Annotated in this window: 111 protein-coding genes, 2 tRNA genes and 4 pseudogenes (2 of these 117 running past the window's edge); 67 read left to right on the forward strand and 50 right to left on the reverse strand. The window is 33.0% G+C overall.

Annotation, left to right across the window (positions count from 1 at the left end; all coding sequences use genetic code 11):
- On the forward strand, positions 1-1,255 hold the 3' portion of the coding sequence (locus AAGD53_RS02830) for a porin (RefSeq protein ID WP_341763199.1). The gene continues 62 nt to the left of window position 1, outside the view; 1,255 of the gene's 1,317 nt are visible here — the last part of the coding sequence; its start codon lies beyond the left edge, outside the window; its stop codon occupies positions 1,253-1,255.
- 129 nt (positions 1,256-1,384) lie between these two features.
- On the opposite strand, the gene AAGD53_RS02835 is transcribed toward AAGD53_RS02830, so the two are convergent.
- From AAGD53_RS02835 to AAGD53_RS02870, 8 genes are all read right to left on the reverse strand, one after another.
- Positions 1,385-2,116 carry an N-acetylmuramoyl-L-alanine amidase gene (locus tag AAGD53_RS02835; RefSeq protein WP_341763200.1) on the reverse strand — a complete coding sequence of 244 codons (732 nt, stop codon included), beginning with the start codon at positions 2,114-2,116 and terminating at the stop codon, positions 1,385-1,387.
- Between the two features lie 11 nt (positions 2,117-2,127).
- Positions 2,128-3,021, reverse strand: coding sequence for an FAD-dependent thymidylate synthase (gene thyX, locus AAGD53_RS02840; protein ID WP_341763201.1), 894 nt, complete (start codon positions 3,019-3,021; stop codon positions 2,128-2,130).
- Positions 3,022-3,032: 11 nt separating this feature from the next.
- Positions 3,033-4,031 (reverse strand): FKBP-type peptidyl-prolyl cis-trans isomerase, encoded by a 999-nt coding sequence (locus AAGD53_RS02845; RefSeq protein WP_341762159.1) that lies wholly within the window; start codon positions 4,029-4,031, stop codon positions 3,033-3,035.
- 237 nt (positions 4,032-4,268) lie between these two features.
- A complete protein-coding gene (locus tag AAGD53_RS02850) occupies positions 4,269-4,469 on the reverse strand; it encodes a tetratricopeptide repeat protein (protein ID WP_341763202.1) in 201 nt (66 codons plus the stop codon).
- Positions 4,470-4,496: 27 nt separating this feature from the next.
- Entirely contained in the window at positions 4,497-5,477 is a 981-nt protein-coding gene (gene ruvB, locus AAGD53_RS02855) for a Holliday junction branch migration DNA helicase RuvB (protein ID WP_341763203.1), read from the reverse strand.
- Positions 5,470-6,072 carry a Holliday junction branch migration protein RuvA gene (ruvA, locus tag AAGD53_RS02860; protein ID WP_341751956.1) on the reverse strand — a complete coding sequence of 201 codons (603 nt, stop codon included), beginning with the start codon at positions 6,070-6,072 and terminating at the stop codon, positions 5,470-5,472. The genes ruvB and ruvA overlap by 8 nt, the downstream gene beginning before the upstream one ends.
- 3 nt (positions 6,073-6,075) lie before the next feature.
- A complete protein-coding gene (locus AAGD53_RS02865; protein WP_341747723.1) occupies positions 6,076-6,318 on the reverse strand; it encodes a Holliday junction ATP-dependent DNA helicase RuvA in 243 nt (80 codons plus the stop codon).
- 90 nt (positions 6,319-6,408) lie between these two features.
- Positions 6,409-7,260: an Rpn family recombination-promoting nuclease/putative transposase gene (locus AAGD53_RS02870; protein ID WP_341763204.1), complete on the reverse strand. Its 852-nt coding sequence runs from the start codon at positions 7,258-7,260 to the stop codon at positions 6,409-6,411.
- Positions 7,261-8,034: 774 nt separating this feature from the next.
- Between AAGD53_RS02870 and AAGD53_RS02875 the strand changes: the two genes are divergently transcribed.
- The 4 genes from AAGD53_RS02875 to AAGD53_RS02890 all read left to right on the forward strand — a co-directional run bounded on the left by AAGD53_RS02875 (position 8,035) and on the right by AAGD53_RS02890 (position 13,096).
- The gene (locus AAGD53_RS02875; protein WP_341760801.1) at positions 8,035-8,259 is read left to right on the forward strand and encodes a DUF2674 domain-containing protein; all 225 of its coding nucleotides are present in this window, start codon (positions 8,035-8,037) and stop codon (positions 8,257-8,259) included.
- 79 nt (positions 8,260-8,338) lie between these two features.
- A complete protein-coding gene (locus AAGD53_RS02880) occupies positions 8,339-10,222 on the forward strand; it encodes a DUF3857 domain-containing protein (protein ID WP_341763205.1) in 1,884 nt (627 codons plus the stop codon).
- Between the two features lie 319 nt (positions 10,223-10,541).
- Positions 10,542-12,179, forward strand: coding sequence for an IS1634 family transposase (locus tag AAGD53_RS02885; RefSeq protein ID WP_341763206.1), 1,638 nt, complete (start codon positions 10,542-10,544; stop codon positions 12,177-12,179).
- Between the two features lie 155 nt (positions 12,180-12,334).
- Positions 12,335-13,096, forward strand: coding sequence for a phage major capsid protein (locus tag AAGD53_RS02890; protein ID WP_341763207.1), 762 nt, complete (start codon positions 12,335-12,337; stop codon positions 13,094-13,096).
- On the opposite strand, the gene AAGD53_RS02895 is transcribed toward AAGD53_RS02890, so the two are convergent.
- Entirely contained in the window at positions 13,097-13,396 is a 300-nt protein-coding gene (locus AAGD53_RS02895; RefSeq protein ID WP_341763208.1) for a type II toxin-antitoxin system RelE/ParE family toxin, read from the reverse strand.
- On the reverse strand, positions 13,389-13,664 hold the full coding sequence (locus tag AAGD53_RS02900; protein WP_341760865.1) for a type II toxin-antitoxin system ParD family antitoxin: 276 nt from the start codon (positions 13,662-13,664) through the stop codon (positions 13,389-13,391). Before AAGD53_RS02900 ends, AAGD53_RS02895 begins: the two co-directional genes overlap by 8 nt.
- A gap of 50 nt (positions 13,665-13,714) precedes the next feature.
- Here AAGD53_RS02900 and AAGD53_RS02905 point away from each other — a divergent pair, with 50 nt between their 5' ends.
- Positions 13,715-14,023: a hypothetical protein gene (locus AAGD53_RS02905; protein WP_341763209.1), complete on the forward strand. Its 309-nt coding sequence runs from the start codon at positions 13,715-13,717 to the stop codon at positions 14,021-14,023.
- A gap of 1 nt (position 14,024) precedes the next feature.
- Entirely contained in the window at positions 14,025-14,228 is a 204-nt protein-coding gene (locus AAGD53_RS02910) for a hypothetical protein (RefSeq protein WP_341763211.1), read from the forward strand.
- On the opposite strand, the gene AAGD53_RS02915 is transcribed toward AAGD53_RS02910, so the two are convergent.
- Positions 14,225-15,066 (reverse strand): IS5 family transposase gene (locus AAGD53_RS02915; protein WP_341762384.1). Its coding sequence is split into 2 segments (ribosomal slippage): positions 14,225-14,694 and positions 14,694-15,066, totalling 843 coding nucleotides; the frame shifts between segments, so codons are not numbered across the junction. The two genes, AAGD53_RS02910 and AAGD53_RS02915, sit on opposite strands and share 4 nt — an antisense overlap.
- 175 nt (positions 15,067-15,241) lie before the next feature.
- Here AAGD53_RS02915 and AAGD53_RS02920 point away from each other — a divergent pair.
- The 4 genes from AAGD53_RS02920 (at position 15,242) to AAGD53_RS02935 (ending at position 17,761) form a co-directional block, all read left to right on the forward strand.
- Complete coding sequence (locus AAGD53_RS02920) at positions 15,242-15,613, forward strand: IS630 transposase-related protein (RefSeq protein ID WP_341763212.1); 372 nt, start codon at positions 15,242-15,244, stop codon at positions 15,611-15,613.
- Positions 15,577-15,720: a hypothetical protein gene (locus AAGD53_RS02925; RefSeq protein ID WP_341762928.1), complete on the forward strand. Its 144-nt coding sequence runs from the start codon at positions 15,577-15,579 to the stop codon at positions 15,718-15,720. The genes AAGD53_RS02920 and AAGD53_RS02925 overlap by 37 nt, the downstream gene beginning before the upstream one ends.
- A 289-nt stretch (positions 15,721-16,009) precedes the next feature.
- Entirely contained in the window at positions 16,010-17,356 is a 1,347-nt protein-coding gene (locus tag AAGD53_RS02930; RefSeq protein WP_341762534.1) for an IS110 family transposase, read from the forward strand.
- Positions 17,357-17,416: 60 nt separating this feature from the next.
- Entirely contained in the window at positions 17,417-17,761 is a 345-nt protein-coding gene (locus tag AAGD53_RS02935) for a transposase (RefSeq protein WP_341763399.1), read from the forward strand.
- Here AAGD53_RS02935 and AAGD53_RS02940 read toward each other — a convergent pair.
- From AAGD53_RS02940 to AAGD53_RS02955, 4 genes are all read right to left on the reverse strand, one after another.
- Entirely contained in the window at positions 17,698-18,708 is a 1,011-nt protein-coding gene (locus AAGD53_RS02940) for an IS4 family transposase (protein WP_341763213.1), read from the reverse strand. The genes AAGD53_RS02935 and AAGD53_RS02940 overlap by 64 nt on opposite strands.
- 309 nt (positions 18,709-19,017) lie before the next feature.
- Positions 19,018-19,476 carry a transposase DNA-binding-containing protein gene (locus AAGD53_RS02945; RefSeq protein WP_341763214.1) on the reverse strand — a complete coding sequence of 153 codons (459 nt, stop codon included), beginning with the start codon at positions 19,474-19,476 and terminating at the stop codon, positions 19,018-19,020.
- 64 nt (positions 19,477-19,540) lie between these two features.
- The gene (locus AAGD53_RS02950; protein ID WP_341763215.1) at positions 19,541-19,903 is read right to left on the reverse strand and encodes an IS630 family transposase; all 363 of its coding nucleotides are present in this window, start codon (positions 19,901-19,903) and stop codon (positions 19,541-19,543) included.
- A 20-nt stretch (positions 19,904-19,923) separates the two neighbouring features.
- Entirely contained in the window at positions 19,924-20,409 is a 486-nt protein-coding gene (locus AAGD53_RS02955) for a helix-turn-helix domain-containing protein (protein WP_341762723.1), read from the reverse strand.
- A 512-nt stretch (positions 20,410-20,921) separates the two neighbouring features.
- On the opposite strand from AAGD53_RS02955, the gene AAGD53_RS02960 reads away from it, so the two are divergent.
- From AAGD53_RS02960 to AAGD53_RS02980, 5 genes are all read left to right on the forward strand, one after another.
- Positions 20,922-21,410: a hypothetical protein gene (locus tag AAGD53_RS02960; protein WP_341763216.1), complete on the forward strand. Its 489-nt coding sequence runs from the start codon at positions 20,922-20,924 to the stop codon at positions 21,408-21,410.
- Positions 21,411-21,802: 392 nt separating this feature from the next.
- Positions 21,803-22,246 (forward strand): hypothetical protein, encoded by a 444-nt coding sequence (locus AAGD53_RS02965; protein ID WP_341763217.1) that lies wholly within the window; start codon positions 21,803-21,805, stop codon positions 22,244-22,246.
- Positions 22,247-22,266: 20 nt separating this feature from the next.
- The gene (locus AAGD53_RS02970) at positions 22,267-22,851 is read left to right on the forward strand and encodes a hypothetical protein (RefSeq protein WP_341763218.1); all 585 of its coding nucleotides are present in this window, start codon (positions 22,267-22,269) and stop codon (positions 22,849-22,851) included.
- Positions 22,852-23,104: 253 nt separating this feature from the next.
- On the forward strand, positions 23,105-23,569 hold the full coding sequence (locus AAGD53_RS02975) for a hypothetical protein (RefSeq protein ID WP_341763219.1): 465 nt from the start codon (positions 23,105-23,107) through the stop codon (positions 23,567-23,569).
- Between the two features lie 33 nt (positions 23,570-23,602).
- A complete protein-coding gene (locus AAGD53_RS02980; RefSeq protein WP_341763220.1) occupies positions 23,603-25,450 on the forward strand; it encodes a phage terminase large subunit family protein in 1,848 nt (615 codons plus the stop codon).
- Positions 25,451-25,467: 17 nt separating this feature from the next.
- Here AAGD53_RS02980 and AAGD53_RS02985 read toward each other — a convergent pair whose 3' ends face one another.
- The gene (locus AAGD53_RS02985; protein ID WP_341763221.1) at positions 25,468-25,959 is read right to left on the reverse strand and encodes a hypothetical protein; all 492 of its coding nucleotides are present in this window, start codon (positions 25,957-25,959) and stop codon (positions 25,468-25,470) included.
- 351 nt (positions 25,960-26,310) lie between these two features.
- Here AAGD53_RS02985 and AAGD53_RS02990 point away from each other — a divergent pair, with 351 nt between their 5' ends.
- Positions 26,311-26,499: a hypothetical protein gene (locus tag AAGD53_RS02990; RefSeq protein WP_341763222.1), complete on the forward strand. Its 189-nt coding sequence runs from the start codon at positions 26,311-26,313 to the stop codon at positions 26,497-26,499.
- A 168-nt stretch (positions 26,500-26,667) separates the two neighbouring features.
- Here the strand turns inward: AAGD53_RS02990 and AAGD53_RS02995 are convergent, their stop codons facing one another.
- Positions 26,668-26,757 carry an ATP-binding protein gene (locus AAGD53_RS02995; protein WP_375331066.1) on the reverse strand — a complete coding sequence of 30 codons (90 nt, stop codon included), beginning with the start codon at positions 26,755-26,757 and terminating at the stop codon, positions 26,668-26,670.
- A gap of 148 nt (positions 26,758-26,905) precedes the next feature.
- Between AAGD53_RS02995 and AAGD53_RS03000 the strand changes: the two genes are divergently transcribed.
- Positions 26,906-27,391 carry a helix-turn-helix domain-containing protein gene (locus AAGD53_RS03000; RefSeq protein WP_341762723.1) on the forward strand — a complete coding sequence of 162 codons (486 nt, stop codon included), beginning with the start codon at positions 26,906-26,908 and terminating at the stop codon, positions 27,389-27,391.
- Between the two features lie 20 nt (positions 27,392-27,411).
- Positions 27,412-27,909, forward strand: coding sequence for an IS630 family transposase (locus AAGD53_RS03005; RefSeq protein WP_341762877.1), 498 nt, complete (start codon positions 27,412-27,414; stop codon positions 27,907-27,909).
- A gap of 144 nt (positions 27,910-28,053) precedes the next feature.
- Here AAGD53_RS03005 and AAGD53_RS03010 read toward each other — a convergent pair whose 3' ends face one another.
- Positions 28,054-28,239 carry a hypothetical protein gene (locus tag AAGD53_RS03010; RefSeq protein WP_341763223.1) on the reverse strand — a complete coding sequence of 62 codons (186 nt, stop codon included), beginning with the start codon at positions 28,237-28,239 and terminating at the stop codon, positions 28,054-28,056.
- On the opposite strand from AAGD53_RS03010, the gene AAGD53_RS03015 reads away from it, so the two are divergent.
- From AAGD53_RS03015 to AAGD53_RS03025, 3 genes are read left to right on the forward strand one after another with little or no spacing between them, the layout of a single operon-like run.
- Entirely contained in the window at positions 28,232-29,398 is a 1,167-nt protein-coding gene (locus AAGD53_RS03015) for a tetratricopeptide repeat protein (protein ID WP_341763224.1), read from the forward strand. The genes AAGD53_RS03010 and AAGD53_RS03015 overlap by 8 nt on opposite strands.
- Complete coding sequence (locus AAGD53_RS03020) at positions 29,398-29,631, forward strand: hypothetical protein (protein ID WP_341763225.1); 234 nt, start codon at positions 29,398-29,400, stop codon at positions 29,629-29,631. Before AAGD53_RS03015 ends, AAGD53_RS03020 begins: the two co-directional genes overlap by 1 nt.
- 33 nt (positions 29,632-29,664) lie before the next feature.
- Positions 29,665-31,476, forward strand: a complete 1,812-nt coding sequence (locus AAGD53_RS03025) for an AAA family ATPase (protein WP_341763226.1) — start codon at positions 29,665-29,667, stop codon at positions 31,474-31,476.
- Positions 31,477-31,716: 240 nt separating this feature from the next.
- On the opposite strand, the gene AAGD53_RS03030 is transcribed toward AAGD53_RS03025, so the two are convergent.
- Positions 31,717-33,159 (reverse strand): recombinase family protein, encoded by a 1,443-nt coding sequence (locus AAGD53_RS03030; protein WP_341763227.1) that lies wholly within the window; start codon positions 33,157-33,159, stop codon positions 31,717-31,719.
- 358 nt (positions 33,160-33,517) lie between these two features.
- On the opposite strand from AAGD53_RS03030, the gene AAGD53_RS03035 reads away from it, so the two are divergent.
- Entirely contained in the window at positions 33,518-33,727 is a 210-nt protein-coding gene (locus tag AAGD53_RS03035) for a hypothetical protein (RefSeq protein ID WP_341763228.1), read from the forward strand.
- Positions 33,728-33,890: 163 nt separating this feature from the next.
- On the opposite strand, the gene AAGD53_RS03040 is transcribed toward AAGD53_RS03035, so the two are convergent.
- Positions 33,891-36,125 (reverse strand): tetratricopeptide repeat protein, encoded by a 2,235-nt coding sequence (locus AAGD53_RS03040; protein WP_341763229.1) that lies wholly within the window; start codon positions 36,123-36,125, stop codon positions 33,891-33,893.
- Between the two features lie 518 nt (positions 36,126-36,643).
- Between AAGD53_RS03040 and AAGD53_RS07735 the strand changes: the two genes are divergently transcribed.
- Positions 36,644-36,736 carry a type II toxin-antitoxin system RelE family toxin gene (locus AAGD53_RS07735; RefSeq protein ID WP_375331554.1) on the forward strand — a complete coding sequence of 31 codons (93 nt, stop codon included), beginning with the start codon at positions 36,644-36,646 and terminating at the stop codon, positions 36,734-36,736.
- An 80-nt stretch (positions 36,737-36,816) separates the two neighbouring features.
- On the opposite strand, the gene AAGD53_RS03045 is transcribed toward AAGD53_RS07735, so the two are convergent.
- The 3 genes from AAGD53_RS03045 to AAGD53_RS03055 all read right to left on the reverse strand — a co-directional run bounded on the left by AAGD53_RS03045 (position 36,817) and on the right by AAGD53_RS03055 (position 39,915).
- On the reverse strand, positions 36,817-37,704 hold the full coding sequence (locus AAGD53_RS03045; RefSeq protein WP_341763230.1) for a HEPN domain-containing protein: 888 nt from the start codon (positions 37,702-37,704) through the stop codon (positions 36,817-36,819).
- Between the two features lie 270 nt (positions 37,705-37,974).
- The gene (locus tag AAGD53_RS03050; protein WP_341763231.1) at positions 37,975-39,036 is read right to left on the reverse strand and encodes a zinc-dependent alcohol dehydrogenase family protein; all 1,062 of its coding nucleotides are present in this window, start codon (positions 39,034-39,036) and stop codon (positions 37,975-37,977) included.
- A 63-nt stretch (positions 39,037-39,099) separates the two neighbouring features.
- The gene (locus AAGD53_RS03055; protein WP_341763232.1) at positions 39,100-39,915 is read right to left on the reverse strand and encodes a hypothetical protein; all 816 of its coding nucleotides are present in this window, start codon (positions 39,913-39,915) and stop codon (positions 39,100-39,102) included.
- Between the two features lie 245 nt (positions 39,916-40,160).
- Here AAGD53_RS03055 and AAGD53_RS03060 point away from each other — a divergent pair, with 245 nt between their 5' ends.
- Positions 40,161-40,325 carry a hypothetical protein gene (locus AAGD53_RS03060; RefSeq protein WP_341763233.1) on the forward strand — a complete coding sequence of 55 codons (165 nt, stop codon included), beginning with the start codon at positions 40,161-40,163 and terminating at the stop codon, positions 40,323-40,325.
- Positions 40,326-40,490: 165 nt separating this feature from the next.
- Positions 40,491-41,597: an IS1634 family transposase gene (locus tag AAGD53_RS03065; RefSeq protein WP_341763234.1), complete on the forward strand. Its 1,107-nt coding sequence runs from the start codon at positions 40,491-40,493 to the stop codon at positions 41,595-41,597.
- A gap of 25 nt (positions 41,598-41,622) precedes the next feature.
- Here the strand turns inward: AAGD53_RS03065 and AAGD53_RS03070 are convergent.
- A protein-coding gene (locus AAGD53_RS03070) for an IS5 family transposase (RefSeq protein WP_341762384.1) occupies positions 41,623-42,464 on the reverse strand; the annotation gives its coding sequence in 2 pieces (ribosomal slippage) (positions 41,623-42,092 and positions 42,092-42,464; 843 coding nt in all).
- A gap of 811 nt (positions 42,465-43,275) precedes the next feature.
- Here AAGD53_RS03070 and AAGD53_RS03075 point away from each other — a divergent pair.
- The 25 genes and pseudogenes from AAGD53_RS03075 to AAGD53_RS03195 all read left to right on the forward strand — a co-directional run bounded on the left by AAGD53_RS03075 (position 43,276) and on the right by AAGD53_RS03195 (position 71,805).
- Entirely contained in the window at positions 43,276-44,130 is an 855-nt protein-coding gene (locus AAGD53_RS03075) for an SDR family oxidoreductase (RefSeq protein ID WP_341763235.1), read from the forward strand.
- Between the two features lie 9 nt (positions 44,131-44,139).
- The gene (locus tag AAGD53_RS03080) at positions 44,140-45,150 is read left to right on the forward strand and encodes a polysaccharide biosynthesis protein (protein WP_341761268.1); all 1,011 of its coding nucleotides are present in this window, start codon (positions 44,140-44,142) and stop codon (positions 45,148-45,150) included.
- Positions 45,143-46,270 (forward strand): non-hydrolyzing UDP-N-acetylglucosamine 2-epimerase, encoded by a 1,128-nt coding sequence (gene wecB / locus AAGD53_RS03085; RefSeq protein ID WP_341761267.1) that lies wholly within the window; start codon positions 45,143-45,145, stop codon positions 46,268-46,270. The genes AAGD53_RS03080 and wecB overlap by 8 nt, the downstream gene beginning before the upstream one ends.
- Positions 46,271-46,303: 33 nt before the next feature.
- On the forward strand, positions 46,304-47,116 hold the full coding sequence (locus AAGD53_RS03090; protein WP_341763236.1) for a 2OG-Fe(II) oxygenase: 813 nt from the start codon (positions 46,304-46,306) through the stop codon (positions 47,114-47,116).
- Between the two features lie 6 nt (positions 47,117-47,122).
- Entirely contained in the window at positions 47,123-48,355 is a 1,233-nt protein-coding gene (locus tag AAGD53_RS03095) for a glycosyltransferase family 4 protein (protein ID WP_341763237.1), read from the forward strand.
- The gene (locus tag AAGD53_RS03100; protein WP_341763238.1) at positions 48,352-50,196 is read left to right on the forward strand and encodes a hypothetical protein; all 1,845 of its coding nucleotides are present in this window, start codon (positions 48,352-48,354) and stop codon (positions 50,194-50,196) included. The genes AAGD53_RS03095 and AAGD53_RS03100 overlap by 4 nt, the downstream gene beginning before the upstream one ends.
- Before the next feature lie 9 nt (positions 50,197-50,205).
- Positions 50,206-51,975, forward strand: a complete 1,770-nt coding sequence (locus tag AAGD53_RS03105) for a glycosyltransferase family 2 protein (RefSeq protein ID WP_341763239.1) — start codon at positions 50,206-50,208, stop codon at positions 51,973-51,975.
- A gap of 321 nt (positions 51,976-52,296) precedes the next feature.
- The gene (locus AAGD53_RS03110; RefSeq protein WP_341763240.1) at positions 52,297-53,202 is read left to right on the forward strand and encodes an Rpn family recombination-promoting nuclease/putative transposase; all 906 of its coding nucleotides are present in this window, start codon (positions 52,297-52,299) and stop codon (positions 53,200-53,202) included.
- A 158-nt stretch (positions 53,203-53,360) separates the two neighbouring features.
- The gene (locus AAGD53_RS03115; RefSeq protein WP_341763241.1) at positions 53,361-53,966 is read left to right on the forward strand and encodes an OmpH family outer membrane protein; all 606 of its coding nucleotides are present in this window, start codon (positions 53,361-53,363) and stop codon (positions 53,964-53,966) included.
- 20 nt (positions 53,967-53,986) lie between these two features.
- A complete protein-coding gene (locus AAGD53_RS03120) occupies positions 53,987-55,441 on the forward strand; it encodes an NADP-dependent isocitrate dehydrogenase (protein ID WP_341763242.1) in 1,455 nt (484 codons plus the stop codon).
- 7 nt (positions 55,442-55,448) lie between these two features.
- On the forward strand, positions 55,449-55,751 hold the full coding sequence (locus tag AAGD53_RS03125) for a Na+/H+ antiporter subunit G (RefSeq protein ID WP_341763243.1): 303 nt from the start codon (positions 55,449-55,451) through the stop codon (positions 55,749-55,751).
- Between the two features lie 264 nt (positions 55,752-56,015).
- Positions 56,016-56,982 (forward strand): annotated as a pseudogene (locus AAGD53_RS03130) (DUF4040 domain-containing protein).
- Positions 56,983-57,200: 218 nt separating this feature from the next.
- The gene (atpH, locus tag AAGD53_RS03135; protein ID WP_341763244.1) at positions 57,201-57,764 is read left to right on the forward strand and encodes an ATP synthase F1 subunit delta; all 564 of its coding nucleotides are present in this window, start codon (positions 57,201-57,203) and stop codon (positions 57,762-57,764) included.
- A 117-nt stretch (positions 57,765-57,881) separates the two neighbouring features.
- A complete protein-coding gene (atpA, locus tag AAGD53_RS03140; protein WP_341763245.1) occupies positions 57,882-59,453 on the forward strand; it encodes a F0F1 ATP synthase subunit alpha in 1,572 nt (523 codons plus the stop codon).
- A gap of 212 nt (positions 59,454-59,665) precedes the next feature.
- Positions 59,666-60,556: an ATP synthase F1 subunit gamma gene (gene atpG / locus AAGD53_RS03145; protein ID WP_341763246.1), complete on the forward strand. Its 891-nt coding sequence runs from the start codon at positions 59,666-59,668 to the stop codon at positions 60,554-60,556.
- Between the two features lie 20 nt (positions 60,557-60,576).
- Positions 60,577-62,010 (forward strand): F0F1 ATP synthase subunit beta, encoded by a 1,434-nt coding sequence (gene atpD, locus AAGD53_RS03150; protein WP_341763247.1) that lies wholly within the window; start codon positions 60,577-60,579, stop codon positions 62,008-62,010.
- Entirely contained in the window at positions 62,010-62,405 is a 396-nt protein-coding gene (atpC, locus tag AAGD53_RS03155) for an ATP synthase F1 subunit epsilon (RefSeq protein ID WP_341763248.1), read from the forward strand. The genes atpD and atpC overlap by 1 nt, the downstream gene beginning before the upstream one ends.
- A gap of 366 nt (positions 62,406-62,771) precedes the next feature.
- Positions 62,772-63,188: a 6-pyruvoyl trahydropterin synthase family protein gene (locus AAGD53_RS03160; protein WP_341763249.1), complete on the forward strand. Its 417-nt coding sequence runs from the start codon at positions 62,772-62,774 to the stop codon at positions 63,186-63,188.
- Between the two features lie 18 nt (positions 63,189-63,206).
- Positions 63,207-63,503, forward strand: coding sequence for a divalent-cation tolerance protein CutA (gene cutA, locus AAGD53_RS03165; RefSeq protein WP_341755864.1), 297 nt, complete (start codon positions 63,207-63,209; stop codon positions 63,501-63,503).
- A gap of 315 nt (positions 63,504-63,818) precedes the next feature.
- The gene (locus AAGD53_RS03170) at positions 63,819-65,024 is read left to right on the forward strand and encodes a dicarboxylate/amino acid:cation symporter (RefSeq protein WP_341763250.1); all 1,206 of its coding nucleotides are present in this window, start codon (positions 63,819-63,821) and stop codon (positions 65,022-65,024) included.
- Positions 65,025-65,250: 226 nt separating this feature from the next.
- Positions 65,251-66,555: a citrate synthase gene (locus AAGD53_RS03175; RefSeq protein WP_341763251.1), complete on the forward strand. Its 1,305-nt coding sequence runs from the start codon at positions 65,251-65,253 to the stop codon at positions 66,553-66,555.
- Positions 66,556-67,203: 648 nt separating this feature from the next.
- A complete protein-coding gene (petA, locus tag AAGD53_RS03180; RefSeq protein WP_341763252.1) occupies positions 67,204-67,731 on the forward strand; it encodes a ubiquinol-cytochrome c reductase iron-sulfur subunit in 528 nt (175 codons plus the stop codon).
- 6 nt (positions 67,732-67,737) lie between these two features.
- The gene (locus AAGD53_RS03185; protein WP_341763253.1) at positions 67,738-68,934 is read left to right on the forward strand and encodes a cytochrome b; all 1,197 of its coding nucleotides are present in this window, start codon (positions 67,738-67,740) and stop codon (positions 68,932-68,934) included.
- Between the two features lie 107 nt (positions 68,935-69,041).
- Positions 69,042-69,824: a cytochrome c1 gene (locus tag AAGD53_RS03190; protein WP_341763400.1), complete on the forward strand. Its 783-nt coding sequence runs from the start codon at positions 69,042-69,044 to the stop codon at positions 69,822-69,824.
- Positions 69,825-71,163: 1,339 nt separating this feature from the next.
- On the forward strand, positions 71,164-71,805 hold the full coding sequence (locus tag AAGD53_RS03195) for an HD domain-containing protein (RefSeq protein ID WP_341761214.1): 642 nt from the start codon (positions 71,164-71,166) through the stop codon (positions 71,803-71,805).
- Positions 71,806-71,965: 160 nt separating this feature from the next.
- On the opposite strand, the gene AAGD53_RS03200 is transcribed toward AAGD53_RS03195, so the two are convergent.
- The 8 genes from AAGD53_RS03200 to AAGD53_RS03235 all read right to left on the reverse strand — a co-directional run bounded on the left by AAGD53_RS03200 (position 71,966) and on the right by AAGD53_RS03235 (position 82,004).
- Positions 71,966-73,126 carry an MFS transporter gene (locus AAGD53_RS03200; RefSeq protein ID WP_341763254.1) on the reverse strand — a complete coding sequence of 387 codons (1,161 nt, stop codon included), beginning with the start codon at positions 73,124-73,126 and terminating at the stop codon, positions 71,966-71,968.
- Positions 73,127-73,977: 851 nt separating this feature from the next.
- Positions 73,978-76,224 carry a tetratricopeptide repeat protein gene (locus AAGD53_RS03205; protein WP_341763255.1) on the reverse strand — a complete coding sequence of 749 codons (2,247 nt, stop codon included), beginning with the start codon at positions 76,222-76,224 and terminating at the stop codon, positions 73,978-73,980.
- Between the two features lie 608 nt (positions 76,225-76,832).
- Positions 76,833-77,744, reverse strand: coding sequence for a tRNA (adenosine(37)-N6)-dimethylallyltransferase MiaA (miaA, locus tag AAGD53_RS03210; protein WP_341761218.1), 912 nt, complete (start codon positions 77,742-77,744; stop codon positions 76,833-76,835).
- Between the two features lie 461 nt (positions 77,745-78,205).
- Positions 78,206-78,281: transfer RNA gene (locus AAGD53_RS03215), tRNA-Ala, on the reverse strand.
- A gap of 40 nt (positions 78,282-78,321) precedes the next feature.
- The gene (idi, locus tag AAGD53_RS03220; RefSeq protein WP_341763256.1) at positions 78,322-78,873 is read right to left on the reverse strand and encodes an isopentenyl-diphosphate Delta-isomerase; all 552 of its coding nucleotides are present in this window, start codon (positions 78,871-78,873) and stop codon (positions 78,322-78,324) included.
- A gap of 4 nt (positions 78,874-78,877) precedes the next feature.
- A complete protein-coding gene (gene waaA / locus AAGD53_RS03225) occupies positions 78,878-80,164 on the reverse strand; it encodes a lipid IV(A) 3-deoxy-D-manno-octulosonic acid transferase (RefSeq protein WP_341763257.1) in 1,287 nt (428 codons plus the stop codon).
- An 8-nt stretch (positions 80,165-80,172) separates the two neighbouring features.
- Entirely contained in the window at positions 80,173-80,751 is a 579-nt protein-coding gene (locus tag AAGD53_RS03230; RefSeq protein ID WP_341763401.1) for a lysophospholipid acyltransferase family protein, read from the reverse strand.
- 50 nt (positions 80,752-80,801) lie between these two features.
- Entirely contained in the window at positions 80,802-82,004 is a 1,203-nt protein-coding gene (locus tag AAGD53_RS03235; RefSeq protein ID WP_341763258.1) for a pyridoxal phosphate-dependent aminotransferase, read from the reverse strand.
- 395 nt (positions 82,005-82,399) lie between these two features.
- Between AAGD53_RS03235 and AAGD53_RS03240 the strand changes: the two genes are divergently transcribed.
- The 7 genes from AAGD53_RS03240 to AAGD53_RS03270 all read left to right on the forward strand — a co-directional run bounded on the left by AAGD53_RS03240 (position 82,400) and on the right by AAGD53_RS03270 (position 88,879).
- Positions 82,400-83,422, forward strand: a complete 1,023-nt coding sequence (locus AAGD53_RS03240) for an SAM-dependent methyltransferase (RefSeq protein WP_341763259.1) — start codon at positions 82,400-82,402, stop codon at positions 83,420-83,422.
- A gap of 7 nt (positions 83,423-83,429) precedes the next feature.
- The gene (locus AAGD53_RS03245) at positions 83,430-84,185 is read left to right on the forward strand and encodes a VacJ family lipoprotein (protein WP_341763260.1); all 756 of its coding nucleotides are present in this window, start codon (positions 83,430-83,432) and stop codon (positions 84,183-84,185) included.
- A 12-nt stretch (positions 84,186-84,197) separates the two neighbouring features.
- Complete coding sequence (locus tag AAGD53_RS03250; protein WP_341763261.1) at positions 84,198-84,779, forward strand: phospholipid-binding protein MlaC; 582 nt, start codon at positions 84,198-84,200, stop codon at positions 84,777-84,779.
- Between the two features lie 433 nt (positions 84,780-85,212).
- On the forward strand, positions 85,213-86,208 hold the full coding sequence (locus tag AAGD53_RS03255; protein ID WP_341763262.1) for a ribose-phosphate diphosphokinase: 996 nt from the start codon (positions 85,213-85,215) through the stop codon (positions 86,206-86,208).
- A gap of 14 nt (positions 86,209-86,222) precedes the next feature.
- Entirely contained in the window at positions 86,223-87,335 is a 1,113-nt protein-coding gene (locus AAGD53_RS03260; protein WP_341763263.1) for an alanine racemase, read from the forward strand.
- Positions 87,325-88,104: an ABC transporter permease gene (locus AAGD53_RS03265; RefSeq protein WP_341763264.1), complete on the forward strand. Its 780-nt coding sequence runs from the start codon at positions 87,325-87,327 to the stop codon at positions 88,102-88,104. Before AAGD53_RS03260 ends, AAGD53_RS03265 begins: the two co-directional genes overlap by 11 nt.
- 16 nt (positions 88,105-88,120) lie before the next feature.
- Positions 88,121-88,879 carry an ABC transporter ATP-binding protein gene (locus AAGD53_RS03270; protein WP_341763265.1) on the forward strand — a complete coding sequence of 253 codons (759 nt, stop codon included), beginning with the start codon at positions 88,121-88,123 and terminating at the stop codon, positions 88,877-88,879.
- A gap of 87 nt (positions 88,880-88,966) precedes the next feature.
- Here the strand turns inward: AAGD53_RS03270 and AAGD53_RS03275 are convergent.
- Together AAGD53_RS03275 and AAGD53_RS03280 are read right to left on the reverse strand one after the other, a co-directional pair.
- Positions 88,967-89,353, reverse strand: a pseudogene (locus tag AAGD53_RS03275) (integrase core domain-containing protein); the annotation flags it as partial.
- Between the two features lie 133 nt (positions 89,354-89,486).
- Positions 89,487-90,038 (reverse strand): winged helix-turn-helix domain-containing protein, encoded by a 552-nt coding sequence (locus tag AAGD53_RS03280; protein ID WP_341763266.1) that lies wholly within the window; start codon positions 90,036-90,038, stop codon positions 89,487-89,489.
- A 137-nt stretch (positions 90,039-90,175) separates the two neighbouring features.
- Between AAGD53_RS03280 and AAGD53_RS03285 the strand changes: the two are divergent.
- From AAGD53_RS03285 to AAGD53_RS03295, 3 genes and pseudogenes are all read left to right on the forward strand, one after another.
- Positions 90,176-90,945, forward strand: a pseudogene (locus AAGD53_RS03285) (IS5 family transposase); the annotation flags it as partial.
- A gap of 112 nt (positions 90,946-91,057) precedes the next feature.
- Positions 91,058-91,768 (forward strand): annotated as a pseudogene (locus AAGD53_RS03290) (helix-turn-helix domain-containing protein); the annotation flags it as partial.
- Positions 91,769-91,859: 91 nt separating this feature from the next.
- Positions 91,860-93,497 (forward strand): IS1634 family transposase, encoded by a 1,638-nt coding sequence (locus tag AAGD53_RS03295; protein ID WP_341763267.1) that lies wholly within the window; start codon positions 91,860-91,862, stop codon positions 93,495-93,497.
- Positions 93,498-93,716: 219 nt separating this feature from the next.
- Here the strand turns inward: AAGD53_RS03295 and AAGD53_RS03300 are convergent, their stop codons facing one another.
- The 3 genes from AAGD53_RS03300 to AAGD53_RS03310 all read right to left on the reverse strand — a co-directional run bounded on the left by AAGD53_RS03300 (position 93,717) and on the right by AAGD53_RS03310 (position 94,323).
- Positions 93,717-93,863 (reverse strand): hypothetical protein, encoded by a 147-nt coding sequence (locus AAGD53_RS03300; protein WP_341763268.1) that lies wholly within the window; start codon positions 93,861-93,863, stop codon positions 93,717-93,719.
- 144 nt (positions 93,864-94,007) lie between these two features.
- Entirely contained in the window at positions 94,008-94,175 is a 168-nt protein-coding gene (locus tag AAGD53_RS03305; protein WP_341763269.1) for a palindromic element RPE1 domain-containing protein, read from the reverse strand.
- Entirely contained in the window at positions 94,168-94,323 is a 156-nt protein-coding gene (locus AAGD53_RS03310; protein ID WP_341747719.1) for a Sec-independent protein translocase subunit TatA, read from the reverse strand. The genes AAGD53_RS03305 and AAGD53_RS03310 overlap by 8 nt, the downstream gene beginning before the upstream one ends.
- A 352-nt stretch (positions 94,324-94,675) precedes the next feature.
- Between AAGD53_RS03310 and AAGD53_RS03315 the strand changes: the two genes are divergently transcribed.
- A complete protein-coding gene (locus AAGD53_RS03315) occupies positions 94,676-95,476 on the forward strand; it encodes an aminoglycoside phosphotransferase family protein (RefSeq protein WP_341763270.1) in 801 nt (266 codons plus the stop codon).
- A gap of 127 nt (positions 95,477-95,603) precedes the next feature.
- Here the strand turns inward: AAGD53_RS03315 and AAGD53_RS03320 are convergent, their stop codons facing one another.
- Positions 95,604-97,352 carry a hypothetical protein gene (locus AAGD53_RS03320; protein WP_341763271.1) on the reverse strand — a complete coding sequence of 583 codons (1,749 nt, stop codon included), beginning with the start codon at positions 97,350-97,352 and terminating at the stop codon, positions 95,604-95,606.
- 432 nt (positions 97,353-97,784) lie between these two features.
- Here AAGD53_RS03320 and AAGD53_RS03325 point away from each other — a divergent pair, with 432 nt between their 5' ends.
- Complete coding sequence (locus tag AAGD53_RS03325) at positions 97,785-98,621, forward strand: DsbA family protein (RefSeq protein ID WP_341763272.1); 837 nt, start codon at positions 97,785-97,787, stop codon at positions 98,619-98,621.
- A gap of 642 nt (positions 98,622-99,263) precedes the next feature.
- Here AAGD53_RS03325 and AAGD53_RS03330 read toward each other — a convergent pair.
- The 5 genes from AAGD53_RS03330 to AAGD53_RS03350 all read right to left on the reverse strand — a co-directional run bounded on the left by AAGD53_RS03330 (position 99,264) and on the right by AAGD53_RS03350 (position 104,623).
- Positions 99,264-100,793 carry an HlyD family type I secretion periplasmic adaptor subunit gene (locus AAGD53_RS03330; protein ID WP_341763273.1) on the reverse strand — a complete coding sequence of 510 codons (1,530 nt, stop codon included), beginning with the start codon at positions 100,791-100,793 and terminating at the stop codon, positions 99,264-99,266.
- Positions 100,794-100,802: 9 nt separating this feature from the next.
- Positions 100,803-102,563, reverse strand: coding sequence for a type I secretion system permease/ATPase (locus AAGD53_RS03335; RefSeq protein WP_341763274.1), 1,761 nt, complete (start codon positions 102,561-102,563; stop codon positions 100,803-100,805).
- Between the two features lie 241 nt (positions 102,564-102,804).
- A complete protein-coding gene (asd, locus tag AAGD53_RS03340; protein WP_341763275.1) occupies positions 102,805-103,830 on the reverse strand; it encodes an aspartate-semialdehyde dehydrogenase in 1,026 nt (341 codons plus the stop codon).
- Between the two features lie 25 nt (positions 103,831-103,855).
- A complete protein-coding gene (locus AAGD53_RS03345; protein ID WP_341763276.1) occupies positions 103,856-104,206 on the reverse strand; it encodes an HIT domain-containing protein in 351 nt (116 codons plus the stop codon).
- A 51-nt stretch (positions 104,207-104,257) separates the two neighbouring features.
- A complete protein-coding gene (locus AAGD53_RS03350; RefSeq protein WP_341763277.1) occupies positions 104,258-104,623 on the reverse strand; it encodes a DUF2628 domain-containing protein in 366 nt (121 codons plus the stop codon).
- A 90-nt stretch (positions 104,624-104,713) separates the two neighbouring features.
- Here AAGD53_RS03350 and hslV point away from each other — a divergent pair, with 90 nt between their 5' ends.
- Genes hslV through AAGD53_RS03365 form a run of 3 tightly spaced genes read left to right on the forward strand, consistent with a single transcriptional unit; the run spans position 104,714 to position 108,140 of the window.
- Entirely contained in the window at positions 104,714-105,280 is a 567-nt protein-coding gene (gene hslV / locus AAGD53_RS03355) for an ATP-dependent protease subunit HslV (protein WP_341763278.1), read from the forward strand.
- Positions 105,277-106,617, forward strand: a complete 1,341-nt coding sequence (gene hslU / locus AAGD53_RS03360) for an ATP-dependent protease ATPase subunit HslU (RefSeq protein WP_341763279.1) — start codon at positions 105,277-105,279, stop codon at positions 106,615-106,617. The genes hslV and hslU overlap by 4 nt, the downstream gene beginning before the upstream one ends.
- A 2-nt stretch (positions 106,618-106,619) precedes the next feature.
- Positions 106,620-108,140 (forward strand): YifB family Mg chelatase-like AAA ATPase, encoded by a 1,521-nt coding sequence (locus tag AAGD53_RS03365; RefSeq protein WP_341763280.1) that lies wholly within the window; start codon positions 106,620-106,622, stop codon positions 108,138-108,140.
- Between the two features lie 471 nt (positions 108,141-108,611).
- Here the strand turns inward: AAGD53_RS03365 and AAGD53_RS03370 are convergent, their stop codons facing one another.
- The 3 genes from AAGD53_RS03370 to AAGD53_RS03380 form a co-directional block, all read right to left on the reverse strand.
- Positions 108,612-109,055 carry a phasin family protein gene (locus AAGD53_RS03370; RefSeq protein ID WP_341763281.1) on the reverse strand — a complete coding sequence of 148 codons (444 nt, stop codon included), beginning with the start codon at positions 109,053-109,055 and terminating at the stop codon, positions 108,612-108,614.
- Positions 109,056-109,164: 109 nt separating this feature from the next.
- Entirely contained in the window at positions 109,165-111,219 is a 2,055-nt protein-coding gene (locus AAGD53_RS03375; protein ID WP_341763282.1) for a S9 family peptidase, read from the reverse strand.
- A 1-nt stretch (position 111,220) separates the two neighbouring features.
- The gene (locus tag AAGD53_RS03380; RefSeq protein ID WP_341763283.1) at positions 111,221-112,840 is read right to left on the reverse strand and encodes a proton-conducting transporter membrane subunit; all 1,620 of its coding nucleotides are present in this window, start codon (positions 112,838-112,840) and stop codon (positions 111,221-111,223) included.
- Positions 112,841-113,118: 278 nt separating this feature from the next.
- Between AAGD53_RS03380 and AAGD53_RS03385 the strand changes: the two genes are divergently transcribed.
- Positions 113,119-113,496, forward strand: coding sequence for a hypothetical protein (locus AAGD53_RS03385; protein WP_341763284.1), 378 nt, complete (start codon positions 113,119-113,121; stop codon positions 113,494-113,496).
- Here AAGD53_RS03385 and AAGD53_RS03390 read toward each other — a convergent pair.
- From AAGD53_RS03390 to AAGD53_RS03405, 4 genes are all read right to left on the reverse strand, one after another.
- Positions 113,497-113,573, reverse strand: a tRNA-Ile gene (locus tag AAGD53_RS03390).
- 114 nt (positions 113,574-113,687) lie between these two features.
- Complete coding sequence (locus AAGD53_RS03395) at positions 113,688-114,173, reverse strand: hypothetical protein (protein WP_341763285.1); 486 nt, start codon at positions 114,171-114,173, stop codon at positions 113,688-113,690.
- Between the two features lie 10 nt (positions 114,174-114,183).
- Entirely contained in the window at positions 114,184-115,251 is a 1,068-nt protein-coding gene (gene prfA / locus AAGD53_RS03400; RefSeq protein WP_341763286.1) for a peptide chain release factor 1, read from the reverse strand.
- A gap of 57 nt (positions 115,252-115,308) precedes the next feature.
- A protein-coding gene (locus AAGD53_RS03405) for a pyruvate dehydrogenase complex dihydrolipoamide acetyltransferase (RefSeq protein ID WP_341763287.1) crosses the window boundary here: on the reverse strand, positions 115,309-115,343 show its final stretch. The gene runs 1,213 nt beyond the window's last position; 35 of the gene's 1,248 nt are visible here — the last part of the coding sequence; its start codon lies beyond the right edge, outside the window — the gene reads right to left on this strand; it ends in the stop codon at positions 115,309-115,311.

The raw sequence follows: 115,343 nt of genomic DNA on the forward strand, positions 1-115,343 counted from the left end.
TACTCCTCCAGCTGATGCCGCTTCAGATACTGAAATAAAATTAGAAGGACTCTTTGGTTTCCAAGCTGGTTATGGTAACCAAAGTAAATTGTCGTCAGAACAAAGTAAATATATCACTGATAATAAGAAAAAGCTTGGATTTTATAGTGATGCGGCTTTTTCTGTTACTGGTAAGCAAGAATTTAATGATGTAATAGCTGGAGGCAAAATAGTTTTGCTAACAACAACTAAACCAAAAGGGACTCCAAGTGTCAATGGTTCTCACATTTTCTTAGAGACAGACTATGGTAAAGTAGAGCTAGGCTCTCCTTATGATGCTGCAAATAAGATGGGTATTAGTGGTGCTAAAGTTGCAGCAGCTAGTTGTGGTTTTGCTTGGAGTAAGTATGTCTCACTAGACGATAGCAGTATGCAATATAAAGGTATGAATCCAGAATTTGAGGTCACTCCACCCTCTGTCATAGACTCATTTACCAATGGCTTCGATGACATAAATAAAGGAACAGAGCCAGCTAGAAAAGTCTCTTATTATACGCCAGAGATACAAGGTTTTCAGTTTGGTATTTCTTATATTCCTGATTCAGCAAATACTGGTGGTCATCGTAATATAAAAAATTTAGATAGTAAAACGGGTCGTAGTAAATTAAAGACTGGTATAAATGAAGTAGAACTACCTGGTATAGATGGTGGTAAAGGTGATACAGTAATTTATAATTACAATGTCAAAGATGCGATTTCTGCAGGGATATCCTATAAGTATGAGATTTTAGATGATATGGCAGTAGAAGTTGGTGTTACAGGAGAACATGCCAAACCAGCTCGCAAACTTATAGTATTAGATCCTAATGGAAAGATGCTATCTAGCAACAAGCTATCAGATCTAAACGCTTACAATTTAGGTGCAGTCTTAACTTATGGTAATATTTCTTGTGCTGGTTCTTATGGTAGTTTAGGTAAAAGTTTGACTTCAAAAACTTACCATAAAGTTGGTCGTGATACGAAATATTATAATGGTACAATTGCTTATGGGCAAGGTCCTATTAAAGCAAGTCTTTCCTATTTTAAATCACTAAAGTATAAAAATACGGTGGATACAGTAAGCCTAGGTACTGAATATAAGATAACACCAGGCTTGTTGCCTTATGCTGAAATCTCTCATTTCCAAGCTAAGGGTAAGCCAGTTTACCTTATTGAAGCTCCTAAGAAAAAAACTAAAGGTACAGTTGCTCTTATTGGTGCAAAGCTTAAATTTTAACCTTTAATAAGCCTTTGTTGTCATTCCAGCTTTTAGCTGAATGACAACGTTTTTGGTTATGTAAGTACCATTGCTTATGTTGTTTTTTTGATCCACGTGGGCAAAGGTTTCGCGGGAATGACAGCTTTTTTACATAAGATATTTTTGTAATAATGCTTCTAAAATTGCCACGGTCTCGACATCTAATATTCCAGAAAAATTCTTTGGGCGGAAATGCATTTGGAACGATACTACAACATCCGTTGTCTGTTGATCAATTATTCCTGTCGGCTGCAACACATAACCATATTTGCTAAATTGTTCTTGGATTAACTTTACATTAGACAGATCTACCTTGGGCATTAGAGCATTAACAGTATCTTGATCATACCAAGCTCCGATATTATTATCATATAATTGTTTCCATGGGAATAGAGGCCCTGGGTCTTGTTTCCTTCCCGGAGCGGCATCAGAATGGCCGATCACACAAGTGGGGTCAATATCATAACGAGCTATAATATTCTGACAAAGCTCCATTACCGCTGTAATTTGGTCTTCGGGATAAGGATACCAATGAATATTTCCTTGAGAATCTTTAGTATCGCCAAGATTTACTATTTCAATACCTATAGAAGTATCATTGAGATTCTGACGCCCCTGCCAACCACTAACACCAACATCCCAAGCTCGTCTAGACTCTTCCACTAATTGGAATATATGATTCGGATTAGAGTCAGAAACTAGATAGTGTACACTAACTTTAGGACCTAGCAGGTCTCTTAGGGATTCTTCTAAGTTTTCGTTAGTGTAATGCAGCACCAAAAATCTAACTCTCTCATTAAAAGATGGGGCTCGGTAGGTTGTTCTATCAATTGTAATCATTTTTATAATACCTATTTTATAAGTTGCATTAATTCATCCCATTCTCTTTTGTTTATGCCACTAGATTCTTGAGTAATTTCTTCATTATTGAGTAGTTTTTTTATAACAGCAAGTCCTTTTTTAGAAATATTATTTCCTCCTAGCCTATATTCCTCGAAAGCATCATAAGTGAAAGGTACCCAAGCTTTTACTATTTCTAGCATTTTCTCTGCATATACTCTGATTTCATATTGAGCATGAGAATCCCCACGTAATAGTAGAAAATGTAATAGATTATGCAAATTAATTTTCCAATACCATTCTGTATAATAGTTTAAGGTTAAATTCATTCTCGCAAGTTCCCTAGTAATACCTATAGTATTTTCATCGATAATATTGCCATGTTCATCCTGGTTCATCATTTCAGTATAATGCTGATAGCATAGTTTAGCATCTTTTTCTAGTAGCACTAAGACTTTATCTGCAATTTCTTTTGGAATTTCTTCATCACTTCTTCCTTGTTTATTTATTGTGGATTGAGCAGCAAGATTCTGTTTTTCTGGTAAATAAAATTCATTTCCTAATATAGAATATCTAGCTGAATATTCATTAACACTAGCAGTTCTGTGACGTATCCATTGTCTTGCAACGAAAATAGGCAGTTTAATATGAAATTTGATATCACACATTTCAAATGGTGTTGTATGGTGGTGACGCATTAGGTAATTGATTAAACCTTTATCTTGGCTTAGTTGTTTTGTACCTTTACCATATGATACTCGTGCTGCTTGGACGATGCTACTATCATCACCCATATAATCAATAATTCTGATAAAGCCATGATCTAGTATTTTTATGGGTTCAAATAATAATTCTTCTAGAGCTGGTACTGTGGCTCTTCTTGTCTTGTAATTATTGTCGTGCATTCTTTTCTCTATTATTCTGTTTGAAAATTTGTTAATTCCAGCATCAAATATTCATCCATAGGAATCTTATCTTGATTAAGCATTTTGTTGATATTAGAACCAAGTGCCTTAAATGACTTACCTTTGGCAATTACTGTTCTAGTGCCAACTGGCACTTTACCATGTAGAGCATATGAAACGATTAATGGATAATTAATATCACCAATTTTTATATCTAATTTCTTACCTTTCTGTACTGAATCATAAATTACCTGACCATTCGATAGTTTAGTAATCTTTACGTCAACCCCTACTTTATCTCCGCATAATAATGGCATTCTATAAGCTATTTCATCATCAAATATCTTTACTTCATTACTATCAACAAAATTATTAGGTAATATTGAATTTAAGACAATATTAACTCTATAAGGTGCATCATGATCTCTATCTTCTTCTTTATATTGCTGGTTATAATATGCATATTTTGCAGGAAGCACCGCTTGTCTTGTTTGTCCAACCATCATACCTACTACTACAGAATCAAGACCTAGCATGATCGCTCTAGAACCAAGTGTAAAGGTCTTGGTATTTTCGCTAAGTAAATTATTGTTAATATCCAATAATTGATAACGTAATGTGACTACGTGACCACAAGTAGCTGGTCCTTTAGTCCCATTACCAAAGCTATTAATCTTAAACATTGGTTGTATTAAGTCTCTATTAACCTCTATAGTATATTTACCATCAGTAATAGGTTTGTTCGTTGGTTGTAGTAAATGCTCAAAAAATAGTCGACCTTCTTCTGTCTTAAGAGCATTTATCAAAACCTTTGAAACAGTTTTTTCAAGAAAATTACCAGTTAATGGTATATTTGCTTGTTCAGGAGCAGCTTTAGTATTTTTATTATTTTCAGCATCATTAGTCGTCTGAACTTTAGGGTCTTTATCCTCAGGAGGAGAAAGCATCTTCATTTGGACAATAGAGTAAATAATTGCTGCAGCAATTATAAGACTTAAAGCTTTTTGCATATAATATTTCTTTCTTAAGTATTTCTTAGTTTGTTTTTAAAATATATAGCTAACTCCGATTAGCATTACTCCTGCTATTAGCGAAGAGTACATAAATCCTAGTGTCATTGCGAGGAGGCGTGAGCCGACGAAGCAATCCATTTCTAATAACTTTTTTGGATTGCTTCGTTGCCACTAAAGTAGCTCCTCGCAATGACGGAGTAATGTTAATCGGGTTAGCTATACATTCTATAATTTTTAATGTTTTGTTCTAAGTCGCTCTGCCTTGCTAAATGCTTCTTCTGATTGCGAGTATTTACCTAACTTGTTCAAGGCAACACCTTTGTTATTATAAGCTTTAGCAAGATCAGGTTTATATTTAATTGCTAAATCAAAGACTATAGGATACGACATTGAACTAAGCGGGTTTTTTTGTTGTTTTATGTTGATTATTTTCATAAACTACCTCTTTGTAACTGTAAATTACTATATTCCAAGATGGTCAAAGGCATTTTTAGTAATAACTCTACCTCTTGGGGTACGTTGTAATAACCCTATTTGTATTAAATATGGTTCTATAGTCTCTTCAACAGCATCACGTTGTTCTGATAGAGCTGCTGCAATTGTCTCTATACCAACCGGACCACCAGCATAATTATCAGCTATAAATTTTAAGTATCTATAATCATTACTATCTAAACCTATTTTGTCAACTTCTAATCGATTTAGGGAGATATTGGCAATATTTTTATCAATTTCTAGCTTATCATCGACAGAAGCAAAATCTCTCACTCGTCTAACTAGCCTAAGGGCAATTCTTGGAGTTCCTCTACTACGCCCCGCTATCTCTTCTAATGCCTCATCGGTTAAATTAATTGCTAGCAATTTACTAGCTCTACTCAAAACAAGTTTTAATTCAGCTACGTTATAAAAATGCAAACGCAATGGTATACCAAATCTATCTCTCAAAGGATTGCTGAGTAAACCGAGCCTAGTAGTTGCTCCAACTAAAGTGAAATAGGGTAGGTTGATTTTTACTGACCTTGCTGAAGGTCCTTCACCAATAACTATGTCTAAAGCAAAATCTTCCATTGCTTGGTACAATACTTCTTCAATATTTGTACTAAGACGGTGAATTTCATCGATAAATAACACATCATTATCTTGCAAATTAGTAAGTATAGCAGCTAGGTCAGCTGCTTTTGATATAGCAGGTCCTGAGGTGGATTTAAAATTTACTCCCATTTCCTTAGAAATAATTTGTGCAAGAGTGGTTTTACCAAGTCCAGGAGGACCGTAAAATAATGTATGATCCAAATGTTCAGACCTATTTTTAGCTGCTTGGATAAAAATGGATAAATTATCCTTAATTTGTTGTTGTCCGACAAATTCTCTTAAATAGCTAGGCCGTAGAGAAAATTCTTGATCACTCGGAAGTATATCAGCTGACAAAATATTTTTAGACATTGGATCCACGTGCTTTTAGTGCAAGTTTAATTAGTTCATTAATAGAGAGATTAGAATTTTCTGCAATAATTCCCTGTACTAAATTCTGTGCTTCAGTTTTACCAATACCAAGCGAGGTTAACACTAATGTGGCATCAGATGATATCTTAGCTAAGTCAGTATCATTGTTATCCATGGTAAGGTTGTTAGTAAAATTAGTTAAAGCTTTATCCTTTAACTCTATGATAATTCGTTCAGCTAGTTTTAGGCCAACACCAGAAATGGCTTTAAAAGCTTCTTTATCCCTTCTTGCTATTGCTGATTGGATTTGCTCGGGTGATAAATTTGATAAAATAGCTAAAGCCATTCTTGTACCAATACCGTTTACCGATTGTAATAAATTAAAAAAAGCCTTCTCTTCAAGAGATAAAAAGCCGTAAAGATTAATATGATCTTCTCTTACATGTGTTTCAATAAATAATTGACAAAACTCATTAACGACTAACTTATTTAAAGTTTTACTAGAACAATACACTAAATATCCAACACCACTAACATCAATAATGACATAATCATTAAAACATGCATCTATTTTACCTTTTAATTTACCAATCATAATTTATTTAGTATCAGACTTTACTTTTGGTTTACGATTTTTTGTACATATATGTGCTATTACTGGCAATATAGTTACTATCGAAGCTAAAATATAATGCAGTAACGTTGGAGTTTCAGTGCAATGGCATTGACCATCATCAGGAAATGTTGATATAAGTATAATTTTCGCAGTAACCCAAGTAATCACTATATATATAAGCAAATATACTACATATTTAACCTTTGCCCAAATACTCTTAATCATAATTTCCTCTTCTGCTATAGCTAACCATTACATAACAATAATAGAATATGTTAGTAAATGATAGTAAATGATAAATTTGAGGATCGTAAGTCATTTTAGATTTTCTATTTGAGATTTACTTAACTTAGTGTATTTAATAATTTTTTCCATCGGCTCATTGTTTAATAGCATTTCTTTTGCTATAGCTATTATACCTTCCACTCTACCTTTTTCCAGTTGTTTTTTTAGAGTGTTAGCTTCGATACGCAGCCATTTAAGATGGTCTTCATAGGCCTCTCTTTCTTCGTCAGTAAAGTTCATAACATCTAGCACTGTTAGAGCTTTTTTTAAGGCAACATTGTCTAATTCTTTAGGTAAATTATCTTTGTTAAGTAGGTCATGTCTTGTTAGAAAAGCTGTCCACATATCTAGAGAGTTTTTTACTTTTTTCAGTATATCAGGTAATTCCTCATAAGAATTATCAGTAAACTTATTAAGCTCAATAGTATGTAATTCGAGGTCCTTGAAATACAACAATCCACTATCTTTTTCTACTATATGGAAAACATTGTGATACTTAGTTACATTCGGAATAGAAGTAAAGTTTAGAATATGAATACCAATGGCTTTGCTTAGGGTAGAATAGTCCTGAGCTACCTTTAATTGCTCGGTATATAATTTAGCCCAATAATATAAAGCTCGCTTATCATAATCAGCTTCGTCGCTAATTTGAATTTCAATGTTGAACCTTTTGCCATCAACAGATTTGGCTTTAACATCTAATATTGAGAGTTTATCGTTTTTAAAGTTTTTAGGATTATATGGATTAAGCAACGTTAGTTCTGCCACTTGATCTTCCTTAGATACAATTGAATTAATCAAGGATATCAGCAAGTCCTTATTCTCTTCTACACCAAAGATTTTCTTAAATGCCAAATCAACTCGAGGAGTTATTTTATCCATATATGTTGCTATTAGTAGTTATCGCTTCTAGTATAGCACAGTAGTATAGCACAGAAATTATAAAGCACTAAGTAATATAATGTGGAAAATATAATAGATATCTTTGGCAAACTCTACTTCTGCTGGTAATTTATTCGTGCTACCGATACTCTGCTCCTCACGTACATCATTGTCCGCTGTGGGTCGAGGTTTCGTGGCTTCTTTAAATCCCTCAGCATTATGTATTTAAAATAAAAGAAAGTGTTGCAATAATTAGTTATCTAGGATAGATTGGTATTAAAAGATACTGACACCGTGAATTCTAGGAACAGATAAAAAAATGCAATATAGTCAAATACATTGAGTTAGGTGGAAAGATAATTGATAAAATCAGTTGATTGTAAAAACTACTTCTATGTTTTTACCACCTAATTCAATGTATTTGACTATATAATTTATCATTAGAGTATCTAATTTTATGTAAGAAAAAGAAAGGTCAATCAAATCAGTTAACTTTTGGGATAATGTTAGTGTATTTCAAAAAATACATATACTCTTCTGCTCCTACGAATTGTTTTTTGAAAATATCATGGATTCGCATGCGTAACTATACTAATATGTACGCCTAACATGCTCACCATTCATTTTCAAATCCAATGCTTCAAATCATTTGAGTATACACTTTCCCTCTAATAAAGCTAACACAGTTTCGATGCAATTATTGTTACAGCCGTACTAATCAAAAGATTTAGTAATAATAAATATAAGAAATTAAAATTAATAAAAAATAAGATTATGACAAGGGTAAAACCCCATAAAAAAATTATATCTTTCGCTGAAAACAAATCTGATTTAGATAAAATTACTCAATTTATTATGGACGGTTGGGCAATAGTAAAACTAATGCCACATGGTAATTATTTTATTGGTGTCATGGAAAAGATGCATCATGACGTTACTATAGATGATCAAGATAAAATTGTTTATATCCCTCCAAGAAAAAAGATCATTTTTACTTAGTGGTCTCTATTTTTTAGTTTACAATACCTTATAATGCTGGTAACTAAGGGGTATTTTTTTATTTTTAGGATTATTTATAATGACTTATTTAAAATTTTGTCTTCGTCTAATATTATTAGTATTTTTAATAAACTACTCCGCTCAAGGAAGATGGAGTAAGTACGAAGATGCTCCTGTTGAAATAAAATTTTGTAACAACGATATTACTATTAACCAAGATGGTACTTCTGAAGAAATAGCGGAAATGCACGCAAAAATACTAAAAGAATCAGGACGTAGTCAGTTCTCTCACTATAGATTGTCTTATAATAACTATAGTGCCCAAATCTCTATATTGGAAGCTAAGACTATTTATAATGGGCAAGAATATGTAGTTTCTAAAGATATGATTGAGGATAAACCGCTAGCTAGTTTTGGACAAGGTTTTGATCAATTAAATCAGATAACTATCTCATTCCCTAAAGTGGAACTTGGTGCAGAAATATACTTAAAATGTAAGTTTATTAAAACGAAAGTCCCTGTAGATAATTTTTATGGTACTACTTTATTTTATGGTACGGACGGATACTTGCAAGCAGATCACACTAAGATCAATTCTAAATTGCCCCTAAATATCAAAGTAAACGACCCAAAAGGCGTATTAAAAGTTATTACCGATGCTGAAAATGACTTTCATTCGGCAGAGATTATCCTAGAGAAACCTGTTTATAATCAATTGACCAATGAACCAGGTAAGGGTATATTAAATATTAAGCACAGAACTTGGGTATCTTTATCAAGCTTAACTCAATGGCAAGATTTGGCCAAACAACTAGCTCCTGGCTATTCTAAGGTAATCAATCAACCACTTCCTACAATTTTCATGAATATAGCGGAATCTGCTCTAGATAAAAATACCGATGAAGAAAAAATTAATTTTGTCACTTCTTCATTAGCTGAGAAAATCCAATATATGGGTGATTGGCGAACAGTATCAGGTCGGTATTTTCCTAGAGATTTAGAAAAGATTGCTACTTCTCAAATTGGTGATTGCAAAGATTTTTCTGCAAGTACTGCTGCTATCTTGCAAAAGCTTGGGTTTAAGGTTCAACCCATTTTAGTAATGCGAGGTATTACTAATTTTTCTAACCCAAATGCACTACCTAATATGGGAAATTTTAATCATGTGATGCTTAAAGTAGCTAATAAAAATGGAAAAATATATTGGATTGACCCAACAAACTTTGTCAGTATGGCACAAGGAATTTTTCCGGATGTTGCAGGTAAGTTAGCCTTGGTATTAGATCTTCAGCAAGCAGGTTATACCAAAATTCCTGAAATAGCCCATCAAAATTCACAAGCTATAATGCACAATGAGTTGGTAATAAGAAATAATATTGTAGATGTGCATGGTCAGCTTGATTTGAAAGGAGAAGAAGCAGTAAATATAACAGGTGCGGGGTTACATAAGTCAAATGAACAGCTAAGGGATTTTACTTTCCACATGTTGACAGGAGTATATCTTGATGAAAAAGAGAAGAAATTTTTAAAATTACCTGATCTTACTTCTCGTATTGTCAAGGATCTTACAATTAAATACGCATATCAGCAAAAAAATCGAATTTTTAAAACCAATAAGGGGTCTGGTTTAAGGTTAAGATTATATGGGACGGAGGATATTACAAATACAGCTTTTGACCAAGTATCAGACCTTTTTATAGGTATACCTAACACTAACACAAGACATATAATTATAAAAAATATTATAATTAAAGATTGTAAAAAATTAAACTTTGAGGTTGATACTCCGTGGCTATATGTCAATAGATCATGTAAATATCAAAATAAAGATACCGAATTTACAGATATAATCTCCATAAGAAAAAGTTTGATTACCAATGAAGAGTTAAAAACTCCTCAGTATAAAAACCTCAAAAGCAACTTAGAAAATAAATTTGAGCGAGCTGCGATAGTTATTGAATGAGTATAATTATCCCACAACTGTTGAAAGTTAAAAAACAGTCTATTAGCAAAGAGACCGTCGCACAACTGTTGAAAGTTTACAAACACCTATACCACAGTGTCATTGCGAGCGTAAGCGAAGCAATCTAGGAAGCAATCTATAGATAAATGATGTTACTGGATTGCTTAGTCGGTCTTACAGCCACAACTGTTGAAAGTTAAAAATCGTCATCGCGACTCATCTTCTAGACGAAAAAGTGCTTAAAACACCTAAAGAATGAGGTTTATAAGGATTATGCTATAAGATTTGTAGTCATGTAAATGATGTTTTTTATTTGACAATGCTGGAATTTAGAGATATAATCTCTTTCATGTATATTACAACTGTTCCAAATAGAAATTCTCGTCCTGCAATATTGCTTCGTACCTCTTATCGCGAAGACGGGAAAGTATTAAATAAAACCCTAGCTAACTTAACTAACTGGGATGATTTACGCATTGAGGCTTTTAAGAAGATGCTTAAAGGTGAATTTGATGGTTTAGATGGTGTTCCTGAGGTTGGTGAAAGTTTTGGGACTATTTTTCTACTAAAAAGAATTGCTGATGAAATTGGTATTACTAAGGCTCTTGGTACTAGAAGCAAAGAAGCTTTATTGAGTCTATTTTTGGTTTTAGCACGCTTTGCTCACCAAGGGTCTAGACTTTCCAGCGTGAAATGGGCGAAATCGCATGCGATATCTGATGTATTATCTGTCGATTCATTTGATGAAAACCATTTATATCAGGCTCTAGAATGGTTAGAAGAGAACCAAGAAAAGATCGAATTAAAATTATTTAAAACTTATCAAAAGAAAAATAACAAGCCGCCTGTTATGCTTTTATATGACGTCACTTCCAGCTATTTCGAAGGAACAGAGAATGAACTTGCGGAATATGGGTACAATCGGGATAAAAAGAAGGGTAAAAAGCAAATAGTGATTGGTCTATTAACTGATGATCATGGCGAACCTTTGGCTGTTAGAGTTTTTAAGGGTAATAGTGCTGATCCTTCTACCATTTATGAGCAGATTGAGCTAGTAAAATCTAATTTTGGTATTAAGAATATCGTCTTTGTTGGTGATAAAGGAATGATTAAGAGACTAGGCAAAGAAGGCCTGACCAAAGAAGGATGGGACTATATTACAACCTTAAGTAAAGTTGAGATTGAAAGCTTAAAGAAAAGCGGAGTTTTGCAATATAGTTTTTTTGCAGAACAGCTATGCGAAGTAACCAATAATGGCAAAAGATATATTTTAAGGAAGAATGGTTCTATAGCCCGAAAAGTTGAGTTTGATAGGAATACCCGAGTTGAAAAATTGGTTGCAAAGATTGAAGAGCGTAATATATATGTATCAACCCATAAGAAAGCAAAGCCAGAACTTGGTTTAAATAATATTCAAAAAATTACCAAAGAATGGCGGATAGATAAATTTATCAACCTAAAATTAGATGGCAACCAAATAGTGGTTGAAATTGATCAAGATAAGAAAAAAGAGTTGTTTGCTCTTGATGGTTGTTATACGATTGAAACGAAAGTTGAAACTGAAATCATGAGCAAAGAATTGGTTGATAAAGCTTACCATAATTTACATGAAGTAGAATCAAATTTTAGCAGTATGAAGACAGGATTACTTGAAGTAAGGCCGATCTTTTTAAGAAAAAGCGATAGAACGAAGGGTCGTGTATTTGTATGTATGCTGTCATTAAAAATATGGCGCTATATGAAAGATAAGTTGAAACAGGGTTATGACGTAACCAAAGATGGTAAATACAATGTAACCATTGAAGAAGCATTAAGAGAGTTGGATAAAATATGTTTTTTATATTACACAATCAAAGGTTGCAAGGTAGCAAGATTACCAAAATTAAGCGAGTTTCAACAAAATTTATTCAATTTATTTGATTTAACGATGCCCCAAATGACAAAATCTGCAAAATGATAAAATGTAGTCAGTAAAGAAAATTTAATTTTCTATCCCATACACCGCATGACAATCTACTTCTATAGCATAATTTTTGCTCATATTTATCTCGAAGATGAGTAGTTAGTACCGATTACCTAAGCAACAATTTTATTGAACTGCTGCGTAACAAAATGCTTGTTAAGCAAATGGGAGCTAAAGTAATGAGCGGCTTGCATGGCGATGTAGCAATACCAAAACAAACTGGTGGAGCTACTACTTTTTGGGTATCAGAAGGGAGAAGCCCTGAGCATAGCGAGCAAGCCTTTGCCCAAGTAACACTCTCCCCTAAAAGCATTGCAGCTTACACTGATTTTACCCGCAAATTAGTGCTACAATCTAGTCCTGATATAGAAAATCTAGTACGCAGTGATCTTGCTACCGTTATTGCTCTTGAAATTGATCGGGCTGCGATAAGTGGTAGGGGCATTGGGGCTGAGCCATTAGGTATTCTTAACACAACTGGCATTGGTAATGTTACTTTTGATGACGATGATCCAATAAGTTGGGGTAAGATCGTAGACCTTGAAAGCCTAATTGCTGCAGGAAATGCTGATATTGGCACGCTTGGCTATTTATGTAATGCCAGCATACGGGGAATTTTAAAGCAAACAGAAAAAGCTGAAGGAACTGCCCAATTTGTTTGGGAAAGTAGTAGTGAGCTAGGTTTTGGTTACCTTAACGGCTATAGAGTTGGAACAACCAACCAAATACCAGCTGATACTATATTATTTGGCAATTTTGCTGATCTAATTATTGGACAATGGGGAGTGCTGGATGTATTAGTAGACCCTTACACTTTAGGAACTAGCGGTGGCATTAGAATAAGAGTCATGCAAGATGTAGACATTGCAGTTAGACACGCTGAGAGTTTTGCAGTACTAACTAGACAATAATTATAGGTAATTATTTTTGATATCACGATAAGAACTTGTAACCCGCAAAATTTGCAATGGCTTTGTTTTAGGATTATATATTATGTAGTAGTTATAAACTAACCAAAAACGTACAGGTTTATCAGTTAAATCTTCACGTTTACTTCCAATGTCAGGATTTGCAGCTAGTTTAAAAAACGCTTGTTCAAAAAGATTGGCTATTTTTTCAGCAGCTTTGGGGTTATTTTTGGCGATATATAACCAAATATCCTTAATATCTTGCTCTGCTTGAACAGTTAAGCAAAAATTATTTTTACTCATGAGACTTTAATTTATCTTTACGAAAATTCCTGAAATTTTGTAGAGCTTGGTCACCTGAAATAACCTTACCTTCAGCTGCTTGGTCAAGACCTATTTGAATTTCCTGATTAAGCCACATTTTATAGTTTTCAAAACTAGTGTTGTGAGTTTCTGATTTAATAAGTAAACGTAATGCAGCTCTTATAACTTCACTGGAAGAATGATAAAAACCACTTTCTACCTGTTTATCTATATATTTTTCGAGTTCCGGTGTTAAGGACACATTCATAATTATCAGCCATAATAACAATAATTGATATTATAATAACATAAATAGTTATGATCTTTCAAGAAGATTTTGCTGAGTTTTTAGACACAGAGCAAGGATTTGCAGTAGAGGCAACAGTAACGCCAAAAGATGGACTAGCTTACCAACTCAAAGGGATATTTGTTAACAACTACTACCCTATAGATATTGGAACAAGTGGCTTTGTCGGATTCAATCCAAGCTTTGAATGCTGTGAGGAAGAGGCAAGAAAAATCAATTATGGAGATATACTAACTATCCGGCAAACAAAGTACAAAATTGTTGAAATCAAACAAGATGATACTGGTTGGGTAGTGCTGGAATTAGAGCGACAAAGCTGATATGCTGCATGCTAGAACCAGCATAAGGCAAACTTTTGTGGATATCCTTAAAGGAAAAACGGCAGCAAAAGATAAAGTTTACGATAGTCGTTTATATAATATGAATAACAGCACTTTGCCGGGGATTATCATATTTTCTAGCCAAGAAGAAATAGTAACCAGCACTATCAGTCCACCAAGATGTAAGAGCTTGTCCGCAAACTAAGTAATAGAAGTAATCCTACGAAGAAGTAATCGACTCATAGCCAAAAAAATTATATTTTCACTAGAATCAGTAAGAAAATCATATTCCTTGGAGAGCCTTCTATTTCTATTTATCCAAGCAAAGCTTCTCTCAACAACCCATCGCCTTGGCTGTACTTTAAACCCAACTTCCCTTGTTGGCAATAGTTCTAGTGGTGTATTTTTTGGTATCCAAAATCTGCACACTGGGCGTTTAACAATTTCTAAATCTATGTTATACTTTTCCTTAATGAGACCCTTTAAATCTTTAGACTGATACCCCATATCAGCCCACATTTGTTTAATAGTAGTGTACTCTTTTTGCATGTTACTGAGTAGCACTGTAGCTCCGTATCGATCATTCTCATTCGCAGAACCGACATAACAACCTAATACAAAGCCTTGTGTATCGGTAATAATATGCCTCTTTCTGCCCTTAATTTTCTTAGCTCCATCATAACCTTTAGCTCCCCTTTTTCTGTTGTCTTGACAGACTGACTATCTATTATGCAAGCACTAGGATACTCATTTCTACCTAATTTTCGTCTAACATCCTTGATAAGTTCATGGTTCATACGTTCAAATACACCTTGCTTCTTCCATCTTCTAAATTGTTCATATACTGTCTTCCAAATTGGAAAGTCATGCGGCATATATCTCCACTGACACCCAGTACGTAATACATAAAAAATTGCATTCAAAATCTCTCTTTTGCTATGTTTTAAAGGTCTACCTCCCTTTACATACGATACTTGAAACAAACCCTCTATCCTTAACCATTCTTCATCTGTTAAATCTGTTGGATAATTTTTTCTGCTCATTCTTTTATACTTCTTACTAATAATACTTTGTTCACTTCATCATACCTTAATTTTAGTTTGCGGACAAGCTCTTAGACTAATTATCTTTCAATAAAGAATGAAGATGGTATAATTTAAGTTATATAGTGAAACACATTGAATTAGGTGAGTTTATATGATATAAATAAGAGAAAAAATGTCAACAAGCCCATATAGTCAAGATTTAAGAGAAAAAGTAATAAATTATATAGAAAAAGGTAATAGTCAAATATCTGCTGCTAAGATATTTGATATACACAAGAATACAATTAGTCGTTGGAAGGTAAGGAAGAAAAAAGAAGGAACAATATTAGCAAAAGCGAGATTAGGATTTAAAAGTAAAGTTGACAAGCAACAGTTAGAAGAATTTGTCAAAAATAATTCAAATATTACGCTAAAAGATATTGGTAAGAAATTTGGGATTACAGGCACTCAAGTTGGAAGAATATTAAAGAAGTTAGGCTATAGTTATAAAAAAAAACCTTCAGCTATTTGGAAGCAAGTGCAGAAAAACGATCTGAATATTTAGAAAAGGTCAGTAAATATGACAAAGAGCAAATGGTATATCTTGATGAGAGTGGTATAGATAGGACTATTTGCCAAGATAGCACCAAACAAACTGCTGCACATTTGTAAAAACATAAACAAACTTTGGTGGTAAGCCATCAACAACAAGGTATAGTGTTTGCGATTATTGTGTGTTAAAGTTACAGTTAGCCGAGTTGGTAAAGAGCTATAACCGACCACCACAATGGTGCAGCTTTAAGGCAGCCCGTAAGATAGCATGGTTTTGGAGTTGTTGGTAATATCATTGATGGCATTATGTGTTTATGATACGTAAGAGACCTCGTTTAAGAGATTAATTTTTTCATTCAATACTCCAACTTAAAATTAGCTCGGTCTAATTCTTAGTGTAGGAGATGATATGACAAATAAAAAGAATGATAAACAGAAACTATCTGTAATTAATCCTGATGCGGCAGGTATTGATATTGGTTCTAGAGAACATTATGTTTGTGTACCAGCTGATAGGGATGAAAAGAATGTACGAAAATTTGCTGCTTTTACCAGTGATTTAAGAGAAATGGCAGATTGGTTAAAAAAATGTGGAGTTAAGACGATAGCTATGGAATCAACAGGGATATATTGGATACCTGTATTTCAGATTTTAGAGACTACTGGCTTTGAAGTTATATTGGTGAATGCTAGGCATGTGAAAAACGTACCTGGACGTAAAACAGATGTAGCTGATTGTCAGTGGTTACAACAACTTCATAGCTATGGATTGTTAAGTGGTTCATTTCGTCCAAAAGATCAGATATGTGAATTAAGAACTCTTACTAGACAAAGAGACAGATTAACAAAGAATGCTGCAACCCATGTAAACCGTATGCAGAAAGCACTGAATGAAATGAATATCCAATTACATCATGTGATTAGTGATATAACAGGTGTTACAGGAATGAGTATAATAAAAGCAATTATTGCTGGTGAAAGGGATGCAAATAAATTAGTCACATTTAGGGATAGTCGTATAAAAAGTGATAAAAAGACTATTATCAAAGCTTTGGAGGGAGATTATCGCAAAGAGCATCTTGTAGTATTAAAGCAAGAATTAGATATTTATGAATTTTACCTAAAACAAATCAAGGAGTGTGACGAAGCAATAGAAAGCTGTTACAAAGAGTTTGATAAACGTGGTGATGGTGATGTAACAAATAAGCAACGCAAGAACAAAAATTCTCCAAAGTTTGATTTACAACAATCACTATATAACGCAGCAGGAGCAGATTTTACTGCAATTCCAGGGCTAAGTGAGCTAAGTGTACAAACGATAGTATCGGAAGTGGGGTTAGATATGGACAAATGGAGTACAGAGAAACATTTTACATCTTGGCTTGGCTTAAGTCCTGCTAATAAAATTACCGGTGGTAAAGTATTTGATACGAGAACAAAAAAGGTAGAAAATAAAGCAAGTATGGCATTCAGGATGGCAGCTCTTAATCTAGGTAGAGGTAAATCAGCACTAGCAGGATTTTACAGAAGGATAAAAAGTAGAGCTGGTACACCAAAAGCTATTACAGCAACAGCAAGGAAGTTGGCATGTATGTTTTATCGATTATTAAAATATGGTCAAGACTACGTCGAACAGGGAATTGAAACGTACGAAAAACAATACCAAGAAACAATGGTAAAAAATCTGCAAAAACAGGCAACACGACTAGGGTTTAGTGTGGTTAAAATAGAGCAGTCATTGGAATCAGTTTGTTAAGAGAGCAGTCATTGGAATCAGTTTGTTAAGAGAGGTTGGGGTAAGGTAGGAAAATTATTAATTGGACAAAAGAGTGGCAAACATTATCAAAGAACTAATATAATAGCTGGTTTGGTAAATAATAAGCTGATAGTTCCTTTTGTTTTTAATGGCACTTGCAATACAGAACTATTTAACAATTGGGTTGAGAAGTTTTTAATTAAAGAATTAAAAGCAGGACAGGTTGTAGTACTGGATAATGCTAGTTTCCATAAATCAAAGAAGACGAAAGAATTAATAGAATCAGTAGGTTGTAAGGTTATTTTTTTGCCCCCATATTCTCCTGAATTGAATCCTTACTTTTACCCACAATTCTGGGAGAGAAATATAGATAATATTTCGATACTTTCTGTAAGATTTTCGTAGCCCCTCCATAGTGTCATAGTTCCTGGTAATTTATCATTTTTTCTATTCATAAATCCTCCTAATTTACCAAGCCAGATAATAGCTTGTTTCATAGTTGGAGGTTCTTCAGGTATGAAAATAGTTTTATGCTCTCGAATATAAAGAGTTTGCCATTCTTGTGAAGTTAAAATCTTAGTACACACTTCTTGCGGATGAGATATTGCTACTTTTGATAAATATAAAATTTTAAATGCAATGATGCTTTTTATGGCAATTAATTTTTCTAGTCTTTCTTTTGTAGCTAAACGAGAATTTTCTATTTTACATCCAGATTTTAGAACTCTGAAATATTCTTCAATTCTCCATCTTAACTTATACCAATTTATCCTTTCAATCGCATCTTCAAAATTACTGACAGGAACATTAGTTAGCAAGAGCCAATCAATTGCTTCCACTCCTTTAGGGGGGACTTGTTCTTTAGCTCTTACAACATAGAGCACTACTTTATCACTGATTTTGTGTTCAGTATTTTTTGAACCATATAATGAAGGGGTTCTAATTGGTATTAAACCAGACATATATTTTATTTCAATATTTGCCATTCTTGCTGCTTCATTGTTCTTTTTTGGAACTTGAATTACTATTTCTTTCTTTGCGGATATCTGATTTATATGGGTTTGCAAATTTGTTTTTCTTCCCTCTGTAGAAATAAATTTTCTATTTTGTCTATTACGAACAATAAACAAACTACCCTTTTCTTGACACGACCATAATAGTTCAAAGATATCTGCTTCTCTGTCACCAATAGTTATAACTTTAGTATCTTTAGGTATAATATGCATAGTGTCCTTAAGTGCTGCTATCCACTTATAACTTTCTTTATCTTCAGTAGAAGATATATATTTTCTTCTTGATTTTTCTTGTGCAGTTTCTTCACGTATAACACGAGCCCAACATTGTTGACTCATCTTCGAGACGAAAAAGTGCTTGAAACGTCTAAAGAATCAGGTTCGCAGTGGTTTTGGTATGAAGTTTGTAGTCATGTAAACATCACTTTTCTACTTGACATACTAAAAATTAGTCAACATAATGCTTCTTATGTGTATTACCATTGTTTTGTTTCAAATAAAAACTCTTGTCATTAAAGTACACTTTTATCAGTATTTCTTTATTATAAAATTCCACAGGTGAAAAAATGTAGTCAGTAACGAGAATTTAATTCTACACTCCACTCGTCGCATAATACTCACGTTCTATAGCATAATTTCTGCTCATATTTATCTCGAAGATGAGTGTTGAGAAGATAATCCTAAAGGTAATCCTTCCATTGTAAACATCAAGGCACTATGCACAATCAGCCCCATTTTATGTTTTGTATAAGACTTTGAGACGCTACCGAGCCCTTTAGTTTTAATATGAGAATCAAAATCTAGGTATGTTGTATCCTGAACTGAAAATACAAACTCATTACCTTTAATCCTTTCTTGTGTTTCTTTATAATGTGAATAATAAATTCCCGCTGGATCAAATTTTTTATTGCTAAATAATCTATACGCTCCTTTAGCCTCTTTCCAACTTCTGCAACTTTGATTTATTGAACCAAAAGCTTTGCTTTCTATAAGTGAGCTAGTTTTAATAAGTCTTTTTATAAGCCTTTGATCTCCAAAGTTAACATGCCTAAATTCCCTTTCTAACCACTTATCACCTAAGTTGTAAGCATTAGATAACGCTTGCATATTCCTCATTCTTTCCCCTTCTTATATTTTAAGTATATAATTCAATATTAGTTTATACTTAATTTTATATTTGTGGGTAAAAGTAAGGATTCAATTCAGGAGAATATGGGGGTAAATAAAGAATTTCTATATTTGTTGCAATAATTAGCTCTTTAGCTTTGTGCCATCCAGCACAATCCATAACAATAATCGCTTTTTGTTCTCCTATCTGTTTAGACATCTCTGCCAAAAATATATTTAAACAAACGGTATTGACATTTGGCATCATTAAAGTAAAATCATCACCTGTGATTGGGTTAACCGCACTATAAACATAGAAATTTTGAAAGCCCATTTTGGCTTTAACTTGAGTTCTGCTACCTTTACGAAACCAACCATAACCTAATTTAGAATGAGTCCCAAAACGTGATTCATCAAAGAAATACAAGTAACTGCTAGGGTTATTTGTTATTGTTTCTTGAAGTTTTTTTTAGACCCTTCATGAGTTTCTTTATTCTGTTTGTAATGCACTGGTCTTGGGGTAATGTATGCAAATTTAAGTTTCTGTAATACTCTATGTACAACCGATTTACTAGCATCAATCTCCAAATTTTCTTTAAGTTTTATGATGATATTTTTTATTGTCATGTTACAATCGTCTTGTAACCATTTATTTATTGCTTCACAACAATTTTTTGTTAATTTACTTTTTCGTCCTCTACCTTGTTTATATTCAAGGCTTTTATCATTACCTTGAGCAAAGCTTTTTACCCAGTTCCTAAGCGTATTGGTTGTTATATTAAATACCTTACATACTACACCAACACCATTTTCTTTAGCAGCAATTATAGCCATAAGTCTAATAGCAACTCTATTATCTCGGTTCATGCTTGCAAGTTGCTCAATAGCACGTTGGTATAACTCTTCTGTTATTAATCTTTGATGACATCCCATTATATTCCTTTCCTTAATTTATTCATAAACTTGGAATATTATAACATAATCTCATCTTTTTTCTACTATTTATACTAATTTAAATTAGGGAATTAGTATTACAAGGTTTTCAGGGGATATTAAAAGTGCAGTAAAGAAGCAGTAAAAACGCACTGCTCTTTTGGAAAATACTACAAACCCTTATACTATAAGGCTTTCAGGGGATAGCAAAAATGCATTTAAAAACGCAGCAAAGATGCAGTAAAAAAGCACTGCTTTTTTGGATTACCCGCAAACCCTTTTAGAAACTGGGATACAAGGCAGGTCAAAAAAGCAGTACGCTTTTAAATAAAAATGCGTTTTTGGACTACCCGCAAGACCTTATACTACAAGGCTTTCAAGGTAGGTCAAAAAAGCAGGATTTTACATATATATAAATATATATAGCAGACTTATAAAAAGTCTGCCGTAGATATATATTTTTGCTTCTGCTGGCAAAGTGAATCTGCAATAATTTTTACAAGGTAACAAACATGAAACATCATAAAACTGAAAGAACAGAATTAAACAAATTCGACAAAAGACCAATAGCTAGGTTTTATCGCTGTTGGCTGGAGGATGAGGCAAATGGAGTAGCAGAAGGTAAGAGGCATGGGATCAACCATGAGCAGTTTAGGGTAGCTGATCGCCTAGCTTGTAATTACCAAAGAACAACCATGTTTGGTGGTAGCGGTATAATCCAAATTGAGGCAAACAAAGACTTTAGCAAAATGCTGGGGTTGGAGAGGCAAGTACAGGCGGCTCGCATTCATCAACGAATATTTGCTAAGCTTGGCAGGAAGTCACAGGAGATAGTTGAGCATTTTTGCTTACTGGAGCTGCCGTTGCGGCAATTTGAACTAAAGCAAATACCACAGTGGTCTAAAGGTACGGGCAGCACTAGATTACGTGAGGCACTAGATGATTTGATTGAGGTTTATCGGCAAGAGGGGCTAAAGAATTCTAGCAAAAGTGTAACTTAAAGTAACATTTTTTGCCTTGAAAGCAGTATAACTCTAAGGGTGAGTAGTAACTTGCAGTAACTTTTAGTTTTAGGCTATTGCAAGCTGGTAAACCTTAGGGTATAATGAAAGGTAATAATGGGATAGTAGGTTTGGTAGCTTGGCGTAAGGGGAAAGAGGAATAAATGGCAGTAACAAGAGAAGAAGAGACAAAGAAGATGGCAAGAATTTTGGTAAAATGTAACTTAAAGTAACATTTTTTGCCTTTAAAGCACCATAATTCTAAGGGCGAGTAGTAATTTATGTAACTTTTAATTAAAAACTATTGCAAGCTGGTAAACCTTAGGGTATAATAAAAGGCAATAATGGGATAGTAGGTTTGGTAATTTGGCGTAAGGGGAAAAGAGGAATAAATGGCAGTAACGAGAGAAGAAAAAACCAATAGCAAACTGCAGCAATTGTTAGCACCAGTAGCGATTAATGCAGATAAACTTGATGTAGAGGCGGTGGATGTATCAGGTTTTGAAAGTGGTATTTTTACGGTAATGGTAGGAGCAGCTAACGTGAATCCGAACGATGACAGGCATGTACAAATCAGGTTGCAACATTCAAACGACAATGTTAACTTTACTGATTGCCTTGATACAGAGATTATAGGAGCTGTGCTTGGGGAAAATACTGGCACTTTTGCTTACCTTAAAACTAGACCTGATGATACTACTGCTTTTATGGCAGGTTATATTGGTGATAAGAGGTTTGTAAGACCAGCAATTAAAGTAACAGGTGACCTTGGAGATGGGGTTTTAATGGGTGTTGCTGCAATATTGCACGGTTCTAAATATCGTCCGGTAGTTTAAAAATTAGAAAGGTTGCAGTTATGAGTTTTACTATTGATGTGAAAAGTGATATAAACAAGATAGCCCGTTATATGGATAATATCGAGAAGAAACAGCTACCATTTGCAGTTAACTTGACTTTGAACAAAATAGCATTGCTCGTGCAAGAGCAAATCTGCAAAAGAGTACCAATCATATTCAATAACAGCAAAAAATGGTGGGACAAACACCAAAGAACTGGTATCAAGGTGGCATTTGCTAGTAAATATGCCTTAATATCTGCTGTGTACACTCAGGCTCATTTTGCCTACATTCAGGAAGAAGGTGGAATTAAAGTGCCATATCGTGGCAGTATGATTGCTGTACCAACCAGTAATGTACCAAAAAAGCAAAGAAGTTCAAAAGCTTTGAGAGATCAACAGGGGAATAGAAGTATATTTAAACTTGGCAAATCTATTTATCGTAGAGTTAGTAGTCAAAGATTGGAAAGGTTATATGGTCTAACCCATGAAGCTAAAGTTAACCCAAGGTTTGGGTTTAAGGCTACAGCAGTTAATACTTTTAATAGCCGCTTTGATAAGGTGTTTACGACTTCTTTTAACTTTGCCTTAGACACAGCAAAATAAAGGAGACAGAAGCAATTTAACAAATAGTATGGAAAAAACGAAACGAAACAAGGTACTTTCTAGGCTTGTCGAACCTGGGTGACTGACCACCCCGACCCTTGCCTAGCGATAAAAATTTTTGGTATATTTCGTTTCTTTTAATTTAACAAAAGCTCTGTAACCCCTTAAATATAAAGCTCTCACATTTTACCAATTGTAGTAAAAAACGAAATAAGCGAAATATAAAAATATAATTAGTTTAGTATTTAGTTTAATGAATAACCATAAAGTATCAGACATTGCCAAAGCTTTGCAATTAAGTGAACGTAGAGTGCAACAATTGGTTAAGGAAGCTATACTGCCTGCTCCAGTAGCTGGTAAGTATGATTTAGCTGACTGCATAAAGTCGTATGCACGGTATCTTGAATCAAGACCAGTTGGCAAAAATACCTCTGATAATTTAAACGCCCAAAAACTACGCTTACTCAAGGCTCAAGCTGATAAAGCAGAATTAGAAGTACAGATACTGGAAGGCAAATACTTAGCTAGCAGTGAGGTGGAAATTCATTGGTCTAATTTGATCATTGCCTTTAGAGCTAGGATGCTGAGTCTTCCAAACAATATAGCTCGGCAAATAATAGTACTTGATAATGATTTTGCAGCCATTGTGCATTGCTTAGAGGCGGAAATACATAAGGCACTTTTGGAACTAAGCAAATATGGGACTGTTGTAAACTGATTCAAAAAATTTTTATCTTACAACAATCCCATTATGCCAACGAGCCAAATAATTTGGAGTCAGATTACCAAGAAAATAGCCAAACTAGTAGCACCACCACCAAAGTTAAGCGTAAGTCAGTGGGCGGATAATTATCGTAAGCTGTCAAGTGAGTCTTCGGCTGAGCCGGGTAGCTGGCATACTAGTAAGACTCCGTATCAACGTGAAATCATGGATGCAGTAAATGATCCAAAGATAGAGATGATCGTAGTAATGTCATCAGCACAAGTTGGTAAAACTGAAGTGATCAATAATATTGTTGGCTATCATATTCATCAAGACCCAGCACCAATGCTAATAGTGCAACCTACTGAAAAGCTGGCAGAAAGCTGGTCAACGGATCGTTTAACTCCTATGCTGCGTGATAGTGAGGTATTTAAGAACTTAGTCAAAGACCCAAAAAGTAGAGATTCCGGCAATAAGATATTATACAAGCGTTTTCCGGGTGGACACATTACCATGGCTGGTAGTAACTCACCTTCTTCACTGGCAAGCAGGCCAGTCAGGATTGTGCTATGTGATGAGGTAGATCGTTATCCTGCTAGTAGTGGTTCAGAAGGAGATCCAGTTAATTTAGCCAAGAAAAGAGCCACAACTTTTTGGAATAGAAAAATTATTTTAACTTCAACTCCAACTATCAAATATTTTAGCAGAATAGAACTGGCTTATCTGCAAAGTGATCAAAGACGTTATTATGTTCCATGTAAATTATGCGGTGAGTACCAAACCTTAAAATGGTCTCAAATACGATGGCCTAAAGACAAACCTGAAGAAGCACATTATATTTGTGAGGTAAATGGCTGCATTCTGCACGATAATGATAAAATGTCGATGCTACAGCGTGGTAAGTGGATATCTGAAGCTAAAGGAGAAAGTAACAACATTGCTGGTTTTCATATAAGCGAGATCTATTCGCCTTGGGTTACTTGGGCTAGAATGACGGCAGAATTCCTGAAAGCGAAAATGATGCCTGAAACCTTAAAGACTTGGGTTAATACCAGTCTTGGTGAAACTTGGGAGGAAGGAGGAGATAAGGTAGATGAAACTTCACTATTGTCGAGAAAAGAAAATTGGGGCAATGTTGTACCTAACGGGGTTGTTATTATTACTGCTGGTGTAGACGTACAAAATGATCGACTTGAAGTGGAAATAGTTGGTTGGGGTGTAAAAGAAGAAAGCTGGTCGCTTGATTATAGAGTAATCTATGGTGATCCTGCTAGGAGTGAGATATGGGATGATCTTGATAATATCCTAGAGCAGAACATTAAACACCAAAGCGGCATTAACCTTAGGATTGCCTCAGTTTGTGTTGATTCAGGCGGTCATCACACCCAAGCAGTTTATGCTTACTGTAAGAAAAGACAGTTACGTAGGATATTTGCCATAAAGGGTTCATCAATAGCAGGTAAAGTCTTGGTTAGTAGACCATCAATTGCCAATAGAATGCGAGTTAAGTTGTTTTCCATTGGCACTGATACAGCCAAAGAAATGATCTACAGCCGATTAAAGATTACTGAACTAGGACCGGGATATTGTCATTTCCCAATAAATTATGACGCGGAATATTTTAAACAACTAACGGCAGAGAAAATCGTTACTTATTATAATAAAGGCTTTCCAACTCGCAAATGGGAGAAGCCAGCTGGTAAACGTAATGAGGCACTTGATTGTAGGGTTTATGCCTTAGCAGCTTTGTACATACTAAACCCAAATTTAGAACTTTTAGCAAATAAAATGCTTGAGCAAACAGCAAAAGTAGAAGTTAAAGAAACTGAGAAAAAGCTGAGTTTAAACTTTATCAAGCCAATCAGAAAAACAACTAGCTTTGTCAAAAATTGGTAAATTTAAATCCTGAAATATTATGCATTGCCGCCTTTATGTAATTCTTCATCATCGAAATCTATTGTTGCTTTAGCAGCATGCATTATAACGTTAAAATATGAGAAGCAGAATTTTAATAAATAATGCTCAGTTATTATGTTAGTTGCTAAAAAATTATCAAATTTATCTTTTTCAGTATTGGCAGTATGCAATATATTTTCTTGAATATAAAGCCTATTAATCAGCTTAGCTTCTAATAAAGTAGTAATTACCACCCAAGTTACGAAATAACAAATATTACCAAATATACTGTCATCGATGATTAGATTGATAGGACTATTATAATTATTTTGTTTGCTTACTGTATAAATTAATTCGCGAAGTATACTGTCATCGTATTTATTTGGTGCGTCGATAATTTTTATTATTGTAAAATTATTTTCCTTACAAAAATTGATCAAAGATTGCCTTATGAGTTCAAAACGGGCATGTGATGAATATAATAAGATAATGGCTTGTTGGTTGTTCATATGCGATCCCTTCTCTAATGTTTTAATAATTAAGAGTTTTGATCGCCAAAGATAAAATGATAAAAGAAAATTTTATAGGTTATATATATCTTGGCGATCGGGGGTTCGAAAAACCGCATAACACAGCTACAATAGCCTTTAGGCTTGAGATTTACACCCCAAGCCTTGAACATAGCTATCATCACCCCGATCATGTAATCGAGGAACATCATTTTTACGGTTGATGTTTTACCGGTTATGCTGGAGGTTTCGATACCCCAAAGTAACTTTGCAGTTACTTCATTTTTAATTTCAAACTACAGTTAGCAAAAGTCAATAATAAGTTTTTTCAATTACTAATTATATCTTACGGTGATTTCTGAACCAACATCATTTACTGCAGGTGAAACTGTCGAATGGCAACGATATTTAAACAAATATCCTGCTAATGAAGGCTGGAATTTATCTTATAGCTTTCGTAATTATACCACTAGTTTTGACGTTGCTGCTATTGCTGTAAATTGTAATCAGGTTTTGCCCCCTTTAGAGCAAAGATTGTAACGAAAATTGATCCCTTTAAAAAAGTAATAATATCTCCAAAAAAGTGGCGTGGCGATCCAAATAAACAGCAATTATCTTTTATCTAAATTTTAGATGAAAATAAATTATTGTCAATAAACGTTGAAAAATGACCCGTTTAGCGAGCAATATTGTAGAGGGTAAAATTAGTTATTTTCGTTTTCTCATACGATAACTTTCGTTACCAATTTTTATGATGTTACAGTTGTGGCAAATTCTGTCAAGTAATGCTACCGTCATTTTATTACAACCAAAGACTTGTGGTCATTCTAGGAATTTGTGACATATAATACTAATTCCCTAATTTAAATTAGTATAAATAGTAGAAAAAAGATGAGATTATGTTATAATATTCCAAGTTTATGAATAAATTAAGGAAAGGAATATAATGGGATGTCATCAAAGATTAATAACAGAAGAGTTATACCAACGTGCTATTGAGCAACTTGCAAGCATGAACCGAGATAATAGAGTTGCTATTAGACTTATGGCTATAATTGCTGCTAAAGAAAATGGTGTTGGTGTAGTATGTAAGGTATTTAATATAACAACCAATACGCTTAGGAACTGGGTAAAAAGCTTTGCTCAAGGTAATGATAAAAGCCTTGAATATAAACAAGGTAGAGGACGAAAAAGTAAATTAACAAAAAATTGTTGTGAAGCAATAAATAAATGGTTACAAGACGATTGTAACATGACAATAAAAAATATCATCATAAAACTTAAAGAAAATTTGGAGATTGATGCTAGTAAATCGGTTGTACATAGAGTATTACAGAAACTTAAATTTGCATACATTACCCCAAGACCAGTGCATTACAAACAGAATAAAGAAACTCATGAAGGGTCTAAAAAAAACTTCAAGAAACAATAACAAATAACCCTAGCAGTTACTTGTATTTCTTTGATGAATCACGTTTTGGGACTCATTCTAAATTAGGTTATGGTTGGTTTCGTAAAGGTAGCAGAACTCAAGTTAAAGCCAAAATGGGCTTTCAAAATTTCTATGTTTATAGTGCGGTTAACCCAATCACAGGTGATGATTTTACTTTAATGATGCCAAATGTCAATACCGTTTGTTTAAATATATTTTTGGCAGAGATGTCTAAACAGATAGGAGAACAAAAAGCGATTATTGTTATGGATTGTGCTGGATGGCACAAAGCTAAAGAGCTAATTATTGCAACAAATATAGAAATTCTTTATTTACCCCCATATTCTCCTGAATTGAATCCGACAGAAAAATTGTGGCAATATTTAAAGTCTAATACTATAAAGAATAGAGTATATGACACAATCGAACAACTAGAAATAGTAGTATGTTCCTGCCTTAAAAATTTAAGTGCCTCACTAATTAAATCGATTTGTTGTATGAATTATTTGCTAAATTAAATTAGGGAATTAGTATAATTTTATTAAAAGTTTTAAGGATATTGAATCTATAGAGGATAGCATATCTTTAGTAGTTACCCATGTATCACCAAATAAAAATATTCAGAATATCAAAGAGTCTATAGATGCAATATTAAGAGATAATCAAATATTAAACGGTATTCCAGGAGCAAAAGAAAAGTGTAAAGCACTGATTAATAAGCTTAAAGATAATGGTTCAATACATCTATTCCATAGACCAAATGAAGAAGGTGAGTTAGCTGTACCTGACTTACTTGCGGCAATAGACACATCATCCAAATATTCTGACGCTAAAGGTGATATGGTCAATATAGCTATTTCTAAGAAAGCTGTGGAGTGTTCATCTCATCTGTTAAACACTGCCAGTAATAATTTTAATCAACTATTAGAGGTGATAGTTAAGGCTGTTGGTAATGCAACTAAATGCTCAGATGCTAATTCACTCAATGCATTTTCTGAGAACTATCATCTTGTCAAAGATTGGATTCCATCATCAATTCATTACAATAACCTACTGCCAAGGCATAATAAAGATGAATATTTTTCAGAGCTGGACTTATTATCAAAGTTGCAAAAAGTACTTAACTGTGAGCAAATAGTAAGCATACCAAATGCCATAATGATCTTGCAGCAAGCATTAGAGATTTTTGCTGAATATGCTGAACCGGGTAATGTTCAGCTTCAGCATCAGATACAAGGCTATGGTTATTGCTTACAGCAGCAATATGAATATGTGAAATTCTTTGCCAGCGTCTGTGGAGTTGAGTTACCTGATCATGCCAAGATTGCAGCAGAGTTAATAACGGCTTGCCATGCTAAAGTAATAGAAAATCTTGAGTACCAAGTTAGTAGTTTGCCTATTGATGAAGACAAACTTGACCAAGTTTATTATCATAAAGCTATAAAGTATCTAGAGGATTATCCGGACTCTCCTGCCTGCAAGAATCTTAAGGCTATAGCCTATAGTTGCTTAGCTAGTATCGCTGAACAGAATGGTGAAAATGAGGCATTGGCTTACTATGTAAAAGCTATAGAGGCGAATAGTCATCTACCAAAAATATATGAGAAACTTGGTCAGCTATTTTTTAACAAAGGTGAATATGCTAAAGCGATTGACTGCTATAAAGTAATTAATAATGCGGTTAGGATAAAAGAATGTTTTAAAGCATGGCTAAAACAAGATGCAGAGAATCCTGATATAATGCTAAAGCAGGCTGAGTATTTTGAATCTGTAGGGTTATTTGAGCAAGCTAAAAAATATTATTTCAACGCATCTAGCATAAGTAAGGATGACAATTTTAAGGCTGCAGCCTACAAAAAAATTGGTAATATTATGGCTAATGTTGTTGCTCAGGGGCAGGATTTTATCACTAGAGCAGATGAGCATGATTTTTACAATTATGACCTAGTAGATGCAGCATTTACCAGCAAATTACTTGGTGACTCAGGTTCAGAATGTGATTTGTAATGCTAAAAGATTGCAAAGCAGTTTTGTTGCAAATATACGTTTTACCAAGTCCGTTGGGTTTTTTAATTCGTAATGGTAGCTATGAGAAGACAGTAATTGATGATGATAATCGTAAGTTGACAGTAGAAGTACCAAGAGATCAAGAAGGTTTGATTTCAATATTGATAAAAAATAGTATTATTAGCAAAAATTTTACTAATAATCTATTAGTGGATAATAAAACAGGTGTATAATGGTATTATAGTTAGTAGAAAATCGTAAAAACAATGACAGAAAAAAAGAGTAAAAATAATATTAATTATCAACCAAAGATGTTAGTGGGTAGTGATGACTTCTATGATCTGCTCATTAATAGCGATATATTCGTTGATAAAAGTCTAATGATCAAAGAATTATTAGAAGATAGCGGTAAGGTTATCCTAATCGCTCGACCAAGACGTTGGGGTAAAAGCCTTAATATGGATATGCTCAAGAAGTTTTTTGAAATAGAAGTGGATCAGGACGGCAAGCCTTTACCACTAGAACAAAAGATAAATAACAAATTATTCCTTGGAGGTACAGTAGATTTAGGTTTTGATGAAACTAAAGAGTTAAAGTCCTTAAAAATTGCAGACATAGCAAGTAGCATGAAACGCCAAGGTCAATATCCGGTTATTTCTATAAGTTTCAAGGATGTTAAGGGCAGCAGTTACCAAGACATTGAGAACGGGATAAGAAATCAAGTTATTAAGTTATTTGTAAAACATCGTTATTTAAAACATTATATAGCAAAAAATAAGAATTTACTGGATGATGTACAAAAGGAACAACTAAAACGATATTTTACAGGAGAATTTAATAAAGACGATCTTAAAGATAGTTTAGGCTTCTTAAGCGAACTATTGTTTAAACATTTTAATCAAAAAGTATACATATTAATAGATGAATATGATACACCAATTAATAATGCATATTTAGAACTTGGACATAAAACAAAAGAGTTTGACCAAATTCTTAAGCTATTTAGAGGAATACTTGGTAGCAGTTTGAAAACGAATCCCTACTTAGAGAAAGGAGTAATAACTGGCGTCTTGCGTATTGCTAAAGCTAATTTATTTTCTGATTTAAATAATGTTACTGAATATACCTTACTTGATAAAAAATTTGCTAAGTTTTATGGTTTCACTCAAGCAGAAGTTGATGAGCTATTAACCGTTGTCCCAACCAAAACAAATCCTGAGGAAATTCAAAATTGGTATAATGGTTACACCTTTGGTGGAGAGATCATCTACAATCCATGGTCAATTATGCAATGTCTTGCACGGGAGGGCGAGCTTGATCACTATTGGCTAGATAGTGGTGGGACTAGCATTATCGATAAAGTTTTTGTATCAGATGAAATACAAGAAGATCTAACCAAGCTGTTAGAGGGAGAAGGTATAGTAAGGAAGTTGTATAAGCAAATTTCTTTAGAAGAAATTGAAGATAATCAAAATATATTTTACAGCTTATTATTATTCACTGGTTATCTGAACGCAACTCTTGCTAATGACAATAAAGAAGACCCTAGATATTGTTTAACCATTCCTAATAAGGAAGTACGCAACATCTATGTAGAAAGGGTAATAAAATGGCTCACTAAAAAATTAACCATAAAAATGAATGAATATGATAATTTTATTGGTTTATTGATTACTGAGCAAATCAGTGAGTTTGGAGAAAGATTACAAGAGTATTTGTTAAGATCAACTAGTTATCATGATTTAACGGAGGAAAAGGACTACCATAATTTAATAGGAGGGTTGCTTGCTCCCCTAGTCAGTCAATATATGATAGAATCAAATAAGGAAACTGGATATGGTAGATGTGATCATATATTAATCCCTATAGCTGGACTTAGAGATAACGCACTAATTATTGAATATAAAATAGCTAAACCTGCTGAAAATTTAGAATCCATTGCAAAAACAGGCTTAAAGCAAATTATAGATAAACAATATGATGCTAAAGTAAAAGGACACAAACATGTCAAGAAGATTGTAAAAATCTCTATAGCCTTTTGTGGCAAAAAAGTAGTGCTAAAATACCAAATTGATTAAGAAAAATATTGCATACATAAATTCTTTACCCCTATGACTAAAATTTACTCTTTAGGTTATTTGGGGCTAACTATAAAAGTCCTGTTAAGGCTAGAGCTTTGTTATGATTAGGCTTTAAAGGGATTTGCAAAAATTCTAACCTAAACTGGTAAAAAGTTCTCAACGTATACCATGCTCCCCGCCACTGTAGTACAAGTTGTCGTTTTTTCAAAAATATCGAACGGGAAACGTAGAGAGGTCTCAAGTTTTTTGCCCCTGACGTTTAAGGTTCTGAAATACGAAATTTATCATTTTGCGTTTTTGAGGGCTTTCAGAACCTTTAAAAGTTTCATAGGCCTCAGATGCTAGAGTTATTAGCGTTGTAGCGGTATCAGTAAATTTATCGTCTGCTTCATCATAAGTTTTTAGTAAACGATCAATTTCATATTGACGATCTTTTAATTGTTGTTTTTTTCTTTGAAATTCTTCTGTACTAAGTTCTCCATTGAGTCGCAAATCTATTAATGAATTTAATCTATTCTCATTTTCGGTATGTTCTTTCTTTAACATAGAGGTTGCTTGGTCATGCTCAGTTTTTTTTAGCTCATTAGTGTTTCTTAGGTATGCAAGGGTCTCTTTTAGCATTTCCGGGTCTCTTATACCTATTCTTTTAAAAACCTCTTCTATTTGCTTTAAAACCTCATCTTCCCTTATATATATTTTCTTGTCTAAGTTCTGTGGATCCCAAGTAGCTAAATATGTCCATTCATCCACTTTACCGTTTGGATATGTTTTACTATGAATTTCAGATGTTACCATTTTGCCAGTTACTGCACAGGTGATTAATCCTCTAAAGAGAAAATCTTTCCCACCATATTTGAATGGCTTCTTCTTCCAGCCTAAACGTACATCTTTACATGCCATAAAAATCTCTCTTGTTATAATAGGTTGATAACCATGTGACCACATCTCTCCTTTTACTCTCATTTCACCGTAATAAAATGGTTGTTGTATTAAACGATGTATAACAGTTTTATTTAGGTGACAATTCTTTTTACTTCTTAAGCCTAATTCTTTAGCCATGTTTACCATAGACCTAAGAGTATAGACCCCGCTCGCATATTCTTCAAATAGTTTTTTGATAATAAAAGCTCTAGACTGATCAAGAATTATTATACTATTGCCACTTGCGTCTCTGCTATTTAGATACCCAAGGGGTGCTGGATCTATCCATTGTCCTTTACGTAATTTATGATCTAGACTCCTTTTAACGTTATCACTTAAACTATCAACGTAAGATTGTGCCATTAATACGTTCATCCCCCACATTAGCCTTGCATGGGATTGAGAATCTTTGTTTATTACATAACCTTCTGTTCTAAAGTGTAATTCTATTTTACCAGCTTTTATTGGTTCTTCTAGTAATGAAATTTCTGAGATTCTTCTTTGAACACGATCTACTTTATCAGCAACTATAGCAATTGTTTCTCTATGGCTTTTAGCAAACTTGATCATCTCTTTAAATTGTTTGCGATCACCTCTACTTGAAGATTCGATAATTTCAAAAGTTTCGATAACTTCAAGATTTTTACGTTGGCAATATTCTACTAATCTATATTTTTGAGCTTCAATTGAATACCCTTCTTCTTGCTCCCTTGTTGAAACACGAACTAAAATTATTGATTTTGTTGCTTTGTCTGTCACATTTTTTTAGCATTAATAATTTTTGGTTATTGTAAAAATAATTGTTTTAACTCGTAGCAGGAGTAACTTTATCAAGTGGTTTATCATAGATACCCCTATTTATTATTTTAAGGCTATTACACGGCTTTTTAGTATCATTATGGTATAGGAAGTTTTTTGAATTATTACGCTCTAAGTCTAAATATGGGTCTTTTTGATTTATTATGAGTTTGCTTTAAAATAGATAAGTTAAAAACTTAACCGAATACCACTGTTTACATCGATCTCCTTATTGATATTCTGTATCAGATATGATACAATTGAGTCATAACAAATAAATCTTATGGCAGCTAAACGATTATTATAGCACTTAACATATATGTTCATATTAGGTAAAAGAGATTTTGTATTTGAGGCAAGTTATAGAACGTTAAAAATAATGTATGAATCCCTATCTAAAGTAGCAAAAGGTCTTATTATAACTAGTCTAGAACTTCAAGAGGACAAAATATTAGCTAAATTAGCAGATGAAAGGATGGTAATACTAAGGAATGGATTAGTCATACGGACACTTGGAAATAATGTATAATCTTCTCTATTCAGATCAAGTTATATACAAAGATATCCCTAAGCTTTCTACACCAGTTAAATCTTTAATTTAGAAAAACAAGCAAAAAATCTAGGATATACTTTGCTAAAAATGTGAAAATTTAGCAGATTGATTGATTTGTTTCCTAGAAGAACCTTAATGCTTAATTGTTCTTGACCCACAAATCCATGTTATATTGTTTGCAATATTCAAACATATCAACTGTATTAAGGTGGTGTATGCCAAATTCCTTAATTTGTGGCTTGCCAAAAAATTTGTAATTATATAAATCTTTGCTTTTACAGGCAGTTTTTGCTCCATGATTATACAAATAACTCATTTGGGCAACATTTTGACTTCTATCTCCATATAAATAATGATATATAACAAAAGCTTTTTTATAAGATTCTATAGCTTGATTCAGTTTATCTTGAGCAAATAAAATATCACCTTGTACTACATAAGCATCTGCTAAATAACGATTTTTAGAATAATTTGTGTTCTCTGCATTTTTCTTGTCTTCTGCTAAGAACAGGAGGATAGCATTACTAATATATTCATAAGCTTGATCTACTTTACCTAAACCTAATGCACTTCTTGCCATTATTGCATAAATATCTCCATCTTCATACTCATTGTGTATTGAGTTATATAATGATTGAACCTGAGTATAAGCTTCTTGATATCTACCCAAAAAATTTAACATATATGCTCTATACATATAAATTGTAAAAGCGTATGAGTCATTAATATTATGACCATTTTTTATAAATATTTCAATAACTTTATCTACACACTCTAAAGCTTCTTGATAGTGACCTTGCATCTCAAAGAATGAAGCTTTTATAATATATAGTGTATATATTTCATCTTCTTGTATTACTCTTGATTTTACTAGCTTTTCTATCTTTTTTAAAAGTTCTTCAGTTATTTTTATTTCACCTAAGAATATATAAGTCATAGCTAGATTAGAGAGAAGATTTAATTTAATAGCGTAATAATCAGCTTCATTATCAAGCTTATCTAGAATATTTAATGCTTTGGTAAAATAAGAAATTGCTGTGTTAAAATCCATTAATATTGTTTTATAATACGCTCCCACTATTCCTAAGTACCTAGCATAATAACATTTTTGAGATTCAGGCACTTGCCATAATTTAAATTCCTTATTTTTCTCTTTTTGATAAAACCAATCAAACATTTGTTTGACTTTGTTGGGGTAGGTGTTTGCGTGTAGAGCAAATAACTCCACCCTTAAGATAAGTATTGCGGATAGATTAATATTATATTTTTCAGAATTATTTAGAAGGATTTCTAAGTTTTCTGGTATAGTTTTGGTGCTTTTCCACAAATATCCTGAATAAGGACCTTTAAATTTAGGTAATTTGTTAATAATATTTTCTAAATATATTTTATTATTATCACCATTTAATTCCATTATTTTATTGCTGATTATATCATGCATTTCAAAAATAGGATTATCCTTGTTAGGATCAATATTACTGATTAGCATAAATTTAGATAATTGATATATATCATCATCTAAAGTATTTGTATTATCAGTAATGATGGTAAGCAGCTGTTTTGAGAAACTTTGATTATTGAGTAAAGCTATTTTATTAAGTAAACTTACTGCACTAGGTTTTAATTCTTGAATAGCCATTTTAATATTTGTTGTTATTTTATCAGTTGATTGATAGATTTTCTTTTTATATTCCTCTTTATCTAAACCTTTAATTTTGTTAAGTAATTGAGTTCCTTGCACTATCAATATTGGATAACCACTAAAAGATTGCGTTAAAAATTCGATACTGTTTTTATCTTTATTATCCAATAAGTTATTAGCTAAAGCTATAGTAGTAGACTCATCAAGTATGGGCGTTGCTATAATATTAGGTAACTTTTCATTATCTTGCGAACAAAACACGACATGACCATTATGTTCCCATTCAACTAAATCTTGCACTTGCTTATTTTCATTAACTTTTAAATTATCAAACACTAATAACCATTTATTAGTAGGGGTTAAATATGATATTACTGCTTTTTTTGCCAAAGCAACTTTTTCAGATATATTAGTTTGTTTAACCATATTAAGTTGCTTGGCTAATTTTACAAATTGTTCATTAAGGTCTAAGTTACAATCAAAAAACCAAATTATATCGTAATTATTTTTATTCCCATAACCATACATCCTAATCAGTTGAGTTTTACCTATACCACTAGTACCAACTATACTTGCTTGTCTATATTTACTTAAATATTCATCAAGGATTTTAAGTTGTTGCTCATGATTGACAAAATAACTAATAGGGGTGATTAAATTAAATACTTGTTCTTGAGCAAAAGTATTACTATAAATAATTAGTAATATGAATAATGTTAAAAATTTTTTCATATAATGAGATTGTTGAAAAATAAATTATCCGGCTTATAGACAAGAAATCAAGCAATTTACCCTATAGCCCTGATGAAATTCGCTGGCTTACAAACTTATACTTATCATACCATCGACTTCTAAAGAGCCATTGCTACATTCAGTTTTTTCGTAAGCTAAGGTTCGTCTTATTTACCATCAATATTATCATTTTTCGCATATTCCGGATTGGAATTTGTTAAACTTTTATTACCTATAATGTCATTTCATCAATTATTTGGAGCAGTTTTTTAACTACAAACTTTACTCTCGGTATAATCATTACCTGAACTGAGTACTGCAAATACCACCCTTGCTAGCTTATTAGCTACCGCGATAACTGTTTTATAACCATTTTTCTCAGATAAATTAAACATCCACTCAGTAAAACTTATTAATATCGGGGTTAAAAGATAACCATTGAAAAAAAGCTATTATCTGATCCGATAAAATTTGGTAAACCTTTAAAACATAGCTTCAAAGATTGCCGTTCCCTCAGAATTGGTGATTATAGAGCGATTTATCAAATAGTAGATACAGCAATTAATATACTAGTAATTCAACACCGCAAAGATTGTTATAATAATTCATAACAACAAAACTACTATACCCCAATATCCTCAAACTTACAGGTCATTGTGTTTATAGACTTACTTTGTCTATATTAAGGAGCTTAAATTACCTCTTTATTAATCCTTTCCAAGCAAATTTTTTCCGTCACTGTTTTTAATTTTTTAACTCTATCAATAAGGTAAAGTAGCTGTTCTTTAGTTATTCTATAATCTTTGTTATAGCGAGCCTCAACATAAGCCTGTTCAAGTAATCTAAAACATTGCCTTTGCTCAACGCTAGAATGAGGAAATATCTGCCATAATTCTTCATTGTAATTTCCGGCTATACTACCTAATTTTCTTATATCGTGTAGTTTAGGTTTATAGCCAGAAAAGACTAATAGGATAGCATTATAAAAACACTCAGTAGCTTGGTGTAACTCAAAAGCACACTTATTAAAGCTATTTCTTTGTAAAAATATATTACTTGCATCTATACACTCTACACCTCTTTCAAACCAGTATTCATAATCTTCTTTAGCTATTTGTCTTCTTTCTCCCCAGGGTAAGTTTTTAGCTTCCGCCAGCTGAAATTCACCGCTATCATATAAGAGAATTCCTTCTTTTTTTATATCAGAAAAGAAATAATGCCCTTTTTCAAGCTGAGTATTTACCGTCTTAATTGATTCTAGCACCAAAGTTACCCATAACTCAAAAGGACTTCTTAATGATTTTTTTTCCAACCTTCTTTCTATTTTATCTTCTATTGCTAACCCGGCAAGACCGGCATGTTTGCCTTTCTTCATGACTAACATAATATCGAGATCACTTTGATAGCTATAGGTAATATGACCTTTTTTATACTCATCTTGTACCCAATCGCCTCTAGCGTAAGAGCCAAATAAAATAATCATCGCAATCTTATGCTTTGATACAGCGAGAATTTCTTTGACGATATTATCAAGTCTTTCTTGAATTATCAGGGAGCGTTCAGGTAAAACAGTTTTCATATATTTGTAATGCAGCTATCTATAATGTAGATTACTACAATCGGCATAGATATTGCAAAAAGAATTTTGCAAATTCACCTATATACAAGAAATCTTTTCTATAACATTTAAGATTTCATTTGAGGACCGTGATATTGTTGCAAGCAAAACATGCTCTTTTCTAGTGTAATAGATACCTTTTTAATTGCATCAATATTATTTACTATTTGTAACAAGGTCTATGAATTACACAAGCCCAAACTCCCTTATGAATCATATACTTCATAGTTCTCACCAACAATAGTACATGCATTTTTCTGCGGTATCGCTACTTGTATTAAGCTCAAAATTAAGTAGGATTTTACCATTTCTTCCCTCGGATTCTGCAATAGTAACAGCTTCTACAATTTGATCTATATTGTACTCAGTATCTATAGGCATTTTTATATCTGCCATAACAAAACTCTCTATCATTTGTTTAAATATTTGCTGTCTATAGCTTACTGGTTCACTATACACCCAATCTCGTAAATGATAAAATTCAAATTGTACATTTTTCTCCATTGCGTCAGTAAAGAAAAAGGCTGGAAGTTGTTGCCCAGACATTAAACCATATTGCAAAAATTTACCACCAGGATTAACTGCTTTTAACAGTGTTGCTCCTGCATCACCACCAATTGCATCTAAAGCATAATCAACCCCTTTGTTATTTGTAAATTTTAAAATAGCCTTAGTAATATCTTCTTCGTTTGAGTTAATCACTTTCTTCAAACCAAGTTGTTCCAGTTTAACTTTATTCTCAACACTCCTTACAATTGAAATCAAATCAAAACCCAAGCTTTTAGAAAAACCAGCAATAATATGTCCACAAATTGAATTTCCAGCATTTATTACAAGAGTGTCACTTTTATCAATTTTTAATTTATCAACTAATATTAACCAGCAAGTAAGAGGGTTAATATATAATTGTGCTGCTGTTCGATTATCAATTTCATCAGGTATTAAAACAGCTTCTTGAGCTGGAATAATGTTATATTCTTGCCAAGTACCTTTTCCTTTTAATGCCAGTATCCTTTTACTAATTAGGTGATTATTATTAGCATTACCAGCAACACGAACAGTTCCAACTCCTTCAAAACCAGCTATTTTAGGGAACTCTACTCTGTCAGGATATCTTCCTCTAATAGTTAGTAAGTCCGAAGGATTAATAGCACATGCATGCATTTGAACTAATATTTCATTATCCTGAAGTGTTGGTATTTCTAATCTAACAGTTTTTAATACCTCAGACGGATTACCAAACAAAGTATACATGACTGCTTTATAGGTTTGGGGTAGGTTAAAATTCTTCATAGTCAATTTTTCACTCCATTTTCTATTTAATCTCTAAATTTTAAAAGATGAATATTTTTAAAATTATACCTCCAGTTTTTTGTTGTGGCTTTCTAGAGTCTCAATTAACAGCTCTTCTACTTGATAACTAATATTTTCATTGTCAAAATCTGTGAAATCTATTATTATTTTGCTTGTAATTTTATTATTAAACTCTAGAAGTTCCACCAGTGTTATTGCTCCATTATCAGTAATATTGTTATAGCTAAGGTCTATTTGGTTGATGGTTCTATTAGTTTCCAAAGCTTTAACAAGCTGGACAATCCCAACATCACCAATAATATTATTATTGAGACATATTTTCTTTATAGTGTTATTATTTTTTAGAAATCTTGCTAGTATGATTGCTCCTTTATCAGTAATATTATTGCCACCAATATCCACTTGCTTTACAATTTCATTATTTGTTAGAACTCCTGCCAGTATATCCGCTCCCTCATCACCAATATCATTGCCTCTAAGACTTATTTGCTTTATGGTTTTATTATTTTCTAGAAATTCATCTAGTATGATTAGTCCTTGAACCCCGATATTATTATATTCAATATCTATATTAATCAAACTATGATTATTCTCTAACAGTTCGATAAGCAGACTTAGTCCCTCAAGGTCAATATCGTTGTCGCAAAGACGTATTGCGGTTATAAGCTTATTATCTTCTAAAACTTTGCCAAGTATTTCAATTCCTTCTAAACCTATACGAACTTCGATAAATTCTATATAAGTTATATTATTGCTCTGCAAAACTTCTCTAAGTATTTGTGCAGCAATATTAGTGATATTATTTATTTTTTCATTTGTTGAATGATTTTGTTGTTGATCTTTGATATTGCTCGTCATACAATTAACCCCTATTTTGGTTATAGAGAATAGACACTGAGGTTAGATTTAAAAATTTTGCGATTGTTGCTTCTAACCTTGGTGCTTAACACCACACCACGTAGTGTCATCTTCACACATATCTTTATTAACCCGAGAAGTACACCTTTTTGCTCACAATTAGTGATTTTTTATAAAATTTATTATTAGTAGTGTTGAACTAGAGACAGTGACTAAAATTGTTAAATTCTTCTACCGTACTAGTTGTGCTAGATACCTCACTATCTTGCTTACTACCATTTGCCAAAATAGTTAAATTTTGGACAGGATTTTCCTTAACATTTTCTGTTGCTAAATCTTCTGCTACTAATTGTTTACTTATCTCTCTTAATTTTGGATTTGCTCTAATCTTTGCGGCATTTTCTTCCTGACTTCCGCAGATTTTTTGATATTAGTTGTTATAAGTGGCATTAGTAAGGAGGTGAAGTGGTACTCTCGTTCTATTGTGCCTAGTAGATATTTTATTATTGACTTTAACTGCGATGTTGTTTATTATTTAATTAATTGAATATAGCCCCATATTTTATAGCCCTAATATGTACATACGTCGTAAAAAAAGTCCTAATAGTCCAAGGCAATCTATCCAAATAGTAGAAGGTTATCGTGATAGTAAAGGTAACGTCAAACAGCGTATAGTACGTCATTTAGGAGTCTTCGTAGATGAAGTAGAAGAAGCTAAATTAGTCGCTTTAGCACAGGATTTGATTGCCAAGATTAAAGCTGAGAGAGAAGCTGCAACTGGGCAGGGGAATTTGTTTACTGATGATACTAACGAGGTTAAAAGAGGTCGTCCAACTAACAAGCTGTTAAAAGATATTCTACCTGTTAACGAAGTAAAACTAAATGAGGTTGTAGAAGTCAAGCGAGTTGTTGAAGGAGTGCATCAAATAGGGGGGCATGTTTATGATCAAATGCATTTTAACCAGTTACTAGCAAGGAAACGTGACGCTGGGATGCTGAAGGATTTAGTGTTAGCCCGTATGGTAAGACCAAATAGTAAAAAAGGGATAGTTGAGTATTTAAGCGATCAATTTGACAGGCATCATGATCTAGATGCTACTTATCGGATGATGGACAAATTACATGAGCAAATACCTAAAATTAAAGAATTATGCTTTAAAAACACCCTAACCCTGATTCCTAATAAAGAGATTAGCCTAGTATTTTTTGATGTCACTACACTATACTTTGAATCAGTAGAAATAGATGAGCTAAGAGCCTTTGGCTATAGTAAAGATCATCGCTTTAATACTACGCAATTAGTTCTTGCCCTAGCAACTAATGAGGATGGACTGCCACTGGGGTACGAATTATTTAGTGGCAACACTGCAGAAGTTAGTACGTTAATTAAAGCAATAAATAGCTGGCAAGCGTATCTTAAAGTTAAAGATGTCTGTTTTATTGCTGATCGTGCAATGTTTAGTAAAGCTAACTTGCAAGCTCTCGATGAAGGTGGTTATCGTTATATTGTGGCAGCAAAGCTTAAAACACTCAAGAAAGAAAAGAAAGAAGAAATATTATCAGAGGAAAACTATAAGCCTACTGTTATAGGCAATGATCTTACTTGGATTGCCGATCTAGAGCATGATGGTAAACGTCTAATTACCAGTTATAAATCTAAAAGGGCTATTAATGATGCATAGGAGCGACTTAGAGCTTGTCCGCAAACTAAGTAATAGAAGTAATCCTACGAAGAAGTAATCGACTCATAGCCAAAAAAATTATATTTTCACTAGAATCAGTAAGAAAATCATATTCCTTGGAGAGCCTTCTATTTCTATTTATCCAAGCAAAGCTTCTCTCAACAACCCATCGCCTTGGCTGTACTTTAAACCCAACTTCCCTTGTTGGCAATAGTTCTAGTGGTGTATTTTTTGGTATCCAAAATCTGCACACTGGGCGTTTAACAATTTCTAAATCTATGTTATACTTTTCCTTAATGAGACCCTTTAAATCTTTAGACTGATACCCCATATCAGCCCACATTTGTTTAATAGTAGTGTACTCTTTTTGCATGTTACTGAGTAGCACTGTAGCTCCGTATCGATCATTCTCATTCGCAGAACCGACATAACAACCTAATACAAAGCCTTGTGTATCGGTAATAATATGCCTCTTTCTGCCCTTAATTTTCTTAGCTCCATCATAACCTTTAGCTCCCCTTTTTCTGTTGTCTTGACAGACTGACTATCTATTATGCAAGCACTAGGATACTCATTTCTACCTAATTTTCGTCTAACATCCTTGATAAGTTCATGGTTCATACGTTCAAATACACCTTGCTTCTTCCATCTTCTAAATTGTTCATATACTGTCTTCCAAATTGGAAAGTCATGCGGCATATATCTCCACTGACACCCAGTACGTAATACATAAAAAATTGCATTCAAAATCTCTCTTTTGCTATGTTTTAAAGGTCTACCTCCCTTTACATACGATACTTGAAACAAACCCTCTATCCTTAACCATTCTTCATCTGTTAAATCTGTTGGATAATTTTTTCTGCTCATTCTTTTATACTTCTTACTAATAATACTTTGTTCACTTCATCATACCTTAATTTTAGTTTGCGGACAAGCTCTTACTTGGCAATTCAGGTTCAGAATGTGATTTGTAATGCTAAAAGATTGCAAAGCAGTTTTGTTGCAAATATACGTTTTACCAAGTCCGTTGGGTTTTTTAATTAATATCTGTTAAAACCCTAGTTTAAAAAAAGACCTTGAATTAGGTTCTTATATCTTAAAAACATGTTATAAGTAGTTATAAGAGGGTGACTTGATAGGTTCTAGACAGAAATAGTCGTTCACAGAATAAGTACCCTCTTACAAGGTTTGCTTTGAACAAATTACAGAAGGTGCTTGAAATACAGTAGCCTTGCACAATAAGAAGAAGGAAGATTATATCATGAATAAAATAATAGGTCTAGATGTAAGTAAAAAATGCCTTGATATATGTGTATATATGCCAAATAATAAACCAATATGCTTCTGATACTGTCTTAAGAGTCAAGGATTAAAATAGGATTAAAGATAGAATTATTTTTAATTACTCCAAATCAGGTACTTATAACACCTCTCTTCCTTAAACTCTAGTTTCGAAATAGGGCTATTGCCTCATTACAAATCTAACTACTCAATAACCGTTGCTTCATCCATTCTCCAACTGTTCCAATGGCTTGTATAGTGACAATTAAAATTACCGGATGGCGACAATATGACAAGATTTGGAAAAGTTATCTATTTTAAAGAATGAGTTTGGTGATATAATAACGTAACCTCATGAATCCTAGCAAAAACTGAATAAAAGCTTGAAGAATAATCTATGAAAATATTAATCCTTGGTATAACAGGCATGCTTGGCAATGCCATGTTTAGGTTTATGGCTGAAGATCATAACCTTAACGTTTACGGGACAGCTAGGAATAATGGTGCTTGCCGTTATTTTTCTGAAGAGTCATCTAAACAACTCATTGCCCCAGTAAATATAGAAAATCATGATTCTCTTATTAAATTATTTGCAACAATTCGACCTGATGTGGTAGTAAATTGTATTGGGCTAATTAAACAACTAGAGGATGCAAATGATTACCTACAAGCACTATCAATTAATGCTTTGTTTCCTCATAGACTTAGTATAATATGTCAAGCTATAGGCTCTCGTTTTATACATGTTAGTACAGATTGTGTATTTTCTGGGTCTAAGGGTAACTATACAGAGAGTGATTTTGCAGATGCTAATGATCTCTATGGTCGTTCAAAGTTTTTAGGGGAAGTAAGTTATCCTAACACTATAACACTTCGTACTTCAATTATCGGACATGAGTTGTCGGGAGGTAAGAGTCTCATTGGCTGGTTTCTTGCACAAAAAAACCAAGTTAGAGGGTTTGTTCAAGCCGTGTTCTCTGGACTTCCAACTATTGAATTAGCAAGAATAGTTCGTGACATCGTTATACCGCGACCCGATATGTGTGGACTTTATCATGTCGCAGCAAAACCGATCAATAAATATGATTTGTTAAAACTTGTGGCTAGTACTTATAAAAAAACAATCGAAATAATTCCATCTAATGAACTGGTCATTGATCGCTCACTTAATGCCGAGCTTTTTAATAAGGCAACGGGATATGCACCGCCTGAGTGGTCAGAGTTAATTCAACGTATGTATAAATTTAAATAAAAGGTAAGAATGTTTGTTAATAAAATTTTAATGATTACTGGAGGTACGGGGTCATTTGGTAACACAGTGATGAAACGATTACTGGAAAGTGATATTAAAGAAATTCGCATATTCAGTCGGGATGAAAAAAAACAAGAAGATATGAGGATTGCTTTCAATAATCCAAAGCTTAAGTTTTATATTGGGGACGTAAGAAATTATGATAGTATTTACTATGCTATGAAAAATGTTAATTATGTGTTCCATGCTGCAGCCTTGAAGCAAGTCCCATCATGTGAATTTTATCCGATGGAAGCAGTACGGACTAATGTACTGGGAGCTGAAAATATGATGAATGCAGCTATTGCCAATGGTGTTGAGCGGGTTGTGGTACTCAGTACTGATAAGGCGGTATATCCTATCAATGCCATGGGTTTATCAAAAGCAATGATGGAAAAATTGTTGATAGCTAAAGCTCGAATGAGTTCTAAAGGAGATACCATCCTGTGTTGTACTCGTTATGGTAATGTAATGGCTTCCCGGGGTTCAGTAATACCTCTTTTTGTTAATCAAATTAAAGAGGGGAAACCGCTAACTATTACCGACCCAAATATGACACGTTTCTTAATGTCACTTGAAGATTCTGTAAATTTAGTGTTATATGCTTTTGAACATGGTCAACAAGGTGATATTTTTGTGCAGAAATCTCCAGCTTCAACGATTGAAGTATTAGCTCATGCTATAAAAGGATTATTTAATGCTAATAATGAGATTCGTTTAATTGGTGTGCGTCATGGAGAAAAGATCTATGAATCTTTGATTTCTTGTGAGGAGATGGTTAAAGCTGAAGATTTAGGAAATTATTACAAGATTCCTGCTGATAATCGTGATCTCAATTATTCAAAGTTTTTTGTAGAAGGAGATCTAAACGTTGCTTCTCTAACTGACTATACATCATCTAATACAGAAAGATTGAATATAGAACAAGTTAAAAAACTTTTACTAACACTTGACTTCATTAAAGAGCAACTTAATGCTTAAAGTAATGACCATTATTGGTACTCGCCCAGAACTTATTAAAATGTCTAGAGTAATTTCTGAGTTTGATGAGTATACTAACCATATTTTGGTTCATACAGGGCAAAATTTTGATTATGAACTAAATCAGGTTTTCTTTGACGATCTTAACATTCGTAAACCAGATTATTTTTTAGAAGCTGCTGTTAGTGGTAATGCAACACAAACCATTGCACGCATTATTGAGAAAACTGATGAGGTTTTAGGAAAAGAACAACCAAATGCATTGTTGCTTTATGGTGATACGAACTCCTGCCTTTCAGTTATCGCAGCCAAAAGGCAAAAGATACCAGTTTTTCACATGGAAGCTGGCAACCGTTGTTTTGATCAAAGAGTACCAGAAGAGCTAAATCGTAAAGTAGTTGACCATTTAAGCGACATCAATATAGTTCTAACTGAACATGCCCGTCGTTACCTTATTGCCGAAGGTGTATCGCCAGAGCGAATTATCAAGTCTGGTTCGCATATGCAAGAAGTGTTAGGTTATTTTATGCCTAAAGTGCATCTATCAAATGTGCTAGATAGGCTAGAACTTCAAGCTCATCAATATTTTTTAGTCAGTATTCATCGTGAAGAGAATGTAGATGTGTCAGCCAATTTACAGGACTTACTTAATACTTTACAGATGTTGGTTAAAGAATATGATATGCCCGTGATTGTATCAACACATCCTCGTACACGTCAGCTGTTAGAAAAATTAGGTATTAAAGGTTTGGATAAACAAATTCGGTTTTTAAAACCATTCGGTTTTCTAGATTACATCAAATTGCAAATGGAGGCTTTTTGTATTTTATCTGATAGTGGTACAATTACTGAGGAAGCTTCTCTTCTTAAATTACCAGCAATTACCATTCGTAATACTCACGAAAGACCTGAGGGTATGGATGAAGGTGTTTTGATAATGAGTGGTCTTAAAGTAGAAAAGGTTCTAGATGCTGTGCGTATTGTAACCAAACAACATAGTAAATATAGTCATTTACAAACAATCGTTTCAGATTATAATGCTGGCTTAGTATCTCAAAAAATACTCCGTATCGTTTTGAGCTACGTGGATTATATTAATAGAGTTGTGTGGTTTAAGTGAATTAGTACCACCTAAATGTACATAAAGGTTTGTATGACTAGAATATCTCAGGCTAATTTGCCTTGTCGGTTCTCTCAATCTCAAATGAAAGAGTTTGCACTACTTGCAAGCAATAAGATTATTGATGCAAAAAATAATGGTATGTATTATCTTGAGCCATTTAAACACCTAGTAATCGATAATTTTTTACATGCTGATTTAGCTCAAAGTTGTTTAGATAATTTTCCTTCCCCTAATGAAGATATATGGGATAGAAGCTATGATGAAAATATTGAGATAAAACAAAGGACTATATGGAAATCAGAATTTGATATACCGGAAGCTATTGTTGATACTATTCGTTTGCTCAATTCGTCTATATTTCTTTTAGCCTTATCAGAGACTTTTAATATTAGAAAACTTGTGCCTGATCCATATTTTACTGGTGGAGGGCTTAATGTCACAATGCCAAATGGTTTATTAGATGTACATGTTGATGGTAATTATCATGATGCAACGGGACTTAATCGTCGTATGAATGTTATTATATATTTGAACCCAAAATGGCAAGAAGGATGGGGAGGAGAATTTGGAATCTATAGTAATAATGGCGAGAATTGTTTAAAAAAGCTTGCTCCATTATTTAATCGTCTTGTTGCATTTGATACGCACGATAAAAGCTATCATGGTTTACCAGATCCATGTAAATTTCCAGAAGGTGAATATCGTAAATCGATCATTTTATATTACTATACAAAAGCCCCTCGGGAATCTATTAATAATATTATTGACAAACCTCATAGAGCTCTGTGGAAAAAACGTAATTTTACTGATAAGGATGGTAATATTATTAGAGAATATAGCTGAGATTTTATGAGTAGTAGTTTAATGAAGATACTGCAAGTGAATGGATACGAATCACCAGGTCGTAGATTTAGTGGATTATCTATAACACCACTTCTCAAAAAATATGGTATTGAATCTCGTCATTTAATTTGGGAGAAGGATACTCAAAATCCAGAAATACTAACTTTTGAAGGAGCAATAGCTCGAAAAATTAATCGGGTAATTAATAAAATAGAACGAATTACTTCTTTACAGTCAATACTGCATTTGAACGCTTCGCGAATGATCAAAATGCCGGCCTTTAAAGAAGCTGATCTTATTCACCTTCATATTATAAGTTCAGGATATTTTTCTATATCAGATTTATCAAAGATTACCAAGCTAAAGCCAACGGTTTGGACTTTGCATGATCCTTGGGCTATGACAGGACATTGTATTCATCCGTTTGATTGTAAACGTTGGATGACTGGTTGTGGTAATTGTCCTGACCTGACTAGCCATATACCACTTGCTAAGGATAATACTAGATTTTTATTTAATTATAAGCGTGCAGCTTACAAGAGATCTGATTTCGATATCATTGTAGCCTCAAAATGGATGCAAGATATGGTTAATAATTCACCAATGTTTGAGAATAAACTAGTTCATTTAGTGCCATTTGGGTTAGATTTAAACTTCTTTTCTGCTGCTGCTTGTCCAAATGCACGAAAGCTATTTGATATTCCTGAAAATGCTTTGGTAATATGCTTTCGGGTAGAGCAAAATGAGTTTAAAGGAGTACCTTATATTATTCAGGCACTCGAACGTATTAAGTCAAATCAGCCAATTTGCTTATTGACTTTGAGTAGTGGAGGAGCATTATTACAGCAATTTGCCGACCGATTCCAGATAGTAAATCTTGGTTGGACTAATGATGAAGAATTAGTGCGGGAGGCATTGGTAGCTGCAGATATTTTTTTAATGCCATCAGTTGCAGAAGCATTTGGCATGATGGCAATTGAAGCAATGGCCTGCGGTAAACCTGTAATTGTTTTTGAAGGTACTTCATTGCCTGACGTTACTTTTGCTCCAGATATTGGTTTGGCAGTACCTATGCGTGATGGAGAAGCTTTGTACTTAGCACTACAACACTTAATTGATAATCCGGATGAATGTAAACGGCGAGGACAAAAAGGTAGAATGATGGCTGAATTGCATTATGGAGATGAAGCCCAAGCTAAAAAGTTAGCTGATATTTATAATAGGGTTGTTGCTAGATGAAAATTTTACTTTTAACAGATATGCCTCCTTGTCATAATTTTACTGCAGGATTAGTGCTAGACCGTTTAATACGGTTTTTACCAATTGAACAAATTGCAATTTGCTCAATTGTACACCCCCACCTTAAACCAATCATACCTAAAGAATTAGAGATAATTCCTCACCTTAAATTGATAAAACCTCGGGAAATGGCTCCGAGGAGATTATGGGGCAAAGCAGGTAGATTACTAGCACTTGTCTTTGAGTTAATTCAAGCAATGCGGGTAAAATACTCAATATTACCGCAAATTGTTAATTTTGCAAAACAACAGCAAGTTGATGCATTATGGGTGGTGTTGGAAGGTCAAACTATTGTACGTTTAGCTAGACCTCTTTCTTGTAAGTTAGCATTACCATTATTTACTCAAGTATGGGATCCTTTCGAGTGGTGGTTGCGTGAGAATAATATTGATGTATATACTAGGCGACGACTTCTAGCAGAGTTCGATGAGGTCATAAAACATAGTAAGTCATGTGCATCTGCTTCATGGGCAATGTCAAAGACTTATTCGCATAAATACGGTGTGCGTAGTATACCTGTAATTGCTAGTTTACCTAATAAATTTGCCAAGATACCTGCAACAAGACCACATGAGAATAGAAATGAATTTATCATTGCTATAGCAGGACAATTATATGCACAAGATGCATGGCAATGCCTTATTAATACTCTAAATCAAGTTAATTGGTCTATAGCAGGAAGGCGAATTCGTCTTAGAGTCCTTGGGGCTCACTTTCAGGTATATACTCAGACGCCAACTAATTTCGAATATCTAGGATGGCAGTCACAAGAAGAAACCATCAATTTCTTAGAAGATTCAGATCTCCTGTACATGCCGTACTGGTTTTCAGAAGAGTATCGTCTTGAGGCTACCAATAGTTTTCCTGGAAAATTGGTCTCCTATTTTGCCGCTGGTCGTCCTGTTTTTTGTCATGCACCATATTATGCATCACCTACTAGATATATAGCCAAGCATAATGCAGGGATTTTGTGTACATCTATGGATTCTCTAGTTGTTTTGCAAAAACTAGAACATGCTATCCTAAATATAACTTCATATGCAATAGTGACAAAAAATGCTACTGCTTGTTTTTTAATGGACTTTACTTTAGAGCATATGCAAAAAACATTTTTTGAGTTTTTAGGATTAGATAGTGCATCAAAAAATAACTTAAAGAATAAATTCTCTGAAGTATATGATAAGAATATTTTTGGAGGCTCTGTATCACGTTCTGGCGAAGGGTCTGATCTATTACAGACGGAAATTGTTAGAAACGAGATACCAAAGATTATTAGAGAATTTAAAATTAAAACCTTTCTTGATGCTCCATGTGGTGATTGGTATTGGATGCAAAAGACAGAGCTTGAAGTAGAACAATATATTGGAGTTGATATTGTAGATGCTTTGATAGAAAAAAATAAAGAAGAATTTGGTAATACTACAAGAATATTTAAAGTTTTGAATCTAACTAAAGACACTTTACCAATAACTGATCTTATTTTTTCACGAGATTTACTAGTACACCTAAATTTTGAAGATGCATTTAAAGTAATAGCTAATTTTAAAAAATCAGGTGCTACTTATCTATTAACAACAACATTTGTAAATAGAGGGTTAAATGAGGAGCTTAAAGAAACTTTTTGGCGTGTTTTAAACTTGCAACAACCACCGTTTAATTTTCCAAAACCAATTTTATTAGTGAATGAGGGTTGTACAGAAGATGGGGGGTTATATTCTGATAAAAGCTTAGGACTTTGGTTATTAAAGGATATCTCATTATCATTTAGACAAGTTATGTGAGGTATTTCAATGAGCAATAGCCTCTTTTATCCAAAAGTTTCAATCGTTATTCCCGTTTACAACGGTGCTAATTATATGCGTAAAGCAATAGATAGTGCAGTTGTTCAGACTTATAAAAATTTAGAAATTTTAGTTGTTAATGATGGATCAAATGATAATGGTGAAACGGAACGTATAGCTTTATCTTATGGTAACAAGATTCGTTATTTTTCCAAACCAAACGGTGGGGTAGCTTCAGCCTTAAATTTGGCAATTAAGGAAATGACAGGAGAGTATTTTTCGTGGCTTAGTCATGATGATGTTTACAATCCAAATAAAATTGAACATCAAATTAATATACTTAATACTCTTCCCAATCGTAATACGATTATTTACGGTGGATATGAAGTTATAGATCATAAATCCAAATCACTGTCTTTTACAAGACCAGATAAAATATTATCAGTGGAAAAATGTAATATCCCATTATTCCCTCTTATGCGAGGATTAATTCATGGATGTACTCTTTTAATACCCATAAAATATTTCCGTGAAATTGGTACTTTTAATGAAACATTATTAACTACCCAGGATTATGCACTTTGGTTTGAGTTTTTACGGATAGCACCTATTCATTTTGATGATCGTATTTTAATTAAAAGTCGTACTCATCTAGACCAAGGAACACATAAAATTACTAGCCATATGAATGAATGTAGTGAATTATGGTCTGGGTTTCTCAGAAGGTTAACTTTAGAAGAAATGACTATAATGGAAGGATCGCCTTATTTATTCCTGCATCGTACTAGTGTTTTTCTTGCAAATGCTTCTTGTTATCAAGCATCTGAACTAGCTGATTCAATGGCTAAGGATATCTTAACCGATATTAAGATTAGTGTAATTATGCCAATTTATAATAGAATTGATTTGGCAATTGAGTCTATAAAGAGTGTTATTGCACAAACTCATAAGTGTTTTGAATTGATTATAGTAGATGATGGTTCTGAAGATGATGTATCTAGGTTGATTGAGGAGTGCAATAAAGATAGTAGAATTAAATATATTCGTAAGGAAAATGCAGGACCAGCAGCGGCACGTAATCTAGGTATTAAACATGCATCTGGGCAGTACATAGCATTCATTGATTCTGATGATTTGTTTTATGACAATAAACTTGAGGTTCAATTGAAGTTTATGGAGGATAATAGTTTGTTATTCTCGCATACTTCTTACCATAGAATAGATTGGGTTGGAAATTTGATAAAATATATAAGCTCTGGTACTTTTAGCAAGCAAGTTTTTCCAAATATTATTACTAAATGTCCAATAGCAATGTCTAGTGTAATGGGAAAAACCTCCCTTTTTATGTCAAACAAATTCCCTGAAAATATAAAGATTGGTGAAGATATATGCTTGTGGATATCTATAGCAAGCAAACATGATATAGAAGCAATTGATTTGGCCTTATCATGTGTTAGAGTTAATTATGGAATTAGTAATTGTTTCAATAATAAAAAAATGACAATAAGGTTAATTAATATTTCCTTATTTGTTATGAATGATGAATATCTAAGTCAATTTGATAAGCAAGTTAAACCTTTACTATTATCCGCAACAAAGATACCTAGCTTTTCATCAAGTAAATTAATAAAATTTAATGACGTACCTACTGTATTATTTAAGAGTTACAAACCTAATATAATAGTACAATTAATTTTGATGATCGTAAGATCACTGCGTGTAGATGGTTTTAGAATAACGTGGAACAAAATTTGTAGGAAACTAGGTATACTCCAATGATGGTTTTGATACTGTCTTAAGAGACAAGCATTAAATTAGGATTAAAGTAATTCTTCAGCAACCCAATCTCCACCTACTTTACTCTCAAAAGAGCAATTAAAATCAATTTATTTGCAGCTTTTCAGTGGAGAAAATGCTAGAATAGTCTTAGAAGATTTAGCCTACATAAGTGGTGTGTATCGCAGCAATTTCATGCGGCAAGAAAGCAACTACACCGCTTTCAATGAAGGCATGCGAGCTTTGTTTTTGTACATATGCTCGCAAGCGTCAAAAGATGATGGAGTGGATAATATTGAAGGAAATTTATAATGAGGATAGCTTATGAGTACGAATAGTAAAACACTGGTATCGTTAGATTATGCGATTAAATATCTACTCAAAGATAAAGGTGATTATGAAATAATCGAAGGCTTTATTTCGGCTATCCTTAAAGATGCTGGTTACTTACCAGTAAAAATCACCGCTTTACTAGAGAGTGAGAGTAATAAAGAACGTAAAGACTTAAAGAAAAGCGTAGCTGACGTTATCGTTGAAGACCAGCAAGGTCATAAATATATTGTGGAAATAGATCGTTCAACTACCCACACTTTTCTCCACAAAGCTTGCTTTAATAGTTGTCGGTTGATTGTTGATAATATCAGCTCAGATCAGGATTATAGTGATATCAAAAAAATATTTCATATCAACTTAATATATTTTGTGTTGAGCGATATAAGCTCTCCATTATATCACGGTCAGACTATATTTAGAAAAATGGACAGGGAACATCCAGTAGACTTACATCTTGCTGATATGGGTTGTAGGTTTTTTGATGTTCACAATGTATTTCCTGAATATTTTGTTATTTCCGTACCGCTTTTTGATGGTATTATAAAAGATGAGTTGGATGAGTGGTTATATTTTGCCAAACATTCTGAGGTTAAAGATGATTTTAAGTCGCCTTATATGAAGAAAGTAGCAGAACGTCTGAGTGTTCTAAAAATGACTCCAGAAGAACGTCAGCACTATCAGAATTATGTCAATGAATCGCTAAAAGAACGTGATTATATAGTTGCAGCTAGAACTGAAGGTAGAGCTGAAGAAAAAATAGCAATGGCAAAAAAAATGCTAAAAGAAAATTTTTCTATAGAAACTATAAGTAGAATAATAGAACTATCCATAGAAGAAATAGAAGTGCTACGTGAGAATTTGGCTGAAGACACAACTACTGTACTTGACGAAAATTAAATAGGAAGGGTATTGAATTGCTGTATTGGAGAAATAGAACGGTTGTTGTCCATAACTGTTGAAAGTTAAAAAAGATATTATTTTTGTAAAAACATATTAGTGGAAGAAATTTTTGGTATATACTGCAAAAAATTGAAGAATTTAGAAGAGAAAATTCTATGTGGATCAAAAACACTAACATTAGTATGATAGTTATGTGGTCAAAACGATGTCATAGCTGGTTAACAATAATATTTTGTTTAATAATTAACAGCTATTCAACTATTTATGCTTCTAATACAAATATTGCAAATAGATTTGCGACAAAAATTGCTATTGTAGATATACACTCTATTCTAGAACATTCTGTAGCAATCCAGTCTATAAGAAAATCTGTAGACCAAATAAGCGAGAAAATTCGACAAGATCTATCAAAGAAGGATGGGGAACTAAAAGAAATAGAGAATCTATTAATGGGAAAACGTAACTCTTTAAGTGAATCAGCTTTTGAACAAGAATTTAGTCTTTTTGAAAAGGAAATAAACATAGCACAAAAAGAAATACGAGATAGGAAAGTACGTCTTGAGCAAGCCCATGCTGAAGGTATAGGAAAAGTACAAGAAGCAATAACAAAGATTATAAGTGCTTTAGCAGAAAAGTATAATCTTGATCTAGTTATACCTAGTACTCAAATTTTATTTGCTAAAAATAGTCTGAATATTACACAAGAAGTGATAGCAGAACTAAATAATAAATTAAAACATGTTACAATTAAATACGAATAATTTGTTATAGAGGTTTATCAATGACAGAATTTACTCCCATTACAGTAGCTTATGGTGATGGTATAGGTCCAGAAATAATGCAAGCAGTACTGTATATTTTAAAAGAAGCTGAAGCAAGAATACGTATAGAAATGGTGGAAGTAGGAGAGAAATTATACCAGAAGCATTATACTTCAGGGATAGCACAAGATACTTGGGAATCATTGGCAAGAACTAAGATTCTTCTAAAAGCCCCTATTACCACTCCTTTAGGTGGTGGGTATAAAAGTTTAAATGTAACTCTTAGAAAAGCCTTATCTCTTTATGCAAATGTTCGCCCTTCTATTTCTTATGCTCCTTTTGTTAAAACACTACATCCAAATTTGGATACAGTTATAGTACGGGAAAATGTTGAAGACTTATATGCTGGAATTGAATATCGCCAAACTCACAATGTTTATGAATCTCTTAAACTAATCAGCAGAGTTGGTAGTGAAAGAATTATTAGATATGCCTTTGAATATGCGATAAAAAATAACCGTAAAAAAGTCACATGTTTTAGTAAAGATAATATTATGAAACTTTCTGACGGAATTTTTCATAAAGTTTTTGATGAAATTGCTGGTGAATATAAGCAGATTCAAAGTGACTATTATATAATAGACATAGGCACTGCAAGACTGGCAACTCAGCCAGGATTATTTGACGTCGTTGTAACCTCAAATCTGTATGGGGATATTATATCTGACGTAGTGGCAGAAATTTCTGGATCAGTAGGACTTAGCGGTTCTGCTAATATAGGTCAAAATTATGCTTTATTTGAAGCGGTACATGGCTCTGCCCCGGATATTGCAGATCGTAACTTGGCTAATCCTTCTGGTTTACTTAACGCAGTAATTATGATGCTAATTCATATTAAGCAAAAGGATATTGCTGCATTAATAGAAAATGCTTGGAAAAAAACCATTGAGGACGGAGTTCATACTGGGGATATCTATGATGAGAAAATATCTAGTAAAAAAGTTGGAACTAAGGAATTTGCTGATGAAGTAGTGAAAAGACTAGGCTTCAAACCTTCTAAGCTCGCAGCAGCTGCATATTCATCATCAACTGCACAAGAAACTATTGACACGATATATTCGATTAATACTAAAGAAGCTAAAGAATTGGTAGGTAGTGATATATTCATACAGATGGAGGCTTTGACTGCCCATGATGTAGCAGCAAAAATTCAAACTATCAATTTAGGTGACTTAGAATTAAAAACCATAGCTTCCATGGGACTTAAATTATGGCCAAGAGATGAGATATTTGAATTGCTGTCTGACCATTGGTGTTGCCGCTTTATGGCAAAGAAAGATGGGGAAAGAGTAACGCATTTATCTATAGCCCATTTACTTGAAGCTCTAAGCAATGCAAAAATAGACTTTATTAAAATTGAAAATCTATTTGAATTTGATGGGAAAGCTGGATATTCGCTTGCTCAAGGAGAATAGAATATTTATGTTTTTTGTTATCGGTTATGGATTAATCTTACTCGGAATTATAGCAATATTTTCCGGGATTGTTGGACTTTTTAGATTTCCTGATTTCTATACAAAAATTCATGCTGCTAGTATAATTGAATGTTGCGGCGTACCTTTATCACTTGTTGGGCTTGCCTTTTTACAACATGATTTTACTAGCTCTTTTAAATTAGTTTTTGCCTCTATATTGATTTTAATATTAAACCCGGTATCTACTCATGCAATTGGCAAGGCTGCTTTATTAAGAAAAACTAACCTAAAAACCTCAATTTCGGATTAATGAAATTAATCCGAAATTGGAATGAGAAAGTAAACAATCAGGCTTAAAGCGGTTTGACGCCTGATTGTTAAATATTTCATTTGCTAATAATCTTATTTTTATATCAATAAAAATAAGATTATTAGCGATAATAGATTAAAATGCATTCGTAGAAGCGTTTCAAGAATGCATTTTTCTGAAGAACTTAAATTATTCTAGCCAGTTTTGGATTAAAATTTTTAAATTTAATCCAAAACTGAGGTTAAAACAATTGATCGCTTATTTATGATACTAGAAATAATAAATTTTCAACTAGCTAGCTGGTTGCTTATGGTAATCCTTATAATGCTTGCCATCGTATCAATTAAGATTATATTTTGTAATTCTTTATTAGAAACAGTAGTAATAAATTCTGTTTTTAGCTTACTTATTGGTTTATCTTATCTTCTTATGGACGCTCCAGACGTGGCAATGACTGAGGTAGCTCTAGGTAGCTGTTTGTCTAGTTGTGTCTTCCTAAGCTTTCTCACTAGATTGCAAGATATACAGAAATGTGATCTTAAACCAACACGAGTAATAAGTTCATCAATTATATGTTTAATGTTCATAGTAACATTTAGCTTTGCAGGACTTGATTTACTAGAATATGGATCTATAGATTCTCCTATACAAAGTCACCTAACCAAATATTATATTGAAAATACTAAAAGTGATATTGGTATTCCCTCTTTTGTAGCAGCACTACTAGCTAGCTACAGAGGTTATGATACTCTTGGAGAAACGGCAGTCATTTTAATTGCTGGAATATCGGTATTATTGCTATTTTCACAAAAAAGTAATGAACATGCTTAAAGATTTTATCATTATAAAACATTCTACTCTTTTTATCTTACCTTATATATTTTTATATGGTCTATATATTCAAATTAATGGTGATGCATCACCAGGAGGCGGATTCCAAGCTGGAGCTATATTTGCTTCTATGATAATTGGTTTTGATTTAGTTCATGGTCAGTTCAAATTAAAACAATATTTTTCTACTGATTTACTAGTTGGTATGGCTACTATCGGGGTACTTATCTATGCCATGACCGGTATGGTATCAATATTATTTGACGATAATTACTTAAACTACTATTCTCTTGCAAATGATAAATTATTAGCTCAACATATTGGTATCTTTATCATTGAAATTGGCGTTGGACTTTGCGTTGCATCGGTTATGTGTTTAATATATTCTATAACTCGATAATCAAGTTTTTTAGAATTATTAAAAGATACGTCTATTAGCGAGGAGTCGCTGGAAGCGGTGACGCGGCAATCTTGTGAAGTAGGGACAAGTATTACTTCAAAAAATTGCTACGATGCCGCTTTTCGCGGCTTCTCGCTAATAGACGGTTAAGGAAAAACTTGATTATCGAGTTTAAGCCATAGTAATAGTTATAGAATTTTAATGGATATAAAAACATAATGATTAACAATAAATTAGTACGTAACTATACTTCTGCTTTATTTGATAATGCATTGGCAAGTAGCTTGGAAGATAAAATATTACAGCAGATTACCATTATTAATCAATTTATCGAGGATAATCCGCAAATCAAGGCTGTTATATTTTCTCCTATAGTAAAGGATATTGACAAATGTAAAATAATTGAGTTAATTACAAAAACCTTTAATATCGAATCTATAGTTAAGCGGTTTTTGTTAATATTACTAAGGCATTCACGTATGCCTATTTTATCAAACATAATAGTATTATACCAACAACTACTTAATAACAGCAGAAATATTAAAATGGTAAAAGTAACTTCTTCTAAATCTTTGCAAACTAGAGAGAAAGAATGGTTAACAAAATATTTAGCAGATGACTTTCAGCAGAAGGTTGCTATAAATTTTTGCCAAAGTCAGTCAATTATTGGCGGTATTGTGGTGCAATATGATAGCATAGTTAGGGACTATTCTATTGCTGGAATGTTAGAAAAAATAACGAAAACCTTGAAAGCTACAAAGATAACCGGAAGTTCGATGTAACTTGTTACATTGAACTTCCGGGATACATATAACGCGAATTTGGGATAAGAATTAACAATTCTTATATCGAATTGAGGTACAAAGATAGGTTAAATAAATTTTATATGAGGAATAACTATGGGGTCTACCCAACAATTAAAGGCTGTCGAACTTGCTGAAATATTAAAAAAAGAAATTGCTAATATTGATCAGCTTAGCGATTTACGAGAAGTAGGGCAGGTTGTAACAGTTGGTGATGGTATAGCTAGGGTATATGGTATCGATAATGTGGAAGCTGGCGAGGTCGTTGAGTTTGCGTCAGGCGTGAAAGGTCTTGCTCTTAATCTTGAAACAGACTCTGTAAGTATTGTATTAATTGGTAGTGATCGAGAAGTCAAACAAGGTGATGCGGTAAAAAGAACTGGAAAGATTTTACAAGTACCAGTTGGTAAGTCATTGCTTGGTAGGGTCGTTGATGGTATGGCAAATCCTATTGATGGTAAAGGCGAGATTATAACTGATACATATAGGAATATAGAGGAAAAAGCTCCGGGGATAATTGTTAGAAAAAGTGTTAAAGAACCGGTGCAAACGGGTATCAAAGTGATTGATGCCCTAATTCCTATTGGTAGAGGTCAGAGGGAGTTAATTATTGGTGACAGGCAAATAGGTAAAACCGCTATTGTTATAGATACTATTATTAACCAAAAACAAGCTCATCTTGACGGCGATGAAAAAAATAAAATTTATTGTATTTATGTAGCTATTGGTCAAAAAAGATCAACTGTTGCACAGGTAGTAAAAAGATTAGAAGACTCAGGGGCAATGGAATATACCACAGTTGTAGCAGCTACTGCCTCTGATCCTGTTGCGTTACAATATGTTGCCCCTTACACTGGTTGTAGTATTGGTGAGTATTTTCGTGATAATGGTATGCATGCACTAGTTATTTACGATGATTTAAGTAAACATGCTGTTGCTTATAGACAAATCTCACTATTACTTAGAAGACCGCCGGGACGTGAAGCTTATCCAGGAGATGTATTTTATCTACATTCTAGGTTACTTGAACGAGCCGCAAAAATGTCAGATAAAGCTGGTGGTGGATCTCTTACGGCTTTGCCAATTATTGAAACCCAAGCAGGTGATGTTTCCGCATATATTCCAACCAATATTATATCAATTACTGATGGACAGATTTTTTTAGAAAATGAGCTGTTCTATAAAGGTATCAGACCGGCAGTAAATATTGGTATATCAGTGAGTAGGGTAGGGTCAGCAGCACAAGTAAAATCTATGAAGCAAGTGGCAGGAAGTGTGAAACTTGAGTTAGCACAATTTAGGGAATTAGCAGCTTTTTCTCAGTTTAGTTCAGACTTAGACGTTGCAACTAAACAACTTATTTCACATGGTACAAAGCTTAGCGAAATATTGAAGCAGGATCAATATAGCCCTTTCCCTGTTGAAGAACAAGTGGTTAGTCTTTATGCTGGGGTAAAAAATTATCTTGATAGTATTCCTGTTGAACGAATAAAAGAATTTGAGCATAGAATGCTACAAGAAATAAAACTGAGTGAAAACAATATTTTAGTATCTATTAGAGAGCAAGGACGAATTACTGAAGAAATGGAACAAAAGTTAAAAATTTTCTTAGAACATTTTGTGCAAAACTTTAATGCTTGTTCACTCGATAATCAAGTTTTTCCTTAACCGTCATAGCAAGGCTCTTTAGATGCCGTGGCGATCCAAGTAAACAGCGAAGCTGTTTTTTTAGAGTAACGCTTCGCGTATCCTAGATTGCCGCGTAGTCGCTTTTTCGCGACTTCTCGCTAATAGACGTATTTTTTAATAATTCTAAAAAACTTGATTATCGAGTGTTCAGTAAGTTAAATCGACTTCAGATTAAGATTAATTAGGTAGCTATGTCAGGTTTAAAACAGTTAAGATCTCGTATTAAGAGCATTACAACAACGCAAAAAATCACTAAGGCTATGCAGATAGTTTCGGCTACTAAGTTTACAAAAGCCAAAAACCAAGTTAAGGACTCAGAGGATTATATGGGGATTCTGCAGGGTATAATGTCTAGCGTGGCATCTAGCAATAATTTACAGGATATGCCTATCGAGCAGAAAAAATTTTTCTCGGAAGGATTATTAGACCAAGGTGACTTGAATATAAATAAGTCACATTTACTAATAGTAGTCACCTCCGAACGAGGTTTATGCGGAGCTTTTAATTTTTTACTGTCCAAGCAGGTAAAATCTGATATTGCAAATTTGGAAAATGCTGGTAAACAAGTAAGGCTTATTATTATTGGCAAAAAGGGTTATGATGCATTTAAGGGACAATATTCCCATTATATTGATGATTATTATGAATTTCCAAAAGCTCATAATAATAATTTGTCATTTCAAATCAAAGAAAAACTGATGGAGATGGTAGAGGATTCTAGAATTAGCAATTGTCAAATATATTTTAACAACTGTAAAAATGCTATGATACAGATTCCAATTAAAAAGCAAATATTGCCAGTTGAAAAACAGCTATGTTCAAATGAGAAATATTTGAGCTATGAATATGAAGGTGAAGGGCTTATTTTGCATATGATTAATCTTTATGTATCGGCTCAAATTAATTATGCTCTACTACAAAATAGAGCTAGCGAAGAAGGAGCTAGAATGACAGCAATGGATAATGCAACCAAAAATGCTAAGGAGCTTATTAATAAGTTAACACTAAAACTTAATAGATCTAGACAAGATATGATTACTAAGGACTTGATAGAGATTATTGCAGGGGCAGAAGCCGTATAAAAAATAAATTAAGGTAAAATATGACAAAAACTATTGGCAAGATTGTGCAGATTATTTCAGCTGTAGTCGATGTGCAGTTTAGTAGTGATGGTAAATTGCCAAAGATTCTCAATGCACTTGAGTGCGATAATAATGGAGAGAAAGTGATACTAGAAGTATCACAGCATATAGGAGACGATATTGCTAGATGTATATCTATGGGTCCAACAGAAGGGTTAGTAAGAGGGCAAGAAGTAATAGATACAGGTGAGACTATTAAGATACCTGTCGGTATTGGTACACTCGGACGCATAATAAATGTGGTTGGTGTACCAATTGATGAAAGAGGTAAGATTGATTCAACTGACTTTGCTTCAATTTACAAACCAGCTCCAAATTTTGTTGATCAATCAACTGAAAAAAACATTTTGGTTACAGGGATTAAAGTCATTGATCTTTTAGCCCCTTATTCAAAAGGAGGAAAAATTGGGTTATTTGGTGGTGCTGGGGTAGGAAAGACAGTGTTAATTATGGAACTTATTAATAATATAGCAAAAGCACATGGAGGATATACGGTTTTTGCAGGAGTTGGGGAAAGGACTAGAGAAGGTAACGACCTTTATCACGAAATGATTGACTCTGGGGTAATTGATTTAAAAAATCCCAAAAAATCTAAAGTAGCTCTTGTTTATGGACAAATGAACGAACCACCCGGTGCAAGAGCTAGAGTTGCTTTAACTGGTCTTACTATAGCCGAAAGTTTCAGGGATTTAGATGGAGGACAGGATGTCTTGTTTTTTGTCGATAACATTTTTCGCTTTACTCAAGCTGGTTCTGAGGTATCAGCCCTATTAGGTAGAATACCTTCAGCAGTTGGTTATCAACCAACATTGGCAACAGATATGGGAGAGCTGCAAGAGCGTATTACTTCAACAAAGCTTGGATCAATTACCTCTGTGCAGGCTATTTATGTGCCAGCAGATGACCTAACTGATCCTGCTCCTGCTGCTTCTTTTACTCATTTGGATGCGACTACCGTACTTAGTCGACAAATTGCTGAGCTTGGTATTTACCCGGCAGTAGATCCACTTGATAGTAGTTCACAATTACTAAATCCGGCAATTGTTGGAGAGAAACATTACTCGGTTGCTCGTGAGGTACAAAAAGTTTTACAGACATATAAGTCTCTGCAAGATATAATTGCCATTCTAGGAATGGATGAGTTGTCGGAATCAGATAAATTAACCGTTACTAGGGCACGGAAAATTCAACGCTTTTTATCTCAACCTTTCCATGTTGCCGAAGTATTTACAGGTATAGCTGGAAAATTTGTCAGTTTAGCTGATACTATTGAAGGGTTTCATGGGTTGGTTTCCGGCAAATATGACTATTTACCAGAGGCTGCTTTTTATATGGTTGGTAGCATTGATGAAGCAGTAGAGAAAGGCGAAACACTTAAAGAAAAAGTGGCATAATGAATAAAACAATTAGGGTTAAAATTGTAACGCCAGCGAATGTTGTGTTTGACATGGAAGCTCAGATGGTAACAATGCCGGGAGAATTAGGAGAATTTGAGGTTTTACCAGGTCATGAGTTATTAATTGCAAATTTAAAAGATGGATTGACAAAAATTACAGTAGATAATTCTGTATTTAAGTATTTTATCTACTCAGGGTTAGCTGAGGTCACGTGGACAAATGTAAATATAGTAACAGAATTTGCTGTTGATACTAGTAGTTTGCAACTACATGAGATAATTAGGAAAATAGACTCTTTAACAAAAGAAATAGACGAAGAAATTGATGATACAAAAATTGATATTATTAAATTGGATATTGCTAGATATGAATCTTTGCTAGCTCATATTTAAAGAATTAAACAATTCTTCAAAGCAGAAGAGTATATAACATCATAGTACACATTTTTCTATAATCGTCATAGCAAGGCTCTTTAGATGCCGTGGCGATCCAGGTAAACAGCGAAGCTGTTTTTTTTTCTAGTACGCTTCGCGTATCCTAGATTGCCGCGTCGCCGCTTTTTCGCGACTCCTCGCTAATAGACGATCAGCAGCCATTTTAATAGTGGTTATATAAAAAATGTAGATACTATAGATATAACATCCTTCTAGGCTATTTTCTTAGATATCAGCCGCCTACGCCTGAGATGACATCAAAAGTGCATGGATGATATCCTAGGCTATTAAAACGATGTCTTACATCGATACTTGAGGTTAATTATGATAAAGTGTACTCGTAGAATTGAATTTGATGCAGGTCATAGAATTGTTGGACATGAGAATAAGTGTCAATTTCTACATGGTCATCGTTATGTCCTTGAAGTTACAGCGGGATCAAGTGTTACCGATAATCTTGGTATGATTGTAGATTTTGGTCACATGAAGTCAATAATACAAAAGTGGATAAATGATAATTTTGATCATAATCTTATATTACACCAAAATGATAGAGAAATGGGAGATAGAATATGTGACTGGACTGGTCAAAAAATATATTATATGCAACAAAATCCAACTGCAGAAAATATAGCATTATACCTAAAATTGAATATTTTGCCAAAATTGTTTACTAATAGTTCTTTTATTATTACAAAAGTCAAATTATTTGAAACACCTAATTGCTTTGTGGAGGTATAAGTGGTACAAAGATGTTGTATGATTTTAACTACAACCAATGACCAGCAGGTGGTAGACAAAATAACAACTAGCTTATTGGAAGAAAATCTAGCTGCTTGCATACAAGTAGATAATATAGTCAGCTATTTTAAATGGGAAGGCAAGATATCTTCTGTGCTAGAATATCGTATTGTGATAAAGGCTAAATCTGATAACTACAATACAATAGAAAAGGTGATTACTGATATACATAATTATGATCTTCCGCAAATAATAAAGCTCGACATTCAAGATGGGCTGTCTAGCTATTTAAATTGGGTAACTCAAAGTATCTAATTTAAGAGAGTGTTTATTAGAACTAAGATTTACCCAAACTATATAATCCACTGCTTCCTGAGTTTAAGTCAGCGATGTTATACTCTTCTGCTTTGAAGAATTGTTTTTTGAAAATATCATGGATTCGCATGCGTAACTATACTATATGTACGCTACGCCTTCTCACCATTCATTTTCAAATCCAATTCTTCAAATCATTTGAGTATATCTAGAATTCCAAAGTTGGTGTCATCCTGAACACAAGTGGACATTATCTTGAATTTATTTCAGGATGACGTCGGATCAAAACACTCTTTAAATTAATTAAGGAAAACAATGAAATTATGGAAAAAAGTTACCTTGGGATTAATCCTAGGTATAATGTTTGGTATATATTTTCCTGAATATGTATCTTATATAAAACCGGTAGGAGATATTTTTTTGCGTTTGATCAAAATGATTATTGCTCCTTTAATATTTTTTAGTTTAGTAGCAGGCATAACTAGTATGAGTGACCCTACTTCTCTTGGCAGAGTAGGAATAAAGGCTGTTGCTGCTTTTTTAGGAACTACTTTTTTTGCTGTAGTGTTTGGTCTTACCGTTGCTCTTGTATTAAAGCCAGGTCATGGTGTTCATATTAATTTTGATGTTGCCTCAAATACTTCACAAGAGAAATCCTTTAATATGATTGATTTTTTTGTGAATATTGTGCCTGATAATGTCATAGGGGCTTTTGCCAATTCTAATGTTTTACAAATTGTATTCTTTGCAATATTTTCTGGACTTATACTAAATAAAATGGGAACTAGTGCTGCACCTGTTAAAGATTTATTTCATAGATTATCAAAAATGGTGTTAAAAATGATCTCAATGATCATTCAACTTTCTCCATATGGTGCATTTGCTTTAACGGCTTGGGTAGTCGGTACGCAAGGCTTTGATGTAATGATTAGTTTATCAAAATTAGTTGCTGCCGTAGTGATTGCCATGATATGTCAATATGGTATTTTTGGCATGCTAATTTATGTATTTTGTCGAATGTCACCATTACCTTTTTATAAAAAGAGTTTGGAATACCAAATACTTGCCTTTTCTACTTCTAGTAGTAAAGCAACGCTTGCTACAACTATGCAAGTTTGTCGTGAACGGCTAGGCATCTCTGAATCTAGTACTTCTTTCATATTGCCACTTGGGGCATCGATAAACATGGATGGGTTTGCTATAAATTTGGCTCTTACCACCATATTCTTTGCTCAAATGATGGGTATAGATTTAGCGGTGCATGATTATTTAGTCATTATTATTACCTCAACTCTTGGATCTATAGGTGGTGCTGGTATTCCAGGAGCCTCTTTAATAATGCTACCTATGGTTCTATCTTCAATCCATTTACCGATTGAAGGTGTTGCTATAATTGCTGGAATTGATAGGATATTAGATATGTTACGTACCACCATTAATATTACAGGTGATGCAACAATTACCTTGATTATTGATAACAGTGAAGGTACTTTGGATAGAGATACATATAACTCGGTTTAACAAATATACCAACTGTACAAGTTTAAGTAGATATAACAGCCATAAGATGTCATTCTGCTTCAGTGCGGAATCTAAAAAAATAGCCTAGAAGACTATTTAGACTTTTCTAGCCCCCTGCCTACGCAGGGGTGACATTGTGGTGGTAGGGGTGACAATTTGGTAAAATATATAAAAAAATACATTTTTTGTATTAGTGGGCAACATAAAATATGATAAAAGAGAACATATGACAAATAATGGAATTAAAACTTTGGAAAATGTTGAATTAAAAATAGGTGATAAGTCTTTTAATTTACCAATAAAAAAAGCATCGATTGGTCAAGATGTTATTGATGTTAGCGGTATATATTCATTAACAGGCTATTTCACTTATGACCCTGGCTTTATGTCTACAGCAGCTTGTAAATCTGCAATGACGTACATAGATGGGGATCAAGGGATATTAAGACATCGGGGATATGATATTAAAACGTTAGCAGAAAAAAGTAATTTCTTAGAAGTCGCCTATTTACTGTTAAATGGTGAATTACCAACCACTAATCAGTATAAATCTTTTTCTCAGAAAATTACTAATCACTCTTTGGTTAATGAGCAGCTTAGAAGTTTATTTATGGCTTTCCGTCACTCAGCTCATCCTATGGCAATTATGTTGGCTGTGGTAGGATCTTTATCTGCATTTTATCCAAATTTTTTAAATGTAGAAGAAAATGAACGCGAGTTAGCTGCTATTAGAATGATTGCAAAAATGCCAACTATTGCAGCAATGGCATATAAATATTCAATAGGTCAGCCTTTTATATATCCTGATAATAGTTTAGATTTTACTGAAAATTTTCTCCATATGATGTTTGCGACGCCTTGTGAAAAATATAAGGTAAACCAAGTAGTAAAGAATGCCTTAGATAAAATATTTATTCTCCATGCTGACCATGAGCAAAATGCCTCCACTTCAACAGTACGTTTGGTCGGATCATCCGGTGCTAACCCGTTTGCCTGTATCAGTACTGGCATAGCGTCTTTATGGGGACCAGCACATGGCGGAGCAAATGAGGCAGTAATTAATATGCTGAAAGAGATTGGGACAATAGACCGTATTCCACAATATATTGCAAGAGCAAAAGATAAAAATGATTCTTTCCGCTTAATGGGTTTTGGTCACCGAATCTATAAAAGTTATGATCCAAGAGCAGTTGTACTTAGAGAGACCTGCAAAGAAGTATTAGATGAATTAGGAGAAAATAATAACCCATTACTACAAATTGCTACTGAGCTTGAAAAAATTGCTCTCAATGACCAATATTTTATAGATCGTAAGCTTTATCCAAACGTTGATTTTTATTCTGGTATTATTTATCAAGCTATGGGGATACCATCACAGATGTTTACAGTGCTTTTTGCTATAGCAAGAACTGTTGGTTGGATGGGACAATGGAAAGAGATGCATGAAGATCCCGAACAAAAAATTAGCAGACCTCGGCAATTATATACTGGGTATGTACAAAGAGAATTTATTCCTTTTAATAAAAGATAATTATAGTAAAATCCTATATAGATAAAGCTAATCCGAGAAGGTTTAAGCATAGTACCCTTGTATCTTAAATATTGTCTTTAGTGAATAACTATAAGATACTTAAGAAAACTTAAGTAAGAAAGCTAGTATACAGATAGTACATTTCTTTATAATCGTCATCGCGAGGCATCTTTAGATGCCGTGGCGATCTAGGTAAACAGCGAAGCTGTTTTTTTAGAGTAACGCTTCGCGTATCCTAGATTGCTGCGTTGCCGCTTTTTCGCGACTCCTCGCAATGACGTATTTTTTATGTTAAATTAATATTTTGCTAAAAACATGATTTTAATCCTTTAAAATCATGTTTTTAGCTTTAGAAAGGTTTAAAATGCATTCGCGTTAGCCGCTTTAAGAATGCATTTTTCCTTATAAGCAAAATTAGGGTAATACTTCACTGTTAATTGTTGAATTGCTGAAGCTACCCTTGATTTTTTGTTACTTTTCCAGTAGTCTATTATATTAAATATAATAATAAATATCAAGTTTGTGCAAAAAGTGAAAGCCACTACTATAGAACCTAGGCTCTATAGTTGCACTCATTGTAAAATAATTCCCTACTTCAAGAGTTGTGAAAACAACTATTGCAAGTAGGAGAGGTATACTAGTCAGTTTATGTCAAATACTAATGATTATGATAAGGCAACTCGTAGGGATTTTATAACCTTAACTGCCAGCAGTATGGTTGTGGTTGGAGCTGCATGTGCTACCTACCCTCTTGTTGATTCATTCAACCCTTCAGCGGATGTTCTTGCCCTATCTTCAATAGAAGTGGATTTATCTCACATACAACCAGGTCAAACTCTTACTGTTAAATGGCAAGGTAAACCGGTTTTTATTACTAACAGGACTCCAGAAAAAATTGCTGAAGCAAGAAGTGTAAACCTTTCCGAGTTAATAGATCCTGAACTTGATCAAGTACGAGTTAAAGCTGGACATGATAAATGGTTAGTAACTATCGGCATTTGTACACATTTAGGTTGTGTACCACTTGCAAACCAAGGAGATTATGATGGTTGGTTTTGTCCATGCCACGGCTCTCAATACGACTCATCTGGTCGCGTTCGTAAAGGACCAGCTCCTTTAAATTTGGCTGTCCCACCATATGAGTTTATTTCCGATACAAAAATTAAAATCGGATAGTTATTTATGAATGAAACTAATGATCCTAAAAAATCAAACCCCGTTATAGAATGGATAGACTATAGACTACCTGTTTTCTCGTTCCTTAAACATTTAGGCGAATACCAAACACCCAAAAATTTAAGTTACCTATGGAATTTAGGGTCAATAGCTGGTATCGCTTTAGTAATTCAGATAATCACTGGCATTATTTTAGCTATGCATTACACTCCTCATGTCGATTACGCCTTTGAGAGTGTTGAAAAAATTATGCGTAATGTCAATTACGGCTGGTTAATACGTTATATACACTCAGTTGGAGCATCAATGTTTTTTGCTGCAGTTTATCTACACATCTGTAGAGGATTATATTATGGCTCATACAAAAAACCTAGAGAGTTGTTGTGGCATATAGGCATAATAATTTTTCTTACTATGATGGCTACTGCTTTCATGGGATATGTATTACCTTGGGGACAAATGAGTTACTGGGGAGCAACTGTAATCACCAATTTATTTTCAGCTATACCTATTATTGGCAAATCGATAGTTACTTGGCTTTGGGGAGGATTTTCAGTTGATAACCCTACACTTAACAGATTTTTTGCTTTACATTATTTATTGCCGTTTATTATAGTAGCTTTAGTACTACTCCATTTAGTAGCACTACATATTCATGGATCAAATAACCCTAAAGGGATCGATGTTAAGTCATCTAAAGATACCATCCCTTTTCACCCGTATTATACGGTAAAAGACTTTGTTGGATTCGGTGTTTACTTTTTAATATTTGCCTTTTTTGTCTTTTACCAACCAAATTATCTAGGGCATCCTGACAATTACATACCAGCTAATCCTTTGGTTACTCCAGCTCATATAGTTCCCGAATGGTATTTTCTGCCATTTTCTGCCATTTTACGTGCAGTACCGTCAAAGCTAGGTGGCGTAATATTAATGTTCTCTAGTATTTTGTTATTATTTGTTTTACCTTGGCTTGACAGTTCAAAAGTTAGGAGTAGCAATTATAGACCAATGTTCCGCATAGCTTTTTGGCTGTTCATATTTGACTGCTTGACACTTGGGTATCTTGGAGGACAACCAGCAGAAGAACCTTACATTACCTTAAGCCGGTTTGCTGCTACTTATTATTTCTTTCATTTTTTAATTGCAGTACCCCTAATTAGCAAATATGAAAAAACTCTGCCATTACCGGATTCTATATGAAAGACAACAAAGTTATACAAAGGTATTTTATACAGGGGCATATGATATTTAAACCAATATTTAATGGTCTTTCAGGATATCTTTCTTGGATTCCCGCTGTAGCTCGGATGACGTTTTTTCTGTCATGGAGAAACTCTATTATTTGTCTATTCATATTATTACTATCAAACATCTCTATCGCAAACGAAGCACTACCTACAAAAAAGATTGCTTGGTCATTTGATGGAGTTTTTGCAACTGTTGATAGGAAAGCTGCACAACGTGGCTTCCAAGTATATAAAGAAGTATGCAGTAGCTGTCATGGTCTTTATAATTTATATTATCGTAATCTTAAAGATCTAGGATTTTCAGATGAAGAAATTAAAGAAATAGCCAAAAATTATACTGTACAAGATGGTCCAAATGATGCAGGAGAAATGTTTGAAAGACCGGCTCTACCCTCTGATCCATTTGTTCGTCCTTATCCTAATGAACAAGCAGCAAGAGCTGCCAATAATGGAGCAGACCCGCCTGATTTATCGTTGATTATCAAAGCAAGACCTGATGGAGCAAATTATTTATATTCTATACTTACTGGTTATAGTGATCCTCCTGAGAATTTTAAACTAATGCTAGGATTAAATTACAACCCATATTTTCCACATAGTCAGATTGCCATGCCAGCTCCCTTGTCAGATGGACAAGTAAAGTATATAGACGGAACAAACTCATCAGTCGAACAAATGGCTATGGATGTTACGATATTTTTACAATGGGCTGCTGAACCTGAAATGGAAAACCGTAAATCCATGGGTTTAAAAGTGATGATGTTCTTAGTAATTTTTATAATTTTCTTCTATATCTCTAAAAATAGAATTTGGAAGAATCTAGAAACAGAAGAGCATAAATGAAGAGTATAAATATAACACTAGTAAATGAAGAGTTGATAGAATCAAAATTATGATAGTAGCAGGAGTCGAAGGGTCGAGGTACACAACTGTTGAAAGTTAAAACCGTCTATTAGCGAGGAGGCACAAAGTGCCGATGTGGCAATCTTGTGAAGAAGAGCTTAAATTATCTCGAAGCCGCCTAACAAAGGCAGATATTATTTCATGAGATTGCCACGTCGGCGATTTCATCGCCTCCTCGCAAGAGCAGAGAATGTGATTTAAAAATTTCCTTCCAATCAGCATATATATTACCGTCCCAACTATTTCATAATTTCATTAAAAAAATTCTATACTGTTTTTATAGTGTTTTTTTAGCAAAATTCCCCAAGTTTGACATACAAAATAGTCTATTTTTAACCGTTTTTCACGGGGAGGAAATATGACAGAATCGTTAATTTTTCCGACAACTTAATTGAAAATCCTAACACTATTTTCTATAATATAGTCGGTAATTTTGTCCCGCCTGAGTGGCGAAATCTTACCAATAATTGTGGCAAACAATTAAGTAAAACATCTCGTCAACTTTTATTGTTGATAGTTTCTTGCACGAAAACTGATAGCTACAACAATACACAAGAATTACAAGAAGGCTATCATTTTTTCGAGAAAGAGCTAGAAGTCATACTAATTATCTTTCAATAAAGAATTAATAGGATTAATAATCCAGTTCCAACTAGTGATAGACTTAATAATTTGAGGACTTGCTTCATATTTTAATATAGCATCTGACATTCTATTTAATACATCCTCCATTGAATGGAATAGTTTGTTGTAAAAGAACTTTTCTTTTATTTCTTTCCATTAAACCAGCAAAAGTTGCTCTTGTTGCTGTTATGCGTAAATTACTAGCTTTTATGCACTCTATTGTAAAAAATAATTCTTCTTGGAATGAAAATTTATGTTAAGTTACTATTTTTTTATTGACTTCCATTACGGATGCTCAGGTGTATAGGTAAAATTAGAAAATAAACTAAAAATACTCTGAAATAAATAATAAATATATAACAATTTACACCAAGGCAACCTCATTAAAATATTATTCTAGTTTTTTCTAGCAAGAGTTCTATAACAATATAAATTTTACTGGTATTTTTTTGTCTAGTCATTTACAGTTTACACAACGATTTATAGGATATGTGAATATAAAGGAAGTAGCTGTCTATTTATACAACAACAAAATGCATATTCCAACAAAATACAAAAATATTCATCTTTTGTAAAAATAGATAAAAAGTCCTTGGTAATAATTTATATTTTAGTTTAATCTATAAATTGAATATAAAAATATTTAGGGTTTTTTATGAAAGAAGAAGATATTAATTATCGGGACAATTCAAAGTATGCACCTTGTCAATATGCTACTAGGTTACTGGACAAACTCTGTAAGATGAATGAGGAAGTAAATAGACCAATAGATATTAACGAAGTCAAAAAAGCAATATATTACGCCAAGAAATATCATGGTAGCCAAATGCGGCAGTCAGGCGAGCCTTATTACTCCCATCCACTAGAGGTGGCGTATATGATTTCTGATTATCTTTTTCGCACTGACATTATTGTTACCAGCATACTGCATGATACCATTGAGGATACAAAACTTACTAAAAAGATGATTGCTTATATTTTTGGGGAGCAGGTTGCTAGTCAAGTAGAAGACTTAAGCAGGAACAAGCCTCACGGAAAGATTAGCTCGGCGGAAACATTAGATATATTACTTCAACAAGAAAAATATGATGTGGCATTGATTAAATTATTTGATCGAACTCATAATATACAAACTCTAGAAACTAAATCACCGGAGAAAGCAAAAAAAATTATAATAGAAACCCTTAGTAGGTTTATGAGCCTTAGTATGTATTTTAATACACCAACAATTGAGCAAAATTTTGCAGAATTATGTTCTAAATTAATACATACTTATTATAAAACTAATAACTATTAGTTACAGTTATATTCTCCAACTTTGCAAAGTAAAATATCCCAAATCCATAACTTATTACTATAGGCAACATAATACATAGTATTCCTATCTGCCCCATATATTTTGTACAATATATAAAACCAAAAGATGTAACAACAGAAATTGTGGCATGTGCTAAGGCTTATACAATACTACTATAAGTAAAGCGTTTAAAAATAGGGAAATATTTATAAAAAATTGCACTAGCTGGAGCTGAATCAGGTGCAAATAACACGATCAATAGTTGTATTATAAATAAATGTATAGGAGTGCTGACCCTATAAAGAAAATAAGGGCAAAATATTATAAAAGTAGAGAAAATTACCCACCTGACTTTAATAATCTTTAAAGGGTATATTCTATAACTTAAATACGCTAATAATAGCGTAGTGAATAGCTGTATTATCGAAATAAGAAAGTTATGATAAATAATATCTCCAATACCATAACCAAAAGAATTCCTGAGTATATTACCACAATAAAAATACACAAAATATGTTGGTACTGGACCAGCACATTGAATTAAAAAATAATAGAATACTGTTTTTTTCTGCACTTTTTCTTCTAAAATCGGATCACCTTTTAATATTTTTCTATCAATAAAGTGGTTATCAAAAAATGTTTTTAATCGCAATTTTGCATTAGCAAATTCTTGTGCTTCTCTTAAGTTAGTTCTAGCAACTGTACCTATAGTGGCAATTATCATTCCAAACCAAAAAAGATACCGCCAATTAAATCCATAGTTAGTAATCAAAAAACCAAAACCTAATGCAACCATTGACCCCAAGGAGGCACAAACCGTAATCAACGTTACAACTGGATATTGTATTGGTGGTTTTGTTATTTCCATTAAATATAACTCTGCTCCCACCCTCTCACCTAAGGAAGATATACCTTGTACTGCACGACATATACTAATAATCCATGAAGCCGTAATTCCAATTTGTTCATAAGTTGGTAAGGTAGCCATAACAAAACACGAGGCTGCCATCATAAAGGTTGTAACAATGATAGTTATTTTTCGACCAATAGTGTCTCCTATCCAACCAAACAGCAATGCTCCAAATGGTCTAAAAACAAAAGTGATACTATATGCAATTGCAGTAAAAAAAGCGGCAGAGTCTAGATCATTTTGGGGAAAAAACAGACTATTAAGTAAAACTGCCATATGAACATAAAGCATCAGATCAAAATACTCAAGGAATGTTCCTATTGACAGTAACCCGACGGCTTCTTTTTGTTCTCTCGTTAGATTGGTTTGGGGATAGATAACCCTACCATCGGCTTGTACAAATTTACTCATAGTTGTTTAAATCTTACTTATATATTATCTAGAATTATAATTATATATAACTGTTTTAAAAACCCCCCATGTCAATTTGACATATGGGACTATAATTTTAGGGTTTGATGCTACATAATTTCACAACACATATGGAGTTTCCAGCTAGTGCTATATCTTCTTCCGAGTCAGATGTATCAAGACAAGTGTCGTACGAAGCATTATGCTGGGAAGAAGATGCCCCCTGATATGAGAGGAATTGTTGACAACGCGATTCTAATTGTCTATCAGCTTATCCCTATCATCAAAATCATCAGCCATTTTATATTTTGCCATGCTATTTAGGTTGATTTATGTTGCCATATTTTAATTAGAATCAATTCTAAAATAATAGTCAACTTATTTTAATAAAAAAATTAATTATTTTTCATAATATAAACAATATCTAATATTCTACTCGTATGCGATACGATTTTGATAATCAACATCTCTTTGATCTCAGGTTATATTTTTACCAAATATCTCTTTTCCCCCTTCTAATTCTAATTTGTTTATAGAACCGTGATATTGTTACAACCAAGATTTATTATTTCAATTTTCGATATTATAATTTTCTTGCTATCGTTCAACCAAATCTTCAATATTTATAAACACTATAATAAATATAAGGTTAATAAATGATAGGATATCAGCAGGAAGAAAGAAGCCTAAAGAATAAATCTCCTACATTAATTAAACCGAGCTAATGTAAAGTTGGAGTATTGAATGCAAAAATTAATCTCTTAAACAAGGTCTCTTATATATTATAAACACATAATGCCATCAATGATTTTACCAACAGCTGCCGAGTAGAAATCATAGAACCTTAATGCTTAATTGTTCTTGCCCCACAAATCCATGTTATATTGTTTGCAATATTCAAACATATCAACTGTATTAGGGTGGTGTATGCCAAATTCCTTAATTTGTGGCTTGCCAAAAAATTTATAATTATATAAATCTTTGCTTTTACAAGCTGCTTTTGCTCCTTTCTTGTATAACTCACTTACTTGAGCAACATTTTTTTTTCTATCTCCATATAAATAATGAAATATAACAAACGCTTCTTTATAAGATTTTATGGCTTGCTTAAGCTTATCCTGGGCAAACAAAATATTACCTTGTACTATATAATTAACTGCTAAGTCAAGATTTTTAGAATAATTCGTTTTATCATGGATTGTGTTTTCCTCTATTAACCCTATGGAGATAGCTTGATTAATATATTCAGAAGCTTTATCTACTTTACCTAAACCTAATTCGCTTTTTGCCATTTCTGTATAAATATCTGCAAATATTTTATTATTCTTATGCTTTAGAAGCTTATATATATCATATATCTGTTGAGCTTGGGTATAAGCTTCTTGATATCTACCAAGAGAATTTAATATACTTACTCTATATAAGCGGTGTTCACTAAGGGCTATGGCATTAATATCAAATCCATTTTTTATAAATATTTCAGTAGCTTTATCTACATACTCTAAACTTTCCTTATATTTGCCTTGCATCTCACATAATGCACTTTTTAAAGTATACATTGTAGATATATCAATTTCTTGTATTACTCCTTGTTTTGCTAGTTCTTCTATCTTTTTAAGAAATTCCTTAGCAAGTGCTATATTACCTAAAAGTATCTGAGATTCAGATATATTTGACATAATACTAAATTTAAGAGAATAATTGGCTTCATCATCATCAAACTTATCTACAATATTTAATGATTTATTCAGATAAGAAATCGCTGTGTCAAAATTCCTTAATATTATTTCATGATACACTCCTATTGCTCCTAAGTACCTAGCATAATAAAATTTTTGAGATTCAGACATTTGCCACAATTTAAGTTCCTTATTTTTATCTTTTTGATTAAACCAATCAAACATTTGTTTGGCTTTGTTGTTATAAATGTTTAGATATAGAGAGAATAACTCAGACCTTAAGGTAAGTATTGCGTATAAATTAATATTATATTTTTCAGAGTTTTTTAGAAGAATCTCTAAATTTTCTGGTATAGTTTTGGCACTTCTCCACAAATATGCTGAAAAAATTCCTTTTGGTTTAGGTAATTTGCTAATCATATTTTCTAAATATATTTTATTATTATTGCCATTTAGTTCCATTATTTTATTGCTGACTATATCATGCATTTCAAAAATAGGATTATCCTTGTTAGGATCAATATTACTGATTATAAATTTAGATAATTGATATATATCATCATCTAAAGTATTTGTATTATCAGTAATGATGGTAAGCAGCTGTTTTGAGAAACTTTGATTATTGAGTAAAGCTATTTTATTAAGTAATGTTACTGCATTAGGGTTTAATTGTTGAATAGCCATACTAATATTCATTGCTATTTTATCAGTAGATTGATAAATTTTCTTTTTATATTCTTCTTTCTCTAAACCTTTAACTTTGTTAAGTAATTGCGCCCCTTGCACTATCAATATTGGATAACCACTAAAAGATTGCGTTAAAAATTCGATACTATTATTATCCTTATTGTTCAATAAGTTATTAGCTAAAGCTACAATAGTGGGGTGATCGAGTAGTGGCATGGCTATAATGTTATGTAACTTTTCATTATCTTGCGAGCAAAACACTACATGACCATTATGTTCCCAATCAATTAAATCTTGTACTTTTTTATTTTCATTAACTTTTAAATTATCAAACACCAATAACCATTTAGTAGTAGTAGTTAAATATGACATTACTTCTTTTTTGGATAGAGTTATTGCTTCAGATATATTAGCTTGTTTAACCATATTGAGTTGTTGGGCTAATTTAACAAATTGTTCATTAAGGTCTAGGTTACAATCAAAAAACCAAATTAGATCATAATTATTTTTATTCTCATAACTATACATCCTAATCAGTTGAGTTTTACCTATACCACTAGTACCAACTATACTTGCTTGTCTATATTTATTTAAATGCTCATCAAGGATTTTAAGTTGTTGCTCATGATTGACAAAATAACTAACTGGAGTGATTAAATTAGATACTTGTTCTTGAGCAAAAGTATTACTATAAATAATTAGTAATATGAATAATATTAGAAATTTTTTCATATAATGAAACTGTTGAAAGATAAATTATGCCTTAACGGTACGTATAAAACATATTATTACGAACAATTATAAAGAATAAGCAAAAATAACTCAACTTAAGTTTGAATATTAATAATAAAAATCATTAAAAAAAATAGGAAAGTTTGTTTGCTAATTCTGAACCTAAATTTCACTAACCTAGTATCAGTAGGGCATCTTTACAATCTCAAAGTTCGTATAATCCCTTATGGTGATTTTTGACATGTATAACGCCGATAGACCTCTAAATTATAACCTTATCCCAACGTAACTAGTGATTTGAGCAGTATTATTTATCAGGAGTGTAAATGACATCGTCAAACTCCTCACTTAACGAAGGCATTCTGATTTGCAAACTTGCTGTACAATTTATCACATTAAAATTGATGGAATATATTTACAACATATATGATACAATTAATAGCTCTTTAACCAACTCGGCTAACTGCAACTTTAACACAGGATAGCCGTAAATACTATACAATGAGGTTGATAGCTCACCAACAACAGTTTGTTTATGTTATTACATTATGCACTGCATTTTGTTTGGTGCTTACATCGAACTTAGGTTAATTATAGGTCTAGTTAATTTATAATATCTCCAAATCAATAATCAACTCTTCAAATTGCTGATTATTAGAATATTCTAGAGTTACCTTGTCCTTTATTTGGTTTTTGAACCAAGTAATTTGCCTTTTTGCATATTGCCTAGTCTTAATTTGTGCTAGATTTATGGCATTTTGCAAAGTAATTTCATTATTTAAATAGCATAATATTTCCCGTAGACCAATGGTTTTTATTGCAGAAGAATATATATCAGGAAAATCTTTTTTAATTTGAGCTACTTCTTCAATTGCTCCTTCATTAAATAATTTTTCTAACCTAGTATTACATGTTTGATAAAGAAATTCCCTCTTTGGATGTAGAAAAATTACCTTAAAATCAAATGCTGGAAGAATAGATTTATTTTGTAAGCTTTGGAAAGCAAATATAGATTGCCCGGTTTCCATAAATACTTCATAGGCTCTTATAACCCTTTGAGTGTCGTGTTCATTTAACTTCTGAACAGCTAGGTTATCTAGCTCTTTTAGTTTATAAAAAAACTGGGTCGAACCAATCTTAGAGTGTAGCTCTCTAACATATTGCCTAATTTTAGGAGATATTGATGGTATTTCATTATAACCAAAAAGTAATGAATTAATATATAACCCCGTACCGCCAACAATTATTGGTAACTTGCCTCTACTACGAATGTTTGTAATTTTTTCAAGAGCATAATTTATATATTGTATTACCGAAAATTCTTGTTCTATAGATAAAAAATTATAAAGATGATAAGGAATCTCATTACGGTATATTTGTGATGGCGAGGCAGTAATAATGGGAATCTGCCTATATATCTGCATAGAATCACAGTTAACTATCTCAGCATTATATATTTTAGCTAAATAATGTGCCAAATAAGACTTGCCACTAGCGGTAGGTCCACATATAACTAACATCGAGTCAATAATTTTTTTTGTGTAAGTTAGCTTGATTTTTATATATATTACATTGATCAACTCAAGCTTTTATCAAAGCATTATATTGCAAATCTGTATTCTATATTTCATTTTCAGACGAAACTCTCATATATCCAACCAACATTCGTAAAACCAATGACAAAAGTTGACAAGACGTTTTACTTAATTGTTTACCACAATTATTGGTAAGATTTCGCCACTCAGGTGGGATAAAATTACCGACTATATTATAGAAAATAGTGTCAGGATTTTCAATTAAGTTGCCGGAAAAAAATTAACGATTCTGTCATATTTCCTCCCCGTGAAAAACGGTTAAAAATAGACTATTTTGTATGTCAAATTTGGAGACTTTTGGTGGAAAACCAAAATAAAACCAAAATAAAACCAAAATAAAAATACTTTTAAGAAATTATAAAAACCTTGGAAAGGTTGGAGGTATTTGGTGGAGACAGGGGGAATCGAACCCCCGACCTTTTGAATGCCATTCAAACGCTCTACCAACTGAGCTATGACCCCTAGAAATACTTTATATCATTAGTTCAGCTTTATACTATAGTTACAGAGCTGAATCTATAAATTTTTTGAATATTTCATTATTTTCTAATATCTCGAACTCTTCGATGCACCAAGGGGAAAATTTTGTTGGGTATTTTTCCATATATAACTTAAAGTCTACCCATTTAAGTAATTTTACTTCTGCTATTTCTTGTTCATTTATTTTTATGATATCATCTGATAAAGCCAAATATATCGGGCATATTTCATTTTCTACAATATTATTTATAGCAAATTTATATCGATAATTAGCAATAATATCTACTTTCTGTAGGTTTACTAAACCTAATTCAAACTTTGCATGCCTATAAATTGCTTGTTCATAAGTTTCGTTAATTTGTGGATGTCCACAAAAACTATTTGACCAGAATCCACCCCAAGTTTTTTTGAGTAAACTTCTTTTTTGTATCAAAAATTCTTTTTTGCTATTGAAAAGAAATACAGAAAATCCCCTATGCAATGGAGTATTAGAATTATGAGCTTTTAACTTATCCTCTATTCCAAGGATATTATCTTGTTCATCAACTAATACCACATGTTCTGAGTATAACATAACATTAATTTCCCACTAAGTGTTTTTCTATAATATTTAAATAATTACCTAAAATTTGTTGGTTTTTATTGACAAATTCCAAAGCATTAGCCTGATAAACTTTAGCTTCCTGAGTACCAGTCTCAGATAGAAGATACTCAATTTTATTCAGTAAATCATTTTCATCTCGAATTTGAGTAGCAGCTTTATTAGTAAGCATTTCATTAGCAATATTAGTAGAATTACTCATATCTGGCCCAAATATAATATAATTAGCAAAATATGCTGGTTCAAGTACGTTATGTCCTCCTTGTTTAAATGAACCGCCAATGAATGAGATATAGGCTATGCTAAAAAACAATCCAAGTTCGCCAAATTTATCAACAATGTAAAGATCATCAGTTAGAATAGGTATATTTTGTTTGGACTTGATACTATAAGTTAAATTTAATTGAGTACACGCTTTTCCTATATCATTCTTACGCTCAGGATGACGTGGAATTAGAATAAAATAGCAATCTGGGTATCGTTGTTTTATTGGTTTTATAATGTTAAGTACTACTACCTCATCGTCTAAGTGGGTGCTAGCAAATACAATAACTCTTTTACCACTCATATGTTGTGTTAAAATTGTTAACTCTTGTGCATTTACAGGTAATTTTTTGTTGGCAAATTTAATGTTACCTAAATTAACTATATTGGTCACACCAAGTTGCGTAAATTTTTGGAAATCACGGTTACTTTGCACAATAATCTCACTAAAGTTAGCGGTAACTAATCTAAAAAATGAACTTATTTTTTTCCATGATTCAAATGATTTATCAGAAATACGTGCATTCAATAATAATAGTTCACAATGTTTTGCCCCTTCGCTAATGAGACATGGCCATAACTCTGATTCAACAAGAATTCCTAGGTTTGGTTGCCAATTTCTAAAAAACTTTTTAACAAAAATAATATTGTCTATAGGAATGAATTGATGAATGGCATTTTGCGGTAGTTTTTGTTGTAATATTTTTCCAGAAGATCTAGTTCCCGAAGTAACCAAAAACTTTAAGGAGGTTTTTGGCATAGTTCTTTTTAACCAAAGATTATTGATATTTTCAACTAAGGTAAAAGCTATAAGAGATTCCCCTACACTGGCTGCATGTATCCAAACTAAAGTTTCATTTCGTTTAGCATGTGCATGGGAAATAGCAAAACGTTCCTTAATACGTTTTACATCTTCTTTGCCAATAATAACTCTTAATACTAATAAAAAGAAATACACTGGAAGAAGTAGAAAACTTAAGACATAGTATAAATAGATCATAGATAGATTTACTTCAACCCCGTTAATGCTTGTGCTAAATTAATATTGTCTTGGTTTTCATTTCCTACAAAAGCTAGTGGTAAGCCTATAAAAGCTGTTATTTTACCAAAAGGTAGAGGCATAATCAGTTTATCCCAACTTTTGAGTAAAAAATATCTAGAAGCACTACAAGAAACTGGTATCAATTTTATATTATATTTTTGAGCAACTTTGTTAATATTACTATTTATTTTATAAATAGGCCCACGTGGGCCATCTGGTGTAATCACTATATTACTACCGTTATGTAACTTTTGGATAATTATTTTTAAAGCTGATACAGGATTCTTATTACTAGAACCATTTATTACCCCAAAGCCAAATTTACCTACTATATCACTAATTATTCTGCCGTCTCGATGAGGGGAAATAAGAGCATAAATATCTTTATGACCGGCGAATATTCCTGGACCTAAAGCCAATCTGTTATGCCAAAAAGCAAAAATTACCCCTTTTTGTGCCAAAAATTCTTGTTTATTGTGATTATCTGAAAAAACAAATTGCCAACGACAGGTAAAATAAACCACTCTCAAATAAGTATACAGCATCTTAGTAACTACACTAAGTACAAAATTGTTTTTTTTAAGGATTTTTTTTATCACGTTAATTGATTACAAGCATTCTTTATACGCGAGCATGCTTGCTCCAAGTTTTTTATCGAAGTTGCGTATGAAATTCTAAAATAACCTTCTAGACCAAATGCAATACCAGGAATAACCGCAACGTTACATTCTTCAAGCAGATATTCTCCAAAATCGTTACTATTTTTGATAATTTTACTACTGGGAGTTTTCAAACCAAATAATTCATTACATTTAGGAAACAGGTAAAATGCCCCTGCTGGTTTATCGCAACTAATACCCTTTGTATCACTTAGAATTGATAAGGTTAGATCACGTTTTTCTTGAAAGTTTTTTGCATTAGGTTTAACAAAATCTTGAGTGCCAGTTAAAGCTTCAATAGCTGCCATTTGGCTTATAGAGCAGGGGTTAGAAGTACTTTGTGACTGAATAATAGTCATTGCCTTAATTAATGATTTAGAACCAGCCCCATATCCTATACGCCATCCTGTCATAGAATAAGCTTTTGATACACCATTAACAGTAAATATTCGATCTTTTAAATCCGGTGCTACTTGGGCAAAAGTATAAAATTTAAAATCATCAAAAATAATATGCTCGTAAATATCATCTGACATAATATTTACATTGGGATATTTGCGTAGTAATTCAGCAATATCTGCTAGCTCTTGGTAAGAGTATGCAGCTCCTGTTGGATTACTTGGTGAGTTAATAATTAACCATTTAGTTTTTTGGGTAATTACTTGCTCTAGAGCTTCAGCTGTAAGCTTAAAATTGCTATCAATGCCACAGTTAACAAATACTGGAATCCCTTCAGCTAACATTACCATATCTGGATATGAGACCCAGTAAGGACTGGGAATAATTACTTCGTCCCCTTGGTTAAGGGAAGCCATAAATAAATTATAGATTACTTGTTTACCGCCGCTTGATACTATTATCTCATCTAACTCATAATCTAAATTATTTTCATACTTGAATTTAGTCTGTACTGCTTGTTTCAGCTCCAAAATGCCATCAACATTAGTATATTTTGTGAAACCATCTCGCAGTGCTTTAATTGCAGCCTCTTTGATATTATTGGGTGTGTCAAAGTCAGGTTCACCAGCCCCAAGAGAGATTATATCTCTACCCAGCTTTTTTAGTTCAAATGTTTTTTTAACTAAAGCTAAAGTTGGAGATGGTTTTATTATATCTAAGCGTTTAGCAATAAGTGACATGATTCTGTAGAACCTTATAATTATTTTCGTATTACGCGAATTTGGGATAAGAATTTGTTAATTCTTATCCCAAATGGGGGGTATTATACTATAATTGTTAAAAAAAACAATTCTTGAAAGCAGAATTTAGTACAATATGATTTATTTTATATAATTTATTACTATTAAGTATTAGTGTCATTTGATATATATGTTATCATATACTCAGATAGAAAATCAAGAATTGCGTTGTCGTCTTCAGGGTTCTTCGGTACTCACGTACTAAATGTACGCCTAGCACCTCGACTCTTCGACTCCTGCTACTATCATGATTTTGATTCTATCGTCTATCAATTCTTCATTTACGAGTAGTATATGATGAATATATGTTTAAAAAATCAAATTTATAGCAATTTATGTTCGGCAGCAAAATTATTCGTAACAGTTACGGCTCAATAAAAGACAAAATAAAATTATACTATAATTATATTAAGAATTTCCCATCTTGGTATAGGGAGAAAATCTTTACATCTATCAATTATTTTGTCGATGTAAAATATAGGGTAACACACTTAAAAGAAACTAATTTTAATCTTGGTATAGAACATTTGTATAAAAATAACTTAAATGACGCTATACTAAGGCTTAAATTGGTTGATAAAATTCTTTCTCCTAACGACCATCAAGCTAATTATTGGCTTGGTTGGACATATTTCTTAAAAAATAATTATGAAAAAGCTTTGTATCATCTACAAAGAGCTTTTGAAGCTGATCAAATAAAGTTAGCATCTTTTATACAAAATTATAATAATTTGTCAGAGATTCCACCGCAAATTTGTCATCAATATAAAAATCTTACCGCTGAATATTATGGCAATAAATTTCGCAGTAATAATAAACTGTACCTACCTTACAGTTTTGTAAGCACAACTATGAATAACATAACAGACTTACCTGATAATTACCATATTTTGGAGTTAGGTAGTAATATAGGCTTAGTGGGTTATGAAGTAAAAAAGCGTTTTCCTGATGGCTTTACTTTTACCGGTATTGAAAATTCAGAAATTATGAATAAGCTTGTTATTATATATGGTAATATTTATGATCAGTTATTAGAAATTTCAATATCGGATTTTATTAAACACGACTCTAATAAATATGATGTAGTACTGAGTTTTAACTCTCTTTCTTTTACTAAAAACCTATTAGATTACTTTAATTCTATTTATTCTATAGTCAATGCATTAGGGTATTTTGCATTTTGTTTACCAATAGATAACGTCACAAACCTTTCATTAAAGAAAAAAGGATTTGTTTTTACTATAGCAGATATTAAGAAAGCTTTAGGTCAAACTAAGTTTACCATATTAAATAGTGAAGAATTATCTCTAGAAAAAAATGATAAATACTATATGGTGATTTGTAAGAAAAACCATTAATGAAGCCATGAAGCAATTTATATTACTGTTGTTAGTTAATTTTTCTAGTATAACTGCAATAGCGAGTACTCAAAATACTCAAGATGATGAAGATTTTAGGTATGTTTATAATGAAGGTAAGGGATGTACTCAAGTCTATGACCCTTATGAGAAACTAAATCGTAAAATTTTTGCCTTTAATTCTGTTTTAGACTATCTGTTCTTACGACCTATTACTATAGGCTATAAACGAATTAGTAATAATTATACTAGGGCTAGAGTGAGCAGTTTTCTAGATAACATTAGTGTGCCTTTGACTGTTGTCAATTATGGTCTACAGATGAATTATGACCAAACTATGAAAAGTTTATGGAGATTTTTAATCAATGCTACGTTTGGTATAGGTGGGTTATTTGATGTAGCAGATAAAATTGGATTGAGAGTTACCAAACAAACTTTGGGTAGTACTTTCGCCCACTATGGAGTTGGTCCAGGACCATATTTAGTTATACCATTTCTTGGTGGTACTAATGCAAGAGATAGTACAGATGCTATATTTACAAATAGTTACTTAAATCCTATAATGTACGCGGTACATAGAGATTTTGAAATCATAGTTTCTGGTGTACAAGTTATAAATACTAGATTAGGATTATTACCGTTTACTGACTATATAGGATGTAGTTCTACTGACCCTTACATAGCTGTAAGATCAGCTACGCATCAAAATCGTGAATCTGTAATTGTCTATCCTAAGCAATTTAAATGCCCTAAACCTAATTAAGAGTAGTTACTTATGAAAAAAATTATTGTTTGCTTAATTTTAAGTTGCCTGTCCTTGTCAGCCTATTCTGCTACTGATAACAAAATGGTAGTTGATAATTATGTTAATCAACTAATAAGAGCTGGGCTAGATGTATGTAATGATGAGAGTTTAGATCAAGATGCCAAAATAGCTAAAACTAAAAAGCTAATTTTAGCTAACTTAGATCTGAATTGGATGGCTAAATTCACCCTTGGTGTTTACAGAAAAACTCTAACTCCTGAACAAATTAAACAATTCACAGAAGTTTACAGTAATTATGTAAGCAAGGCCTATGCTGATTTAGTAAAGAATTACCATGGTCAAGAACCTAAAGTTCAACAAGTGCGTGTTCTTGATGAAGGAGAGTTTATGGTAGAAATGTTAATAGGAACTGCTAAAGTAAATTACTTAGTACGTCAAGTAAAGGGTACAAGCGATAAAACTAATTTAAAAGTCTCAGATGTTATTACAGAAGGTGTTAGTCTTATCAATTCTCAACAGTCAGAGTTCATGAATATTCTCAGTAATAGTGGTTTTGATAAGTTAATAGATGAATTGGGAAAGAGGTCGTGATTTTTTAAAAGGCGTATACTTAATATGTCATTGCGAGCGAAAATATGTGAGCGTGGCAATCCATAGTACCCCACATTTTTCTATAATCGTCATAGCAAAGCTCTTTAGATGCCGTGGCGATCTAGGTAAACAGCGAAGCTGTTTTTTTAGAGTAACGCTTCGCGTATCTTGGATTGCTACGACGCCGCTTGCAGAAACTCCTCGCAATGACGCTTATGTTTGATTTGCTTATACATACTCAATCATTACGCTCTTAAGTTGACACCTATGCGTCATTGCGAGGAGACCGTAGGTCGACGAAGCAATCCATATGACAAGCTTCATGGATTGCCACGCTCACATACGTTCGCTCGCAATGACGATTTGAGCTTTCGACAGTTGTGGGAGCTTTATTTTATCGCAGCAATGCTACTACTCGTTAATAGACGACAACTTGAATAAAAATAATAAAAATATTTTTCATAAAACACTTAGTGCAAATTATAATTATTGTATACTACAGAAACTTAAACCAATTATTATAATTAGCATGAAAATTCTTGCAGGTCTTAGTCATAAAAAATTAGCTAGATATTTAGCTGAGGAACTAAATTGTGAATATGTGGAAACTTATATTACAGCTTTCGATGATGCTGAAACAAGGGTGGAAATCCTTGAAGATATGCATAAGTGTGATGTTGTTATAGTACAATCTACTTCTAGACCAGCCAATAACCACTTGATGGAACTTTTATTATTAGTTGATACGGTAAAAAGAGCAGGAGCTTCACAAGTAACTGCGGTTATACCGTATTTTGGTTATAGCCGCCAAGATCGTAGATATTGTAGTTTTACTCCAGTATCGAGCCGTCTTGTAGCGAGTATGCTGGAAGTTGCTGGTGTTAATCATGTAATAACTGTCGATTTGCATTCACAGCAATTAGAGGGTTTTTTTAAAATTCCACTACAAAATCTTGATCCAATAAGTTTATTTGCTCCGATTATTGAAACTTATAATAATTCTATTATTGTATCTCCAGATGTTGGTGGTTTTGCACGTGTACGTGATGTGAATAGGCTTTTTAACATGAATATAGCTGTTATTAATAAAAGTAGAGATGTCAAGAAGTCTAATGATAAATGCCAAATATCAGAAATAATAGGTAACGTTTCCGGCAAGCATTGTATATTAATTGATGATATTGTTGATAGTGGCGAAACCCTTTGTAAGGGAGCTAAGCTATTAATGGAAGTAGGAGCTTTATCTGTCAATGCTTTTATAACTCACCCAGTGCTTTCTAGAATGTCTAAAAAAAATATTCAGAATTCTGATATAATGAACGTATATATAACTGATACAATAGAAACTACTGATTTACCATCTAAGTTCCATGTAATATCAGTTGCTCCAATTATTATAGCAGCATTACAAAAATCTGTAAAATTATGAGAATTTAAAACTTTATGCATACTGATAAATGTACACTTGAAATAGACTTAGCAAAAATTCGTGCTAATTATCGTATTATTTCTAAAATTTGTAAAACTTCAGAGATTGCTTCTGTGGTAAAGGCTAACAGCTATGGACTTGGTGCTGATGCTATCGCACCAGCCTTACAGATGGAGAATTGTCAAAGTTTTTTTGTAACCTCAGTTGATGAAGGAATATCATTGCGTAAAGTATTGGGGCAAAAATCTAATAAAAAACCTAATATTTTTGTGTTTAATGGTGTATTTAGCAATGATGTTGAGGAATTTAGAAATAGTAATTTAATTCCCGTACTTAATAGTTTAAAACAAGTTGAAATTTGGCAAGAGTTTGCCTCTCTTAAAAAAGAAGTATTACCTTGTACAATCCATGTTGATACTGGTATGAATCGCTTAGGAATGCTCGACACAGAAATACAACATATAATAGACAAACCTGATCTATTAGTTGGTCTTGAATTGCAGTATATTATAAGTCATTTATCTGCATCTGAAGTAGTTGATGATCCTTATAATTTACAACAATTAAAAAAGTTTAAGCATTATTTAAAATATTTCCCAAAAGTCAAAGCTAGTCTAGCTAACTCTAGTAGTATATTTCTAGGGAAAGAATATCATTTTGACTTAATACGCCCTGGTGCTGCATTGTATGGTATTAATCCTTTGGGTAATACATTTAAAAATCCAATGCATAATCCAATAAGACTGACTGCTCCAATAATACAATTGCAAGAATTACCACCGGAAAGTTACATTGGTTACAATATGACCTTTAAAACAAATAGTAATAGGCTAATTGCTACCTTACCTCTTGGTTATGCTGATGGCTATCCCCGGGCTTTTAGCAATTGTGGGGTAGTAGTTATTGATTCGTATTCAGCTCCTGTAGTTGGCAGGGTGTCAATGGATTCAATTACTGTTGATGTTACTGAACTACCACCAAACAAAATTTTTCTAGGACAACAAGCTGAAATTATAGGGAATTATTGTACTTTAGATAAAATAGCGAATATAATAAATACCATTGGTTATGAAATTCTCACTCTACTAGGTAGCAGATATAAGAGAGTATACAAAAATGATTCTTGATACCGTTAGTTTATTAGGTAAACATACTATTGGTTTTGCAAGGACTATAGGGGCTTTTTCTCTATTTACTATTGCGGGAGTCACTAGTATTTTTAAAAGACCTTTATACTACAACTTAGTATTAAAGCAGTTATTGTCTATAGGTTTTTATTCCCTACCAGTTGTAGCTATGACTACCTTTTTTTCCGGTGCTGTGCTGGCATTACAAAGTTATACAGGTTTTTCTCGTTTCTCAGCTGAAAGTTCAATAGCTACGGTGGTAGTCCTTTCAATAACTAGAGAGCTTGGACCAGTTCTTGCTGGTCTTATGGTTGCTGGTAGAGTTGGTGCATCAATTGCTGCTGAAATAGCTACTATGAGAGTGACTGAACAAATAGATGCTCTTTATACTTTGTCAACTGATCCCATAAAATATTTAGTTTTTCCAAGAGTACTAGCCGCAGTTATTACGTTACCATGTTTAGTATTAATAGGTGATATATTAGGAGTAATGGGTGGTTATTTGGTAAGTGTTTATAAGCTTGATTTTAATAGCTTTAATTATATAACGAATAGCTTTAAGTTTTTAGAACCAATAGATGTCATTTCTGGTTTGGTAAAAGCAGCAGTGTTTGGTTTTATTATCTCAATAGTAAGTTGTTATAGTGGTTATTATTCAGGTACAGGAGCAAAAGGAGTTGGGACGAGTACAACTTCCGCGGTAGTAAATTCTTCAGTTCTTATTCTAATCAGTAATTACTTGATAACAGAGTTGTTTTTTAAAGTATAAGACTCGAGAATAGATTATGGATGAATCAAAAATAAAAATACGCTCATTATATAAATCTTTTGGCGATCATAAGGTACTTGATGGTATAGACTTAGATATAAAGCGAAATAGTTCAATAGTAATTCTTGGGGGATCAGGAACTGGTAAATCAGTGTTAATAAAGACTATAGTTGGTTTAATGCAGGCTGATGAAGGTAGTATAGTTATTGATGAAGTGGAGACTGTAAATATTCCAAGTAAAGATAGATTTAAAATGATGAAAACCATGGGATTTCTATTTCAGGGAGGGGCTCTTTTTGATTCTTTAACTGTTCAAGATAATATTACATTCTTTACTGAAAAATTGTATAAATTATCTCCAAAAAATAAAGAGGAGTTAGCTGCATCTAAACTCAATTCTGTAGGTTTGTCTACAAAAATACTGGGTCTTTATCCATCTGAGCTTTCTGGAGGTATGCAAAAGCGAGTATCTCTAGCTAGGGCTATTTGTGGCGATCCGTTGATTCTTTTCCTTGATGAACCAACTACCGGTCTTGACCCTATAATGGCTAATGTTATCAATGAATTAATAATTAAAGTTCAGGAAGAGCTAAAGGCTACTACCATCACCATAACTCATGATATGAATAGTGCTTATATGATAGCTAAAGAGGTTGCTATGATTTATAAAGGGAAGATTTTATGGTTTGGTAAAAAAGATGAGATAAAAAATAGTGATAATCCTTACTTGCAACAATTTGTTAATGGTTTAACTACTGGACCAATTGAGATTTAGTATGGTGTATTCAATAATAGAAAGTCAACTAAATCTACAAAATTAAATAATGTACTAGTTACGACTTAATCTGACAATAAGTAATAATCAGGCAGCTTGATAAGTAATAGCCAAATTGTCTGATATTCTCTCTATATTACTAATATTTTTATCTTTAGCAATATAAAGTGAATCTCTAAAAGTTTGCATTGGTGTTTTACCAAAACAATGTTTACCTGAATGAGACCTTTCGTTATTATAATTTGTAAGCCAAGTATCTATATCAGCTTGTAACTCATCTAATGTATTATAGAGCTTTTTACGGAATAGAATGTGATAGCACTCTTCCTGCATAGTTTTGTGAAAACGCTCACATATACCATTAGTTTGAGGGCTATATGCTTTAGTTCTAGAATGATCTATATTCTCAATACCAAGATATAGTTGATAAGCATGATTCTCAGGTTTACCACAATATTCCGTGACTCTATCTGTATTGGACAAAATGCTCCATAAATATAACTATACTCCCGGATAACTTGTTTGGCGACACCAAGTCTGTTGCCTTTGTAACTCCAACATCTTTTTATATCATTTATCCTTCCAAAACGAGACTCATCTTGAAACATCACTTGTAATTCAAGTCCCTGTGATTTAGATTGTGTATTTGCGGCGGTAACCACTGAGCTGAAGTTTTTTTAAAAGTTTCCATCTCATCTTTATTTTGCTTTGGATGATGGGGACGAGGGAAAACTTTACGCCAACAATGACGATGTAACATTTTGTAGATTGCTGATTTAGTTACTTTCTTTTGCAAAACTTCTTCATATTTTTTCTGTATTTCTCTGACTACTACAATTTCCCCTTGTGATGCTCTATCATTAAAAGATTCCAGTATTTTACTTTCATTAGCCTCGTCCATATAGCAATGATTCCTACCACCTCTTTTAGTTTTTTTTAATACTGATTCTCCTAGTTTGTAATAAGCTGTATGAATTTGCCTAACTCGACTAATACTTAAACCGGTAATTTCAGAAATCTGTTTAGGTAAATATAAAAACTTGGCACGTAAATAAATACATTGAATCTTACGAAATGTTATCATATCTGAGGCTGATTTTAATAAAAATTCCATCCGACAAACTGTTTCTGATGGATAAACATATTGATAACCTGACATTAGCTTTTTTATTCTATAACTTAAATTATACCATCTTCATTCTTTATTGAAAGATAATTAGTATAAGAGCTTGTCTGCAAACTAAAATTAAGGTATGATGAAGTGAACAAAGTATTATTAGTAAGAAGTATAGAAGAATGAGCAGAAAAAATTATCCAACAGATTTAACAGATGAAGAATGGTTAAGGATAGAGGGTTTGTTTCAAGTATCGTATGTAAAGGGAGGTAGACCTTTAAAACATAGCAAAAGAGAGATTTTGAATGCAATTTTTTATGTATTACGTACTGGGTGTCAGTGGAGATATATGCCGCATGACTTTCCAATTTGGAAGACAGTATATGAACAATTTAGAAGATGGAAGAAGCAAGGTGTATTTGAACGTATGAACCATGAACTTATCAAGGATGTTAGACGAAAATTAGGTAGAAATGAGTATCCTAGTGCTTGCATAATAGATAGTCAGTCTGTCAAGACAACAGAAAAAGGGGAGCTAAAGGTTATGATGGAGCTAAGAAAATTAAGGGCAGAAAGAGGCATATTATTACCGATACACAAGGTTTTGTGTTAGGTTGTTATGTCGGTTCTGCGAATGAGAATGATCGATACGGAGCTACAGTGCTACTCAGTAACATGCAAAAAGAGTACACTACTATTAAACAAATGTGGGCTGATATGGGGTATCAGTCTAAAGATTTAAAGGGTCTCATTAAGGAAAAGTATAACATAGATTTAGAAATTGTTAAACGCCCAGTGTGCAGATTTTGGATACCAAAAAATACACCACTAGAACTATTGCCAACAAGGGAAGTTGGGTTTAAAGTACAGCCAAGGCGATGGGTTGTTGAGAGAAGCTTTGCTTGGATAAATAGAAATAGAAGGCTCTCCAAGGAATATGATTTTCTTACTGATTTGTAAAAGTAAAGACTTGATCTGACAGTTTGGAGTTGTTGGGTACGAAAATATCGAATAAAATCGTACCCAGCAAATTTTAACAACCTCTTATTAAGGAGACTGTCAAATGATAACATATCAAGAAAAAATCATAAAACCAAGAATTGGTTTATTACAATTAGCAGAACAACTAGGAAACGTATAGTAAGCTTGTAAAGTAATGGGCTATAGCAGAGATACATTTTACCGTGCAACCTATAAGGAACTGCATGAACAAGGTGGAGCAGAATCTTTGTTTGAGATGACTAGAAAGAAGCCATGTTTGAAGAATCGTGTTCCATCTAATATCGAGGATGCAGTAGTTAATATAGCTGTTGAATTTCCTGCTTATGGTCAGGAACGTACTGCTAATGAATTACATAGGAGAGGTATCGTTATCTTTGGAGGTGGAGTAAGGTCTGTTTGGCTACGTCATGATCTAGAGAATTTCAAAAAGCGTCTAAAAGCATTGGATGCTAAAGTTGCAAATGCTGGTATTATTTTGAGTGATGCACAACTTGCTGCACTTGAGAAAATCAAGAATAAACGTGAAGCAACTGGTGAGATTGAAACCATGCATCCTGGTTACCTTGGCTCTCAAGATACCTATTATGTTGGAAACATTAAAGGCATAGGACGTATCTACCAACAAACCTTTGTAGACACTTATTCTAGGGTAGCTATTTGTAAGCTTTATACCGAGAAAACAGCTATTACTACAGCAGACCATTTGAATGATAGGGTTATTCCATTTTTTGAAAAGTATAATATCCCTTTGCTTCGAATCTCATCTTCTAGACGAAAAAGTGCTTAAAACACCTAAAGAATGAGGTTTATAAGGATTTTGCTATAAGATTTGTAGTCATGTAAATGATATTTTTTATTTGACAATGCTAGAATTTAGAGATATAATCTCTTTCATGTATATTACAACTGTTCCAAATAGAAATTCTTGTCCTGCAATATTGCTTCGTACCTCTTATCGCGAAGACGGGAAAGTATTAAATAAAACCCTAGCTAACTTAACTAACTGGGATGATTTACGCATTGAGGCTTTTAAGAAGATGCTTAAAGGTGAATTTGATGGTTTAGATGGTGTTCCTGAGGTTGGTGAAAGTTTTGGGACTATTTTTCTACTAAAAAGAATTGCTGATGAAATTGGTATTACTAAGGCTCTTGGCACTAGAAGCAAAGAAGCTTTATTGAGTCTATTTTTGGTTTTAGCACGCTTTGCTCACCAAGGGTCTAGACTTTCCAGCGTGAAATGGGCGAAATCGCATGCGATATCTGATGTATTATCTGTCGATTCATTTGATGAAAACCATTTATATCAGGCTCTAGAATGGTTAGAAGAGAACCAAGAAAAGATCGAATTAAAATTATTTAAAACTTATCAAAAGAAAAATAACAAGCCGCCTGTTATGCTTTTATATGACGTCACTTCCAGCTATTTCGAAGGAACAGAGAATGAACTTGCGGAATATGGGTACAATCGGGATAAAAAGAAGGGTAAAAAGCAAATAGTGATTGGTCTATTAACTGATGATCATGGCGAACCTTTGGCTGTTAGAGTTTTTAAGGGTAATAGTGCTGATCCTTCTACCATTTATGAGCAGATTGAGCTAGTAAAATCTAATTTTGGTATTAAGAATATAGTCTTTGTTGGTGATAAAGGAATGATTAAGGGGACAGGCAAAGAAGCCCTGACCAAAGAAGGGTGGGACTATATTACAACCTTAAGTAAAGTTGAGATTGAAAGCTTAAAGAAAAGCGGAGTTTTACAATATAGTTTTTTTGAAGAACAGCTATGCGAAGTAACCAATAATGGCAAAAGATATATTTTAAGGAAGAATGGTTCTATAGCCCGAAAAGTTGAGTTTGATAGGAATACCCGAGTTGAAAAATTGGTTGCAAAGATTGAAGAGCGTAATATATATGTATCAACCCATAAGAAAGCAAAGCTAGAACTTGGTTTAAATAATATTCAAAAAATTGCCAAAGAATGGCGGATAGATAAATTTATCAACCTAAAATTAGATGGCAACCAAATAGTGGTTGAAATTGATCAAGATAAGAAAAAAGAGTTGTTTGCTCTTGATGGTTGTTATGCGATTGAAACACAGATTGAAATTAAACTGATGAGTAAAGAATTGGTTGATAAAGCTTACCATAATTTACATGAAGTAGAATCGAATTTTAGCAGTATGAAGACAGGATTACTCGAAGTAAGACCGATCTTTTTAAGGAAAAGCAACAGAACGAAGGGACATGTATTTGTTTGTATGTTGGCATTAAAAATATGGCACTATATGAAAAATAAGTTGAAACAAGGTTGTGGCGTAACCAAGGATGGTAAATATAATGTGACCATTGAGGAAGCATTAAGAGAGCTGGATAAAGTATGTTTTTTATATTACACAATCAAGGGTTGCAAAGTTGCAAGATTACCAAAATTAAGCGAGTTTCAACAAAATTTATTCAATTTATTTGATTTAACGATGCCCCAAATGACAAAATCTGCAAAATGATAAAATGTAGTCAGTAACAAAAATTTAATTTTCTGTCCCACACACCGCATGATAACCTACTTCTATAGCATAATTTTTGCTCATATTTATCTCGAAGATGAGTCGCGAGGCGTCGATAGACGCCGTGGCGATCTCATGAAGTAAGCTCTTCTTCACAAGATTGCCACGTCGTCGCTTACAGCGACTCCTCGCTAATAGACGGTTTAGGGCTTACAAAGCTCATCGCGATGACGGTTTTTTAACTTTCAACAGTTGTGGTCTTACAGCCTCCTCGCAATGACGCTGTGGTATAGGTGTTTGTAAACTTTCGACAGTTGTGGTGTTATACCATTTCCGAAAACTAATCATCACGTCGTCGTATTTCATAATCTCCGCTCCTCACGTACTAGTTGTACGCGAAGGTAGCTGACACTCGTACTCCGAGTAGCAATTTAGTTTTGGGAAATGGTATTACGGATTCGAGAACGAAAATAACGATCGATAAGAATTAGATAGAAATCTTCACATCACCTAGCAAAACAGGTTATTAGACTTCTTTCGAAACTCTACTTCTGCTGGTGATTTGTACGTCGATGCGGTACTCGAATCCTCACGTACATTAGAGTACGCTGCGGGTCGAGGTTCCGCGTCTCCTTCACACCCTTGCGCATAAGCGAGTTTCGAAAGAAGTCTATTCATCTTTTTTCTTATCAATGTCTTTCATTCCTTCCTTGAAAGCTTTAAGACCTTTTGCAAGATCTGACATCACTTGAGGCAACTTACCAGCTCCAAACAACACTAAGATGATTAATAAGATCACTAATAAGTGGCTGAAGCTCATTCCCATAATATCAATTTTATAAGTTTTAAGTTAGAATTACCTATAATATTATAGCAAATAGTTAATTTGATCTAGCATAAAAAAATACAAATTTATTATCAACCTCAATTTCGGATTAATTTCATTAATCCGAAATTGGAATGAGAATGTAAACAATCAGGTTTAAAGTGGTTTGATGCCTGATTGTTAAATATTTCATTTGCTAATAATATTATTAGCTAAGATTATTAGCGATAATAGATTAAAATGCATTTGTGCCAGCCGCTTCAAGAATGCATTTTTCTGAGGTCATCATGAAAACATTTGAAACTAACATTACTAATATCTATGGTGTTCAAGGTAAGGTTTGGTTAATGATTTGCCAAAAATTGTCCATAAATTGGTCAAGGAGTACGGTTTGTCTAGCTTAAATCCAGTTAAGAACTTGAGTTACCATTATGTCCTAGCAGGCTTCCAAGGTTATCAGCCAATTATCTTAAAGTTAGGGCTAGACATTGATGATCTTAAGAGAGAATCAACAGCTTTAAAAGTTTTTTCTAAATTTGGAGGGGTGAAGGTTTTAGCTGAAAGCACCGGCTTACTGCTAGTTGAGCAGGCTATTTCTAATATATCATTAAAATCCTATTTTCCTGTAAAAGATTACGAGGCTATTAAAATAGCATGTAATGTAATGAAAAGATTACACTATGCACCTTTGCCATCAGAAGGTTTTCCTTATGTCACAGATTGGTTGGCAGTATTAGATAAAGAATGGGATGTGCCAACTTACTACTTAGAAAAAGCTAGACAATTGCGAGATAAATTACTAGGCACATCGTCAATGTTAGTTTTACTTCATGGTGATTTACATCATGATAATATTCTACAAAGTGGTGATAATTGGGTGGTTATTGATCCTAAAGGAGTTATCGGTGAAAAAGCATATGAGGTAGCAGCATTTATTCGTAATCCTCTCCCTGAACTCCTTGCTTTAGAAGAGGTTGAGAGTATTATTGCAAATCGCATCATTAAGTTTGCAACTCTCTTGGATTTAGATACGGAGCGAATTAGCGATTGGTGTTTTGTCCAATCTGTACTTTCTTGGGTTTGGGCTTTAGAAGATGGTTCTGACGTGCGTATGTCAGCAAATCTTACAAAAATTTTTGATATAGTCAATTGATGAGAATTTGGTGACGTCGTCACTCGTCTATTATCTATAGGCTTCGCTCCATCGTTCCTAGCATCAAATTCTCCTGAATTGACTATAATCTGCTTATTAATACACCCCTAAAAAAGGGTTCTTATATCTAATTGAGGTTAGTATATTCATTTAGAATTCTCTTGATATTATTGAGCATGGTAAGTTCATTTTTCTTTCTAGTAAATACATAATATATTACTTTACTTATAGTGGTGCGTTTTTTAACTTGCACAACCAACTCTTGTTGAACGATTGTTCGAATTGTAGTTAGATTACCATTCATTAAAAATTGTGATAAAAGTTGAAGCTGTTCAACACTAAAATTTGTTAGTAATATTCTAATAATTACCGTAACATAACCTGCAGGAGTTGTTATACTAGTTCTCCTGACATGTTTTTTAAAACTTAAACTAGATGTTTTATTTAAATATTTGTCACTAAAAGTTTCTACAAAATTTATTTCACATAATTGTTTTTTTACTTCTAACCTTTCTTGTTCAATTAGTCTTAACGTTCTAACTGAAGTAACATTACTATTTATCTTATAATCAGCTGCGATTCTACATGTTATTACCTGTTGTACAAACTCTGCATAATTTAGCTCTTTTTTTAATAATGAAGTAATATTTTTAAATAACAACTGATACCTAGTTTTTAAAGCATTTTTAGTAAAACTATCTAAAGAAGCATATCGTTTGATAATTTTAACTTCAAGTTTTGCAGAAAATTTAGACTCAATAGAAGAAATCATTAAAGAAATAGTATGACCACTTTGGATATTTTGAGTTAACCTTTTTCTAATCTGAGCTAATATATAATTCAGATCAGAATCTTCTGTTATATTGAGCATCCTGATAGCATCTATATGCTTTGTAATATTAATTAAAATTTCATGCATAAAGACATTTTGCCGAAGTAAGAATCTTTCTATTATAGCGAACTCTGCATTTTCTATCTGATGTATTATTGCATTATAATTTTCAAATAATACTGAAAGCTCATACCCTGAATTATTAAGTTTACTGAAACTCTTCCTAAATTTTGACTCGTCATGTATTCTTAGCAAAATATGGTTTATGGTCTGAGATTTAATACATAAATCTTTTAGCCTATTATATAAGCAAATTAATTTAGCATTGGTTAACTCCATCAATACATTGTGATCATCTATTAAAAAATTAGTAATTTTTTTAAAAATGTATTCGTAATCTACTGTGTTCTCTTCTTTCAGTGTTAATAATATATTAGCATGAAATAACAAAGGAACAGATTCTTTCTTTATGTCAATAGTAGAATCAATCTGCCATAATTCTTTAATGAACAACAATTGATCTAAAAGTAGATTTTGTTGCTCAAGCGATAAATTATCTAAATTCAAAACAATGGCAGTTGCCTGTAAATTATTTATAACATCTTGATTTTTAACATCTTCAATTATTAATATACAACAATGTTGTACAAAGTTTCTAGCTAAATCCATTACAGGTTTTAGTGCCTTATTATTTTCTTCATGATGTAAAGTGGAAGAACTTTTTAAGCAATCAACCAATTGATTAAGAGAGGTAACAAAATTTGTTACCTCTTCCATTTGATATTTTTGTTGCTTTAACGTTTCAATGGAGAGAGGTCCGTAATGCTCAAGAACAGAGAGCAAGTTCTTTTGACTATCTAGACTAAGATAATCAAGCAAGTCACTATTCTGTTGTAGAATCTTTATAATATTAAAAGTACGCAAAGACCTTTTTAAAGTACTAGGATACTTACAAGACACGATACATTCAGAGCTTAAAGAGACAAAACAGCCTTTTAATCTTTCTGTATACTTACTAATGACCTTAGTATTAAAATCTTTCATAATTAATTTTCTTATCGTGTTATTCAGTATCTAGGGAGGAGAATCAATTAACTAATCGGAACATAAGTTATAAGGATGTATACCCATTTCATGCTACCATCAAGCATTATATCAGTATCATCATGGTATCCCAATATATTTTTCACTTCTTCTTGGGTTGTGTTACCTTATTTACAAATAAGACTTAATTATCATGAAAGTTACGCGGGGGTTCAAATCATTATAACAATATTTTTATTTTAACTAATAGTATTTTTGCATTTATTAGAAAAAATATTTATAGTATATAAATTAGTTATTTTGTTACGAATAAGTAAAAATTTTTATTGCTTAAATACCAGTAAAACCTTATTTTTATAAGGACTTCTCATAAGGAATATAAAATCCTGAAGAGTAAAGTATTTAATTTAACTTAAAACTATATCAAAACTTATGCATAATATCCTTATCATTATAATTTCATTATTGTTAATATCATGTTCGGAAGAAAGTGATAAATCTAATAATAAAAACGAGCAACCTGATAATAAGGCTGAAGTGACTCAGGAAAAAGTTCCACAAGAAGAAAATAATGACAACCTTGCCAATGATAAATGGAATACAATAGTAAATCCTCAAGACAGTACGGCTTCAACTAATACGGAAGAACCTCTAGATACGGTAGAGGATTCTGCTACTAACTCTACTGATAATGTTAGCTTGAAACAGATGCCTTATAAACCAACTTTCAATGTTAGCCAAAATGATATAGTTCTTGGTAATGTTAAGGCAACTGTAGTGGTAGTTGAGTATTTTTCTCCAACTTGCCCACATTGTGCTTATTATCATGAAAAAATTCTACCTGAGCTTAAAAAGAAATATATTGATACCAATAAAATTGCTTATATAATTCGTGAATTTGTCGGTAATAAGCAAGATTTAGATGCAGCAATTTTGGCACGTTGTCCAAATGATCTAGAGAGTTTTCTTAAATTCCAAAGTGTAATACTAGCACAACAAGATAAATGGGGCAGTAGTAATAGATATCGTGAATTATTAACAAATATAGCTCAAATTGGTGGAGTATCCGCAGAAACTTATGCTAAATGTCTTAATGATAATCAAATTGTCGAAACATTACTTGCTAATACTAACCTTGCTGCTAGTTCACAAGGTTTTGTTGGTACACCCGCATTTTTTGTTAATGGCATACTAACAAATGGATATAGTTTAGAAATCCTTTCTAGGGTAATTGATAAAACGTTAGAAAACTCTAGTATACTCAAATGATTTGAAGAATTGGATTTGAAAATGAATGGTGAGCATGCTAGGTGTACATATAGTATAGTTACGCATGCGAATCCATGATATTTTCAAAAAACAATTCTTTAAAGCAGAAGAGTATATCAAATCCGAAAATTAATACACTTACTTAATCTCAACTATCGATGTAACAAGCTAATCATAGTACATTTTTCTATAATCGTCATAGCAAGACTCTTTAGATGCCGTGGCGATCTAGGTAAACAGCGAAGCTGTTTTTTTAGAGTAACGCTTCGTGTATCTTGGATTGTTGCGTCGCCGCTTTTTCGCGACTCCTCGCTAATAGACGATCAGCAGCCATTTTAATGGTGGTTATATAAAAAAAGTAGGGTATTATGATATACTCGATGAAAATCAACAATTGCGTTGTCGTTGTCCAAGACCGCAGGTAGCCACGTACTAATGTACGCTGCGCTCCTCGGCTTGAACACTCCTAGCACTTGTTGATTTTGATTCTATCGTCTACCAACTCTTCATTTACGAGCAGTATAACAGACCTTCTATGTTATTTTTTTAGATTCCCGCCGAAGCGGGAATGACAGCGTTTTAATGTTAGTACTATTTGTAGTACTAGGCATTTTTGGCTAAAACCTTCTTTGGTTAGCTATATCATTTCTCTTTAAATGCTCTAAACATCGTATCAGTAATAGGATCAAGTAAATATCTCAGGAGAGTCCTTGTGCCAGTGACAATTTGAACTTCCGCTTGCATACCAGGATGTAACTCTAACTTTTTAGCTTTTGCAATCTTATTAAACTCATCCATATCAATCTCAATTCTAGCGATATAATAAGTGGTAGGATCTTGGCTTGGAGTATTTCTGTCTTGTACAATATCAGGAGATATTTTAACAACTTTGCCAGTAAATAACGGCGTTGTTCTAGATTTAAAAGCACTGAAGCGAATTTTTGCTACCAAGCCTTCATGCACTGAATCTATATTCTTGCTTGGAACTTTTGCTTCTATTATCAAACTATCATCAGTTGGAGAAATCTCTAGAATCGGATAACTTGGTGAAATCACCTGTCCTATTGTATGATAGTTCAATACATTTATAATACCATCAACTGGTGATTTAATAACCACTCGATTTAAAGAGTCCTGATGTGCATTAAATGCCTCTTTAAAACGAGCTACTAGCTCTTGTGTCTCTTTTAGTTCAGTCAGAGTTTTCTCTGTATATTTATTCTGTAAGTTAATAATGCTAATCTCACACTCTGTAATCGAATGCTTAATAGATGCAATCTCAGCTTCTGCCATAGCTATCTCACTTTTGTACTGTGCTTCCTTAGCTTCTAAGTCTAATAAAGCGGCTTTATTGGCAAAACCTTTTCCATGCAATGTATCCATTGCCTTTAAACGATCCTTAACAACCTCTAGAGTTTTTACATTTGCAACTTTTTTAGCCTGCGTACCTTCGATTCTTTTATTTAATTGCTCGATCCTTTGATGTAAGGCATTTTTTTCACTTTTATATACTTCTTTTTTAGACTGAAATAAATTTTCTTGGGTATGTATAATCCTTGCTACTTCAGGTAAATTGATATTTTTAGTTAATAATTCTGGGAATTCAATCTTATCTTGATTATCTCTCTCAGCAATTAAACGACTTTCCGTTGCTAAAGCATGTCTATATTGGCTTAAATTACTTTCATATGCTGACTTAATTCTTGTATCTTCTAGCTCTATTAATTTATCACCTTCTTTAACTTGATCACCTTGTTTAACAAAAATATTAGCTATAATTCCACCTTCTTGGTGATTAATTGTCTTCTTATTACCACTCGTTATAACAACACCCAATGCTGTAGCAGCACTATCAAGAGGAGCAAAACTGCCCCATACCCCTCCAACTAATACAAAAAAGATTATTACATACACTCCAAAAAGAATAGGGGATCTAGCAATCTGCACTACATCATTGCGATCAACATCATTATTTTTAGTAACAAAATTGACGAAACGATCAAGATAATATAATGTATTTTTAATGGCATTAGAAATCTTTACTATTACCTTTTGTGATACAATAGCTCCCTTTGTTTTTTTTGTGTGTGTTAAATCATTTTGTAGCGACAAAAGTTGTTTAAGTTGCTCCGCTGTAAATGCCGGCTTATTGTTATTTGACTTTTCTTCCATATTTAAAACTTATTCATTAATGTGGATTACACCATTTTGTAACAGTTTAACTCGATTTTGCATTTCTTCTTGAGTGCCATAAAGAGCTACCGCCCCATCTTGTAATACCAAAATCTTATCTACCACCGATAATACAGAAGGTCTATGAGAGATAACAACTACAGCAATACCCCTAGATTTTGCTTGCTTTAAGCAATTTGATAGGGCTATTTCACCCGCTTCGTCAAGATTTGCATTAGGTTCATCTAAAATAAGTAGTTTAGGATTACCATAAAATGCTCTAGCAAGACCAACCCGTTGTTTTTGTCCACCAGAAAGATTAGAGCCTGCTGTTCCAATATCTGAATCATAGCCATCCGGTAATCTTAAGATCATTTCATGAGCCCCAGCAATTTTAGCTGCCTCAATTACTTTTTCTGGATCAGCATTTTCAGCCATCCTAGCTATATTCTGCTTTATACTACCACTAAATAACTCTATTCCTTGCGGCAAATACCCTACATGTTTACCAAAGTCTTCCCTGTTCCAACGATAAATTTCTCCACTATCAAGCCTAACAGTTCCTGACGATGCTTTCCATACCCCAACTAAAACTTTTGCCAAAGTTGACTTACCTGCTGCAGAAGGTCCTATAATTGCTAATATTTCACCAGGCTGTACCGCAAAGGATACTCCCTTTAAAATATATCTTGGTACTGGTGGCTGTGGTATATGTGGAGGAATTGGTATCGAATAATAAATATTTTCCACAGTTAAATGTCCTTCGACATTTGGAATTGGCATTGCTTCTTCTCTTGATTTATACGAAGCAAATAATTGATTGATATTTTTATAAGATTTTATAGCCCCGCTCATACTTTTCCATAACTCAATAGCGTTATCAAAAGGGGCTAAAGCTCTACCAACTATAATGGAACTCATAATCATACCACCGGTAGTCATATCTCTTCCTGAAGTATGAACAACAACATAAGCACCAATACCAGTTACCAGCATTTGCATGACATTACGGATAAATCTTGAAAAATTAGAAATAGCACCATTACGGTAGCTAGCAATTGATTGCTTCTCCAAAGAAGCAATATTAAACTGATGCCAATTTGCCGTAACATTTTTCATCATGCCCATAGCTTCTACAACTTCTGAATTTCTATTGGCGATGTCAGCTTGCGTCATACCCTTTATAGAGAATTCAGTAGCTTCACCGAGAGTTTTATTAGTTGCAGCCGCATTAAAGAAAGCCGTAGATACAATAATAATAGCCCCAACTAATGTAAGGATTCCAATATATGGATGAATTAAGAAAATTACTATTATATAGACAACACTCCAAGGAGCATCAAATAAAGTATTAATACCAGTGCTAGTTAGAAAGGTTTTTACTGTTTGAAAATCACGAAGTAACTGACTAGCACCCATATTAGTACGAGTTGCAGAGGCTGAAATAGAGTGACCAAAAATTACAGGAGCAACTGTTTTATCCAACCATTCACCAACTTTAATTAGGGTGAATGATCTAGCAACTTGCAATAACCCATAAATAAAATAGATCGTACCAATAATAATAGACAACCACATTAATGTAAATAAGTTACCACTTCCTATAACCCGATCAAGCACTTGCAAGGAATAAAGAGGCGTTATCAACATTAACAAGTTAATAACAAACGCAAAACTAAAAACTATCCAAAACGCAATTTTGCACTTCTCAAGAGCAGTAGTTAGGGGATTTATTACTACTTGAGATACTAATGCACTATTATTTCTCATATTACCGTTGTTATATTATATTTTTCTGAATTATAATCTATATCGTCTAACACAAATTAAATTAGCCTGTTCTGATAATAGTAGTTATCTGAACCGACGGCTTCCCAGCTCTAGTATAATTTTTACTGCTAATCAGTAAAAATTATACTATTTGTAATATTTTTATTTGACTCTACACTATACGCAAAATAAATAATATGGCAACCTCTTTATTAACTTAGAGCCTAGAAGTATAACCTAATTACTTTTTTGACAAATATCCTTTTATCAACTCCTCAGCAATTTGCACAGCGTTTAAAGCTGCTCCTTTACGTAAATTATCTGCTGTAATCCATAAATTAATGGTATTTTTTTGACTATGATCATTTCTAATTCGCGAAACATAAACAAGATCTTTACCAACAACATCTATGGGAGAAACATATTGTGTTTTATCCAAATGAGAATTAACTACAATAGAGTCTGATTCTTTTAGTATTTCTTCTATTTCTTTAGCATCTATCTCTCCACTAAACTCAACATTTACTGAAATAGAATGACCAACAAACACCGGCACTCTCACGCAAGTTACACTAGATTTAGCATGTGATCCTATAATTTTTTCTAATTCCAAGGAAATCTTAGATTCTTCACTAGTAGAACCATCTTCATTAAAACTACCTATATAAGGAAATAAATTAAAAGCTATTTGCCTAGGGAAAATTTTAGGAGTGATGTCACTAAAAACATATTTTGCCTTAGTTTGCTCGTAAAGCTCATCCATTCCTCTCTTTCCTGCTCCTGAAGTCGATTGATAAGTCGATATCACCATTCTCTTAATCTTTACTGCATTATCCAAAGGCTTTAATACAGTAGCTATAGGAGCAGTACAACAATTCGGATTAGCTATAATATTTTTAATAGTATAATCTTTTAGGCTCGCTAAATTGGCTTCTGGAACTATCAAAGGAACATCAGAATCAAGTCTGAAAAATGATGATTTATCGATAACTATGCAACCTTGCTCGACAATTTTGGGTATATATTTCATTGATATTTCTGATCCAGCTGCAAAAAAAGCGATATCTATTTTGCTAAAATCTACACTATCTATATCAAATATTTTTATACTATCTTCCCCAAAACTAACCTCTTTACCTGTAGATTCATTCGATGCTACAGCATAGAGTTTATTAATTGGAAAACCCCTCTCAAACAAAATCTCTAAAGTCTCACGCCCAACATTACCCGACGCACCAATTACCGCAATATTATATTGTTTTGTCATTTACATTTATCTTTTTATCAATTGACTATATCAGCTTAGAAATAGTTTTTCCTCCTATAATATGGAAATGAAAATGGAACACACTCTGTCCAGATTTTATCCCTTTATTAGTAATCAAACGATAGCCATCTTGATCTAAACCAACTAGCGATGCAATATAGGCTAGTTTGGTGAAATAATCTTTAATTTCATCACTAGAAGCTTTAAGGATAAAATCACTATAGTCAATATACTCCTTTTTTGGTATAATTATTATATGTACTGGAGCTACAGGATTTATATCATTAAATGCTATTAGATTATCATCTTCATATATTATCTCTGCTGGAATATCTTTACCAATAATTTTTACAAAAACATTATTCTTGTCATACATATTATACTCTCATTTTTATTATCTATTCCCAAATGTCAATATTTGAGATTACTATAACACATTTTTTTCATCCACTAAGCGTTCTAAAAATTTTAATTCAGCTTCTATCTCAGATTTTGCTAATATTATGTCTGTAAGCTGGTATTTCTTTTTTTGCAAATCATATTCTCTCATATCATCGCTGAAAAAACCAAATATCAACATAATGGCGAGTTGACTTACAGAAATAAAATTAGTACAACCTAAACTTGATATAACAATACTTAGTATCAAAGTAGTTATTAGTGGTAACCACATTCTATGATATAATGCCCAAAACACGCTTAAAAACGCAGCAAATAATGAAAAACCTTGCTTGATAAGAATAAAGTCATTATCTTTTTTTTGAGGATTAACATATATTGAATAAATATTCATAGGAAAGTCTTGTAATTACGATATTAAATGATTACTTAAATACCATAATAATAAACAAATAGCCAAACATCAATATTTAAAAGATTCTTTATGTCAGATAACTCGCATGGCTCTGTCACATTACACGGGACTACTATACTTTGCTTAAGAAAAGGTGGGAATGTTGTAATCGCAGCAGATGGTCAGATCTCCCATGGTAATACAGTTTTAAAATCTACAGCAAGAAAATTAAGAGTCATGTTCAATAATAGTATTATTGCTGGCTTCGCTGGATCTACTGCAGATGCTCTAACTTTATTTGAAAAATTAGAATTAAAGTTGGAGAAATATTCGTATCAGTTACTGAGAAGTGCTGTAGAACTGGCAAAAGATTGGCGTAGCGATAAATATTTACGTAAGCTTGAAGCAATGATGATCGTTGCAGATCAAAAAAATATATTAATTTTAACTGGTAATGGCGATGTAGTTGAACCTGATGGTAATGCTGCTGCCATTGGCTCTGGTGGATTATATGCACTGTCTGCTGCTAGAGGTTTAATGTCTTTTGACAATGACCTAACTGCAGAAGAGATTGCTTTAAAATCAATGAATATTGCAGCTGATATCTGTGTTTTCTCTAATCATAATATTATTCTAGAAAAAGTTAAAGTTATATGAGTATTAATCTTAAAAAAAAATCTATGGGATTAACTCCCGCTAAAATCGTAGCTGAACTTGATAGATTCATTGTTGGGCAATATAAAGCTAAAAAAGCTGTTGCGATAGCGTTGCGGAATCGCTGCAGACGTAGAAATGTAGACGAACCACTGCGTCAAGAAATCGTGCCAAAAAATATTTTAATGATAGGACCAACTGGCGTAGGTAAGACTGAAATCGCTAGGCGACTTGCTAAGCTTAGCGGCTCACCATTTCTTAAAGTAGAAGCAACAAAATTCACTGAAGTAGGATATGTTGGACGAGATGTTGAGTCAATAATACGAGACTTAGTGGAAATAGCTGTTAACACACAAAAAGCTAATGCTAAAAAAGCAGTGATTGCTAATGCACATTTAAAAACTGTAGAAAGGATTTTGGATGCTTTAGTCGGCAAATCAGCATCAACTGAAACTAGAGAGAAATTTTGTCGCAAGCTTGAAAAAGGTGAACTTGACAATACTGAAATTGAAATAAGTATAATAGATTCAGGTGGCTTATTTGGTAGTAGTAATTTTGAGATTCCTGGTATGCCAGGAGCTGCCATGGGCGTCTTAAATATTTCTGATATGATCGGCAAAGCTATCGGTACTAATAAAACAAAAACTAAGAAAATGCTGGTTAAAGATGCTCGTTTAATTATTTCTGCCGAAGAGTCAGAAAAATTGATCGATCAAGAAAAAATTACTCAAGATGCCTTAGTGCTAGTACAAAATGATGGTATAGTATTTTTGGATGAAATAGATAAAATTACCTCAAGAGCTGAGGGAAAAAGTTCAGAAATTAGTAGAGAAGGAGTGCAGAGAGATTTATTACCTATTATTGAGGGTACAACAGTTAATACAAAACATGGTCCTATAGAAACTGCTCATATATTATTTATAGCATCAGGTGCTTTTCATTTATCAAAACCATCTGATTTATTACCTGAATTGCAAGGAAGGCTACCTATTAGAGTAGAGTTAAGCTCACTCACTAAGGATGATATGATAAAAATTTTAATTGAACCAGAATCAAGTTTAATAAAACAATATTCAGCCTTAATCGCAACCGAAGGGGTAAAATTAAAATTTACTGATAATGCAATAGATAAAATTGCTACTTATGCAGCAAATGTTAATTTAGAAGTTGAAGATATTGGAGCAAGAAGATTACATACTATTCTAGAAAATTTATTGGAGGAGATAAGCTTTAATGCAAGTGATACGAAAGAAAAAGAGATAGTTATTGACGAACATTTTGTCGACCAGCAATTATCAAAAATTATAAAAAATCTTGATCTAGTAAAATTTATTTTATAAAAATGATAGTTCACCTTGGTAGTTTAACTTTTAGCGGTATAGATATTATCGATGTTGATGTGCAAGTACAGATATCACCAGGGATACCTAATTTTACTATAGTAGGACTTGCTGATAAAACTATTGGCGAGTCTAAAGAACGAGTTAGAGCAGCACTTTCTTCAATAGGTCTTGCCTTGCCTGCTCAAAAAATACTGATAAATTTAGCTCCAGCTGATTTGGTTAAAGAAGGTAGTCATTTTGACCTTGCTATTGCTTGTGCTATACTTAGCAGCATGAAAATTTTACCAGCTGAGGAAATACAAGAATATCTAGTAATAGGAGAATTATCTCTAGATGGTTCTATTCTGCCTGTCAGCGGGGCTTTACCTGCTGCTATTGGAGCTTCGGCTAGAAATAAAGGGCTAATTTGTTCAAAATCTAATGGTCAGGAAGCTGCATGGTCTGGCAATAATAATATTTTGGTAGCAGGAAATTTAATAGAGTTAGTTAACCATTTTAAAGGCTCACAAATATTATCATCACCTGAATTAGAAATTGACACTACTATAATAAATTACCCTGATTTTAAAGATATCAAAGGACAAAAAGCCGCTAAGCGAGCTTTAGAAATAGCAGCTTCTGGTGGTCACAATCTATTAATGCTTGGTCCACCTGGTACTGGCAAATCTATGTTGGCACAATGTATACCTGGTATATTACCCAAAATGCAACCTGAAGAAATATTGGAGTGCAGTACTATAGCAAGCGTTGCAGGCAAGCTAGCAAACGGGAAACTATCAAGAGCTAGACCTTTTCGTACCCCCCACCACTCATGCTCGATAGCAGCGATGGTCGGCGGTGGGGTTGGTAAAAGAGTAAAACCTGGAGAGATCTCGTTAGCACATAATGGAGTGTTGTTTTTAGACGAATTACCAGAATTTCCACCTAACGTTATCGAATCTTTAAGGCAGCCAATTGAAACCGGAGAAATACTAATTGCTAGAGCAAATTCGCATATAAAATATCCGGCTAACTTTCAGTTAATAGCAGCAATGAATCCTTGTAAATGTGGTTATTTAAGCGATCCTCACAAAGCATGTTCTAAAGCCCCAAAATGTGGGAGCGATTATCAGATGCGAATTTCCGGTCCTATCATGGATCGATTTGATCTACATATAGAGGTAGGATCTATCGACTCATATAACTATAATTTAATAGAAGATGATACAGAAGAAGAGTCGGGGCAGATAGCAAATAGGGTAGAAATGGCTCGTAATATTCAACAAACTAGATATGAAGGATATAATATCAAAACAAATAACCGTTTGGACGGACAATTGCTTATCGAACATGCATTGCCAGTAGATGACGGTAAGGATTTACTTAATGAAGCCGCGACAAAATTTCGTATATCCATGCGTGCTTATAACCGTATCTTACGGGTTGCAAGAACTATAGCGGATCTAGATGCTTCTTCCAACGTCTACAGGATACACATTGCTGAAGCACTAAACTATAGAAGAATAGGGGGGAGCTTTTGAATTAACCATTAGACTTCCTGCATAATTCTACTTTTGCTGGTAATTTGTGCGTGATACCGGTACTCTGCTCCTCACGTACATTTGAGTACGCTGCGGGTCGAGATTCCGTGTCTCCTACAAATTCCTCAACAAAAGCGAATTCTGCAGGAAGTCTATTATTCGCACTTCTGTATACTGCTATGATTTCAAACTATGTGAGAGAGGCACAACTGTTGAAAGTTAAAAAATTGTCATCGCGATGAGCTTTGTAAGCCCTAAACCGTCTATTAGCGAGGAGTCGCTGTAAGCGACGACGTGGCAATCTTGTGAAGAAGAGCTTACTTCATGAGATCGCCACGGCGTCTATCGACGCCTCGCGATGACGGTTTTTTAACTTTCAACAGTTGTGGTGGCAATCCATGACTAGTCGCTCGCCTATTATCTACAGGCTTCGCTCCATCGTTCCTGCTATCCAATTCTCCTGAATTTATCTTAAGCTTTGTTTTTTATGTTGTCACAAGCCTTAGTCATCTCTCCTGTCATACTATTTATGGCATCAAACATTTTCATTGAAGTATCAGATGCCATACTGACAAACTCTTTAATGTTATTGATTGAAGTTTCGCAAGTCGACTTAAGGTATTTTTGCTGACATTCGACTATTTGGTTAAAATCTCCAAAAGCTATTGCGTCTTTTGTAGAATTCAACATATTCATAGCATTGTTTTGAAAATCTTCTGAATTTTTTTGGATCATAGACTGCAGTGATTCAGTAACAATCTGATTTGTTGTAGTAAATATTTTAGTACTTTTCTTGATAGTATCTGACATAGCAGAAAAATCCATAACAGGTAAGTTTTTTACGGAATTTATGTAAACTTCTGGATTCATAAAAGATTTCATAAAATCTACAAATTGGGCAGTACTATTAGTCATTGTAAATCCTCTAAATTAAGTGATTCTATTTATTGTGTAAATCATAAACTTCATGTTACCATTTATAAAAATACGAGTCAATAGCTGGTTAATAATAATCTTAATATAGTCAATTGATTATACCAAAAATCCTAAATACAAATACTATATCATCGGCTGCTTCTTTTAGATAATCGAAACGACTAGAAGCCCCTTTATGTCCTGAATCCATATTAGTTTTTAGCAATAATATATTATCGTCGAGTTTTGTTGCACGAATCCTTGCTGCCCATTTAGCTGCTTCCCAATACCCAACTCTTGGGTCAGAGATTCCAGCAGTAATAAATAGACTTGGATAATTTTGTGACTTTATATTATCGTACGGAGAATAAGACTTAATATAGTTAAAATAGTCTAATTCTTTAGGATTCCCCCACTCTTTAAACTCACCGGGGGTTAATGGCAATTGTTCATCAAGCATGGTATTTAACATATCAACAAAAGGTACATGGGCAAGTGCTGCTTTAAATAATTGTGGTTGCTCATTAATTACTGCTCCAATTAATAACCCTCCTGCACTTCCACCACAGATTACTATATTACCTTGGCTAGTATATTTTTCTTTAATTAGCTCTTTACTAACCGCAATAAAATCGTCAAAAGTTCTTTTTTTATTGAGGAACTTGGCAGCCTCATACCAATCATGTCCAAGATCATCTCCACCTCTAATATGGGCAAGAGCATAGACAAACCCACGATCTACAAGAGAAATAGCTGTATTCCGAAAAGATACTGGTATGCTCATGCCATATGAGCCATAGCCATACAAATATAAAGGATTTTTTCCATCTTTTTTAAACAGTGCTTTTTTATATAATAAGGTAATTGGCACTTTTACCCCCTCATTATCAGCAAATATCCTTTCTACCCTATATTCTTCAGGGTTGAAACCACTTGGTATTTCTTGCACTTTCAATATTGACAATTGGTCACTATCAAAATCATAACTATAAGTGGTGTTTGGTCTCGCAAGTGAAGAATAATTTACTCTAATATCATCTTCCTCAAAATTAGTAGACAAAGCGTAGGCAGTAAAAGAAGTATCCGGAAAGTGAATAACTTTCTCATCCTGTTCTTTAAGATATTTTATTTTAATAACAGGCAATCCTTGGTCACGATAATTAAGTATCAAATAATTTTTAGTGATGGCAAAGCTTGACAAATATCTACCAGGATCTTCCGATATATAATCATTCTTCCACAAATCATTTTGGAAATTATTTACATTTACTAGTACTATACGAAAGTTTTTTGCTCCTTCATTGGTCTTAATATAAAAATTATCACCATTATGCTCAACTGAATAAAAAATCTCTTCTTTTGACGCTCTAATCAGTTTAGGCTGAAAGCTATGATCATGCATTTGCACCGCATATATTTCATTTTCATTATGACCAAAGCTATTAACAAAAATATATTGTCGACTAGCTGACTTTGTAGCGTTCAGTTGGTATAATGGGTCTGTTATATGGAGTACTAATTTATCATTTGAAACTACATCACCTAAAGAGTGGAACATTAATTTATCATGACGAAAATTCTCATTAATAGGCATATAAAAAAATCCCTTGAGATATTCATGCCAAATTATATTACCACTAACGTTATTTATTTCATCTAGTAAATATTCTTTAGTCTTTAAGTTATAAACCCTAATTATATATTTTTCATCACCGGAAAAATCAACACTATAAGCCATTAACGTATGATCAGGAGAGACTGCTACTTGCCCTACATCAGTAAATTTATTACCTTTAGAGATGCTATTAGCATCTAATATAATTTCTTCAGAAGCATCTACTGACCCCATTTTTCGGCAATATATAGGATATTCTGTAGTTTCTTCAGTTCTAGTATAATAGTAATAATTATCCTTCTTTACGTAAGTTGACTGATCCTCGAGCTTAATCCTACCTTTTAGCTCTTCAAATATTTTATCTTTTTCTTGTTGTAATTGTGCAAAAAATTGTTCAGAATATTTATTTTCTGCCTGTAAATATTCTATAATTTTTTTATTACTAACATTAGGCCACTCACTATCCCTAAGCCAAGCATACTCATCTGTAATTTTTTGACCATGTAATACAAAATTATAATCAATCTTATCGGCTATGGGTGGCTTCATTTTACTCTCCTCTACTACTTGTAATCAATGATATGGTAAAAATAATTAATAGTATCATTACTACCAACAAACCGGTTGACTGATTATGCCAAGATTTCATTTTACGTAAAGTATTTTTTTCTATTTTGTCAAAAGTAGGGCAGTCCGCTCCTATTTTATCATAAAACTCTTGCACCACTAAGTTATATTTAAAATAAATATGACGAATATTATTTTCAATAAACTGAAATAAGTCTAAATTTATGTTGGCAGTTGAACGCCTAGAAATCGTTTTACTAAGAACTAAGGCAAATATTATACCTATTACTATTATTACCATTTGTTTTACTAAATCCAACCAATTTGTATCAATTATTTCAATAGGATAAGATGACCATACTAGTTTCAAACCTTCTTCTAAACAAAAGCTAGTTGCTAATAGAAACGATAACATGACAAATAAACTAACTTTAGTTAGAATATTTAACTTAGGGTAAAAACCACTAACTAAAGATTTGTATTTAACTGTAGAAAATAAAGCGATGCATGTGACAATCTTGAGTAAGAAAATAGCATAATAATTAATATCTTGGTTCAAAGCATTGGTCACAACAATTTTGGTAACAAAACTAGCAAAAGGAGGCAAGGCTATAATGAACAATACACTAACTATTAAACTAACAAACAACAAATAACTTTTGGGCAAGTAAAGTCCTTTTATCTCAGAACAATTCTCTATATTTTCTTTGTCTATTAATATAGCAACATATAAACCAAATAAAGCTTTATACAGTATATGGACAAAAAGAAAAACTATGATTCCTAAATTTGCTTGTTGAGATTTTGTGCCAATAGCAACTAGCATGAATCCAAGCTGAGAAATAGTAAGGTAACACACGAATCTTTTGATGTTATCTTCTAGGCAAGCATAAACCCCGCCATATATAATCATTAATAATCCAAAGAATTTAAGTATTTCTAAGCCATTAAATAGTTTAAGGAGTATAATTATCGATATTTTACTAGTAAAGCTAGTTAAATATATTATCCCTGAGCTTGAAGCAAATGGATAGCAATTAACAATCCATCCAGAGAAAGGTATGCTAGCTACATTAATCAAACAACCACAAAGTATTAGAGCATAAAATATAAAACCAGCCTCTTGATTTTCTGTCAATGAGGTAAGAGAAACAATTTGTGAACTAGAGGTGTGAGTAATTATATAACTAATCCCTATTAAAATAAGACTACCACTTATAAGATGGGTAAGCAAATATTGTCTTGCTGCTCTAACACTATTTTTGTAATTGCCATAAAAAATCAACAAAGCAGCAAATATCATCATCATTTCTAGAGAAGCAAACATCGAAACAAAATCCCCAGCAAATAAACAGACCAAAGAACTAGCTGAATATAGGCTACCTATAAGTACCTCAAATTTTCTGTTTTTACTTATGGCATATAAGTTAGTAGCCAGCGTTACAACAATAAAAGCAAGTGCTATTAACTTATTTTCACTACTAAAATTAATAACAAAACTATTATTGTATAGATTAATTACCATCTCATCTTTGTTGTTAATTAATGATATGCCAACAACTATTGGACATATTATTGAAATAATATAAAATATTTTTTTCATTATTTAACCTATCCAAATTCGTGTTATTCCATATCATATTAATTCTTTTGTCAACATTAATGTCACATTAATTACGCGAATTCGGGATAAGAATTTGTCAATTCTTATTCCAAATTCGGTGAAATTATCGAAACAATCAGATTTGAGACGATTCTGTATCTGATTGTTAAATTAATATAGTATAATACATTGAATTAGGTGACAAGAAACATAGAAATAGCTTCGACTTAAAGACACTATGCATATTATACCTGAAGATACTAAAGTTATAACTATTGGTGACAGAGAAGCAGATATCTTTGAGCTATTATGGTCGTGTCAAGAAATGGGTACTTTGTTTATTGTTCGTAATAGACAAAATAGAAAATTTATTTCTACAGAGGGAAGAAACACATAAACAATTAATACAAAAACGTAAAGATATTATTAGAGAAATAGAGAATCATACAAATACTGATGATAAATTTTCAGAACTCCTGATTAACCTAGTAGAACTGGCTTCTAGAGTGTTTGCATCCTTCAAAGGTTCTACTATTGAGAGAAAACGTAAATTGATAAATTTAGTGTTTGGTAACCTAAAATTAAAAGACAGAAAGCTAGACTTTATGCTACGTCCACCGTTTAACGCATTCGTAAAATGCACTAAAATTGAATAATGGTGGGCCCGGCAGGACTTGAACCTGCGACAACACCGTTATGAGCGGTGGGTTCTAACCAACTGAACTACAGGCCCTTTTATAGTGATCGTTAAGGTTTATATAATTATTAGCTTTCTAAGTCTAGTAAAATTTTTATAACACTTGAAAAAATTTTAATTAATGTTTTAATTAATTTAGGACTTTTTGGGTCAATTTTTCTGATTATTTATTTTTTTTGCATAGCTATAACAATATATTGCTTTAAAAAACATGCCCCCCAACACCAAACTTGATATTATTAATTCCATTATTTTATATTTTTGGGCTAGTTCTAGATTTACAGCTCTCATATATCCAAAAAAATATTTTATTGAAAAAATGATAAGTATCAATATAAGAGGTTGCCATGAACCTGGAATAATTATTAAATTATTATTAACCTGTATAAGAGGTTTGTCAAAAAATCGCCAATTAATAATAATTGAGATAATTAGCAATATACAAAATAATGTTAAGTCTTGTACATTATTAGAAAATCCTTTTATATAAAGTAACAAGAAAATAACAGGAGCAATAAATAATCTTGATGGCAATATAACTGTTTGCTTAGTTGCTTTAATCCCTCTAAAAATTAAGTAACCAAATAATAAGTATACCCAAAATGGTGTAGCCTTTAAAAAATATATGATTTGCATTGTATATAACCTAAACTTCTGAAAGTTTTCTTGCTTCATCAGCCGATATCAAAGCTTCAATAAAGTCATCTAATTGCCCGTTTTTTACGATATCCTCTATTTTATAGAGGGTTAGATTAATTCTATGGTCAGAAACTCGACCTTGTGGAAAGTTATAGGTACGAATTCTTTCTGATCTATCACCAGAACCAACTTGCCCTTTGCGTACCTCGGCTCTTTCCATATCCTTTTTATATCGCTCTGCTTCATAAATTCTAGAACGAAGAATTTTCATAGCTTTAGCTTTGTTTTTATGCTGTGATTTTTCATCTTGTAATGCAACGACAATACCAGTTGGTAAATGGGTAATCCTTACCGCTGATTCTGTGGTATTTACGTGTTGTCCGCCGGCTCCCGATGCACGATATGTATCAATTCGTAAATCTTTGTCATCGATCTTAACATCTACATCTTCTGCTTCAGCCAAGACAGCAACAGTAGCTGCAGAAGTATGTATCCTACCACTTGACTCAGTCTCAGGGACTCTTTGCACCCGGTGGACGCCTGATTCGAACTTAAGTTTAGAGAACACATCTCGTCCTTTAATTAGTGCTGATGCTTCTTTATATCCGCCAATACCAGTATCAGAGATTGATAATATTTCAAAACGCCAGTTCTTTAATTCTGCGTATCGGTGATACATATTAAATAAATCTGCAGCAAATAACGCCGCTTCTTCTCCTCCGCTACCAGCTCTTACCTCAATAATAGCATTTTTTGTATCAGCTTCATCTTTTGGCAACAAAGAGAGTTTTACTGCCCTTTCTAATTTAGGCATCAGAACCTCTAAACGATGTACTTCATCATATATCATCGTTTGTGTATCATTGTCCAAATTTGCTTCTTGAGCCATCTCTTTGATGTCGTGCAATTCAGATAGAGATTTATTATATTCATTAATTGTTTGAACAATAGGCTCTAGTTCGGCATATTCCTTCGATGCTTTTATAAAATCATCTCCGACTATACCAGTGGTCAACTTTTTCGATAATTCTTCATGTTTATTCAAGATTTTTGCTAGATTATCGGAAAAACTCATAATTTATTCTATGATTTAAGTTTTAAGTTATAGTGAGGGTAGGGTGTCAATCAAACGTTATATGAGCATTAACGCAGGACTCTCCATAAATT

It is taken from the genome of Candidatus Tisiphia endosymbiont of Melanophora roralis (assembly GCF_964026575.1).
In the GTDB taxonomy this organism is placed as follows: Bacteria; Pseudomonadota; Alphaproteobacteria; order Rickettsiales; family Rickettsiaceae; genus Tisiphia.

Bases quoted from the DNA above. Each gene is read 5' to 3' on its own strand.
- AAGD53_RS03305 (WP_341763269.1), bottom strand. From the start codon at position 94,175: ATGAATAGACTTCTTTCGAAACTCGCTTATGCGCAAGGGTGTGAAGGA.
- atpD (WP_341763247.1), top strand. From the start codon at position 60,577: ATGACAAAAACTATTGGCAAGATTGTGCAGATTATTTCAGCTGTAGTC.
- AAGD53_RS02955 (WP_341762723.1), bottom strand. From the start codon at position 20,409: ATGGGATGTCATCAAAGATTAATAACAGAAGAGTTATACCAACGTGCT.
- AAGD53_RS03365 (WP_341763280.1), top strand. From the start codon at position 106,620: ATGATAGTTCACCTTGGTAGTTTAACTTTTAGCGGTATAGATATTATC.
- AAGD53_RS03045 (WP_341763230.1), bottom strand. From the start codon at position 37,704: ATGAAAACTGTTTTACCTGAACGCTCCCTGATAATTCAAGAAAGACTT.
- AAGD53_RS03240 (WP_341763259.1), top strand. From the start codon at position 82,400: ATGTTCGGCAGCAAAATTATTCGTAACAGTTACGGCTCAATAAAAGAC.
- AAGD53_RS03380 (WP_341763283.1), bottom strand. From the start codon at position 112,840: ATGAAAAAAATATTTTATATTATTTCAATAATATGTCCAATAGTTGTT.
- AAGD53_RS02895 (WP_341763208.1), bottom strand. From the start codon at position 13,396: ATGAGTAAAAATAATTTTTGCTTAACTGTTCAAGCAGAGCAAGATATT.
- AAGD53_RS03025 (WP_341763226.1), top strand. From the start codon at position 29,665: ATGACAGAAAAAAAGAGTAAAAATAATATTAATTATCAACCAAAGATG.
- AAGD53_RS03345 (WP_341763276.1), bottom strand. From the start codon at position 104,206: ATGTATGACAAGAATAATGTTTTTGTAAAAATTATTGGTAAAGATATT.
- AAGD53_RS02910 (WP_341763211.1), top strand. From the start codon at position 14,025: ATGCTGCATGCTAGAACCAGCATAAGGCAAACTTTTGTGGATATCCTT.
- AAGD53_RS03280 (WP_341763266.1), bottom strand. From the start codon at position 90,038: ATGTCAGGTTATCAATATGTTTATCCATCAGAAACAGTTTGTCGGATG.
- AAGD53_RS03300 (WP_341763268.1), bottom strand. From the start codon at position 93,863: ATGAAATACGACGACGTGATGATTAGTTTTCGGAAATGGTATAACACC.
- AAGD53_RS02850 (WP_341763202.1), bottom strand. From the start codon at position 4,469: ATGAAAATAATCAACATAAAACAACAAAAAAACCCGCTTAGTTCAATG.
- AAGD53_RS03200 (WP_341763254.1), bottom strand. From the start codon at position 73,126: ATGAGTAAATTTGTACAAGCCGATGGTAGGGTTATCTATCCCCAAACC.
- AAGD53_RS03125 (WP_341763243.1), top strand. From the start codon at position 55,449: ATGTTTTTTGTTATCGGTTATGGATTAATCTTACTCGGAATTATAGCA.
- AAGD53_RS02885 (WP_341763206.1), top strand. From the start codon at position 10,542: ATGCTGGAATTTAGAGATATAATCTCTTTCATGTATATTACAACTGTT.
- atpC (WP_341763248.1), top strand. From the start codon at position 62,010: ATGAATAAAACAATTAGGGTTAAAATTGTAACGCCAGCGAATGTTGTG.
- AAGD53_RS02835 (WP_341763200.1), bottom strand. From the start codon at position 2,116: ATGATTACAATTGATAGAACAACCTACCGAGCCCCATCTTTTAATGAG.
- thyX (WP_341763201.1), bottom strand. From the start codon at position 3,021: ATGCACGACAATAATTACAAGACAAGAAGAGCCACAGTACCAGCTCTA.
- AAGD53_RS02975 (WP_341763219.1), top strand. From the start codon at position 23,105: ATGAATAACCATAAAGTATCAGACATTGCCAAAGCTTTGCAATTAAGT.
- ruvA (WP_341751956.1), bottom strand. From the start codon at position 6,072: ATGATTGGTAAATTAAAAGGTAAAATAGATGCATGTTTTAATGATTAT.
- AAGD53_RS02970 (WP_341763218.1), top strand. From the start codon at position 22,267: ATGAGTTTTACTATTGATGTGAAAAGTGATATAAACAAGATAGCCCGT.
- AAGD53_RS03110 (WP_341763240.1), top strand. From the start codon at position 52,297: ATGAGTACGAATAGTAAAACACTGGTATCGTTAGATTATGCGATTAAA.
- idi (WP_341763256.1), bottom strand. From the start codon at position 78,873: ATGTTATACTCAGAACATGTGGTATTAGTTGATGAACAAGATAATATC.
- AAGD53_RS03020 (WP_341763225.1), top strand. From the start codon at position 29,398: ATGCTAAAAGATTGCAAAGCAGTTTTGTTGCAAATATACGTTTTACCA.
- AAGD53_RS03335 (WP_341763274.1), bottom strand. From the start codon at position 102,563: ATGAGAAATAATAGTGCATTAGTATCTCAAGTAGTAATAAATCCCCTA.
- AAGD53_RS03055 (WP_341763232.1), bottom strand. From the start codon at position 39,915: ATGACGAGCAATATCAAAGATCAACAACAAAATCATTCAACAAATGAA.
- AAGD53_RS03115 (WP_341763241.1), top strand. From the start codon at position 53,361: ATGTGGATCAAAAACACTAACATTAGTATGATAGTTATGTGGTCAAAA.
- AAGD53_RS03105 (WP_341763239.1), top strand. From the start codon at position 50,206: ATGAGCAATAGCCTCTTTTATCCAAAAGTTTCAATCGTTATTCCCGTT.
- AAGD53_RS03065 (WP_341763234.1), top strand. From the start codon at position 40,491: ATGTACATACGTCGTAAAAAAAGTCCTAATAGTCCAAGGCAATCTATC.
- AAGD53_RS03175 (WP_341763251.1), top strand. From the start codon at position 65,251: ATGACAAATAATGGAATTAAAACTTTGGAAAATGTTGAATTAAAAATA.
- AAGD53_RS03295 (WP_341763267.1), top strand. From the start codon at position 91,860: ATGCTAGAATTTAGAGATATAATCTCTTTCATGTATATTACAACTGTT.
- AAGD53_RS03190 (WP_341763400.1), top strand. From the start codon at position 69,042: ATGACGTTTTTTCTGTCATGGAGAAACTCTATTATTTGTCTATTCATA.
- AAGD53_RS03325 (WP_341763272.1), top strand. From the start codon at position 97,785: ATGCATAATATCCTTATCATTATAATTTCATTATTGTTAATATCATGT.
- wecB (WP_341761267.1), top strand. From the start codon at position 45,143: ATGCTTAAAGTAATGACCATTATTGGTACTCGCCCAGAACTTATTAAA.
- AAGD53_RS03370 (WP_341763281.1), bottom strand. From the start codon at position 109,055: ATGACTAATAGTACTGCCCAATTTGTAGATTTTATGAAATCTTTTATG.
- atpG (WP_341763246.1), top strand. From the start codon at position 59,666: ATGTCAGGTTTAAAACAGTTAAGATCTCGTATTAAGAGCATTACAACA.
- cutA (WP_341755864.1), top strand. From the start codon at position 63,207: ATGATTTTAACTACAACCAATGACCAGCAGGTGGTAGACAAAATAACA.
- asd (WP_341763275.1), bottom strand. From the start codon at position 103,830: ATGACAAAACAATATAATATTGCGGTAATTGGTGCGTCGGGTAATGTT.
- AAGD53_RS03185 (WP_341763253.1), top strand. From the start codon at position 67,738: ATGAATGAAACTAATGATCCTAAAAAATCAAACCCCGTTATAGAATGG.
- AAGD53_RS02965 (WP_341763217.1), top strand. From the start codon at position 21,803: ATGGCAGTAACGAGAGAAGAAAAAACCAATAGCAAACTGCAGCAATTG.
- AAGD53_RS02945 (WP_341763214.1), bottom strand. From the start codon at position 19,476: ATGCAAGCGTTATCTAATGCTTACAACTTAGGTGATAAGTGGTTAGAA.
- AAGD53_RS02900 (WP_341760865.1), bottom strand. From the start codon at position 13,664: ATGAATGTGTCCTTAACACCGGAACTCGAAAAATATATAGATAAACAG.
- AAGD53_RS03205 (WP_341763255.1), bottom strand. From the start codon at position 76,224: ATGAAAAAATTTCTAATATTATTCATATTACTAATTATTTATAGTAAT.
- AAGD53_RS03330 (WP_341763273.1), bottom strand. From the start codon at position 100,793: ATGGAAGAAAAGTCAAATAACAATAAGCCGGCATTTACAGCGGAGCAA.
- AAGD53_RS03235 (WP_341763258.1), bottom strand. From the start codon at position 82,004: ATGTCACTTATTGCTAAACGCTTAGATATAATAAAACCATCTCCAACT.
- AAGD53_RS02940 (WP_341763213.1), bottom strand. From the start codon at position 18,708: ATGAGTCAACAATGTTGGGCTCGTGTTATACGTGAAGAAACTGCACAA.
- AAGD53_RS02995 (WP_375331066.1), bottom strand. From the start codon at position 26,757: ATGACGGTAGCATTACTTGACAGAATTTGCCACAACTGTAACATCATA.
- petA (WP_341763252.1), top strand. From the start codon at position 67,204: ATGTCAAATACTAATGATTATGATAAGGCAACTCGTAGGGATTTTATA.
- AAGD53_RS03320 (WP_341763271.1), bottom strand. From the start codon at position 97,352: ATGAAAGATTTTAATACTAAGGTCATTAGTAAGTATACAGAAAGATTA.
- waaA (WP_341763257.1), bottom strand. From the start codon at position 80,164: ATGATCTATTTATACTATGTCTTAAGTTTTCTACTTCTTCCAGTGTAT.
- AAGD53_RS02870 (WP_341763204.1), bottom strand. From the start codon at position 7,260: ATGGATAAAATAACTCCTCGAGTTGATTTGGCATTTAAGAAAATCTTT.
- AAGD53_RS03260 (WP_341763263.1), top strand. From the start codon at position 86,223: ATGCATACTGATAAATGTACACTTGAAATAGACTTAGCAAAAATTCGT.
- AAGD53_RS03230 (WP_341763401.1), bottom strand. From the start codon at position 80,751: ATGCTGTATACTTATTTGAGAGTGGTTTATTTTACCTGTCGTTGGCAA.
- AAGD53_RS03375 (WP_341763282.1), bottom strand. From the start codon at position 111,219: ATGAAGCCACCCATAGCCGATAAGATTGATTATAATTTTGTATTACAT.
- AAGD53_RS03000 (WP_341762723.1), top strand. From the start codon at position 26,906: ATGGGATGTCATCAAAGATTAATAACAGAAGAGTTATACCAACGTGCT.
- AAGD53_RS02985 (WP_341763221.1), bottom strand. From the start codon at position 25,959: ATGAACAACCAACAAGCCATTATCTTATTATATTCATCACATGCCCGT.
- prfA (WP_341763286.1), bottom strand. From the start codon at position 115,251: ATGAGTTTTTCCGATAATCTAGCAAAAATCTTGAATAAACATGAAGAA.
- AAGD53_RS03250 (WP_341763261.1), top strand. From the start codon at position 84,198: ATGAAAAAAATTATTGTTTGCTTAATTTTAAGTTGCCTGTCCTTGTCA.
- ruvB (WP_341763203.1), bottom strand. From the start codon at position 5,477: ATGTCTAAAAATATTTTGTCAGCTGATATACTTCCGAGTGATCAAGAA.
- AAGD53_RS03160 (WP_341763249.1), top strand. From the start codon at position 62,772: ATGATAAAGTGTACTCGTAGAATTGAATTTGATGCAGGTCATAGAATT.
- AAGD53_RS03040 (WP_341763229.1), bottom strand. From the start codon at position 36,125: ATGAAAAAATTTTTAACATTATTCATATTACTAATTATTTATAGTAAT.
- AAGD53_RS03095 (WP_341763237.1), top strand. From the start codon at position 47,123: ATGAGTAGTAGTTTAATGAAGATACTGCAAGTGAATGGATACGAATCA.
- AAGD53_RS02905 (WP_341763209.1), top strand. From the start codon at position 13,715: ATGATCTTTCAAGAAGATTTTGCTGAGTTTTTAGACACAGAGCAAGGA.
- atpA (WP_341763245.1), top strand. From the start codon at position 57,882: ATGGGGTCTACCCAACAATTAAAGGCTGTCGAACTTGCTGAAATATTA.
- AAGD53_RS02980 (WP_341763220.1), top strand. From the start codon at position 23,603: ATGCCAACGAGCCAAATAATTTGGAGTCAGATTACCAAGAAAATAGCC.
- AAGD53_RS02930 (WP_341762534.1), top strand. From the start codon at position 16,010: ATGACAAATAAAAAGAATGATAAACAGAAACTATCTGTAATTAATCCT.
- AAGD53_RS03170 (WP_341763250.1), top strand. From the start codon at position 63,819: ATGAAATTATGGAAAAAAGTTACCTTGGGATTAATCCTAGGTATAATG.
- AAGD53_RS02845 (WP_341762159.1), bottom strand. From the start codon at position 4,031: ATGCAAAAAGCTTTAAGTCTTATAATTGCTGCAGCAATTATTTACTCT.
- AAGD53_RS03195 (WP_341761214.1), top strand. From the start codon at position 71,164: ATGAAAGAAGAAGATATTAATTATCGGGACAATTCAAAGTATGCACCT.
- AAGD53_RS02960 (WP_341763216.1), top strand. From the start codon at position 20,922: ATGAAACATCATAAAACTGAAAGAACAGAATTAAACAAATTCGACAAA.
- AAGD53_RS03075 (WP_341763235.1), top strand. From the start codon at position 43,276: ATGAAAATATTAATCCTTGGTATAACAGGCATGCTTGGCAATGCCATG.
- AAGD53_RS03245 (WP_341763260.1), top strand. From the start codon at position 83,430: ATGAAGCAATTTATATTACTGTTGTTAGTTAATTTTTCTAGTATAACT.
- AAGD53_RS03015 (WP_341763224.1), top strand. From the start codon at position 28,232: ATGGTCAATATAGCTATTTCTAAGAAAGCTGTGGAGTGTTCATCTCAT.
- AAGD53_RS03265 (WP_341763264.1), top strand. From the start codon at position 87,325: ATGATTCTTGATACCGTTAGTTTATTAGGTAAACATACTATTGGTTTT.
- AAGD53_RS03310 (WP_341747719.1), bottom strand. From the start codon at position 94,323: ATGGGAATGAGCTTCAGCCACTTATTAGTGATCTTATTAATCATCTTA.
- hslV (WP_341763278.1), top strand. From the start codon at position 104,714: ATGTCAGATAACTCGCATGGCTCTGTCACATTACACGGGACTACTATA.
- AAGD53_RS03035 (WP_341763228.1), top strand. From the start codon at position 33,518: ATGTTCATATTAGGTAAAAGAGATTTTGTATTTGAGGCAAGTTATAGA.
- AAGD53_RS02890 (WP_341763207.1), top strand. From the start codon at position 12,335: ATGCTTGTTAAGCAAATGGGAGCTAAAGTAATGAGCGGCTTGCATGGC.
- miaA (WP_341761218.1), bottom strand. From the start codon at position 77,744: ATGTTAGTTATATGTGGACCTACCGCTAGTGGCAAGTCTTATTTGGCA.
- AAGD53_RS02875 (WP_341760801.1), top strand. From the start codon at position 8,035: ATGACAAGGGTAAAACCCCATAAAAAAATTATATCTTTCGCTGAAAAC.
- AAGD53_RS03080 (WP_341761268.1), top strand. From the start codon at position 44,140: ATGTTTGTTAATAAAATTTTAATGATTACTGGAGGTACGGGGTCATTT.
- AAGD53_RS03395 (WP_341763285.1), bottom strand. From the start codon at position 114,173: ATGCAAATCATATATTTTTTAAAGGCTACACCATTTTGGGTATACTTA.
- AAGD53_RS02865 (WP_341747723.1), bottom strand. From the start codon at position 6,318: ATGATTAAGAGTATTTGGGCAAAGGTTAAATATGTAGTATATTTGCTT.
- AAGD53_RS03350 (WP_341763277.1), bottom strand. From the start codon at position 104,623: ATGAATATTTATTCAATATATGTTAATCCTCAAAAAAAAGATAATGAC.
- AAGD53_RS03120 (WP_341763242.1), top strand. From the start codon at position 53,987: ATGACAGAATTTACTCCCATTACAGTAGCTTATGGTGATGGTATAGGT.
- atpH (WP_341763244.1), top strand. From the start codon at position 57,201: ATGATTAACAATAAATTAGTACGTAACTATACTTCTGCTTTATTTGAT.
- AAGD53_RS02880 (WP_341763205.1), top strand. From the start codon at position 8,339: ATGACTTATTTAAAATTTTGTCTTCGTCTAATATTATTAGTATTTTTA.
- AAGD53_RS03050 (WP_341763231.1), bottom strand. From the start codon at position 39,036: ATGAAGAATTTTAACCTACCCCAAACCTATAAAGCAGTCATGTATACT.
- hslU (WP_341763279.1), top strand. From the start codon at position 105,277: ATGAGTATTAATCTTAAAAAAAAATCTATGGGATTAACTCCCGCTAAA.
- AAGD53_RS03270 (WP_341763265.1), top strand. From the start codon at position 88,121: ATGGATGAATCAAAAATAAAAATACGCTCATTATATAAATCTTTTGGC.
- AAGD53_RS03100 (WP_341763238.1), top strand. From the start codon at position 48,352: ATGAAAATTTTACTTTTAACAGATATGCCTCCTTGTCATAATTTTACT.
- AAGD53_RS03090 (WP_341763236.1), top strand. From the start codon at position 46,304: ATGACTAGAATATCTCAGGCTAATTTGCCTTGTCGGTTCTCTCAATCT.
- AAGD53_RS02920 (WP_341763212.1), top strand. From the start codon at position 15,242: ATGTCAACAAGCCCATATAGTCAAGATTTAAGAGAAAAAGTAATAAAT.